Source organism: Mycobacterium sp. NGS33 (genome assembly GCF_059812885.1).
Map to the genome: position 1 here is coordinate 394,324 of NZ_JCALDN010000003.1, position 113,090 is coordinate 507,413.

A 113,090-nucleotide genomic window follows, 5' to 3' on the forward strand; every position below is an offset into this window, starting at 1 on the left:
GTGCGGCGATTTGTCCGGCCTCTACGCGGCGGTGCGGTCGGGGCTAGGGGTGGCGCTGCTGCCGATGATCGGCAAATTCCCCGACGGGCTCACCCCGGCCGAGGGACTGCCGTCCGCCAACAGCGCCTCGATCCTGGTGCGCGGCCGTGCCGGCATCGACCCCGACCTGCTGGGAACGGTCGACGCTGCGGTGCGCGACTTGCTCGCCGCCGCAACCTGATTCGGCGTGGCCGCTTGAGGCAGATGTTGTCGGTGTAATCGCAGCGCGAGGAACCCGTTAACCGGGGAGCAGCAGCCGCGTCAGCCGTCGCGATGGCGCAGCAGTTCGAACCAGTTGTGGGGAACCCGGCCGCGCGGCCCGGGAACCGACTGATCTTCGGGGCGGCACTCGGGCGGCGCGAGCTCGGGACCCTCGTAATAGTCGTTGGCCTCGTAGTTCCAGAACCAATCCTCACCCGGCTCGAACGACCGGATGATCGGATGACCTGTCTGCTGCCAGTGCTTGGTCGCATGGCGAGAGAAGGAGTCGTCGCAGCAACCGATGTGCCCGCAGGCCGCGCAACGCCGCAAGTGCACCCACCAACCACCGGTCTCGTCGCACTCGACGCAGCCCATACCGCTGGGCGGCACCGAAGGGTCGACAGGAGCAGTCATCGGCACGCCCTCCCTCGTGCATGGCAGCTGTTAGAGCATCTGTGCGGGGATGCTACTCGCCTGTCTCTGCGGCCGGCATCGCACAGCGCCGCGGTCAACTACTCGCGGGAGTTTGCTGCGATACTCTTCCCCGTGGGTTTAAACCAACTTGGTCGCCTCGTGATGCGCGCCGCGCCCGTTTTCAATGCGCCGATCGCGGCGCTGGCCGACTCCCGGCGCTTCGGCAGTCTGCTCAACCGCAACATCACCATGCTGACCTACACGGGTAGACGCTCCGGGCGCACCTTCAGCATCCCGGTGTCTTACCGACGTTCCGGAAACGACATCGTCATCGGCGTCGGCATGCCTGATGCGAAGACGTGGTGGCGCAACTTTCTGAACAGCGGCTGGCCCCTGACCTTGCGCCTCGACGGGGCCGATCGCGCTGGACATGCCGTCGCCCGACAGGACGAAAAAGGATGCGTAACCGTGACCGTGCGGCTCACCGGGGCGAATTCTTGATCTCCACCATGCTGACCGGGGCGAACCGCCGTCGCCGGCGCCGGGCGGAAGCCGCACCAACACAAGGCGTTTGAGTCCTCGGAGGTCGGAAACTGTTTTCCCGTTGGCGCCAGATGCCGATCACGCCATCCTGGTTCACCACAGCACTGGATCACCAGCCGGAGCACCTCGACGTCGACGTCGACGGTTGCCGCATACATTTGCGCGTCTGGGGTGATGCTGACCAACCTCCGGTGGTCCTCGTCCACGGTGGCGGAGCGCACTCGGGTTGGTGGGATCACATCGCGCCGTTCTTGGTCGGCACCCATCGGGTGATCGCACCGGATCTGTCCGGGCACGGTGACAGCGAGCCGCGTAGCAGCTACGACTTGCGTACGTGGGCAAGCGAAGTGATGGCGGCCGCGGCGGCCGCGGGTCCAGCCGGGCGACCGACCATCATCGGTCACAGCATGGGCGGTTGGGTCGTATCCACGGCGGCGATGCACCACAGCCCCCAGATCAACAGCATGCTGGTGATCGACTCTCCGCTGTGGGAGCGCGCCCCGGAGGAAGGCCGGCTGCGCAGGCACAAGCACACCCAGTACCGGACGAAAGATGAGATCCTGGCCCGCTTCACCGCGGTGCCCGCGCAGGATCTGCTCCTGCCCTACGTCCGACAGCACATAGCTTCCGAGTCGGTCCGCAAAACCGGTGATGGATGGATTTGGAAGTTCGATCCGGCGATCTACGGCGGTGAGTTCCTCGAACCGACACCGGCCGACGAGGAGTCGCTGGAGACCATGCTGGCCGCAATGCGTTGCCGGGTAGGCTATTTGCGGTGTGAGGCAGGGCTGGTGCCGCCCGCGATGGCCGAACGGATCCGTTCCCTGCTTCAGCTGCGTGGCCCATTCGTGGAGTTGGCCCTGGCCGGCCACCATCCGATGCTGGACCAGCCCCTCCCCCTCGTCGCGACCTTGCGGACCTTGCTCGAATTTTGGTCGATCACCTAGGGCGCGAACGTCTTACGCGGGCCGTCAGGCCCTGGCGCGCCGGGCCAGTTTCGCGGGTTGGTCGATGATGAGGGCCTTGCCCTGCTGCCGTATCCATCCGCGTTGGGTGAAGTCCGATAACGCTTTGTTGACGGTTTCGCGCGACGAGCCCACGAGTTGGGCGAGTTCCTTCTGCGTGAGGTGATGCTCGACGAGCACCGAGCCCCCGTTGCTGGTGCCGAAACGCATTGCCAGGTCGAGGATTTGCTTGGCTACCCGGGCGGGCACATCGGTAAAGATCAGGTCGCACAGCGTGTTATTGGTATGGCGGAGGCGGCGCGCCAGCACCCGCAGCAGCTGCTCGGCAATTTCGGGGCGCTCGCCGATCCATGTCCGCAGCGCGCGACGGTCCATCCTGACCGCTTCCACCTCGGTCAGGGTGATCACCGTGGAGGTCCGCGGGCCGGGATCGAAGAGCGCCAGCTCACCGAACACGTCCCCGGGACCCAGCACCGCGAAGACGGTTTCGCGACCGTCCGCGGTCTGATGGCGAATCTTCACCGCGCCCGACAAGATGACGTAAAGGTCGTCGCCCAGCTCGCCCTCGACGAAGACGGTGCGCCTGCGCGGGAACGACACGTGCTCCAGGTGGCGAGCTAACGCATCGACCGCGCCGGGGGCGATCCCCTGGAAGATCCCCGCTCGCGCCAATACTTCGTTCACGCCGCCCCTTTCAACGCGTTTCGCACGGCGTTGCGCGCGCTAGGCGCTGCTCCAGAGTGGGGGCGTCTTGGCTCGCTGCCCAGACTTTACACCAGGTCCCAGATTCGTAACGTGGCAGGTCAGGCCCCCGGGCCGGGGCGTGACACAACTCGCCGTTTCGGGAACCGAACGGGCCGCTTACGCCGCCGGCGTGGTGATGGTCGATGCGATGGTCACCTCGGAGTACAGGTTTCCGCACGCATCGCAACCTACCTGATACTCGAGCTTGTGGCCATCGCGTTCGAGGAACCGGTACTGCGCCCACGCCATACACCGCGGGCACCGTGCGCGACCGTGCTCGATTGCCATTCGCCAACCCCTTACTTGCCAAAGACACACTGGAAGTACCCCGTGCCAAGCCGGTCTAACCATTGAGTGTCAACTGGCCGCCGGACGCGTGGCGGGGTCGGCATTTGGGCGCTAGAAGTTCAGCCCCGAGAACATGACCCGGCCGGGATCGTATTTCTGCCGCACGGCGCTCAGTCGCGATAGGTTCGGGCCGAAATAGCGCGACGGCGACTGATTGGCCTCGATGTAGTTCACGTAGCCGCCGACCGAATACTGTTGCACGGCTTGATGTGCCGTGCTGAGCCAGTTGGTTGCGGCCGCCGGATCACCCGTTTCCACATACCACTGCACCAACGCCGACTGACGGCGCCACGGAAAGGCGGTGGCTCCGGGCGCCACCGTGGCGAGGGCACCGTCCAGCGCGTGCATGATGGCGAGCATGCGCCCGGCGCCGCGGGGAAAGGCATTGACTGCCGCGGCGATCCCCTGCGCCACGCCCGCGTTGACGGTGGCAAAGATATCGGATCCGCCGACATATCCGAGCGGTGACGGGTTGAGATTGCCGACGGCCAGATAATTCACCAGGTCCAGGTAGTTGAAGGTGTGGTTCTCGGTGCCCGACGGCTGCACCCCCACCGCCTGGGTGATCGCGGCCGCGGTGCTGTTGCCGGACCCGGCCGGGCAGGTCGCCAGGATGCGGCAGTGCACACCCATCGGGTCGACGGTGGCGTCCGCCAGCGCCCAACTGTTCTGGTCGGCGGTGCGCAGCCAGTTCTGCCAACCGACGAGGACCTGCGCGAACGACTGCGGCGGGAAGTTGAGGTTGACGACGTCGACGTCTTTGGTGGGGAACGTGGCGAAGGTCAGCGCGGTGGTGACGCCGAAGTTGCCGCCACCGCCGCCGCGCAGCGCCCAGAACAGGTCGGGGTTGCTGGCCGCGGACGCGGTGACCGCCTGGCCGTTGGGCAACACCACCGACGCCGACGTCAGCTGGTCGCAGAGCAGGCCGGCGTGCCGGGATTGGGCCCCCATGCCGCCGCCGAGTGCGTGCCCGGCGGCGCCGACCGACGGGCACGTACCGGTTGGGATGCCGCGGCCGGCCGCGGCCAGCGTCCGATGCATCGTGTACAGACTCGTGGCCGGCGTCACCGTGACCTGTCCCGTCGCGGCGTCGTAGTTGGCGTCCCCGGGCAGTTGACGCAGGTCGAGCACCATGGTTCCGTTCGCGGTCGAGGCGCCGATGTAGGAGTGTCCGCCGCTGCGCGGGGCGACCTTCAGGTTGTGGGCGGCAGCGAAGGCCATCGCCTTTTGCACGTCGGTCGCCGATGTCGGGGTGACGACCGCCGCCGGCGTCAACCCGTTGTAGTTTGTGTTGAAAACCTGTTTGGCTCCGGCGAATTGGGGGCTATCCGGGAGCACCACCTTGCCGCCGAGGGCCGTGGACAGTCCCTCCCAACCGGTGGGTCTCGGGTCGGCGGCCACCCGGGGTGCGCCGAGCACCGCACCGGCGGCCAACGCTCCGACGGTGCCCCGCAAAAACATCTGACGCGAGATTTCACGCGCCATCGTCGGGCTCCCGCGATTGCCTCATGCCCCGAATTGTCAACCACGAGAATCGCGGTGCCGCACGACGTGTCGGAGGTTGACCCAAACGTGCTCGAACCGTTACCCGGCGCCTTTGCCGTTGTCGACCCGATAGACCGCGCCGTGGATGGCGGCGGCGGCGTCGCTGGCGAGGAATGCGATGACGTTGGCGACGTCGAGGGGTTGCATCATGCCGCGCGGTGAGGTCGTGCGCATGATCAGGTCGTAGTTGGGATCGTCTGGCGCACTGAACTGTTCGATCTGCGGCGTGAGCATTCCGCCTGGACATACCGCGTTGACGCGCAAGCGATCCGCGGTGTATTCCACGGCCAACGCGCGGGTGAGGCCGATCAGGCCGTGCTTGGCGGCGCAGTAGCCGGCCGAGTAGGCCTGGCCCTCGACGCCGGCGATGGAGCTGACATTGACGATGTTTCCACCGCGCTCCAGCAACTGGGGCAGGGCGGCCCTGCACAGGTAGAACGGTCCGTTGAGGTTGACCGCGAGGTCCTGGTCCCAGTCGTCGTCGGTCATCGACTCCGTACGGCGCATCTGGTGTCGCCCGGCGACGTTGACGAGGACGTCGAGCCCACCGAAGTTACGCACGCACTGCTCGACGGCGTCCCGGCAGGCCTGCACCGATCCGATGTCCACCGACGCAAAGCCGCCGCGCTCGATATCGGCGAAGACGTCGGCTAAGCGTCCGGCATCGCGGCCGATGCCGAAAACCGTTGCGCCCTGGCGGGAGAACAACTTCGCGGTTTCTGCGCCCAGGCCCGACGACGCCCCGGTCACCAACGCGACTTTGTCTTGTAGTGCAGCCATGCCAGTTCCCGTCCATGTTGGTGACAGTCGATTCGGCACACTAGTTGGTGGGCTCTACCAGGAGCGCAACCGCACCACGGCACCGCGTCGAAGATGCGGGGGCGCAACTATTCTCATGCCATATCTGGCGGCGACGTCGGAGACGATCCGCTCGGCCCGCACGCGTCGCCGGATGCGGCGCACGGTGATCATCGCGAGCAGGTTGATGGCCTGCTTGCTCAGTGCGATCCGGCTCGTACGTTTCTTCCAGCTCGGCGGCGTTGAAGCCGCCCGCCGTCCGACCCAATAGCCGAGGCACGTTGCCACCGCCAGCGCGGCGATGACCGCGATTACCGTCACAAGTCGAGCGTCCTTTGTCGCCGTTGCGAGGAGGTCACGCGCAGGCCACACCTCGGCCACCAAGTGCGGGGTCGGTGCGCCGGTCAGCGCCGGAAGACGACCCACCTCATCGCGCTGTACATGTACACCGCCTCACAGCTGCCCGCCGCCAGGCGCGACAGCTGATAGTGAACTCCGGCGGCCGCGAGCGCCGTGGTCACCCCGAGGATGAACGCCAGATAGTTGACGACGACCACCACGGCGTAGGTCACGAGCTGCGGGCCGACCGGGGCGTGGGACCGAAAGTTGAAGATGCGATTGAGGATGTAGCTGAGCGTGAAGGCGCATCCATAGGCAATCGTCACGGCGAGGGGCACCGGAAGGGCAAGCCCGCTGCGCAAGGCCGTCAGGATCGCTAGATCGAGGCCGAAGGTGAAGCCGTTGATCACACAGAACCCGACGAACGTCGGCGCGACGACCACCCTCAGATTGCCCGGCAGCCGACCGACAACCGCCTCGCACCAGTTATGGAACCGGCCGGCCAGACGTGAGTGGTTGACCGAGGGTTCCGCTCGCACCCGAATACGGTGCCATGACCAGGTATCCACTAGATGATCAGTTGGCCAACTTCGGCCGACCGCGCATCGTTCCCGTCGGCTTGCGTCAAGCCCTACCATTCGGGTTGTGGACGAGATGCCCCACTACACGGGCCCGATAGATCCGGCGAACCGCAATGTCTTTGGGGCATGCCTGTCGCTGTTCGGTCTGGGCACCATGATGTTGGCGCTCCTGCTGCTGCTAACGGCCGAGAGCAATCGCGCTGTCGCGTTCAGATTGGAAGCCGGGTTCTTTCCACCGCTGTCCGAATCCGCGGTGCAGTCAGCGCGCACCGAGATCGTCATCGCGGCCGTGTTAGTCGTCCTGTCGACCGCTTCGGCGCTGACGGCGGTGATTTTTCGCTCGACCATCGCGTGGCGGCTCATCGGTGGCGTGACGCTGCTGGCGCTGATCCTCGTCGGCCCGTTACTTTGGGTCTGCTACGACATGGCGTTTTGAATCGGCCGTCCTGCCAACATGATTCGCATCCGATAGCCGATGGTGCGCTGAGCGCGGCGCGGCTACACACGTCATCACGGCGCTCCGAAGAGAGCGTGCCGGCCCGACGGGTTGGCTAATCGTTGCGGCGAGCGTTTCACCGCGTCAGCGGCCGCCGGTGACTAGCAGATGACGGCCGGGCCGCCGGTGAGCGGGCAGTAGGGAGGTACACAGCTCACCGACGTTGTTGAGACGGTGGCGGCGAGCAACAGCGTAAACAAGACTCTCGTAACCTTGTTCATAACCGGAAAGTCTACGTCCAGCGACGATCCCCGGGGCCACACCATAAACGATCCGTAAGTATCGGTCGCGCTTGTCACAATGACAGAGTGACGATGCTGCACGGAACGACGGCGACCGTCCTGACGGTCGCCGTCGTAGCATTTATTGCTGCCAGCCTGTTGCGGTCGCTTCACGGCGTGGTCCGGCACGAGCGTCTCCGCCAGGACTATCGCCGAACAGTTATGGCGATGCGCTGGTGGATGATTCCGGGGGCCATTGGCCAGCTCACCGTGGTGGTCGCTGTCTACGTCGCGCTCGTCAACGTTTTTCCGCTGCTCAGCTGGGGTTGGTGGCGGATGCTGGGCAATAGCGGCAACGTCACTCTCGCACAGACCGGACAGAGCGGTTTGATCTGGAAAGTCGTGGGGGTTGCGGTGCCAATCCTCGCGGCCGCTGTGGTTCCGTGGTTAGCCCATGCCGAAGAGCTGGCGTTTCGCGATAGGGCCGAACGGCAAGGTGTCCGCCGCAAAGTGACGAGGCAAGTCGCCTTCGGGCTGACCCACTTTTGGGCGGGAATTCCGATCGCGGCTTGCTTGGCGCTGACCATCAGCGGGCTGTATTTCCTAATGGTGTACTTGCGTGCCATTGCGGCACTCGGGCCGGAGCTGGCAGCGGCGCAAGAGATGCCCAAGTACGAACGTCTGCCCTACCCCGCGCCGCCCGCCAACCTCGGTCAGCACCCCGACGCCGCGGCGGAATTGCAGAGAGAACGTGAACGCGTGCGGATGGAAAATGAGCGACGACGCAACGAATGGGCCGACAACCTCGGGTATCAGATAACAGCCAGCCGGGACCGTGTTGATCAGGTGAGACGACGTGCGGTCGCCAAGTCCGCCGCCGCGCATGCGGTCAGCAATTGGGTGCTGATTGTTCTGCTCGTGTTGTTCCTCGCGCGGCGAGCGCTGGTGAGTTAGCGGGCGTCGCGGGCGTTGCGGCCTCCGGTGGCCTGGTGGCGCCGCGTTAGTGTGCGTAGGTCGGCTTCCGTGAACAGGCCGACAGAAAAGTTGGGCAATCCATGACAACAGCAGCAGAAGCGTCGGCACTCGAAGCGCGGGTCGGCCACTACTACCGGATCGACGACACTTACCAGGTCGGCCGCGAGAAGGTGCGCGAGTTCGCCCGTGCCGTGCAGGACTATCACCCTGCGCACTGGAAACTCGACGCCGCCGCTCAACTGGGATATTCGGACCTGGTGGCGCCGCTGACGTTCACGTCGGCCCCGGCCATGGCAGCCAATCGGCACCTGTTCGAGTCGGTGGTCATCGGTTACGAGATGTACCTTCAGACCGAAGAAGTCTTCGAGCAGCACCGGCCGATCGTGGCGGGCGACGAGCTGCACATTGACGTCGAACTGTCATCGGTGCGCAGGATCGCCGGCAGAGACCTGATCACCGTGACCAACACGTTCACCGACACCGCCGGCGAGCGGGTGCACACCCTGCACACCACCGTCGTGGGCGTCACCGCCGAGGATGTCGATCCGGCGATCAGAGGCGTCGCGGAGCAAGTGATGATGCACGACGTGAACCTCGCCGGAATCGACTACTCCGAAGCGGACTACCAAAAGACGGTGCGCCCGGCGGACGAGGTGCGGATCGCGCACGGCGGCTCGACCCGCACCCCGGGGACGCGATCCTTCGATGACGTCAAGGTCGGCGACGAATTACCGGTCCGCCACGCCCGACTGTCGCGTGGCGACCTGGTGAACTACTCCGGGGTGGCCTGCGACGCCAACCCGCTCCATTGGGACGAGAACCTCGCCAAATTGGCGGGCCAGCCCGACGTGATCGCCCACGGCATGCTCACCATGGCGTTGGGCGCCGGATTCGGCTCGGCATGGTCAGGCGATCCCGGTGCGGTTACCCGCTACGCGGTGCGGCTGTCCCAACCCGTGATCGTGTCGGCCACCGAGGGCGCCGATATCGAATACAGCGGCCGGATCAAGTCACTGGACCCCGAAACCCGCAGCGGAGTCGTGCTCGTCGGCGCAAAGTCGGCTGGCCGCAAGATATTTGGCCTGGCGACGTTGAACATCCGTTTCCGCTGACGTCTCTTTTGAGCAGCGGCCAGATCACCGGGCCATGTTGGTGAACCGCGACAAATGCAGCTGGTGCGCGACGGTGACCGTCTTGGTGGGGCCGTTGCGGTGCTTGGCGAGAATGAAATCCGCCTCTCCCCCGCGCGGGTCGTCGCGCTCGAACGCGTCGGGCCGGTTCAGCAGGATCACCATGTCCGCATCCTGCTCCAGCGATCCCGACTCACGAAGGTCCGACAACATCGGCTTCTTGTCGGTGCGCTGTTCGGGACCGCGGTTGAGCTGGCTGATCGCGACGACCGGCACCTCGAGCTCCTTGGCCAAAAGCTTGAGATGACGCGAGAATTCGGACACCTCGAGTTGCCGCGACTCGACCTTCTTGCCTGACGACATCAGCTGCAGATAATCGACCACGACCAGACGCAGGTCGGATTTCTGCCGTAGCCGGCGCGCCTTGGCCCGGATCTCCATCATGGTCAGGTTCGGCGAGTCGTCGATATACAGTGGCGCCTCGCTGATTTCGCTCATCCGCCGCGCCAGCCGCGTCCAGTCTTCGTCGCTCATGCGGCCCGACCGCATGTCGGCGAGCTTGATCTTCGCTTCCGCTGACAGCAGCCGCATGACGATCTCGGACTTGCTCATCTCCAGCGAGAAGATCACGCTGGCCATGCGGTGCTTGATCGAGCAAGACCGCAAAAAATCTAATCCGAGGGTGCTTTTGCCCACCCCAGGTCGAGCCGCGACGATGATCATCTGGCCGGCATGCAGGCCGTTGGTCACCTCGTCGAGTTCGGTGAAACCGGTCGGCACGCCGCGCGCGACGCCACCGTTGGAGGCGATGGCGTCGATCTCGTCCATCGTCGGCTGCAGCAGATCCTCGAGCGGAACGAAATCCTCCGACGTCCGGCGCTCGGCGACCTCGTAGATCTCCGCCTGCGCGCGGTCGACGATCTCGGCCACGTCGGCACCCTCGGCGCCGGCGTAGCCGTACTGCACCACCCGGGTGCCGGCCTCCACGAGACGCCTCAGGAGCGCCTTCTCGGCCACGATGGTCGCGTAGTAGCTCGCGTTGGCCGCCGTCGGCACCGTAGAGATCAGCGTGTGCAGATACGGCGCCCCGCCGATCCGGCGCAGCAAGTTGCGGCGGTCCAGTTCCGCGGCGACCGTCACCGCGTCGGCCGGCTCACCACGGCCGTAGAGGTCCAAGATCGCGTCGTACACGTTCTGATGGGCGGGGCGGTAAAAGTCGCCGGGCCGCAGCCGTTCGAGCACATCGGCGATGGCGTCCTTGCTCAGCAGCATGCCGCCCAGCACCGCCTGCTCGGCCGCCATATCCTGCGGGGGCTGCCGCCCGAAGTCCTCGCTAGGTGGCGAAGAATCCATGCCCGACGCCAAGTCATCGACGACCGCCACGGATTCCCTCCTCCCCTGATTCACGCATGCGAACATACATTCGATACTCGATATTGAGGGTAAGTCAAGACGCCGACAATCTGCGCCTCATGGCACCCGCACGCCCGGCGCCGGGACGACGTTAGGCGTTGCTGGCGAGTACGCAAAGGGGGTGCTGTTTATGAAGCTGTGCATCGTGTGTGCATATCCGTCGACACCTGTGTTGAGCGGGGTGTGGAGAACCTGTGGATTAATGCAAAGGGGTGGGACATCGGCGCAGTTACCGGCCATACAACGCCATCAAATTCGTGTGGACAAGAATCTCTACGGCGTGTCGTCGCAGGTTACTGCCCCGGGCGTGTTGGCTTTCCGCCATATTTTCCCCGCGTTACGGGACGGTAAAGCGCACTCCCCGAATGCACCCCAGAACTAGTTCGCCAGGGCGTACGTCCGCGACGCTTGGCAACCCTGGGCGGCGGAGTGCCCGCAGCACAACGAAGCCGGCGGTGGCCGATTATGGCCACCGCCGGGAACGAGCAAATGTCGGGTGCTTAGCTCTGCGCGACTACCTCGAGCGCGACTTCGACGTCGACCTCGGGGTGCAGGTGCACCGCCACCGGGTGTGTCCCGACGGCCTTGATGTGCGACTTGGGCAGCCGCACGATCCGCTTGTCCAGGTTGGGACCGCCGGCCTTCTTGATCGCCGCGACGACATCGCCGGCGGTCACCGAGCCGAACAGCTTGCCCGAATCGGCCGCGGTCTTCACCGGCAGCGAGACCGGGCCCAGCGCCTCGATCGCCGTCTTGAGTTCGTTGGCGTGCCCGAGGTCGCGCACCGCCTTGGTTTCGCGGGCCCGGCGGATATCGTCGGCCTGCTTCTGCGCGCCGCGGGAGGCCACGATCGCCAGGCCGCGCGGGAGCAGGAAGTTGCGGCCGTAACCGTCCTTGACCTCGACAGTGTCGCCGACGGCACCAAGATGGTCGACGTCAGCCGTCAGAATCAGCTTCATCGTTTCGTACTTTCGGTAGGCCCTCGGCGGTTATCGCGCCGAGGAGGTGAAGGGCAGCAGCGCCACTTCGCGGGCATTCTTCACCGCGATGGCGATGTCACGCTGGTGCTGCACACAGTTGCCGGTGACGCGACGCGCACGGATCTTGCCGCGCTCGCTGATGTAGGTACGCAGCAACGCGGTGTCCTTGTAATCGATCGCTTGATCCTTCTTGGCGCAGAAGACACATTTGCGTGCCTTGACCGGCTTTTCCGGAGCCGGCCGCCGCTTGTTGGACTTGGCCATGTCTGTTTTTCTTTCCGTTCTCTATTACTGAAGTTTTTGCAAATCAGAAGGGCGGTTCGTCGTCGCCGCCACCGAACGAGCCCGAGGCGGGCGCGCTGCCCCACGGGTCGTCAGCCGGTGCGCTGCTCGCCGGCGCCGACTGCTGGCGTGAGCCCCCGCCCCCGCCGCCGCCACCGAAGCCGCCGCCTCCGCCGCCACCGCCGCTGCGGCTGGCCTTGTTGACCTTGGCTGTGGCGTAACGCAGCGAGGGGCCGATCTCGTCGACCTCGACCTCGACGACGGTGCGCTTCTCGCCTTCACGAGTTTCGAACGAGCGCTGCTTGAGCCGGCCCGTGACAATCACCCGGGCACCGCGGGTCAGGCTTTCCGCCACGTTCTCGGCGGCTTCGCGCCAGATGTTGCACCGCAGGAACAGCGCCTCGCCGTCTTTCCATTCCCCGCTCTGGCGGTCATAGATCCGGGGGGTCGACGCCACGGTGAAGTTCGCGACGGCGGCACCCGACGGGGTGAACCGCAATTCGGGGTCGGCGGTCAGGTTTCCGACAACAGTGATAGTGGTGTCACCAGCCACAGTTTCCTCCTCGGTCCACGCTGTTCCTCGCCGCTCGGGTGGTGGGTGTCATGAGCGTACTTTCGCTGAGCTCTCCACAGCCTAAGCAGGTGCGCCGACCAGAAGCACGCGACGCAGCCAAGACTGTTAGTGCTTGTCGGTGCGCATCACCTTGGTGCGCAGTACCGACTCGTTGAGGCTCAGCTGACGGTCGAGCTCGGACACCGTCGCCGGCTCGGCCTTCAGGTCGACGACGACGTAGATGCCCTCGGCGTGCTTGGCGATCTCGTAGGCCAGGCGGCGCCGGCCCCAGATGTCCACCTTGTCGACGGATCCACCGTCCTTGCGGACGACGTTGAGGAACGTCTCCAAGGACGGGGCAACGGTGCGTTCGTCGAGCGTGGGGTCAAGAATGACCATGATTTCGTATGGACGCATGGAAACCTCACCACCTCCTCTGGTCTCAAGCGGCCACGGACGATCCGTGGCAGGAGGGTCGCCTGCGTCGGCAACCGCATCAGGCTACCGGATTACGGGCTGACCAGAAAAATCCGGGCGGTCGGGCAACCTCGCTATTGGCGGGCGGCCAGATATTCGTCGGCCCTGGCCACGGTCGCGGCGTCGGCCTTGGCGAGCGCGCCCGAATCGAACGGCGGCTGCGGGTCATATTCGATGAGCAGCTGAGCGGCCTGCGCGGCCTCGCGATCGACGAGCAGTTCCACCAGACGTAGCGCCATGTCGATGCCGCTGGACACACCCGCGGCGGTGATGATCCGCTGCGGCAGGTGCTCGATGACCCGGTGCGGCACGTACCGGGCGCCCAAACCGTTGAGGAGGTCGGCGGCCCGCCAGTGCGTGGTGGCCGTGAGCCCGTCGAGCAGTCCGGCCGCCGCCAGCAGCAGGGCCCCGGTGCACACCGAGGTGGTGAACCGGGTGTGGGGGTGTACCGCCTGCAGCCACGCCCGGATCGTCTCGTCGTGGATCAGCTGTCGGGTGCCGATGCCGCCGGGGAATACCACCACGTCGGGCGCGTCCACGTCGTCGAAGGTGGCGTCGCAGCTGACACCGAGCATCCCGTTCTCCGTGCGTACCTCACCGCGGTGGTGCCCGACGAACACGACGTCGATGGACGGGATGCGTTGCAGCACTTCGTATGGCCCCACCGCGTCGAGCGCGGTGAATCGCGGAAAGAGCGGGATGGCGACCTGGATCATGGCGCCATTCCTCCCATCCCGGCTACGCCGGGATCGTCGTCATCGGCGCGGATCATGGCGCGCCGCTTGTCACTGGGGCCTGCTCGTCAGCCCGCTCGGCCGGTGCGGCCGCGCGGCGCAACCCCGCGGGCCGCAGCCAGTCGGGCAACCAACCGGGCGGGGCGTCCGGTGCGCGGTCAAACGGTCCGCCCGCGGGATCGTCGACCCGTCCGCCCCAACGCACCAAGTCCTCACCGGGCCGGTAGATCTGACGAATCACCAAGGCGCACAACATGATCACCGCGATATCGCGTAGCAGCACGGTGGTGGTGAAGAACTGTTCGGGCAGGGAGCGGTTGGGGTTGCCGTACAGGTAATACATCCGCGGCACCCAGACCAGCGCATCGATGGTCATCCACGCCAGCAGCAGCCGGCGGTGGGGCAAGGCGAGCACCGCCAGCGGCACCAGCCACAGCGAGAACTGGGGGCTCCATACCTTGTTGGTCAGCAGGAACGCCGCGACCACCAAAAACACCAGCTGCGTCACCCGTGGCCGCTGCGGGGCGGTCAACGCGACGAAGGCAATTGCCACACAACACGCCAGGAACAGCGCGGCGACAACGGTGTTGAGCACCGTCGGCGGCTGCCAGAATCCGAGTTTGGGGTCGAAGCCCCGCCATCCGGTGAACGACTTGATGACGTTGTACAGCGAGTCCATGTCGTCGCCGCGCCGCGTGTTGAGCCGGAAGAACTCCGACCACCCGCGCGGAAAGAACACCAGCACCGGCAGGTTCACCACCAGCCAGGTCACTATGGTCGCCACGGCGGTGCGGACCCACGCGCGCAGCCGCCCGGTCCGGATTCCCAGCAGCAGCATCGGGCCCAGGAACAGCAACGGGTACAGCTTCGCCGCGGCACCTAGTCCGATCAGCACGCCCGCCAGCATCGGCTTTCGTCGCGCCCAGGCCAGCAGGCCGGCCATCGCGAATGCCGTTGCCAGCGCGTCGAAATTGGTGAAGATCTGAAAAATCAAAATGGGCGAACCCGCCACCAGTGCGGCATCCCAGATCCGTCGCCCCGCCAGGCCAGCGCTCGCCCAGACGGTGGCCAGCCAGGCCAGCGCCAGCCCGAAGGCGGCGACGTTGAAGAACATCACCACTTCGGCGACCACGGGCAGCGGCGCGAGCTTGCTCAGCGCGGTGTAGGTCTTGGCCAGCGCCATCGATACGTACTGATAGATCCCGGTCAGCACCGGATACTCCATGTAGCGCACCGCGGGCTGGCCGTCGTACCGGATCTGTTGGGCGCCAGTGGAATCGGTCTCGACCCAGCTCGACTTGTACGGAAACTTGCCCTGGCTCAACAACTCTGCACCGTACAGCGGCACGGTGTCGGAGTAACACAGCTCGTAGTAGGCGCGTTGGTTGTCCCAGTTGGCCACCCGCTGATCGGCGGTTCCGGTGCCGGTGCTTTGCAGGCACGCCGCCTTGGTCGACCACCCCAACGCCAGGAAGACCAGCGCGATCAGGAACATCACCCGCAGCGGGGTCATCAGCCGGGAGCGACCGATCAGCGCATGCCAGCCCACCGGGCCACCCACGACGTCGGCGAGTGCGGCGCCCAGGAAGTCGTTGCGGCTCGGGCAATCTCGGTTGTCGGCGCTCCGCAGATCCGCGGCCAGCCGCTGCGGTGAAGTGGTGGCGCCGTGCTCCCCGGCGTCGGTCACGGCGGCGGTGGCGGTGCTTGGGGTCCACCCGGCGGGACGCCACCACCCGGCGGGCCACCACCCGGCGGGCCACCAAACGGACCCCCCGCCGGACCGCCCGGCTCGGGACCACCCGGCGGGCCGCCGCCGGGTGCCGGTGGCGCCACCGTGATCGTGGTGGGCGGCCCGACGGGGATGGTGATGCCGGGCGCCACTTCGATGGTGGGCTGGATGACGGTCTCCGATGGCGGCGGGGGCGGGGGCGGCGCGACGGGCACACCCGCGTAACCGCCGATCTCGGTCGGCTTGGGGAAGGACTCGTTGGAGGTGCCCTGGAGGGCGCCGTCCATCGTCGCCTTCCAGATATCCGATGGCAGCCCCGATCCGTAAACCGGTGCGCCCGAGGCCGTTACCAGCGGGCTGTCGCCCTTGGCCGTGCCCACCCACACCGCGGTCGACAGCGACGGCGTGTAGCCGACCATCCAGGCGTCCTTGTTCGAGGTGGTGTCACCGAGCTGGGTGGTGCCGGTCTTGGCGGCCGACGGCCTGCCCCCGGCCAGGGCGTGGCCGCGGGAATAGGCGGCGATCGGCACCATGGCCGCGGTGACGTTGTCGGCGACGGCCTTGGGGATGCGCTGCTCGTTCTTGTCGTCTGAGTTGGCGGCGTCGAAGAGGACCTGGCCGTCGGAGTTGACGACCTTCTGCACGAAGTGCGGGCGGTGATAGACGCCGGAGGCCGCGAGCGTGGCGTAGGCAGAGGCCATGTCGAACACCCGGGTTTGATACTGGCCCAGCACGATTCCGTTGTTCGGTGGTCCGCCCTTGCCATCCTCGGAGAGGGTGTGGGCCACGCCGGGGAAGCTGGTCGCGACGCCGGCTTGGTGCGCGGCGTCGGCGACGGCCTGCGGTCCGCCTTTGAGCTTGAGCATCAACCGGTAGTAAGAGGTGTTCAGCGACATCTTGAGCGCCTGGGCGAGGTTGCAAGTGCCGCAGCTTTCACCCTCCACGTTGGTGATCTTGATGCCATCGACCGTCAATGGGGAGCTGTCGACCTGATAACCCAGCCCGATGCCCTGCTCGAGCGCGGCCACCAGCGCGAACACCTTGAACGACGACCCGGTCTGCAGCCCGGCCTGAGCGAAGTCGAACCCGTTGGCGTCGGTGCCGCCGAAGTAGGCGCGGATGGCGCCGTCGTGCGGGTCGACCGAGACCGCGGCCGAGCGCATATCGGGATCCTGGCCGTCGAGGTACTTCGACACCGCCTTCTCCGCGGCCTGCTGGGCCTTTGGATCGATGGTGGTGGTGACCTGCAGACCCTGGGTGTTCAGGGTCCGCTCGTCGATGTTGAACAGTTCCATGAGCTCTTTGGTCACCTGACGCTCGATCAGCCCGTTGGGCCCGGTCGTCTGGTTCTGCGCCCGCGCCTGATCCGGTGGCACGGTCGGTGGGAATACCTGCGCGGAACGGTCATTGGGCGACAGCGCCTTGGTCTCCACCATGCCGTCGAGCACCCACGCCCAACGGGCGCGGGCGCCCTGAGCATCGACCGCCGGGTCCAGCGTCGACGGCCGCCGGATGAGCGCCGCCAGCAGCGCGCCCTCGGAGACCGTCAACTGTTCGACGGGCTTGTTGAAGTAGGCCTTGGCGGCGGCCGAAATTCCGTACGCGCCCCGGCCGAAGTAGATGATGTTCAGATAGGCCTGCAGGACATCGTCTTTCGACCACTCCCCCGACATCTTGGTGGCGATGACCAATTCCTTGGCCTTGCGCATCAGGCCGCTGACGCCGTGCTGGGCCGAGCCCACCAGCGCGTTCTTCACGTACTGCTGGGTGATGGTCGACCCGCCCTGCAGGTCGCCGCTGCCGAAGAGGTTGTTGTTCACCGCGCGCACGAAACCGGCGAAATCGAAACCAGGATTCGAGTAGAAGTTGCGGTCCTCGGCGGCGATCACCGCCTGGCGCACATGCACCGGAACTTGGCTGATGTTGACGTCGACCCGATTGCCTTCGGGCGGAATGATTTTGGCGATCTCCGAGCCGTCGCTGGCCAGGATGGTCGACACCTGGTTGGTGCGAAGGTCACCCGGCTTGGGAATGTCGACGATGAAGTAAGCCATCGCGAACGTGACGATCGGCAAGAGCACCAGTACCGCCGCGCACAAATAGGCGGCGCGCCGCACCCACAGCCAGTTGATCTGGTCGGTCCAGGTCCAGTCTCGCCATGGCGGGAGGGGCCGGCCGCCGGGACCGCCGGGTCCACCCGGGCCGCCGGGACGGCGCGGCGGCGGGGGCGGTCCGGCGGGCGGACCACCGCCGAGGCTTGCCCGCTCTTGCCGGCCCGAGGTCGGCCCCCGGCTGTCCAGCGCGGCCTTCACCTCGTCGAGCGCGTCGCGCCGCAAGGGCGTGGAGGGCGGGCCTGCCAGCGCCGCCTTGACTTCTTCGATGGGATCGGAACGTCGAGGCGCCCGGTCGTCGTGCACGGCCGGCAGGATCGTGGTCAGTCGGTCGTCGGGCGGTGCCTGACGGCGACGGTTGGAGCCGGGCGGGGCGCTCGGGCGCGCAGGATCCGGCGGACCGGCGTCCGGACGGTTAGGGTCCGGACGCTCGTTGGGGCTCTGATTGCCTACATGCTCAGTCGCTGGCCCACGTTGGTCACCGGACGACTGGCTGTGGCGTCCTTCGTTATTCAATGGCCGTGCGGGCGTTGTTGCGCGCCGTCCGCGTGCGGCCGGTCCCCCTGGGCGGAGGTGCCGTGCGCGCCGCGCCGAGCACGTAGGACTTCACGAGATGATTCCAGCTGCAGGTCCGGCACACCTCCACCACGTGGACCGCGAACTCCTCGAACCGGGTTGCCAGCATCACCAATTCTTCGGCCGTGCGGGCCGAGCCCGACACCGCACCCAGGTGTTCGCCGAACACCCACGACACCAGTGTCAGCTGCTCCTTGCGGCAGATGGGGCACACGACCTGGCTCGGTTTCCCGTGAAACTTGGCGGCGCGCAGCAGATACGGGTTCGCGTCGCACACCTCGGACACACCGGTGCGGCCGGAGTACACCTCGGCCAGCAGTGAGCGCCGCCGAAGCGCGTAATCCACCACTTGTCGCTGCAGTCGCACGCCCACCAGAGTACGTCGCCATCCCGAGCGGTGATACGCAACCGAAACCGTGGCGGTCCGTGCCGGGCGATCGACGGTGATTTCTGCGCCAAACCGACACCGGACTTCTACGATCATCCCCGTGGCGAAATGGCTCGGGGCACCGCTGGCCGGCGGGGTGACCACGACTACCCGCGCCAAGGACACCGACCGCCAGGACACCTGCACGGTCCTCGACGCCGCCCTGGCCGACGGCGAGCTCTCCGCGGAGGAACACCGGGAGAGGATCAGCGCGGCCACCAAGGCGGTCACATTGGGCGACTTGCATGCCCTGGTGAACGACCTGCAAAGCAACTCGGGGCGGCAGCTGCCAGCCCTTGACTCACGGCCCAAGGTGCCGCGGGTAAGCGGGTGGGCAGGGCCGGCCGCCGCCTTCGTGGTGTCGGTACTACTCGGCGTGGGGATCGGGTGGGGCCTATACGGCAACACGCGCTCGCCGCTGGACTTCACGACCGACCCGGGAGCCAAACCCGACGGAGTCAGCGCCGTGGTGTTGACGCCGCCCACGCAGCTGCAGTCGGTTGGCGGACTGACCGGGCTGCTCGAGCAGATGCGCACACGATTCGGGGACACCATCGGCTACCGGTTGGTGATCTACCCGACCTACGCCGCGTTGGACCGGCCGGACCCCGCCGACGACCGCCGGGTGCTGGCCTACACCTACCGCGGCGGCTGGGGCGATCCGTCCAGCTCGGCCAGGAGCTCCTCGGACGGTCCCGCCCCGGTCGACCTGAGCAAATTCGACGTCACGAAGACGGTCGCCATCATGCGCGGCGCCCCGCAGACGCTGCGGATGAAGCCCTCCGACGTGAAAACCACGTACCTGATCGTCGAGCCGGCGACCGACCCGACCACACCGGGGGCCCTCTCCCTGTCGCTGTATGTCTCCAGCGATTACGGCGGCGGCTACATCTCGTTCACGGGTGACGGGACCGTCAAGCAGATGAGTCTGCCCACGTAAAGACGGGTCCCCCGGCGCATTTCATCACCCCTGCTTTGTGACGAACGACAAACCAACAGCCGGTGGTGTTGTGGCTAATATATCGAGACGATACGATTGCGCGAGGCGTCGAACCGTCGTAACCAGCCACGCAAAACTTTCAGGGAGGTGATTCGGTTGCTAGAGCTCGCCATCCTGGGTCTGCTGATCGAATCGCCGATGCACGGCTACGAGTTGCGCAAACGGCTGACCGGTTTACTCGGTGCGTTCCGGGCGTTTTCGTACGGTTCGCTCTACCCGGCCCTGCGTCGCATGCAGGCAGACGGGTTGATCGCCGAGGACGCAGCGCCGGCCGGGACGCCGGTCCGGCGGGCCCGGCGGGTCTACCAGCTGACCGACGAAGGCCGCCGGCGCTTCGGTGAGCTGGTGGCCGACACCGGTCCCCACAACTACACCGACGACGGCTTCGGGGTACACCTGGCCTTCTTCAACCGGACTCCGGCAGAGGCGCGCATGCGCATTCTGGAGGGCCGCCGCCGTCAGGTCGAGGAACGGCGGGAAGGTCTGCGTGAAGCCGTTGCGCGGGCCAGTAGCTCGTTCGACCGCTACACCCGTCAGCTTCATCAATTGGGGCTCGAGTCCAGTGAGCGCGAAGTCAAGTGGCTCAACGAGCTCATTGCTGCGGAGCGGGCTATGCCCGGCCTCTCCGAGCAAACGTAAACCCCTGCACGAACCCAGCATCCCAGTCAGAGGTTAGAGGTTAGGAGAACGCCCATATGAGTGAGAACCAACCGCCGAAGGCGGCAGAGGCGCAGTCGGAGGTACGAGTCGCCATTGTCGGCGTCGGTAACTGCGCGTCTTCGCTGGTTCAGGGCGTGCAGTACTACTACGACGCCGACGCGAACAGCACCGTGCCCGGCTTGATGCACGTGAAGTTCGGCCAGTACCACGTCCGCGACGTGAAGTTCGTCGCCGCGTTCGACGTGGACGCCAAGAAGGTCGGCTTCGACCTGTCCGAGGCGATCTTCGCGTCGGAGAACAACACCATCAAGATCGCCGACGTGCCGCCCACCAACGTGACGGTGCAGCGCGGTCCGACGCTCGACGGCATCGGCAAGTACTACGCCGACACCATCGAGGTGTCCGACGTCGAGCCCGTCGATGTGGTGCAGGCGCTGCGCGAGGCCAACGTGGACGTGTTGGTGTCCTACCTGCCGGTGGGCTCCGAAGAGGCCGACAAGTTCTACGCCCAGTGCGCCATCGACGCGGGCGTGGCTTTCGTCAACGCGCTGCCCGTGTTCATCGCCTCCGACCCGGTGTGGGCCAAGAAGTTCGCCGACGCCGGTGTCCCGATCGTCGGCGACGACATCAAGAGCCAGGTCGGCGCCACCATCACCCACCGCGTGATGGCCAAGCTGTTCGAGGACCGCGGCGTGCAGCTCGACCGCACCATGCAGCTCAACGTCGGCGGCAACATGGACTTCCTCAACATGCTCGAGCGTGAGCGGCTGGAGTCCAAGAAGATCTCCAAGACGCAGGCCGTGACCTCCAACCTGCAGCGCGAGTTCAAGACCAAAGACGTGCACATCGGCCCGTCCGATCACGTCGGCTGGCTCGACGACCGCAAGTGGGCCTACGTGCGGCTCGAGGGCCGCGCCTTCGGTGATGTGCCGCTGAACCTGGAGTACAAGCTCGAGGTCTGGGACTCGCCGAACTCCGCGGGCGTCATCATCGACGCGGTGCGCGCGGCCAAGATCGCCAAGGACCGCGGCATCGGCGGCCCGGTGATCCCGGCGTCGGCGTACCTGATGAAGAGCCCGCCCAAGCAGCTGCCCGACGACATCGCGCGCGCTCAGCTCGAAGAATTCATCATTTCGGGCTAAGGCCCTTCGGCGCACCACCCGTGTCGCGAGCGTAACGCCACGGCGATTTTCACCTCGAGAATCCGCCACCGCGTTACGCTCGCGGCCGTTAGGGGCCAAACCATCGACACGATGCTGTGCAGCTGCTTAGCATCATGTCTCGATGACCGTTCAACCCGCGGCGTTCCTCCGCACCACGCTTCCCCTCGAACTGTCCCGCCTCGCGGACCTCGACAGCGGCCGGTACCACTCGATCTGGCTGCCCGATCACATGGTCAGCTTCTGGCCCGACTCGATCTGGACGCCCGAGTTCACCGAACTGGCGACGGCTTCCCCCTCGCCGCACCGCCACCTCGACGGGCTCGCGGTGGCGGCCGCGGCCGCCGTGCTGACCGAACGGGTCCCGTTGGTCAGCGCCGTCGTCGACACGGTGCGCCGTCATCCCGCCATGCTCGCGCAGACGGCGCTGACCATCGATCACCTCGCCAAGGGCCGCTTCATCCTCGGACTGGGCAGCGGCGAGAGTGAGAACACGCTGCCCTACGGCTTCGACTTTTCGCGTTCGGTCAGCCGATTCGAGGAAGCGCTAGCGGTGATCCGGCTGCTGTGGAGCAGCGACGGCCCGGTCGACTTCGCGGGCCAGTTCTACACGCTGCACCATGCCCGATTGGACACCGAACCCTATGCGGGCCGCATACCTCCGATCTGGATCGGCGCCAGCGGCCCGCGGATGCTCGACATCGCGGGCCGGTATGCCGACGGGTGGTGGCCGGCGGGTGCGTGGACCCCCGAGCACTACGCCCAGATGCTGGCCGCGGTGCGAAAATCCGCCGAGCGCGCCGACCGCGATCCGCTGGCGATCACCCCCTGCTTCATCCAGGTTTGCCTGATCGGTGCGGACGACGACGCCCTCGCCGAGATCCTGCAGGCACCGCTCGTCAAGGCCTTTCTACTGCAGGTGTCCGCAAAAACGTTGCACGACTTCGGCTTTGAACACCCCATGGGCGACAGCTGGCGGGGATTCCAGGATATCGACCCCGCCGTACTGACCCGAGAGCGGATCGTGGAATTCCTGGACAACGTGCGGCCCGAGATGGTGCTGGCCGTCGTACCCCATGGCACACCCAAACAGGTCGCCAAGATCGTCAAGACCTATGTGGACGCCGGCCTGCGCGTACCGAAAATACTCGACTACGGCGCCATGGCCGGATTGAGATACGCGCAGGCTTCGACCGCGAACGTCCTGGCGGCCGAGGATGAACTGGTGCGGCTATGCGGAGGTCCGGCGTGACACCACGTTTGGACGCCGCGGAGATGCTCGCCGCCGCCGAGGCGGATACCGGGCTGCGCGACTACGGCGATCCCACCTTGCCGGAGCGTTTCGCCGTCGCCGTCGACCACCTGAACAGTCTCGGCTTGGACGCCGACGGACGTTTCGAAGCCGCGCAGGTGTGTCGCTGGCTGCTGACGTCACGGTTGGAACTGATCGAGGACCGCAACCGCTACCCGATCGGCGCCGAAGTGATCGAGTCGCCGATGTTCGTCATCGGCGAACCCCGTTCGGGGACAACGCTTATGCATGCCCTGATGTCGGTGGACCCGCACGCCCGGGCGCTGCGGTTCTGGGAGGTGATGTACCCGTCCCCGCCGCCGGGTCTAGCCGCGCCCGATGACGACCGCCGCGCGCGCGCCGACGCCGACTGGCGGGAGATCAACGCCAAGATGCCGAAATGGCTGCACAGCCACCCCTACAACGACATGCTGGGCGACGGCCTGCCCGAAGACGAACGCACCTGGGCGTTCGACTTTCGGGTGATGACCCCCACCGCCTGGTGGCGCGTGCCGATGCAGTCGCTGGTCGGCGGTCTGGCCACCGACCCGGCCGCACAATACCGATTACACAAGGCCATGCTGCAACAGATGCAATACGGCCGCCCACGAAAGTACTGGGTGCTCAAGGGTTTCCACGGATTCCGCCTCCAGGAGACGTTCGACACCTATCCCGACGCCACCCTCGTCTGGTTGCACCGCGACCCGGTTCAGGTCGCCGCGTCGCGCACCATGATGATGGCCGACATCGCCGAGGGCATGGTCGGTCCCGTCGACCTGCACGCCTTGGCGAAGATGCATCTGGAGCTCACCCGCGCCAGCGTCGCCAACACCATGCGCAACCCCCTGGTCGATGACCCACGCATTCTGCACGTCCGCTACACCGATTTCATCGCCGATCAGGTGGCGACGGTCCGGCGGTATTACGCCTTCGCCGGCCGCGAAGTCACGCCCGAAGCCGAATCCGCCATGCGCGACTACCTTGCCAACAACCGCGGCGACCGCTACGGCAAATTCCGCTACTCCACGCAGTTGCTGACCGACATCGGCGAAGACCTCGATGCGCTGCACGCCGAATTCCGGCCCTTCCGTGAGCGATTCGGCGTCGAGATCGAGAACCGAGGCTGACGTGGCGGCTGCGCACAAACGGCTGTCGGTGCACAACGTCACCTTCTACGGCGAGCCGCTGACCGCGCTCGAGAACCACTGGACGGCGCTGGGGGTCTCGCGACTGAGCATCCTAGACAGCCAGGTGCTCGATCCGGCCTTCCCAAAGCTCCTGCAGCGCAACGACTACACCGTCGAGGCCGTATGCCACACCTTCGGCGGCGGCCGGCTCGACGCCGACCCGCAGGCGGCGCGGGACGCGCTGCTGTCGGTCATCGACGCCGCGGCGACGGTGGGCGCGCGCGTGGTCTACCTGCTCACGGGCGGTCGGGGCGCGCTGACGTGGCCGCAGGCGGCCGATCGCTTCTGCGCCATGATCGCGCCCTGCGTGGAGCACGCGCAGCGGGCGGGTGTGGCGCTGGCGATCGAGAACGCGTCCAGCCTCTACGCCGACATCCATCTCGCCCACACCCTGCGCGATACCATCGCACTGGCCGAGATGAGCGGGCTCGGCGTCTGCATCGAGCTGTTCCACTGCTGGGCGGAGGGCGATTTCGAAGCGATGGTGCGGCGGGCATTGCCACGAACCGAGCTCATTCAGCTCAGCGACTATGTGCTGGGCGACCGCGCGCTCCCGGGTCGCGCGGTGCCCGGCGACGGCGCTATTCCGCTCGAAGCGTTCGTCGCCCAGGCGCTGGCCGGCGGCTACGCGCATGGATTCGACCTCGAACTGATTGGTCCCCGCATCGAAGCCGAGGGCCGCTTGCGCGCCGCGCGACGCGCGTGCGACGTCGTGGGCACGATGCTGCACAGATTGGGTGCCTGACAATGGGTTTCGGCGACGGATCCGACGACGCGGCGCTGCAATCGGCATGGACCGACTTCTGCGCCCGGCTGCAGCGCGCGGGTGAACGCGTCTTCAAAGACGCCAACCCCGCGGCCGCGCTGCAGCGCGTCGACGCCTACCGCTTCCTCACCCAGAACCTCGGCCAGGCCTTCGATCTGGCCCTCGAAACCCGCAACACCAGATACCCGGTGCTACACGCCTTTTGCGGTCCCACCCGCAAACTCGGCGGGGACTGCGCCGACTTCACCTATCAACAAGCCTGGATCGACGGGCACTCGACCTACCGGCTCACCGGCACCCGCGGCACCTCGCGCTTTTTCAACGTCACCGTCCAAGGCCGGCGCGCAGCCGGGCCGGGCGTGTTGCACGAACCGTTCGGCGACACCCCGCAGACCAATCTGCTCGGCCATCAGCTCGACATCGGCAACGACGGTCAATTCGAGCTCTACATCGGGGGCCCCCAGCGCGCGCCGAACTGGTTGCCCACCACGCTCGAGTCGCGAAAGCTGTTCATCCGGCAGGGTTTTGACCGCTGGGATGAATCTCCGGCGCAGCTGCGCATCGAACGCATCGACATGGACTCCCCCAAGCCCTTGCCCACCCCCGCCGACATGGTCGAGGCGATGGGCTGGGCCGGTGATTTCGTGACCGGCCTGATGTCCGACTGGCCCGAATACCCCTTCAACTACGGCGGCGTCGACGCCGAGCACCCGAACACGTTCCCGCGCGTCGGAGCGAGCGACGCCGACGGCAAGCGCGGGCGTGCCGCCGCCAACATGTATTGGGAGCTGGCGAGCGACGAGGCGCTGATCGTCGAATTCGACGCCCACGACGGGCTATGGATGTTCACCAACATGGGCGTCTTCTTCAACAGCATGGACTATCTGTACCGCCCGGTGAGCTACACGCCGAGCCGCACCACGGTCGACCGCGACGGCCGGATCCGTCTGGTCATGGCTCACCGTGATCCCGGCGTGCACAACTGGCTGGACACCCAGGGCTTCGAACGCGGCAACCTGACCTATCGCCACATGCTCGAGGGCGAACCCGCCGTGCTGGGCACCCGGGTGGTCGCGCACGACGACCTTCTCGACGCGCTGCCCGCAGACACCGCCATGGTGAGCGCGTCGGAGCGCGCCGCCGCGATGTGGGAACGCTTTCACGGCATTCGCCGCCGTCATGTCCTGTAGATGGTGGCGGGTCTAGGGTCAAAGATCGTGACCGAGATCTCCGAAGACGAACTGGCCGGGCTTTCCGAATTCGCGCTGCTGTCCGAAAATGCCGAGCAGGCCGGGGTCTCGGGCCCACTGCCCGACGGCGAGCGGGTCGAGTCCGGCACGGGCGAGGCCAAGATCAGCGCGCTGCGCTGGGGCAGCACCGCGCCGCGCATCGTGTTCCTGCACGGTGGCGGTCAGAACGCACACACGTGGGACACCATCGTCGTCGGCCTTGGCGAGCCCGCGCTGGCGGTCGACCTTCCCGGCCACGGCCATTCCGCCTGGCGCGAGGACGGTGACTATTCACCGCAGCGCAATGCCGACGCCCTGGTGCCGATCCTGCGCGAGCACGCCGCGTCCGCGGACCTGGTCGTCAGCATGTCGCTGGGCGGGTTGACCGCGATCCGGGTGGGCGCGGTGGCGCCCGAGCTGGTCGATGAGCTCGTGCTGATCGACGTCACGCCGTCGGCGCTGCAACGGCATTCCGAGATGACCAAGGAGCAGCAGGGCACCGTGGCGCTGATGCACGGGGAACGTGAGTTCCCCAGCTTTCAGGCCATGCTCGACCTCACGGTCGCCGCCGCGCCGCACCGCGAGGTGAAGGCCCTGCGCCGCGGGGTGTTCCACAACTCGCGCAAGCTGGAGAACGGCAACTGGACGTGGCGCTACGACGCCATCCGCACCTTCCCCGACTTCGCCGGCCTGTGGGACGACGTCGACGCCTTGGCCGCGCCCGTGACCCTGGTGCGCGGCGGCTCGTCGGGATTCGTCAACGACGAGGACGCGGCCGAGCTGGGCCGTCGCGCAAGGCATTTCCGGTCGGCGCACGTCGTACAGAATTCGGGACACTCCGTGCAAAGTGACCAGCCCCGCGCGCTGATCGACATCCTGCGCGGGGTGCTCGACGGGCGCTGAGCCTACGGTGGTGCCATGACCTCCGAGTTCCCGATCCGCATCGGTGTCCAGCTACAGCCGCAACACGCTCCGCAGTACGCCCAGATCCGCGACGCGGTGCGCCGCTGCGAGGACATCGGCGTCGACATCGCCTTCAACTGGGACCACTTCTTCCCGCTCTACGGCGACCCCGACGGCGCGCATTTCGAATGCTGGACGATGCTCGCCGCCTGGGCCGAGCAGACGTCGCACATTCAGGTCGGTGCGCTGGTGACCTGCAACTCCTATCGGAATCCGGAGTTGCTGGCCGATATGGCCCGCACCGTCGACCACATTTCCGACGGCCGCCTCATCCTCGGCATCGGATCGGGTTGGAAACAAAAGGACTACGACGAGTACGGCTACGAATTCGGCACCGCGGGCAGCCGCCTGGATGACCTGGCGACCGCATTGCCCCGGATCCAAAGTCGGCTGACCAAACTGAACCCCGCTCCCACCCGTCACATCCCGATCCTCATCGGGGGCAAGGGCCCGCGAAAGACCCTGCGGATGGTCGCCGAATACGGTGACATCTGGCACGGCTTCACCACCGTCGACACCTATCCGGCCGCCGCCGCCGTGCTGGAAGAACATTGCGCGGCCGTGGGGCGTGACCCGTCCACCATCGAGCGGTCGGCCGGTGTCGAGGACAACAGCGGTGTGCGCCGCGGCGAGGGCCTCGACGGCTTGCTCGCCAACGCCGAAGGCCTGGCCGCTCTGGGCGTCACGCTGCTGACCGTCGGCGTCAATGGTCCGGACTACGACCTGACCTCCGCCGAAGCACTGTGCAAGTGGCGCAATACCCGTTAAAACCGCGCGCGCCACATTCGACTCAGGTTCATCCGCCCAAACACCGAAACACGCGCGTCAATTCATGAGAAACTCTCACCGCTAGATGGCCGAACCCGGTGTGAAAGAGACTCAAACAAAAAGATGCCGAAGAAATACGGGGTCAAAGAAAAGGACCTGGTTGTTTCGCACATCCTCCACCTGTTGTTGACCGGAAAGCTGCGCAGTGGGGACCGCGTCGACCGCAACGAAATTGCGCTGGGTTTGGGAGTCAGCCGGGTGCCCATTCAAGAGGCGCTGGTCCAACTCGAACACGACGGCATCGTGTCGACCCGTTACCACCGGGGCGCCTTCGTCGAGCGGTTCGATGAAGCCACCGTCCTCGAGCATCATGAGCTCGACGGACTGCTCAATGGGATTGCCTCCGCTCGCGCGGCCACGAATCCGACGCCGCGGATCCTCGGACAGCTGGATTCGCTCCTGCGTTCGCTGCGCACCGCCAAGGATTCACGCGTCTTCACCGACCTCGCGGCCGAATATCGGCGCACCGTCAACGACGAGTACGCCGGACCGCGCCTGCACGCCACGATTCGCGCCTCGCAGAACCTCATCCCCCGGCTGTTCTGGACGACCTATCAGGGCGGCCGCGACGAGATGCTGCCGTTCTACGAGGACGAGACCGCGGCGATACACCGTCGCGACCCCGACGCCGCGCGGACGGCGTGCGTCGACCGCTCCTATCTGATGGCCCAGACCATGCTTGCCGAATTGTTCCGGCGGCGGGTCTTCACCCCGCCCGACGACGTCAGCCGGGTGGTTCCCGGCGCGCTGCAGGTCATCGCCGACGCCAGCACGATCTGCGGCGAACCATCGCTGGTGCTGTGAATCGACGCTGACCGGGCCGCGTCGCCGTTCAGTCGTTACGGTGACACTGATGAGTTTGCGCGTGGGCCGGCACACCAAGCGCCGCGGAAGGGCCTCCGCCCTGGCCGCGACAGTCCTCATGGTCTGCGGCCTCGCGCTGGGCGGGCCGATGGCGCCCGCGGCCGCGGACTGGAATCAATGCGCGCCGGCCGGGGTGGACAGCGCGCGGACCCTGCCCAAGGACGTGACGGACAACCCGACCACCGGTGAGGACGACCGCGACACGACGGCGTCGGTCGAGCCGCTCGGCGCGGTCGACCCCGGCGCCCTGGGCCTGGGGGTGCCCGGAGTGCTGACGGTCGGCACGCTGTCGGACGCCCCGCCCAACATCTGCATCAACCCCACCGGCGAATTCAGCGGCTTCGACAACCAATTGCTGCGCGCCATCGCCGACAAGCTGGGTCTGCAGGTCCGCTTCGTGAGCACCGACTTCTCCGCGCTGCTGGCCCAGGTGGCGTCGCGGCGCTTCGACGTCGGTTCGGCGGCGGTGAAAGCCACCGACGCCCGCCGGCGCACGGTGTCGTTCACCAACGGCTACGACTTCGGCTTCTATTCGCTGGTGGTACCGCCAGGTTCGGCCATCCACAAATTCAGCGACCTCGCGGCCGGCCAGCGCATCGGCGTCGTGCAAGGAACCGTCGAGGAGTCCTACGTCGTCGACGTCTTGCACCTGCAACCGGTGAAGTACCCGGGCTTCGCCACCCTGTACGCCAGCCTCAAGACCCGCCAGATCGATGCGTGGGTGGCGCCGGGCACCCTGGCGGCGACCGTCATTCGCCCCGGTGATCCGGCGGTGGTCGCCGCGAACACCTACAGCCCAGGCAATTTCGTGGCGTATGCGGTCGCGCAGGGCAACAAGCCGTTGATCGACGCACTCAATTCCGGGCTGGACGCCGTCATCGCCGACGGCACCTGGGCGCACCTGTACAGCCAGTGGGTGCCAAGGTCGCTGCCGCCCGGCTGGAAACCCGGTTCCAAAGCCGCGCCCATGCCCAGGTTGCCGGACTTCGCCGCGATCGCGAAACAGCACCGGTCACCGGCGGGGCCGCCCGCGCCGAAATCAGCATTGGCCCAGCTGAGTGATTCCTTCTTCGACTGGGACATGTACCGACAAGCCATCCCGATGTTGTTCGCCACCGGGTTGCCCAACACGCTGATCCTGACCAACAGCGCCCTCGTGATCGGCCTGGCGCTCGGCATGGTGCTGGCAATGGCCGGAATCTCGCACCGGCGCTGGCTGCGCTGGCCCGCTCGGGTGTACACCGACATCTTCCGAGGCCTGCCCGAGGTGGTGATCATCCTGCTCATCGGGATGGGGGTCGGCCCACTGGTGAGCGGCCTGACCAATAAGAACCCGTACCCGCTCGGCATCGCCGCACTCGGATTGATGGCCGCCGCCTACATCGGCGAGATCCTGCGCTCGGGAATTCAAAGCGTCGACCCCGGACAACTGGAAGCGTCCCGGGCACTGGGCTTCAGCTATGTCACCGCGATGCGGCTGGTGGTGGTGCCGCAGGGGATCCGACGCGTTTTGCCCGCCCTGGTCAATCAGGCCATCGGCCTGCTGAAGGCGTCCGCGCTGGTGTACTTCCTGGGCCTGATCGCCGACCAGCGAGAACTGTTCCAAGTGGGACGGGACCTCAACGCCCAAACCGGCAGCCTTTCGCCGTTGGTGGCAGCCGGCCTCTTTTACCTGCTATTGACCATTCCGCTCACGCATTTGGTCAATTACATCGACACCCGGCTCCGTCGCGGCCGGCGCGCCGCCGCGCCCGACGACGAGGCCGACATGCTCGCGACGACGTTCGGCCAGGAGATCACGTGACCTCCGCCATTCACCGGCGTGCGTCAGTCTCGCTGGCGGCCAAAGAGGTTCACCAAACTCTGGGCGGGAGCAAGGTGCTGCGCGGTGTCGACATCGAGGCACCCGCCGGCAGCACCGTGGCGATCATCGGGCCGTCCGGCTCGGGCAAGTCGACCCTGCTGCGCACGCTGAACCGCCTGTATGAGCCTGACAGCGGCGACATTCTGCTGGACGGCAGATCGGTGCTGCGCGACGATCCCAACGAGCTCCGCCAGCGGATCGGCATGGTGTTCCAGCATTTCAACCTGTTCCCGCACCGCAGCGTCCTGGACAACGTGGTGATGGCGCCGCGCAAGTTACGCCGGCTGCCCGCGGACGAGGCCCGCGACCTGGCGATGGCACAGCTGGACCGAGTTGGCCTGAAACACAAGGCCGCTGCCCGCCCCGGCATGCTGTCGGGTGGTCAACAACAGCGGGTCGCGATCGCGCGCGCGTTGGCGATGGCACCACAGGTGATGTTTTTCGACGAGGCAACCTCCGCGCTGGATCCCGAAATGGTCAAGGGAATACTGCAACTCATTGCCGATCTCGGCGCCGACGGCATGACAATGGTTGTGGTAACCCACGAAATGGGATTCGCACGGTCGGCGTCCGACGCCGTCGTGTTTATGGATCACGGCAAGGTTGTGGAATCGGGGCCTCCCGAGCAGATATTCGATGCGGCCGAGACCCAACGGCTGCAGCGGTTTTTGTCCCAAGTCCTTTGATCTGCAACAACTGGTGGGCAATAGCTCCCTTGTAAGCACCTCATATCGGGATAGACTCCCGATTTATGGCGGACAGCGAAACGAACCCGGCCGAGGTAGCCGAGCTCGCCGAGGGTTTGCACCGAGCGCTGTCCAAATTGTTTGCGATTCTGCGCCGGGGCGACCCCAGCGGTGCGGCGGCCGGGGAGCTGACCCTGGCGCAATTGTCGATCCTGGTCACCTTGCTCGACCAGGGCCCGATCCGGATGACCGATCTCGCCGCACACGAACGGGTGCGCACCCCCACCACGACCGTCGCGATCCGCCGTCTCGAAAAGATCGGACTGGTCAAGCGGTCCCGCGACCCGTCCGATCTTCGTGCGGTGCTCGTGGACATCACGCCGCGGGGGCGGGCCGTGCACGGTGAGTCGCTGGCCAATCGCCGCGCTTCCCTGGCCGCGATGCTGAGCCAGCTGCCGACGTCGGACCTCAACACCCTGATGCAGGCGCTGGCGCCCCTGGAACGGCTGGCCTCCGGTGATCCGACGTCCGGACCCGCGGGGGTGCCGCCCGCGCGGAAGGAAGCCTGAAAAGGCCGCTGCTGCAACAGCTTTAGCCCGCGCTCCACGCTGTGGGTAAACTGCCGGGCATGCCCAATGCACTCATCACCGGCGCCGGCGGCGGTATCGGTTCGGCCATCGCCGCGGCGCTGGCCCCCACCCACACCCTGCTACTGGCCGGCCGGCCATCCGATCGGCTCGACGCGGTCGCAGAGCGGCTCGGCGCCACCACATTTCCGCTGGACCTCACCGACTCCGGCGACATCGAGGCCGCCTGCGAAGTCGTGGACGAGCTCGACGTGCTGGTGCACAACGCGGGATTGGCCATACCCGGCAGCGTCGCCGACTCGGACATCGACGAGTGGCGGGCCACCTTCGCCGTGAACGTCTTTGGGCCGGTCGAACTTACGCTGGCGCTGCTGCCCGCGCTGCGCCGGGCCCGCGGCCAGGTGGTGTTCATCAACTCCGGCGCTGGGCGCAACGCGTCGCGGGGCATGGCTTCCTATTCGGCCAGCAAGTTCGCGCTGCGCGCCTTCGCGGACTCGCTACGCGGCGACGAACCGGAGCTGCGGGTGACGACGATCTATCCGGGTCGCACCGACAGCGACATGCAGCGCGAACTCGTCGAGTTCGAGGGCGGCACCTATGACCCCGCCAACTTCTTGAAGCCCGAAACCGTCGCGGCAGCGGTCGCCCATGCGGTGACCACCCCGCCCGATGGCCACGTCCACGAGCTGGTGCTGCGACCCACCGGGCGCTAGACGACCAGGTTGACCAGCCGGCCGGGGACCACGATCACCTTGCGCGGGTTGGCTCCCGCCAAGAACGCCTGAACTTTTTCATCGGCGAGGGCTGCAGCCTTCAGCGTGTCCTGATCGGCATCGGCGGCCACCACCACTCGTCCGCGGACCTTGCCGTTCACCTGCACCGGGTACTCCACCGTGTCCTCGACCAGGTAAGCGGGATCGGCAACCGGGAACGGACCGTGCGCCAGCGGGGTCTCGTGGCCTAGCCGCAGCCACAGCTCCTCGGCCATATGCGGGGCCAGCGGGGCCAGCATCAACACCAGCGGCTCGACCGCCGCGCGGGGCACCGCGTCGCGGTGCTCCTTGGTGAGGTGGTTGGTGTATTCGATCAGTTTGGCCGCAGCGGTGTTATTCCGCAGTGCCGCATAGTCTTCCGCGACCCCGGCGATGGTGCGATGCAGCGCTCGCAGCGTGCCGGCGGCCAGCTCCTGGGCGGGCCCGTCGACCACGCGGGTGTCACCGGTCTGCTCGTCGATGACCAACCGCCACACGCGCTGCAGGAAGCGGTGGGCTCCGACGACGTCCTTGGTGGCCCAGGGGCGGGAGGCCTCCAGCGGCCCCATCGACATCTCGTAGACCCGCAGGGTGTCGGCGCCGTAGTCGTCGCAGATCTCGTCGGGTGAGATCGAATTCTTCAGGCTCTTACCGATTTTGCCGAACTCCTGGAAGACTTCGACCTCTCCCCCGGGCCCCGGCCAGAAGAATCGGCCGTCCCGCTCGACCACTTCTTCGGCCGGCACGTACGACCCGCGCGCGTCGGTGTAGGCGAAGGCCTGGATGTAGCCCTGGTTGACCAGCCGGCGGTAGGGCTCCCGTGAGCTGACGTGGCCCAGGTCGTATAAGACCTTGTGCCAGAAGCGCGCATACAGCAGGTGCAGCACGGCATGTTCGGCGCCGCCGACGTACAGGTCCACCCCGCCCGGGTCCCGCGGCCCATGCTCAGCCGGGCGTGGACCCATCCAATAGGCCTCGTTTTCCAAGGCGGCGAACCGTTCCGAGTTGTGCGGATCGGTGTAGCGCAGTTCGTACCAGGAGCTGCCGGCCCACTGCGGCATCACGTTGGTGTCCCGGTGATAGGGCTTGAGGCCGTCACCCAGATCCAGTTCGACGTGCACCCAGTCGGTGGCCTTGGCCAGCGGCGGCGAGGGCTCGCTGTCGGCGTCATCGGGATCGAAGAGCACGGGCGAGTAATCCGGCACGTCGGGCAGCTCGACCGGCAGTGCCGCCTCGTCGAGTGCATGCGCACGCCCGTCGGTGTCGTAGACGATGGGGAACGGTTCACCCCAGTACCGCTGGCGCGCGAAAAGCCAGTCGCGCAACTTGAATTCGACGCGCGCCCGGCCGCGTCCCTCGGCTTCCAGGCGGGCGGTGATCTTCTCCTTGGCCGCGGCCACATCCAGCCCGTCGAGGTAGCCGGAGTTGACCAGCACCCCGTCGCCGGCATAGGCGGCCTCCGAAATATCGCCGCCGGCAATCACTTCCACGACCGGCAGGCCGAACTCGTGGGCGAAGTCCCAGTCACGCTGGTCGTGGCCGGGAACCGCCATGATGGCCCCGGTTCCGTACCCGGCCAACACGTAGTCGGCGATGAAGATCGGCACCGGTTTCCCGTTGGTGGGGTTGGCGGCGTAACTGCCCAAGAAGACGCCGGTCTTCGCCTTGCTCTCCTGGCGCTCGAGGTCGGACTTCGACGCGATCGCCTGCCGGTACGCGGCGACGGCAGCTGCGGGTGTCGCGGCCCCATACGTCCAGCGTGGGTCGGTGCCTTCCGGCCAGGAGGCGGCGACCAGCTCGTCGACCAGGTCGTGCTCCGGGGCCAGCACCAAATAGGTGGCGCCGAACAGCGTGTCGGGCCGGGTGGTGAACACCTCGATATCGACCGCCTCGCCATTGGACTTGGTCGCCGCGAACAGCGCTTTGGCCCCGGTGGACCGGCCGATCCAGTTGCGCTGCATGGTCTTGACCGGCTCCGGCCAATCCAGCACCTCGAGGTCGTCGAGCAGCCGATCGGAGTAGGCGGTGATTCGCATCATCCACTGCCGCAACCGTTTCCGGAACACCGGGAAGTTGCCGCGGTCGCTGCGGCCGTCGGCGGTGACCTCTTCGTTGGCCAGCACGGTGCCCAGACCGGGACACCAATTCACCATCGAGTCGGCCCGGTAGACCAGCCGGTGGCCGTCGATCACGTCGGCCCGCTCCCCCGCCGACAGCCCTGCCCAGTCCCGGCCGTCCTCGAGGCCGCGGACGCCGGAATCGAATTCGGCGATCAGCTCCGCGATGGGGCGGGCCTTGTTGGCGGCGGTGTCGAACCAGGCGTTGTAGATCTGCAGGAAGATCCACTGAGTCCACTTGTAGAACTCGACATCGGTGGTGGAGAAGCTGCGTCTGCTGTCGTGGCCGAGACCCAGGCGTCCCAGCTGGCGCCGGAAGTTCACCACGTTGGCCTCGGTCCGGGTGCGCGGGTGGGTCCCCGTCTGCACCGCGTACTGCTCGGCCGGCAGCCCGAAGGCGTCGAACCCCAACGCGTGCAACACGTTACGGCCGGTCATCCGGAAATAGCGGGCGTAGACATCCGTCGCGATGTAACCGAGCGGGTGGCCGACGTGCAGACCCTCCCCTGACGGGTAGGGGAACATGTCCTGTACGAACAACTTGTCGTCCGGAACCGGCGACCCGTCTTCCGGGGCCAGCGAACCGACCGGGTTGGGCACGTTGAAGGTGCCGAGCTTCGCCCAGTTCTCCTGCCACGCGCCCTCGATACGACCCGCCAGCGCCGCGGTGTAGCGATATGGCGGCGCGTCGGAGTCGGGCGTAGCGGCGCCGGGGCTGCTCGCCGGCGACGTGGTCGGGGAGTCGGTCACCTGAACAGGGTATAAGGGCCGACACGGCGAGTTCGCCGGCCACAGGTTGGTCTCGGTTCCGTTGCGCGGCGATCAGAGGTTCATCCCAGGTGTATTTCGAGCCTATTCACCGCCTTTGACCTCTAGTTACAGTCAGCCCCTATCGACGGCTTCTGGTACTGAGCCATTGGAAGGACCGACGCAGATGATTGAGATCGTCCCCGTCCACCGGGCACTCCTCGGCGGTATGGTCGCTGGCCTGATGGGCCTGTCGGTTGTTGCGGGCGGCACGGCATCGGCTGACCCGTTGCCTCCAGCACCGGCGCCCGTCCCCGCGGTTCCCGCGCCGGCACCGCAGAACCTTGGGCCCGAGCTGGTGCCGCCGAGCAGGTACCTCGCGGCCCCGCCGGCCGGCAACCAGATCACCCCGCCGGCCACCGCCGCGACGCCTGGGACGACGGTGCCCGCGGCGGTCACCCCGGCGGCGCCGGTTCCGGCTCCCGCGACGTCCGGAACGATCCGCGAATTCCTGCAGTCGAAGGGCGTGAAGTTCGAGCCGCAGAAGCCGCAGGGCTTCAAGGCGCTCGACATCACCTTGCCCGTGCCGGCGCGCTGGACGCAGGTGCCCGATCCCAACGTGCCGGACGCGTTCGCGGTGATCGCCGACCGGCAGGGCAGCAGTATCTATTCGTCAAACGCGCAGGTCGTGGTGTACAAGCTGGTCGGCGCCTTCGATCCGAAGGAGGCCATCACCCACGGTTACGTCGACAGCCAGAAGCTTCCGGCGTGGCAGCCCACCAACGCAGCGATGGCCGATTTCGGCGGCTTCCCGTCGTCGATCGTCGAGGGCACCTACCGCGACGGTGACTTGACGCTCAACACGTCGCGCCGCCACGTCATCGCGACGTCGGGACACGACAAGTACCTCGTGTCGCTGGCCGTGACCACGGATCGTGCGGTCAGCGTCGCCGACGCACCGGCCACCGACGCCATCATCAACGGCTTCCGGGTCAGCGCCCCGGGGGCGACCACGCCGGCTCCGGCCCAGGCGCCCGCCGCCTCGCCGGTGGGATTGCCGGCCCAGGCGCCCGTGGCCGCCCCGATCGCCCCGGCGCCGGTTGCTGCTCCGGTGGCACCGATCGCCCCGGCGCCGGTTGCTGCTCCCGTGGTTCCGGTTGCCCCGGCGCCGGTTGCCGCTCCCGTGGTTCCGGTTGCCCCGGCACCCGGCGCGACTCCGCTGGTACCGCTCGCCCAGACCGCGCCGGCGGCGCCGGTCGGGCTGCCCGCGCAGACCCAGCAGCACGCCCCCAGCCTGTTGGCCATGGTGCCGGGCCTGCCCCCGCTGCCGAACTTCTCGTTCCTGCAGCACTGACGACGGCCGGGTTCGCGGGCCGGTCACCCGGCTCGTATTGTGACCCCATGCTGATTGCGGGCGTGCTGTGCATGTGTGCGGCGGTGGCCTCGGCGGGGTTCGGCACCTGGTCGCTGGCGCACAATCACAATGTCGGTGCCACTGCGTTGGCGCTGCGCGCGATGGCGCCGACCCAGTTGGCGGCCGCGGTGATGTTGGCCGCCGGCGGCGCGGTCGCCATGGCCGCCGTCCCGGACACCGCGCTGGTGGTGCTCATCGTGTGTGTGATGGGCGCGCTGGGAACGCTGGCCGCGGGCTCCTGGCAGAGCGCACGCTTCGCGCTGCGTCAGGAAGCGGCGGCGCCCGCCTGTGCCGGCAGCTGCGCGGGCTGCACGCAATCGTGCCCCTGACCCGAAACCTGGGGGAGAGCCCCTAGTTGCGGCTGATGTCGATGGGGTGGGTGGCGAGCAGCGACAGCGGCAGCGGCTGGCGGCGCAGGACCTGGCCCCACAGGTCCGACCTCGGTCCGACCAGGACGTCGGATGGCAAGGCGGACAACACAATCCAGTCGTCGCGTTCGATTTCGCCTTCGAGCTGACCGATGGTCCAGCCCGAGTAGCCCGCGAAGATCCGCACCCCTTCGACCAACGGCGCGATCAGGTCGGGGTCGGCGTCCAAATCAACCATGACCACTCGGCCGTCCACGTGCCGCAAGCCCGGCACGTCGTGGGGATCGGCGCCGACGCGCAGCGTCGCCAGACACAGCGCGGCGTCACGCTTCACCGGTCCTCCGATGAACATCGTCTTCGGCTTGGCCGACAGCTTGGTCCACTGCGGCAACACGTTGTAGACCGCGGTTTCGCTGGAGCGGTTGAGCACGACACCGAGCGTGCCTCCGTCGTTGTGTTCGACGATGTAGATCACGCTGCGCCGAAACGTCGGTTCGAGAAGATCGGTGTTGGCGAGCAGCAAGGTGCCCGCGCGCACCCGTTGCGCGGCGGGTGCTACGTAGTCCTCTGGATCGTCCTGCGGGGGCACCACACCATCATCGCATCCGGTGCATCGTGGCCCAGGGCAATCGCGGGGCAAGGCCGCGGAGATTTGTACTGTTGTTGGGACCGCCCTTTCGCGCGCGAGCTTTTCCAACCCAACCCTGGAAGTCGGTTTCGGTGATCCCCACCCGGATGCAGTCCAGCGCACCCGTCGAGGTTTGGCGGTCGGTGCGCGGTTTGCCAGATTTCTGGCGGCTGCTTGAGGTGCGCGTGGCGAGCCAGTTCGGCGACGGCTTGTTTCAGGCGGCGCTGGCCGGGGCGCTGCTGTTCAACCCGGACCGGGCCGCGGATCCCTTGTCCATCGCGCGCGCCTTCGCGGTTCTGTTCCTGCCGTATTCGCTGTTGGGACCGTTCGCCGGCGCGCTGATGGATCGGTGGGATCGGCGGCTGGTGCTGGTCGGCGCCAACGTGGGCCGGCTGATCCTGATCGCGGCGATCGGCACCATCCTGGCGCTGCGCGCCGGTGACCTGCCGCTGTTGCTGGGTGCGCTGTTCGCCAACGGTTTGGCGCGGTTCGTCGGGTCGGGCCTGTCGGCGTCGCTGCCGCACGTGGTGCCGCGCGAGCAGGTGGTGACGATGAACTCGGTCGCCACCGCGTCCGGGGCCATCGCGGCCTTTTTCGGCGCAAACTTCATGCTGGTGCCCCGGTTCATCTTCGGCGCCAGCGACAAGGGTGCCTCCGCGATCGTGTTCATCACCGCGGTTCCCGTGTCGATCGCCTTGCTGTTGTCGTGGCGGTTCGGTGCCCGCGTCCTGGGCCCCGACGACACCTGGCGGGCGATCCACGGACCGGTCATCTACGCGGTGATCACCGGCTGGCTGCACGGTGTGCGCACGGTGGCGCAACGTCCCACGGTCGCCGCCACCCTGTCGGGCTTGGCCGCCCACCGGATGGTCGTCGGGATCAACTCGCTGCTGGTCTTGCTGCTGGTCCATCACATGCCCAACCTCAAGGGCGGGGGATTCGGCACAGCCTTGGTGTTCTTCGGCGCGGCGGGGCTGGGCGCCTTTGTAGCCAACGTCCTGACACCACCCGCCATCCGCCGGTGGGGGCGCTATGCGACTGCCAACGGCGCATTGGCGGCGTCGGCGATCATCGAGGTCGCCGGCGCCGAACTGCTGCTTCCGGTGATGGTCGCCTGCGGCTTTTTGCTCGGCATCAGCGGGCAGGTGGTCAAGCTTTGCGCCGACACCGCGATCCAGATGGACGTCGATGACGCCCTTCGCGGGCACGTGTTCGCCGTGCAGGACGCGCTGTTCTGGGTCGCGTTCATCGTTTCCATTACGGTGGCCGGCATCCTGATTCCCGATGATGGGCACGCGCCCGCGTTCGCGCTGTTCGGCTCGGTGCTCTACCTGGTCGGCCTGGCCGTGCACGGCGTCATCGGGCGCCGCGGCGAGCCGGCGAACGATCGCTAAAGTACAGACGTGCTTTGTCCGACGCCAGCACCCGAGAGTCGCGGGCTCCGATGACCGGTCCCGCACCCATGGTCGACGACCTGCGTGCCGAAAGCGACGCCCTCGACGAGTTGGTGGCGCCGTTGCCGCCCGAACGCTGGGCCGATCCGACCCCGGCGCCCGGCTGGACCATCGCTCATCAGATCGGCCACCTGCTGTGGACGGATCGGGTCGCCCTGATCGCGGTCACCGATGAGCTCGGATTCGCCGAGGTGTTGGCGGGCGCCGCCGCGGACCCGACGGGCTTCGTCGACAAAGGCGCCGAAGAGCTGGCGGCCCTGACGCCCGCCGAGCTGCTCGCCGACTGGCGGATCACCCGGAGACGGCTGCACGAGGAGCTGCTCGCGGTGCCGGCCGGCCGCAAACTTCCGTGGTTCGGCCCTCCGATGAGCGCCGCATCGATGGCCACCGCGCGGCTGATGGAGACCTGGGCGCACGGCCTCGACGTCGCCGATGCGCTGGGCGTGACGCGGCCCGCGACCGAACGCCTGCGCTCGATCGCTCACCTGGGGGTGCGCACCCGCGATTTCGCCTTTGCCGTCAACAATCTGGCGCCACCGGCCGAGCCGTTCCTGGTCGAGCTGCGCGGACCCGGCGGCGACACCTGGTCGTGGGGGCCGGCCGAGGCCGAGCAGCGGGTCAGTGGGTCCGCCGAGGATTTCTGCTACCTGGTCACCCAACGGCGGCCGCTGAGCGCGCTCGACCTCACCGCCCAGGGCGACGACGCCCGGCGCTGGTTGCAGATCGCTCAGGCCTTCGCGGGACCTCCCGGCGCGGGGCGATGAGCGCATAACGCGCGAAGAGAGCCGGCGTCCATCAGGCCGAGCGCCGGGCGATGAGCGCGTAACGCGCGAAGAGAGCCGGCGTCCATCAGGCCGAGCGCCGGGCGATGAGCGCGTAACGCGCGTCAGTGCAGGGGACCGCCGTAACTTGCCCGGTTCTCCGCCTCGGCCTCCTCGCGCAGTGCGGTGATCGCGAGGTTCAGCCTCTCGGCCAGCTCCCCGTGGCCGTACCCGGTCATCACCCCGGGATGCAAAGTCAGCTTGAGCAACCGGCCGTCGGAATTCGCGACCGCATAGACGTCACCCAGGTCGACGCTGTAGGTGACGGCTTCGGCCTGGGCCACAAGGGCTTCCCACTTGTCGGCCGCCTCGCTCAGTTCCCGAAGAACCGATTCGACGAGATCCTTATCGCTGAGATTCGCGCGACTGCCCGAACCGGCCACCATGACAGTATCGTCTAGCCCTCCTACCAGCGTCAATTCAGACGCGAACAGGTGTACGGGCAAACTGCCGGACGGTTACGCGACCAGCTTTTGGTACCAGGCGAGGTGGTAATTGGCGGACACCGAGTCGCCGCTGGCGATGCCCTCGGTGGCGGCCATCAGCAGGCACTTGAGCAGCAACGCCGGATTGACGTTCGGATACTGAACGAGCAGCTGGTAACGCGCGGTATCGAGATGGACCCGCAGCACGTCGACCTCCTGGTCGACGACGACGGTTCCCGCAGCGGCGGCTTGCGCCAAGCGCGGCACGATCTTGGGCAGGTCGTCACGGCCGCGGATGGCCGCACTCAGCACGTTCGCCAAGTCGTCGATGACGGGGAGCGCGCGCGGTTCCACCGACGATCGGGTGGCGGCGAAGTCGGCCGAGCGGCGCAGCGAATCACCGGGAGTGTAAGTGACGACGCGGGCGGTTTCGCCGATCAGTGCGGCGACCCTGCCGCTGCGGCGCTCGGGTTCCAGCAACCGAACGCCCGCGGGAAGGCTGATGCCCGACGGGATCCACCCGTGCGCGAGGTCGGTGACCAGTACCGTCGTGCCGTCGGCGCGATCTCCGATCGCCCAATTGAGGCGCGGCTCCTGGCGGACCACGAATTCGAGCAGCCGGTTCAGCCGCTGATCGTCGAATCTCTTTGGCGGCAAAGGTTTTTCGTCGGGCGGTCGGACGGCGGCGAAGACGGCCGTCTCGGGCTCGGCGGCCGCGGGCTCGGCAGCCGCGGGCTCGGCGGGCGCGGGGGTGTCAGTCGCGTCGGGGGTGACAGCGGCTGCGACCTCTTGCCGGGACACCTCGGGCTCCGCCCTGGCGGTGACCGGCTCGTCGACGATCGCGTGGTGGCGCCCGGAGTCGGCCTGGTCCGATGCCGGCTCGAGCGCACGCTGCACCGGCACCTCGGGCACCGGCTCGGGCTCGGGCTCCGGCTCCGGCTCGGGCTCGGGCTCGGGCTCCGTGATCACCGGAATGACCTGCGTCTCGTCAAGATGGGCTACGTCGGCGGCCGCGTCCGCGGGAGTGGCCGGCTCGCTGGGCGCCTCCGGTTCGTTCCTCTCGGTGGACGGTTCGACCACCGCGTGGTGTCGGCCGGAGTCGGCCTGGTCCGAGGCCGGCTCGGGCGCAGGCTCCGGCGGCGCCGGCAGAACCGGCTCGGCCCGGATCACCGGGATGACTTGTGTCTCGTCGAGGTGGGACACGTCGGCGGGTTCCCGCCCAGCCGTCGGCGACGAATCGCTTCCGGGATCGGGCTCGACCACGGACTCTCGACGACGCCACCTTCTTTCCGGCGGTGTCGGCTCTGGTCGGCCCGGCGCGGGCGCTTCGGGGGCGGCTTTGTCCTTGCGGACTGTCGGCAGCACCTGCGTCTTGTCCAGGTCCGGGTGGGACGCCTGAGGCCGCGGCGGGGGAGGAGCGGGGGATCGGGCCCCGGTCTGCACCGTATGCAGGTAGCGGATCGTCGATTCGACTCGGCGCACCGCGCGGGCACGGGCCTCTTCGATGACCCGTGCCTCCGCCGCCTGGCGCGACGGTTCGGCCATGCCGGCGCGCTTGAGCAGCTTCAGTTCGTCGTTGGCGGCGTGCGCAATTCGTTGCAGATCGGCCTTGAGATGTTCAGCGAGGGTTGCCGTTTCGGCCGTCACCGTCGACAATTCGGCAGGCCACAACCCGCCTGTCACCCACGGGGTGCAGTCGATAGGAGAGCTGAAAGCCGGCATCGCCAGGGATTCCCGGGTAGCTCTCCGGAGGCGCTGGCGCGCCGACATCCGACCGAAGACCGCCACCGGCTAAGCGTACCGGGACCCGGCCAACGACTTGTGCGGTCAGTGAATTGTGCGGCCACACGGCCCTGGGTAGCGTGAGGACATGGCTGATTCTGCACTGCAGCAGCAACTCGACGAGGTGCGCTCCTTGCTGGCTCGCGCACGAGAGTTGTTCGGCCCCAATCCAGTAGAGCCGCCCACCGGCATCGCGCCCGATCCGAGCGTCGCCAAGCCGTGGCTGCGCTAGGGCGGCAGCTCGGCTGAGGGTCGCTAAACCGCGCCGCTGCGGCGACGCAGTTTGTGCGCCAGCAACTTCTCGATGGCCGCATCGAGATCCCGGGGAGTCGGAACCTCCGCGGACGGCGTGTGCCCCGCGGCGACGATCTCGTCGCGAATTTCCAGCAACGCTTTGAGGCAAGAGACGTCGGCGGTCAGCAGAATGCCCTGCGCCAGCGTCTCGGCATCGGTTTCCATCGCCTCTTCGCTCAGCGCGACGCTGTGCATGTAGCCGCCGCGGCAGGAGCGGACGAGGATGTGTCCACTTGGGTGAACGGTGTCGAAAGCGGGATTAGCGTCGGTCATCGACCGCGGTCGACGATGTCACCGAACTTCCCTGCCGACTCCTGCTCGTGCTGTTCCCACATCGCCGCCGAATCGGTCAGTTTGTCGGCCAAATCGGCGTGGTCGGCGGCTTGCTGCTCATAACACTGGCGTCGCAGTTCGAGCAGCTCGCGACCCGCGTCCCGCAGTTCGCCGAAGATCGGCCCGAGTGAATCGAGGCTCTCTTGGATCGCGGCGTGCGACGACGGGACGGTACGCAAATACTCCGAGGTGTCCTGGTGGTGCGCGGCAGCCTGACGTAGGTGCGCAGGCACTACATGGATCGAATCTGCCATCCGCTGTCTCCTGTTGACGACCGCCGGCGCTGCCGGTGGGTTCATTGTTGTCAGGTGGTCGACGAGGTCGCCGGCCGGGTAGGTGTCGGTGGGTCAGGCTTGGCCGGCGTCGCTGGTGCCGCGGTCGCCGCCGGCGGATGCTCCCAGCCTAGGAAGCTCGGGCCGCTCACGGTGCCGATGTGTTGAATTTGGCCATCGAGGAGCGCCTTGCCAGGGCTGAGGGCCAACGCGTGACGATCGGTGAACATTCCGATGTCACCGGGGCTTACCTGCAGGGAATCGATGGGGTTGGAAACCGCGGTTCCCGGTGCGGGGATGGTCATTCCCTGCTGTTGGAAGGCGTCCGCTATCGGGGTGCCGTTGACGGCTGCCTCGATCACGGCGGCCAACCGCGGGCTGGCGGCGGTGATCGTCTCGCCGTCGGGCAGGGTCACCGGTGTGGGACCGGCCGCCGGCTCTTCCGGCGGCGAGTCCGGCCCGTCGTCGGTCCCGTCGCCGGCGTCGTTCGAGGCGTCCTGGGCGCTCGGATCCGGGTCTTGGGCGTCCGGCAGGTCGTCGTCGGCCAGTTCTTCCAGAGCCGGGTCGGCCCCGTCGGCGCCGCGCAATCCGGAGAGCGGAAGACCGCCGGGCCCTTCCCAACCGGCCATGGATGCGGGCACCGAACCCAGACCCGGCAGCGACCCGCCACCGAAGGTGGGCATGGCCGGTGCGCTCGGCTGCTGCGGGGCGGGGGGCATCGCGGCGCCGGCGGCAGGATCCGGTCCCGGGACATCGCCGGGTAGCAGTCCGTCGCCGCCGCCGAACAAGGAGTCCAGCAGCGGATCCCACTCGGCGTCGGGGTCCTCGGGCGCTCCGGCCACCGGTGCGTCGCCGACGCCCACCGCCGCGCCCGGTTGTTCGCCTGGCGACTTCGGGTCGCCTTTGGAGGCGTCATACAGCGATGTCCAGGCGGCCATCAGCGCTGACTTTGACGTGTCGTCCAGGCTGGCGTTGAGCACGACCTCGCGGATATCTCGGAGCTTGCCGATGAGGAACCGCTGAAAGTCGCGCGCTCCCGCCGGAGTGTCCAGGTCTGACCTGGTCTGTACCGCCGCTTCGGTCTCGCGTTGCAACCTGATGAGCGCGTCTCTGCCGTCGACCGCACGCAGGTGCGCGTTCAGGATGGCCGAGACCACCTGCATGTCCAGTTGTGAGCTGGCCGAGTTTTGTTGTGCGAGAGCGGCTTCGGCGTGCGCGATGGCGTCCGCGGCTTCGCCTGACTCGCGATCCGGCGGTAACGCGTTCTCGGCGGGCGGGTTGGTCGTTGTTGTGACGCCGAAGACGTCCGCGTGCTGTTGGCGGATCTTGCGCAAGATCGCCTCGAGTTGTTCGGGGCGGGTGGCCGGGGTGATTACGGCGGTCACTTCCTGCGGCGCCAATCCCGTCTGCCATGCGTTCGGATCACCGGTGCGGTCTCGCACATATTTGACCGCGGCGAGCAGGTCGTCATGCGCGGACATCAGTCCGGCTGGCGGCGGCGCAGTCTGCTCGAACGCTGCTGCGGGAAACGACGCGACCCCTCCATGTCGGGCGACGGTACTCAGGGCCATAGCTGGTGACAATTCAGTGTGCTGGACGGGTGTGGACTGGTTCCGGCTAGCCGCTTTCCGCGGTGTACTGGGCCCGAAGGCTCTGCAGTACAGCCTTTTTGGCCTGCCCGAATTCGCGCGCCTCGGCCACGACCGAGGCGATCTCACGTTGCTTGGCCATCAGGAACTTCTGAAACTCACGCGCCCCCATGGGTGTATCGAGGGCGAGGTCCGCCTGGTGCACGGTCGCGTGGTCGATCTGTTCGGCGATGGAGTCCAGTCGCCTGACGCTCTCGCGCGCCGCGTCGTGAGCGCTGGTCAGCACCTCGTTCAGCAAACGGTCGGCTTCGGATGCGGCGCCGTGCTGACTCGCCAGTGCCGAGCGCCGCGCCTCGACGGCCTCTAACGAAGGTCCGGGTTGTTCCGGCATCGGCTCACCCTTTTCGTCGTGCCCGCGGTGCCGGGCGGTCTTGGTTTGTCATATCGGCCTGCGGATCGCAACGTTGTTGCCCAGTCGGCTTATTCGCACCGAGGCCCCCGAGTAGGGCGCCTCCACGACGAGGTTGTTCCCGATGGCGAGCTGCACGTGCCCGGCGTGCGGAAACACCAGATCGCCGGGCCGCACCTGAGAGCGGGACACCGGGATCCCGTCGTTGATCTGCTGATAGGTGGTGCGATCCAGGTGGATACCGGCCTGCGCATAGCTCCACTGAACCAGGCCGGAACAGTCGAACTGGTCGGGTCCGGTCGCGCCCCAGACGTACGGTCGCCCCAACCGGGACAGTGCCGCCCGCACCGCCAACGCGGCGCGGTCGGCCTGCACGCCGCGCAGCCCCGAGATCCCGAGCCGCCGCAGCCGATAGCGCAAGGCCAGCAGTTCCGCGTGGCGCCGTCGCGCACGCACGCGGGCCGACAAGACATGGGCCCGCTGCGCTCGCAGCCGAGTTGCGCGGCGCCGCATCGCCTCTCGCTGGGCCAATGGCGTGGACGGCGTCGTGGCAGCGTCGGCGAGGGCCGCGTCCAGGACGGTCCGAGTCAGAGCGCCGGCCTGTGCTCGGTCACGCTGCGCGCCTGCGATGACGTCAGTGACCGCGGCGTCGGTGCCCGCTGCCTCCGCCAGGCGTTGCCGGCTGTGATCGACCGCGAGTTGGTAGCCGCCGTGCGCCATCGTGTTGCCCAGCCGGCCGGCTCGCAGCAACACGTTGCGGTAATGCCCGGCGGCGGTGTCCAGGGACGACGGCTGGGTGCGGCCGGCAAATAGTTGGTGGGCCCTGCTCAGCGCCTCGAGGTCGCTGTGACTCATGATGATCCCTCGTTGTCGTCCTGGCTTGCACCCTCGTGTCTCGACTCGACGGCATCGGTGAAGGCGCGTACGCGGGGGAGGGCGCCGGGCGAGATCACTCCCCGATTGCGGATGTCCCACATCTCGTCGACATCGACGCCGACGAGGGCGGCGATGACGGTTTCCGGCAGTGACGACTGTGCGCACGCCCGGTCGAAGCGGGCGCTCAGGCTGTTCGGCAACCGCCTCAACAGCGCCGCACGCGTGGCCTCCAAGGCTTGCAGATGCTCCATCAGCCGCCCGGTCGAGTCGGCGCCGGCGTTCACCGCCACCCGCCACGAGCTGGCGGCCAGCATCTCGGCCTTCACGCACTGCGCGATCACAGACAGAATATACGTCTCATATTCGTTTGATGTTGTCGCCGGCAGTCGATCGATGACGGATTTGAGGGCATCGAGCTGTGCCTCGGCGTAGCCTTCCAGCACTTCCGTGTCGCTGTGACGGTCGACCACCACCGGTCCGCTGCGCCGCGCGGGCATCGGGGCCGGCGGCTGGGCGGCCATCAACCGCGCCAGTTCGGCGTCCGGATCTGCGGCCACCAACAGCCGGGAGTAGGTGCCCGGCGGCAGACCGAGGCCATTTTCGATCTTCTGAACTGTGCTTTTGTGGGGCTTGCGGGCGCCACGCTCCAGAAAGCTCAGCCCCATGATGCTGACGCCGGTCGCGGCGGCGAGATCCGCTAGCGACCAATCGCGCGATTCACGCAGCGCGCGGATAGCCGCCCCGGCCGACTCACGGGTCACCGCACGCTCCCCGCCATGGGCCGGATATTACACAGCCGGGCTCCCGGTTATAGGTTTATACGTTTCTGTCACGTTTCTCTTGCGTTCTGCCCGCCGCTCTGTATACGCTTCTATCTACGTTTCACGCTCGACAAGGAGACCGACATGGGACACCCCTGCGCAGCCAACCCGGAACTGTGGTTCGGCTACCCCGACGACGACGGTGGTGACGGCGCCGCGAAGGCGCGCGCATACGAGCGGTCGGCCACCGAGGCGCGGATCCAATGCCTGCGCCGCTGCCCGCTGGCACAACAGCGCCGGTGCGCCGCGCATGCCATCGCGCACCGCGAGGAGTACGGCGTGTGGGCCGGCGTGAAGCTGCCGGGCGGCCAATACCGCAAGCGTGAACAGTTGGCCCAGGCGCACGAGGTCCTGCGACGCATCGCTTCCGGCGAGATCAATGCCCGGCAGCTGCCCGAGAACGCCGCGCTGCTGGCACGCCACGAACACGAGGCCGTCGCGGTGCCCGCGGTGGTGCTGCACCTGCCGCTGGCGCAAGTCAAACCTCGTTCGGCCGCCTGACATTTCGGCGGCACCCCGGCGCGCAGTTTGCTGAGCCGGTCAACGGGGTAGTCGGGGTCGGCAAGACCAGTCTGTCGACCCAGAGGCGCACCCATGACGTTCGACCTGACCCCGACGGCCGCACAACACGACCTTGCCAGGCGCACACATGAGTTCGCCGAAGAATGCATCCGCCCGGTAGCCCTCGAGTACGACCAGCGGCAGGAGTTCCCGTGGCCGGTGCTGGAGGAGGCGGCGCGGCGCGGCTTTTACAGCCCGCTGTTTTACCGCGATCTCATCGGTGATCCAACCGGCATCTCCCTACCGATGTTCATGGAGGAGCTGTTCTGGGGTTGCGCCGGGATCGGGCTGGCCATCGTCATGCCGGCGCTGGCACTGTCGGCGATCGGGCAGGCCGCGTCCCCCGAACAGATGCTGGAGTGGGCCCCTGAATGTTTCGGCACGCCAGGGGATCTCAAGCTCGCCGCGCTGGCCATCTCCGAGCCCGAGGGCGGCAGCGACGTGCGCAACCTGCGCACCCACGCGCGCCGCGACGGCGACGACTGGATCATCGACGGCCACAAGATGTGGATCGGCAATGGCGGCATCGCCAACGTGCACGTGGTCAACGCCGTGGTCGACGAGGAGCTCGGCCACCGGGGTCAGGCATTGTTCGTCGTGCCCGGCGGCACGCCCGGCCTGAAATTGGTGCGCAAGCTGGACAAGCTGGGTTGCCGAGCCTCCCATACCGCCGAATTGGCCTTCGAGGGGGTGCGCGTTCCGGGAGCCAATCTCCTTGGCGGACAAGAGAAGCTCGACCACAAGCTCGCCAAGGCCAGGGAAGTGGTGGCGGGCGGCAAGCGGTCCGGTTCAGCGACGTTGGGCACCTTCGAGCAGACGCGGCCCATGGTCGCCGCCCAGGCGATCGGCATCGCGCGCGCGGCACTCGAATACGCCACCGCGTATGCCACCGAGCGCGAGGCCTTCGGCGGCCCCATCATCGACAATCAGGGCATCTCCTTCCCGCTGGCGGAGCTGGCCACCCAGATCGACGCCGCCCGGTTACTCACCTGGCGCGCGTCGTGGATGGCGGCCAACAACGTTCCCTTCGAGCGGGGCGAGGGTTCGATGTCGAAGATGGCCGCCAGCGAAGTCGCGGTCAAGGCCACCGAACGCGCCATCCAGACCATGGGCGGCTGGGGTTACATCACCGACCATCCGGTCGAGAAATGGTATCGGGATGCCAAGCTGTACACCATCTTTGAGGGGACCAGCGAGATCCAGCGGATGGTCATCTCCAACGCGCTGGGTGCCGCCGTCGGGACCCCGCCGCTGCATGTGATGCTCGAGCCGTCCGGCGGACCGTTGAACCGGGTATTCGGGCGCGGCACGCCCTTGCGATCCCGGGCCGCCGATAGCGCGCTGTCGATGAAGGATCGGGTGCCCGAGCCGATCATGCGGTTGGCGATGAAGGTGCTGCGGCCCCCGCGCAAGTAGGGCGCCGGGTACGGTCGCGGATGACGGCGCTGCTTGCGGGCCCCGCGACGGAGGGTGGACGATGAGCAACCTAGAGGTCGCGCCGGCCGAACTCGCCTGCGCCGCCTCACCACAGCGTGACGCCCCGCCGCTGGTGCACGTGCTGCAGCCGCGCGAGGTGCCGTTGGGCGGCCCGAGGGCGATTCGGGTGCAACGCACGCTGCCGCAACGGCAGCGTTCACTCGTCGGCGCGTGGTGTTTCATCGACCACTACGGCCCGGCGGCCGCGCGGATGGATGTACCGCCGCACCCGCACACGGGACTACAGACCGTCAGCTGGTTGTTCAGTGGGGAAGTGGAGCACCGCGACAGCGCCGGCGTACACGCGCCGGTTCGGCCCGGCGAGTTGAATCTGATGACCGCCGGGGCTGGCATCTGCCATTCGGAGGTATCGGCGGAGTCCGGCGCCCCCTTGCACGGTGTCCAGCTCTGGGTCGCCCTACCCGCATCCGGCCGCGACGCCGGGCGGGATTTCACCCATTACGTGCCCACGCCAGTCGCGTTGCCCGGCGCGCAGGTTCGGGTCTTCCTCGGTGAGCTGACCGGAAGTCGTTCGCCGGTACCGACATTCACGCCATTACTAGGCGCCCAGATCGATCTCGACGCCGGGACTACGCTGGATATCGACGTTGACCCGACCTTCGAGCACGGGGTGCTGTGTGACTCCGGGGCTGTGCACGTGGACGGGACAGGCCTGACGATCGCCGAATTGGCGTATCGAAGCCCCGGGCCGGCGCAGCTGCAGGTGCGCAACGCGGGGGAGAGGCGGGCGCGGGTGCTGCTGCTCGGCGGCGCGCCATTTACCGAGGAGCTGGTGATGTGGTGGAACTTCGTCGGACGCAGCCACGAGGACATCGTCGGCTACCGACAACAGTGGGAGGACGCCGACGACCGATTCGGCGCCGTCCGGGGCTATCAGGGAGCGCTCGCCCGGCTGCCCGCCCCACCGCTGCCGACCGCACGGCTGCGGCCACGGCCAGTACCGCACAGAAAGGGAAGTACAGATGACAACCGATAAGACCGGCGCCGAAGCCACGGTTCGCCTCGAGGACGACAAGTACACGATCGCCGTCGAGGGTAAAACGGTGGGGCTGGCCGATTTTGCCGATCGCGGCGATCAGCGCGTCTTCTACCACACCGAAATCGATCCGGCGTATGGCGGGCGTGGGCTCGCGACGATCCTCGTCGAGCAGGCGCTCAACGAGGCGCGCGACGAGGGCAAGCGGATCGTTCCGGTGTGCTCGATGATCGGCACCGTGCTCAAGAAGCATCCCGAATTCGACGACATCACCGATCCGGTTACCCCGGAGATCTCGCGGTGGGTGCGCTCGTAGGGCGGTGGTGATCGTCGACGACGCCGGCCCTCACGGTGGGATCACCCCGATCTGGCAGCCACCATCTGTTCGATCTCATCCACGGATCTGTTCATAAGGTGGCTGAAAATCGTGGCGTTAACCATCGACAGAATCGCACACTCGTTGCCCAAACAAATTTTGTAGTTGGCATCTACTTCAGATACTTTCACATTCGCCGCAAACCCTTGTTGAGCGAGGTCGGCGCCTAATGGCCCGGATGCGAGGTCGGAGCGTACAGTTGTCGCCCAGTCCCAGATCAAGTATTTCTCTGCCAGGTCAAAGTTCGAAAGCTTGGCGTAACCATTATTTCGCTGACCGCGGTCGTTGACCGTATCGACGATCCACCAATTCTCGTCATGATGAAGGTGGACAGAGTAGTCATCTGTTCTGAAGCAAATTTGACAGTCTTCACAGTCGATCGTGGCATACGCGTTACCCCCGCCTAATCCGGGCGCCCAACGTTGCCAGTTAACCGACAAACGAGAGAAATCGACCATTACCTAATCCTCCTCAAGTATCCCCACCTGACCAGTTCTACGACGTCGCCCGTCTTTCCATGCTCGTTGATGATGCGGTACTGCTGGCCGCCTCCGGGTTGATGAAACCAGGGAGCCACTTCCGATTGCTCAATGTGCCAGCCCGGTGGAAGGCGAGACGGATCCTCCACAACGTATTCATAAAAGGGTTTGACCGCGCTATCTGGAGGGAGTGCCAGTTCGACAAACGGCGTTCCTTCGGGGGCTAAGTATCCGCCAGTGGGGTAGCCGAACCGGCCGATGACGGCCCCCTCCGGCAGGTGAGCGTCCGGCACAACGGTGCCCGGCACCGCATAGGGTTTGCTCGGAAGAGTGTCGTCGGGATATCGCAGGCTGCCGTCCGGGTGGGTGAACTCCGGGCCCGGTTCGACTGGGTGGTACCCGTCGAACAACGGATGGTCGGAAGGCAGGGGCGGAGGCGGCGGATGATCCGGCGGTAACGGCGGCGGAGCATCCAGCGCCGGTACATGGGGCCCCGCCGGCGCGTGCTCGCCGGGTACTTCGGCGGGCGGCGCGTGTTCGACGGGTGCGTCGGCGGCCGGCGGCGTGTGCTCGACCGGAGGCGGTTCAAGAGGATGCGTGCCGGGGACCGGTTCGCCTCCAATCCCAGGTGCACCGTGCGGGGGGAGATCCGCCTCGGCCAGGGGGGCACGCAACTCTGGCCCGCTCATGCCACTGGCCGTCAGACTTTCGGACGTCAGGCCCTCAAACGCTTCTCGACCGAATAGCGCCTTCGCGCCTTGTAAAAGCGCCTCCCCGCCCGCCTTCAGCCCCGGCCCGCCGACCGCCAGGGTGATAGCGGTCCATAGCGGTTCGGGGGTGGCTTGCACTTGTCCGGGATCCGGTGTGCGCATGCCGGTCAATTTGCCGCCGTTGAAGCTGTAGTAGGTGCCGGTGGCCTGGTCGAAGAACTCGCCCGTTCCGTTCTTGAGCTGGCCGATTACCTGTACGGGCTGTCCCTTGTCGTTGTAGGTGAACATGAAATGCCCGTCGGGGGTGATGCTCACCGACGCGGGATCGATGGCGGTGTAGTCGGGTATCTTGCGCAGGTCATCGAGAGCCTTCGCCAGATCGTCCTTGAGCTTGGGCAGCCCGGCATTGGCGGCCTCGGCTTCCGGCGACCCTGGGCCGTGCGTGTACGCGTCGGCCGCGGCCTTATTGAGAGCGTCCCGCGCAGCGCGTACCTTGGCCAGCTGGTCCGCCACCGCCTGTTTGGTGACTTGGCGGATCTCCGCCAGTGCGGCTTGTTGCGCTGGAGACGGCGGGGCGACACCGTCAGCGTCGGCGCCGTGGAGGGGCGCGCCGTCATACCCTTCGGCATGAAGGCTATCCAGCGACTTCTTAAGGCCGTCGGAGTAGCCGTTGCGAATTGACTGCAGTGCAGCTAGGGCCGCCTTGGTGTCCCGGAGTGCGTCGTCTTCACAAGTGTTGATGAACGCATGCACTGCATCCTTGTCCGCGGCGGTGAGGCTTTTGTCGTTGTTCAACAGGTTGACGGCCTGCGCGATTGAGTCCGAGATGCTCTTCAACTGCGCGTCCAGTGCAGCGATCCGCGCTGAGCCTGCCTTCTGGGCATCCGCCAACGCCGCGGCGATGTTCTCGAGGTTCGCAGCGATCTTGGGTAGCTGCAACGACTGCGCTCCAAGAGATTTCACCACCCGCTGGACTTCTTCGGAGTCGTTGATCGGATGATCACCATCCTGCTGATTCCAGGCGGCTTCGAAGCGGGTGCGGGCTTGCTGGAAGGCGTTGTCAGACTCCGCGGTGCATCGGCCGGCGCGATGGAAGGCACCGGCGAGATTCGAAATATGCAACGGGCTGCCAGCCTGCAGGCTCGCGTTAATCGCCCAGGGGTCGCCGCCGGCTTCGGCGACAAGCGCCTTTACATCTATATAGGGAAGTCCCATGACACCGTAGATGCCTAGCTAGGGTTTTGCGTCTCACCGCGGAACGGTCGGGCGTGCATTCGCGTCGGAGACGAGCATTCGACGTCAATACCCATTCCCAACCTCCTGAGCTGCCCGTAAGCGTACTGATCAAGGTGCCCTGGTCAATTCACCCGGCGTCGCGGGTCACGGAGCACGGGTTAGGCGCTGACCGCGAGCGGCGATGACAGTGCGGTCCGCTTAGGTCGCGCCGTGCAGTCCGAGATCGTATGGCTGGCTGTCGTAACACCGGGCGATGGAATCCTTCGCGGCCCCGGTAAATCTCCAAATACATCTGCTCCGTCGGGATCGGCGCCCGAATCTTGTTCGGCGACAGCAATTCCGGTAACGGCGGGGCTGGGGGTGTGGACGGCCTCGAAGATATCCGTCCGCTCACGGAGGTGCGGCTGCCGCCGCGACGCCGGTCGTCACGACGCCGCCTGCCTCAGGTGGCAAGCTGCCGGCCCACCTCAAGTCGCCTGAGCTTGCCCGAGGAGGTGCGGGGCAGCGATCCCGGCGGCATCAAGACGACGTCGGCCGGGGTCACGCCGCACACCGAGATGACCCGTTTGATGACCCCGCTTCGGGTCACATCGTGGTCCGAACCCAAAAATTCCGCAGCGATGAGCAATCGGGACTGGGCGGGCCCGGATTCGGACCCCACCGCAACCACCGCGCCTGGCCGTACACCGTCGACTTGGCCTGCTACCTGTTCGATTTCGGTGGGGAAGATGTTGCGGCCGGCGATGGTGATGACCTCCTTCGAGCGCCCACAGATCACCAGCTCGCCGTCGACCAAATAGCCGATATCGCCCGTGCGAAACCAGCCCTCATCGAGACCAGTGGGGGAGCTGGAATCGCCGAAATAGCCGGTCATCATGGAGGTTCCGCGGATCTCGACCTCCCCGATCCGATCCTCAGACGCGTTCTCGGCCGGGCTGATTCGTAGCTCCATGCCGGGAACCGGGCGGCCCAACAGGGCGTACGTTTGGCGCCGCCCGGATTCGGTGCGCTCGTCGACGCGCAATCCCGTTGCGGGTTCCGGCATCGTGATGGCGCACGTCGACTCGGCCATCCCGTAGGCGGGAGTCGACGCGGATGGCCGGAAACCGAACGGCGCCATCGCCGTCGCGAACTGCTCGAATCCCGCGCAGTCGACGGGTTCTCCGCCGTTGATTGCGATCCGAAGCGGTCCCAGGTCGACGTCCGACACCCGGCCCGAGAAGCGGCCGAGCGTGGCGTACCCGAAATTCGGTCCGGCGGTGAACGTCGCCGCGCTGGCCGACAGCCATTCCGCCCAGCGCAGCGGTGCGGCGGAGAACGCGCCCGTCGGCGCCTGCCACAACGGCATCCCGCTCAGAACGCAGCTGAGGACGAAGGCCAAGCCCATGTCGTGATAGATCGGCAGCCACGAACAGCCGCGGTCGTACGACCCGTCGAGCCGTAACCGGTCGGCGATGCCCCGCATGTTGTTCAACACGGCGGCGGGCGACAGGACGGCCGTGCGGGGATTGCCGGTCGAGCCGGCCGTCCCCTGAAGGATCGCGGACGCCGAATCGTGCTGTCCCTGAAGGGTGCTCGATGTCCGGGTGCGAGCGGCCTCGCCGAGGTCGCAGACGGTCAAGGCGGACTCGGCATCGGCGAGAATGCGCACGGTGGCCCCGTGGCTGAGGACGACGCTGACGCCGATTCCGCTGAACCGGCTCAACGTGCTGTGCGCCCACTCGGACGGGTCGGCGCCGCGCCGCGGGCGCGGGAGGATCGATACCGCCGCGCCCGCGAGCCACGCGCCCTGAATGGCGGCGACGAGCTCGATGGTCGGCTCGCCGACCAGCCCCACGGCGCCGACGTGATCCTGCTGCAGCAGACGTGTAGCGACGCTTTCGGCGATCCCATGGACTTCGGGCCACGGGCACGCCGACCATGCGTCCGTGTCTTTGTCCAACACCATCAAGTCATGCGGTGACCGGGTCATCGCCTCACGCATCGCGGCGGCAAGCACGTTCATGCGCTAACCTCAGCGTCCGTCAAATCGGCTGTCGCACTTGTGTATTGGTGCGTCGGGGCGCTGATCGACTGCTCGTCAACGGCGCGGGGCACAGGGGGATTGGCGAAAGTCATATGTCGGGACCATACCGCGCTGATTTAGGTAAGGCTACCCTAATTGCAAAGTTGGGTTGTCTCACCGTCGCGGCCGATGTGGCCCGGCGACCCGCGCGCAGTCGCCTAATGGGTAGCGCTGCAACACGTTTCGTGGTCCCTGCTCCGGCGCCGCCAGGACAAGTGTTCTGCGCAGATGCGCGGGCTGCAAGGATGATCAGGTGACAGACCCCTGCGCGAGCTGCGGATTCACCTATGACCTGCGGCGCGCCACAGCCGCTGCCGACGACATCCGCGCCCAGGCCGCCGAAGTTGTTGCGCTCCTGTGCAATAAAGGGGTCCACGTGCGGCGGCGTCCGCGTCCCGACGTCTGGTCCCCGCTGGAGTACGCGTGCCATCTGCGGGATGTGCTGCTGGTGCAGCGCGAACGAGTGCTCGCGGCCCGGCGGCACAACGGGGCCGACTGCGTGCCGATGGGCCGCGAAGAGCGTGCTGAACACGAGGGTTACAACGAACAGGACCCCGCCGCGGTCGCGCGCCAACTCACCGACGCCGCAGCACTATTCGGCAATGTGCTCCTTCGGCTCTCCGCCACGGACTGGGATCGCACGGTCGTCTATCACTATCCCAAGACCAGCGAGCGGTCGTTGCGCTGGGTCGCCGTCCACACCGCGCACGAACTGCAGCACCACCTTCTCGACATCCGCCATCAACTCTGAGCCGCGCCGGACCCCGCCGCTACGGTGCAGAGCATGAATGTCGATGCCGTCGAGTTCAGTGAACGATGGGTGCGCAATTGGAACGCCCATGACGTCGAAGCAGTACTCGCCGACTTCCATGACGACGTCGTGTTCACGTCACCGGTAGCCGCCGAGCTCCTCCCGGCGACGGGCGGCGTCGTTCGCGGTAAGGACGCCCTACGGCGGTACTGGACCGAGGCCGTCGCACGCATCCCCGGGCTCCGGTTCACCGTCGAAGGCGTCTACCAAGGCGTCGACACGATCGTCATCAATTACCGCAACCAGAGCGGGAACTTGGTCAACGAGATCCTGACCTTCGCCGGCGACGCGGTCATCGAGGGCCGCGGCACCTACCACGTCGTCGACCCATAGCAGGGCGAGAAGCCTTTCCCACAAACACGAAAGTCACGACCTCTTGCGAGGCCGTGACCTTTCGTCGAACCGCTCAGTGTGGGCGAAGGGGGACTTGAACCCCCACGTCCCGAAGGACACTGGCACCTGAAGCCAGCGCGTCTGCCATTCCGCCACTCGCCCGGAAAAACAACCGATGGACCATATCACTCTAATGGCCCGATCCCCGAACCGCCGCAGTGGGCCCGTACACCGTCGCGTGCTGCGACCGGTCCGCCCGCATCGCTCTGAACTGGGCCGATGCAGTTCTCACAATTTCGAAAGTGCCGCGGCGGCACGATGTCCCGATACCATGCGGGAGTGATCCAGCACCGGGCTGATTCGTTTGCCGTCCACCGGCAATACCTCATGGCAAGTGCACACGAACGGTAGGACATGGGTAGCCAACGGGGGCTGGTCGCGCGGATCGAGCGCAAGCTCGAGGCGACGGTAGACAATGCCTTCGCCCGGGTATTCGGTGGATCGGTCGTTCCCCAAGAGGTCGAAGCCCTGTTATGCCGCGAAGCGCGTGACGGCGTGCAGCAGCTTCACGGAAATCGCCTTTTGGCCCCCAACGAATACATCATTACCCTCGGTATGCACGACTTCGAGAAGGTGAGCGCCGATCCGGATCTCACGTCGAGCGCTTTCGCGAGGTACTTGGCTGACTACATCCACGAACAGGGGTGGCAAACGTATGGTGAGGTGGTCGTCCGGTTCGAGCAGTCGACGAACCTGCACACCGGCCAGTACCGCGCCCGCGGTGCTGTCAACCCTGATGTCCAGCCCCGCCCGACGGTCGACGATCCCGTCCGGCCACAATCAAATAATGCGTTCGGCGAAGAACGAGGAGTAGCAGCAATGACTGACAATTCTGGCTACCGCGGGGCTCAGGGGCCAGGGCGCCCCGGCGACGAGTACTACGACGACCGCTATGGGCGTCCCCAGGACGAGGCACGTGGTGGCCCGGACCAGCAGGGCGCACCCGACCAGCGGGGCGGATATCCGCCCGAGCAGGGGGGCTATCCGCCTCAGCAGGGCTACCCGCCGCCCCGACACCCCGACCAGGGCGCTTACCCGGAGCAGGGCGGCTACCCCGAGCAGGGGCACGGCGGCTACCCGCCGGCGCAGGGCTACCAAGAACAGCGCGGCTATCCCGACCAGCAAGGGCAGGGCGGCTATCCCCCTCAGCAGGGCTACCAAGATCAGCGCGGCTACCCCGAGCAGGGGCAGGGCGGTTACCCGCAGTCATACGAGCAGCGTCCGCCCGCCCCCGGCGGTTACGGCGGCCAGGGTTACGACCAGGGCTACCGCCAAGGCGGCGGCTTCGGGCCCCCCGGCGGTCAGCAGGGTGGCGGTCAGCAGGGCTACGGCGGATACGGCGATTACGGTCGTGGTCCGGCCCGCCAGGACGAGGGCGGTTACGCCCCGCCAGAACAACGACCCGCCTATCCCGAGCAGGGCGGTGGCTACGACCAGGGCTACCAGCAGGGCGGGGGATACGGCCGCCAGGACTACGGCTCCGGCGAGTACACCCAGTACTCCGAGCACGCGCAGGGCGGCACCTACGGCGGTCAGGCCGGCGGCTACCCCGAGGCGGCCAGCCCCGAGTACGAGTACGGCCAGCAGGCGGAGTACGGGCAGCCGGCGGACTACGGCCAGCAGGCCGACTACGGCCAGCCCGCCGACTACGGCCAGCAGGCGGGTGGTTACGGCGGCTACGGCCAAGGCGGTTATGGGGCCGGCGGGACCACGATCACTCTGCAGCTCGACGACGGCAGCGGTCGCACCTACCAGCTCCGCGAGGGCTCCAACATCGTGGGGCGAGGCCAGGACGCTCAGTTCCGGTTGCCCGACACCGGCGTGTCACGGCGTCACCTCGAGATCCGCTGGGACGGACAAGTCGCGCTGCTCTCGGATCTGAATTCGACCAATGGCACCACGGTGAACAACGCACCGATCCAGGAGTGGCAACTCGCCGACGGCGACGTGATCCGCTTGGGCCATTCGGAGATCATCGTCCGGATCCACTAAGCCACTGGGCTTACCGCTGCCGTGCTTCGCCCCGTGTCGACCGCCGTCCAAGTATCGTGACGTAGCCGATGTGCTCGGAGTCACGGGCGCCAGGGATGCGACGCTAGGACGGAAAGGACGCCAGATGCAGGGACTGGTACTGCAGCTGACGCGCGCCGGATTTTTAATGCTGCTGTGGGTATTCATCTGGTCCGTGCTGCGAATCCTTCGGACAGACATCTACGCGCCCACCGGTGCTGTCATGGTGCGACGGGGGTTGGCACTGCGCAGCACGCTGCTGCCTTCTCGTCAGCGCCGGCATGCGGCCCGTTATCTGGTGGTCACCGAAGGGGCGCTGGCGGGCGGACGCATCACCCTCAGTGGACAGCCGGTACTGATCGGACGGGCCGACGACTCCACGCTGGTGCTCACCGACGACTACGCCTCGACGCGGCACGCCCGGCTGTCTCAGCGCGGCTCGGAGTGGTACGTCGAGGATCTAGGATCGACCAACGGTACTTACCTTGACAGGGCGAAGGTGACGACTGCGGTACGAGTTCCAATCGGAACGCCGATTCGGATCGGCAAAACGGCGATCGAGTTGCGCCCGTGACGCTGGTCCTGCGGTATGCCGCGCGGAGCGATCGCGGCCTGGTACGCGCCAACAATGAAGACTCGGTCTATGCCGGCGCGCGACTGCTCGCGCTGGCCGACGGCATGGGCGGCCACGCCGCCGGTGAGGTGGCATCCCAGCTGGTGATCGCCGCGCTGGCCCACCTCGACGACGACGAGCCGGGCGGCGATCTGCTGGCCAAGCTCGACGACGCGGTCCGCTCCGGCAATGCGGCCATCGCCGCGCAGGTCGAAGCCGAACCCGAGCTGGAGGGGATGGGCACCACCCTCACCGCGATCCTGTTCGCCGGCGACCGCATCGGGATGGTGCACATCGGTGACTCGCGGGGCTATCTGCTGCGCGACGGCGAGCTCACTCAAATCACCAAGGACGACACGTTCGTCCAGACCTTGGTCGACGAAGGCCGGATCACTCGGGAAGAGGCCCACAGCCACCCGCAGCGGTCGCTGATCATGCGGGCGCTGACCGGTCACGAGGTGGAGCCGACGTTGACCATGCGCGAGGCGCGCGCGGGCGATCGCTATCTGCTGTGCTCCGATGGGTTGTCGGATCCGGTGAGCGACGAAACCATTCTCGAGGCGCTGCAGATCCCCGACGTGGCCGAGGCCGCCTACCGGCTCATCGAGTTGGCGCTGCGCGGCGGCGGCCCGGACAACGTGACCGTCGTGGTCGCCGACGTGGTCGACTACGACTACGGGCAGACCCAGCCGATCCTCGCCGGCGCGGTGTCCGGCGACGAGGATCAGATGACCCTGCCGAACACTTCCGCCGGACGCGCCTCTGCGATCCGGCCGCGCGATGAGTCCGCCAAACGCGTTGCGCCGCAACCGGAAACACCGAACCGGCCGCGCTGGTCGCGGCGGAAGATGTTCTTCGCGGTCGCGCTGGCGGTGCTAGTGGTATTCGCCGGCCTCACCGTCGGATGGTGGGTCATCCAACGCAACTACTACGTCGCGGAATACAGCGGCAAGATCTCCATCGTCCGTGGCATTCAGGGCACGCTGCTGGGTGTGCCGTTGCAGCAGCCCTACCTGGTGGGCTGCCTCAACACCCGCAACGAGCTGTCCCTGGTCAGCTACGGGCAGACCGGCGGCCATTCCAGTTGCCAGCTGATGACGCCGCAAGACCTGCGCCGCCCAGGACAGGTCCAGGTGCAAACCGGGCTGCCGGGCGGCAGCCTGGACCAGGCCGAATCGCAACTGCGGCAACTGCTGGCCGAGTATCTGCTGCCGATCTGTCCGCCCCCGCGCGCCACGTCGCCGCCCGCATCATCCACCCCCCGCAGCGGAACACCAGAATCCGGCACCACAGCAGCACCGGCACCACCGACGACCAGCTCTTCGAGCGCCATCCCCCCACCGAGCACGAGCGCCAACGGCCCCGCGAACTCTGCGCCGGCAGGTCCGACGACCACGTCGCAGACAGTCACCGCGCTTCCCGGGCCGCCACCACAACCGGGCATCGATTGCCGGACGGTGGCATGACCACACAACTCCAGCCGCCGGTCGCGGTCACCCCCCCGTTGCCCACCCGGCGCAATGCCGAGTTGTTGCTTCTGGGCTTCGCCTCACTGATCACCGTCGCCGCGCTGCTGATAGTCGAAGCCAACCAAGAGCGCAACCTGCACTGGACCGCCATCAGCTACGGGCTGGTGTTTCTCGTCGTCTTCGGCTCGGCACACATGGCCATCAGGCGCTTCGCGCCTTACACCGATCCGCTGCTGCTGCCAATTGTGGCGTTGCTCAACGGACTTGGCCTGGTGATGATTCACCGGCTCGATCTGGTCACCAATCAGCTCAGCGGCCGGCACCACCCCAGCGCGACCCAGCAGATGCTGTGGACCCTGATCGGCGTGGTGACGTTCTCTCTGGTGGTCACGTTCTTGAAAGACCATCGGCAGCTGGCGCGCTACGGCTACATCTGCGGACTGGTCGGTCTGATCTTGCTGGTGATCCCCGCCCTGCTGCCGGCATCGCTGTCCGAACAGAACGGCGCCAAGATCTGGATTCGCTTGCCCGGCTTCTCAATTCAGCCCGCCGAGTTCTCCAAGATTCTGCTGCTGATCTTTTTCTCCGCGGTGCTGATCGCCAAGCGGGGCCTGTTCACCAGCGTCGGTAAGCATTTCATGGGACTGACGCTGCCCCGTCCCCGCGACCTCGCGCCCCTGCTGGCGGCGTGGGTGATCTCCGTCGGCGTGATGGCCTTCGAAAAAGACCTCGGCACTTCGCTATTGCTCTACACGTCGTTTCTGGTGGTGGTCTACCTTGCCACCCAACGCTTTAGTTGGGTGGGCATCGGCCTGGTGCTGTTCGTCGCGGGAAGCGTTGTCGCGTATTACATTTTCGCCCACGTTCGGGTGCGGGTGCAGATGTGGTGGGACCCGTTCTCCGACCCCGACGGCAGCGGCTACCAAATCGTCCAGTCGCTCTTCAGCTTCGCCACCGGCGGCATCTTCGGCACCGGCCTCGGTAACGGTCAGCCGGACACCGTGCCCGCCGCCTCGACCGACTTCATCATCGCCGCGTTCGGCGAAGAGCTCGGGCTGGTGGGCCTGGCCAGCATTTTGATGCTCTACACCATCGTCATCGTGCGCGGCTTGCGCACGGCCATCGCCACCCGCGACAGCTTCGGCAAGCTGCTCGCCGCGGGGCTGGCGTCGACGCTGGCCCTTCAGCTGTTCATCGTCGTCGGCGGGGTAACCCAGCTCATTCCCCTCACCGGGTTGACCACCCCGTGGATGTCCTACGGCGGCTCGTCCCTACTGGCGAACTACGTGCTGCTGGCCATCCTGGCGCGCATCTCGCACAGCGCCCGTCGTCCCTTGCGCACCCGCGCACGCAACGAGCCGTCGATCGCGGCGGCCGGCACCGAGGTGATCGAGAAAGTATGAACGCCTCCCTGCGCCGGATCTCGGTGACCGTGATGGCGTTGATCGTGTTGCTGTTGATCAACGCCACGATGACGCAGGTCTTCGCCGCCGACTCGCTGCGTGCCGACCCCCGCAACCAGCGAGTCCTGCTCGACGAGTATTCGCGCCAGCGCGGCCAGATCGTGGCCGGCGGCCAGCTGTTGGCCTACTCGGCCGCCACCGACAACCGCTACCGTTTCCTGCGCGTCTACCCCAACCCCGCGGTGTACGCGCCGGTCACCGGGTTCTACTCGCTGCGCTATTCCAGTACCGGCCTGGAGCGTGCCGAGGATCCGCTCTTGAACGGCTCCGACGAGCGGTTGTTCGGGCGCAGGCTGGCCGACTTCTTCACCGGTCGCGATCCGCGCGGCGCGAACGTCGACACCACGATCAAGCCGCGGGTGCAGCAGGCCGCCTGGGACGCGATGCAGCAGGGCTGCGGCGGTCCGCCTTGCAAGGGCGCCGTCGTCGCCCTCGAGCCGTCGACCGGCCGGATCCTGGCGATGGTGTCGTCGCCGTCGTATGACCCCAACCTGCTGTCGTCGCACGACCCCGAGGTGCAAGCCCAGGCGTGGCAGAAGTTGCGGGATGACCCGAACAATCCGCTGACCAACCGCGCCATCTCGGAGACCTACCCGCCCGGATCCACCTTCAAGGTCATCACCACCGCGGCGGCGCTGCAGGCCGGTGCGTCCGACACCCAGCAGCTGACGGCCGCGCGCTCGATTCCGCTACCCAACAGCACCGCATCGTTGGAGAACTACGGTGGGGAACCGTGTGGAAGCGAGCCGACGGTGTCGCTGCAGCAGGCCTTCGCGCTGTCCTGCAACACCGCGTTTGTCCAGCTCGGAATGCTCACGGGATCCGACGCGCTGCGCAACATGGCGCACTCGTTCGGGCTGGACAGCACGCCCAGTGTCATCCCGCTGCAGGTCGCGGAATCGACCATCGGGATCATTCCGGACGCCGCGGCGCTGGGAATGACGAGCATCGGCCAGAAGGATGTCGCTATGACGCCCCTGCAGAACGCCGAGATCGCCGCGACCATCGCGAACGATGGGGTGACGATGCAGCCCTACCTGATCGACAGCCTCAAGGGGCCCGACCTGACCACCATCAGCACCACGGCCCCGTATGAGCAGCGGCGCGCCGTGTCGCCGCAGGTCGCCGCTAAGCTAACAGAGCTGATGGTCGGCGCCGAGAAGGTCGCACAGCAGAAAGGGGCCATTCCCGGCGTGCAGATCGCATCGAAGACTGGTACCGCAGAGCATGGCAGCGATCCGCGGCACACCCCGCCGCACGCGTGGTACATCGCGTTCGCGCCCGCACAGACCCCGAAGGTCGCGGTGGCGGTGTTGGTGGAGAATGGCGCCGACCGCCTGTCCGCGACGGGGGGTGCACTCGCCGCGCCGATCGGACGGGCTGTGATCCAGGCTGCGCTACAGGGAGGACCATGAGCCCGCGAGTTGGTGTGACGCTGTCAGGCAGATACCGCCTTCAGCGCCTGATCGCCACCGGCGGCATGGGTCAGGTGTGGGAGGCGGTGGATAGCCGGCTGGGCCGGCGCGTCGCGGTCAAGGTGCTCAAGCAGGAGTTCTCCCAGGACCCGGAGTTCATCGAACGGTTCCGCGCCGAGGCACGCACCACCGCGATGCTCAACCACCCCGGCATCGCCGCCGTCCATGACTACGGCGAAAGCCAGCTCGACGGGGAAGGCCGGACCGCGTACCTGGTGATGGAGCTGGTCAACGGCGAGCCGCTGAACTCGGTGCTCAAGCGCACCGGCCGGCTGTCGCTGCGGCACGCGCTGGACATGCTGGAACAGACCGGTCGCGCTCTGCAGGTGGCGCACGCCGCCGGCCTGGTGCACCGCGACGTCAAACCGGGAAACATCCTGATCACCCCGACCGGCCAGGTGAAGATCACCGACTTCGGTATCGCCAAGGCCGTCGATGCCGCACCGGTGACCCAGACGGGGATGGTGATGGGCACCGCCCAGTACATCGCGCCCGAACAGGCGCTGGGTCACGACGCCACCCCGTCCAGCGACGTGTACTCGCTGGGAGTCGTTGGCTACGAAGTTGTTTCGGGTAAGCGGCCGTTTACCGGTGACGGCGCGCTGACGGTGGCGATGAAGCACATCAAGGAACCGCCGCCGCCGCTGCCCGCGGAGCTGCCGCCCAACGTGCGCGAACTCATCGAGATCACGCTGGTGAAGAACCCCGCGATGCGGTATCGCAGCGGGGGACCGTTCGCCGACGCCGTGTCGGCGGTGCGCGCCGGTCGTCGTCCGCCGCGGCCCAGCGCGACACCGCCCGCCGGCCGGGCTTCGCCGGCGGCCATTCCGTCCAGCCCCACCACTCGTGCCGCCGCGGTGTCGCCGGGCCGCAGCGCCGCGCCGCGCCGGTCGCGGCCGACCACCGGCGGCCACCGCCCACCCCCGGCCCGGCGCACCTTCTCGTCGGGTCAGCGCGCGCTGCTGTGGGCGGCCGGGGTGCTCGGCGCGCTGGCGATCATCATCGCGGTGCTCATCGTCATCAATTCGCGGGCGGACCAGCAGCAACAGCCGCCGACCGTGACCGACACCGGGACCCCTCCCGCATCCGCGCCGGCGAGCAAGACACCGAGCGGCTCGGGTGCCCAACCGGGTATGCGGCTTAATTGGCCGGATGACGGGACAATAGGGGCTTCCGGCTTCACCAACGTGCCGGCCCGACACGGAACACCGCAATGACCACGCCGCAGCACCTGTCCGACCGCTATGAACTGGGCGAAATCCTCGGCTTCGGGGGTATGTCCGAGGTTCACCTGGCCCGCGATGTCCGCTTGCACCGCGATGTCGCGGTCAAGGTGCTGCGCGCCGATCTGGCCCGCGATCCCAGCTTCTACCTTCGCTTCCGGCGCGAGGCGCAAAACGCCGCCGCGTTGAATCACCCGTCCATCGTCGCCGTCTACGACACCGGCGAGGCCGAGACGCCGACCGGGCCGCTGCCCTACATCGTCATGGAGTACGTCGACGGCGTCACCCTGCGCGACATCGTGCACACCGATGGTCCGCTGCCGCCGCGCCGGGCCATCGAGATCATCGCCGACGCGTGCCAGGCGTTGAACTTCAGCCACCAGAACGGCATCATCCACCGCGACGTCAAGCCGGCCAACATCATGATCAGCACCACCAACGCGGTCAAGGTGATGGACTTCGGCATCGCCCGTGCGATCGCCGACAGCGGCAACAGCGTCACCCAGACCGCCGCGGTGATCGGAACCGCGCAGTACCTGTCCCCCGAACAGGCCCGCGGTGACACCGTCGACGCTCGTTCCGACGTGTACTCCCTGGGTTGCGTGCTCTACGAAATCCTCACGGGCGAGCCGCCTTTCACCGGGGATTCGCCGGTTGCCGTTGCCTATCAACATGTTCGGGAAGACCCGGTCCCGCCATCGCAGCGGCACGACGGCATCTCCGCCGATCTCGACGCCGTGGTGCTCAAGGCGCTGGCCAAAAATCCCGACAACCGCTATCAGACCGCGGCGGAGATGCGGGCCGATCTGATCCGGGTGCACAACGGCGAGAAGCCCGAGGCGCCCAAGGTGCTCACCGACGCCGACCGCAGCTCGCTGCTGTCGTCCGGGGCGGGCGGTGCCGGCCCGTCGCGCACCGACCCGCTGCCGCGTCAGGTTCTCGCCGACGCGGGTGAGGACCGCAGCGTCGGTTCGGTCGGCCGCTGGATCGTCGCGGTGGCCGCGCTGGCCGTCCTGACGATCGTTGTCGTCATTGCTTTCAACACCTTTGGCGGCGGCGCCCGTGACGTCCAGGTGCCCGATGTGCGCGGGCAGGTGTCCGCCGATGCCATCGCGGCCCTGCAGAACCGCGGCTTCAAGACCCGCACATTGCAGAAGCCGGATTCGGCGATCCCGCCCGATCACGTCATCGGTACCGACCCGGGTGCCAACGCGTCGGTCAATGCGGGCGACGAGATCACCATCAACGTTTCCACCGGCCCCGAACAGCGCGAGGTGCCGGACGTCTCCTCGCTGAGCTACGCCGATGCCGTCACCAAGCTCAAGGCCGCGGGCTTCAGCAAGTTCAAGCAGGCCAACTCGCCGTCGACCCCCGAACTGCTGGGCAAGGTGATCGGGACCAACCCGCCGGCCAACCAGACGTCGGCGATCACCAACGTCGTCACCCTCATCGTCGGCTCCGGACCCGAGACCAAGCAGGTCCCCGATATCGCCGGCCAGACCGTGGACATCGCGCAGAAGAACCTGACGGTCTACGGGTTCAGCAAGGTCACCCAGGTGCAGGTGGACAGCACCCGCCCGGCCGGCGAGGTGATCGGCACCAATCCGCCCAAGGGCCAGATGGTTCCGGTGGATTCGGTGATCGAGCTACAGGTGTCCAAGGGCAACCAGTTCGTCATGCCCGACCTGTCCGGCATGTTCTGGACCGACGCCGAGCCGCGGCTACGGGCGCTGGGCTGGACGGGCATCCTGGACAAGGGCGCCGACGTCGACGCCGGGGGCTCCCAGTCCCATCGGGTGGTGTATCAGAACCCGCCGGCGGGCGCCGGGGTCAACCGCGACGGCATCATCACGCTGAAGTTCGGTCAGTAGCCGTCGGATCGGCCGGGAAGTACGGCCGCACCGCGGCGTGCACGTCGTTCTCGAGCCTGCGCACCAACGTGTCGTCGCGCTCCCACCCGCAATCGGCGAGCCAGTTCGCCAGCATCCGGTGACCGCCTTCGGTCAGGATCGATTCCGGGTGGAACTGGACACCGTGGATCGGCAAGTCGGTGTGCCGCACCCCCATGATCACACCGCTCGTCGTGTGGGCCGTGACCTGCAGCACCGGCGGCAGCGACTCGGGCAGAATGGTCAGCGAGTGGTAGCGGGTGGCCGTGAACGGATCTGGAAGTCCTTGCAGCACACCAACGTTGGTGTGGTAGACGCTGCTGGTCTTGCCGTGCAGCAGTTCGGGGGCGCGGTCGACGGTGGCGCCGAATGCCACTCCGATGGCCTGGTGCCCCAGGCAGACCCCGAGCAGGGGGGTCCGCTCGGCGGCGCAGGCGCGCACCATCGGAATCGAGGCGCCCGCGCGGTCCGGGGTGCCCGGCCCCGGAGAAAGCAGCACCCCGGCGAATTGCCGGGCGACGGCGGCATGATCGGCCGAGGGGTCGGAGAGCCGGGTGTCGTCGTTGCGCCAGACTTCGGCGTCCACACCCAGCTGACCGAGGTACTGCACCAGGTTGAACACGAAGCTGTCGTAGTTGTCGACGACCAGGATCCGCATCGTGTCAGGCTACCGTCCGCCGGCGCCCGCGCAGCTGGTCAGTAGCCGACGGGGCCGTTGGGCTGCGCGAAATGCAACCGGTCGGGCTCGACATGACCGACGACCTGCACGTCGGGCTTCACCTCTTCGTCGTAGCCGAGGCCGAAGCGGACCGCGTACTGCTTGTACAGGATCACCAGCGGGGCGGCGGCGAGCGCGGCCTGCATGGCCGCCGCGTTGCCGATCGCGGTGATGGTGTACGGCGGGCTGTAGGTGCGCCCGTTGAGCAGCAGCGTGTTGCCGACGCAGCGCGGCACCGACGTGGCGATGATCCGCTGGTCTTGCATCTGGATCGCCTCCGCGCCGGCGCTCCACAGGGCGTTGAGCACGGCCTCGATGTCCTGTTGATGCACCACCAGGTCGTCGGGGGAGGCGTCGCGCGGGAAGCGGCCGTTGGCGTCGCGCTGGGCGTCGGCCAGCGTGACCACCAGCCCCGGGCCGTGCACCGGGCTCATTCCCGCGGCGTCGGCGAGCTGCGTGGAGCGGCGGCGCATGGCCGCCAGGGCGGCGTCGGAGGACCGGCCGTGGGCGGCGTCGATCTTGCCCGTCAGTTGCTCGCGTTGGGCGCTGAGGCGGTTCACCGATGACTGGGTCTCGCGGACCAGGTCCACCAGCCGCGGGGCGTCGCTGCGGCGGATTTCGGCGCCGCCGGAGACGCCGTGGGTGGCGGCGAGCAGCAGTCCGGCCAGCAGACACACCACCGGGACGCCAAAGCGCCATGGCGACCGGCGCGTCTGGATCATCGAGTCTCCATTTCCTGGTCACCGCCCCAGGTGAGTTAGTCTCGTAGCCAAGCTATGGGTGCGACTGCAGTGTTTATCGTTGCACCCCGTCCCGCTCACCGTGTCGTTGAGGTAATCCGCGAGGTAATCATGCCCAAGTCCAAGGTCCGCAAGAAGAACGACTTCACCGTCACTGCGGTCAGCCGCACCCCGGTGAAGGTCAAGGTCGGGCCGTCGAGCGTGTGGTTCGTCGCGTTGTTCATCGGTCTGATGCTGATCGGCCTCGTCTGGCTGATGGTGTTCCAGTTGGCCGCCGTCGGGAGCCAGGCGCCGGCGGCCCTCAATTGGATGGCGCAACTGGGCCCGTGGAACTACGCGATCGCGTTCGCTTTCATGATCACCGGGTTGTTGCTCACGATGCGCTGGCACTGAGCGGTACGGCCGGCGGAATGAATTCATTTTTGGGCTGATCTGGTACCTCGTCAGCAACTTTCCGACCACCCAATCACACGCGTGTGATTTATCCCCACTGTTGATAGCTGATGTGGATAACTGCATAGGCAGTGGTGGGAGGGGCTAAGGACGGCATGCAGCAAACACAATGGGAGCCGCACACAGCGGGAATCGCTGGTTGTGGAGCCGCGGGCGTTTTAATGGCTATCGCCGCTGTGACCTTGGTCACAGACCCGCCGGGGCGGATTCTGGCGGGCGTTGCCGCGGCGGGTCTGCTCTTGTTTGCCGGCGTGTCGTGGCGCGCGCGTCCCAAGCTGGCAATCACGCCCGACGGCCTCGTGCTGCGCGGCTGGATCCGAACGCAGGTATTGCAGCATCCGGACATCAAGATCATCCGCATCATCGAGTTCCGCCGCTACGGGCGCAGGGTGCGGTTACTCGAGGTCGAGACCGCCGACGGTGACCTGGTGCTGTTCTCCCGCTGGGACCTCGGGACGGACCCGGTCGAGGTCCTCGACGCGCTCACCGAAGCCGGCTACGCGGGCCCCCAGCAGCGCTGAACGGCCCGCGGCGTCGCTGCCGGGTTCAGGAGATGGTGATCGACTCGATGACGACCGGCTCGGTGGGCCGGTCGTTGCCGTCGGTGCTGGTCGTGGAGATGGCGTCGACGACCTTTTGCGACTCCGGATCGGTGACTTCGCCGAAGATCGTGTGGCGCCGGTTCAGGTGCGGGGTTTGGCCGACGGTGATGAAGAACTGCGAGCCGTTGGTGCCCGGGCCCGCGTTGGCCATCGCCAGCAGGTAGGGCTTGTCGAATTGCAGTTCGGGGTGGAACTCGTCGGCGAACTTGTAGCCCGGGCCGCCGCGACCGGTTCCGGTCGGGTCGCCACCCTGAATCATGAAGCCCCGGATCACCCGGTGGAAGACCGCGCCGTCGTAGAAGGGGCCGGAGGAGCCTCCCGATGCGTTCTGCGTCGAGTACTCCTTGGTGCCCTGCGCCAGGCCAACGAAGTTGGCGACGGTCTTGGGCGCGTGGTTCCCGAAGAGGGCGACCTTGATGTCGCCGCGGTTGGTGTGGAGCGTGGCGGTAGCAGTCTGAAAGGGGCTGTTGGTCACGGCATGAGAGTCTGCCACTACGGACGGGCGTTGCCGCACGCGGTGTCACCCAAGGCGAGGCCGACGCCCCTATGCTGGCAGTCTGTTCAGATACCCGGCCAGCGTCACGGCGGGCTCGTTCCACGGGACAGAAAGGCGGACAGATGAGCGCGAAGGCGGATTCCCGGCTGACCCCGCGGCAGCGATTGGCCCGCGGCCTGAGCTATTCGGCGCAGGGACCCGTGGACCTCACCCGGGGGGTGGTCGGCCTCAGTGTCCAGTCGGCGCAGTCGACCGCGGCGCAGCTGCGTCGCCGCTACCGCGAGGGGCGCCTGGCCCGAGAACTCGCCGCCGCCCAGGAAACGGTCGCCCAGGAGCTGGCCGCCGCACAGGAAGTGGTGACGAACCTGCCTCAGGCGTTGCAGGACGCCCGGCGCGCGCAGCGGCGCGGCAAGCGCCCGCTCGTTGTCGCGGGAGTCGCGGTCGCCGTCCTCGCCGGCGGCGCCGCCGCATTCAGCATCATCCGGCGTTCCGTGCGCGCGAAGCCCCAGGATCCCCAGTCGCGCCCGCCCAGCGTCGACGTGCAGCCGCGCCCGTAACCGCTCAGCGCGCGGCCAGCCGCAACCGTTCGCGGCGCCGCACCAGAATGCTCGGCAGCCATTCCCCGACGTCCGTCGCGTCGATCCATGCGGTGCGCTCGAGCAGCATGCTCAAGACGACTGTGGCTTCCAGCCGGGCCAGCGCGGCCCCCACGCAGAAATGCACGCCCTTGCCGAAGCTCAGGTGAGTCTTGCCGGCGGCGCGGTCGAGCCGAAATTCGCCGGGGGCGTCGAAGTGCGCCGGATCGCGGTTGGCGGCTCCCCACATCAGCAGCAGGTGTGCGTTGGCCGGTACGTCGACCCCGCCGAGCGTGGTGTCGCGCCAGACGTGGCGGTAATGACCGCGAAACGGGGACTCGAAGCGCAACACCTCTTCGATGAAAGCGCTTAGCAATTCCGGGTTTTCGCGCAGCTGAAGCTGGATCGCGGGGCGGTCCGTGAGGATCCACGCGGCGCTGCCCAGGAGCGACGCCGTCGATTCGCCGGCGGCGCTGAAGAGCGTGAGCATGATGCCCAGGGCCGGCACCTGCTCGAGTTCACCCGAGGCGTAACGTGCGGCCAGGTCGGCGATCAACGTGGCTTCGCCGCTGCCCCTTGCCTTTTCGAAATGCTCTAGGACGTAGCCCGACAGTTCCATTGCCGCCGTCCCGGCCTGCGTGAGTTGCGCGGCTGTGACGATCCCGTCGAGCAACGTGGTGGTGGCGTAGCCGAGCCGGATGAGTTTGTCGACGTCGTCGTCGGGCAGTCCCAACAACTTGCACACCACCATCATGGGCAGCCGGTTGGCGAGGGCGCTCATCCACTCGATGTGACCGTCTCGCAGGCTGTCGTCCCAGAGCCGGTGGGCGGTCGCGCGCGCGAATTCCTCGATGATCCGAATTCGCTTGGCCGACAAGTGCGGCAGCAGAATCTTGCGGTGTACGGCGTGCGCCGGGTCGTCGGCGGTGGCCAGGGTGTGGATCGGATCCCCGGGCGCGCCCATGCCGAGCGGGGTGATGGTGCCGTCGTCCCCGAAGACCATGGTCGCGGTAAGGTTCGACGAAAAATCCTCCACCCGGTCGACCGCCTCTTGCACTGCGTCCCAACCGCATACGGCGTAGAACACCGAATCGCCGATGCGGTGCACCGGCGCCTCGGCCCGCATGCGGTCGAACAGGGGATAGGGGTCCTGTATCGCGTCGCTGCCGAAGAACCGGATCGCGCTGTCCAAGACCGCCATGCGTTTCAGGCTCGATGCGCAACATCGGTAGGTCAATGGGGCGCGGAGAAGTTGAGGAACGTTCGCCGCGGCGGCCGGGGTCGGCGGACTGCCCCCCGGCCGTCGCCAGCAGCGCCTTCGGCTGAGAAATAACACGTGCGAATTCTCACGCCGCGAAAAGTATTTCTGAAGGCCGCAGACTGGTGGAGCATGGATGGATGCCTGGTGACGACTGGTTGGTCGGACGGGATCGGCGCGGCGAGGCCACCGAACGGATCTACACCGCGGCGGCCGACCTCATCGCGCGCCACGGATACGACGGCTTCACGATCGAGGCGTTGGCGGCGCGGGTGCACTGCTCGCCGGCCACGATCTACCGGCACGCCGGCGGCAAGGCGACGATCCGCGACGCCGTGATTCGTGTCCAGGCCGCGCGCATCGTCGATACGACCCGGGAAGCGATCAAGGACCTCACGGGCGCCGAGCGAGTCGTGACCGCGACGATCATGGCGTTGGAACGCCTGCGCTCCGACCCGCTGGCCCAGCTCATGCGCTCGATCCACGCCGCTCCGGTCAGCGATTGGGTCATCAGCTCACCGACCGTGACGGCCCTGGCCGCCGAGATGCTGGGGCCAGGCAACGATGATCCCCTGGCGGCGCAGTGGCTGATCCGCGTCTTCCTGGCGCTGTGGGGCTGGCCGCTCAAAGACGCCGCCGCGGAACGGGCCCTGGTGGAACGGTTTCTCGGCGCGTCCTATGGGGGAACAGGGGACGGCGCCGGTGCGTGAAGAACGGGATTGGCCTGTGGAGCCTAGGGGAATCGAACCCCTGACACCCGCCTTGCAAAGGCGGTGCTCTACCAACTGAGCTAAGGCCCCTCATCGTGACTGGGTGGTTGACCTTGGTCATCCACAGCCACGTGCCAGACCTCGACTCCACGTCGTGACCACGCCACCGCTGCCAATACGGCGATAAGTCCCAGCGGCAGTGCGAGTCTTACGCAACGTCTTGACGGGCACATGGTTGTGGGCCTAGGAGGACTCGAACCTCCGACCTCTTCGTTATCAGCGAAGCGCTCTAACCGCCTGAGCTATAGGCCCGTACTCGCGTACGGCCGAGCGACGAGATTACCGCAATCCGCGCCCGACTCCCAAAAGCGCAGCATCCACGCTAGTCGCGGTCCGCCAGCGTCACCTCGACACCGCCGATCAGATCGGTGGTCAGGTTGTAGACGAACGCGGCGATGGTGGCCATCGCGGTCAGCAGCACGATGTTGACCAGGCCGATCAGGACGGCGCCGCCGAAAATCGTGCCGCTGGATACCAGTTCGCCGCTGCTGCCGCTGGTGTTGTTGAGCAAATCACCGACGTTGCTGTTCAACTTCGACCACACGCCCATTCCGCCGAGCACCAGGTAGAGGAACGCGACGGCAATCATCCAGACGAAGAACAGGGCCACCGAGAGCAGCAGCGAGACCTTCAACGTGCTCCACGGATCGATGCGGCGGATCTGCATGCTGGCCCGCACCGGGCCCCGCGTGCGCCGCGACACCTGCACCCGGCCGTCGCGGTTGTCCCGGCTCTCCCGGTTTTCGGCCGTGGCCGAGCGTCCGGCCCCCGACGAGCTCGCCGTCTCCGCGGGCCGCTCGGGGGCGGGTTTGCGGTGCGGGCCGCGCGGCACCGGGCCGGACAGATCCGGCAGCTCGCTCGCGTAGGCCTCCGTCGCCGACGTCTCAGGACGGGCGGGCTCGGGATCTTTGGCGTGCGAGGGAGCGCCCGCCCCGGGCGCCGCGGTGCCGGAGATGAAGCGGTTCAACCTGGCCTCGACGCCCCCGGCCTGGCCCGAGGGCCGCTTCTCGGTGGGCGGTTCGTTCTGTCGAGGCCCCGGCTGCTGGGGCCGGCCGCCACCGCGCTGCCACGGTGGTCCGTCCCCGCCCTCCTGGGCGCCTTGGGCGCGGCCCCCCTGCGCCGGCGGCGCCGCGCGGCGCACACCGGCACGCTCGACCGAACCATCCCCGTTGGGGCCGTCCCCCTTGTTGGGGGCGCCCGGCTCGTTCGGTGAGGTCACCCCGACTCCTTAGGTCTCCTACTCGGGCCGCCGCGCGGCCCGACCGTCATCGGGCTGAGTCTAGTGGCTCGGCGCCGACTAGCTCTCCGACTCCGTGGCACCGTCGCTTTCCTCGACGACCTCGTCCGCGTTTGCCTCGGCGTTGCGGGCGATGGCCAACAGCGTGTTCTCTTCACCCAGGTTCATCAGGCGCACGCCCTTGGTCTGCCGTCCCGCCTTGCGGACCTGGCCCGCCGCGGTGCGGATGACGCCGCCTCCCGAGGTGATCGCGTACAGCTCGCTGTCCTCATCGACAATCAACGCACCGACCAGCCTGCCACGGCGGCGGTCGTACATCACCGTTAGGACGCCCTTGCCGCCGCGGCCCTGCACCGGATACTCCTCGATCGCGGTGCGCTTGGCGTACCCGCCCGACGTGGCCACCAGCAGATAGGTGCCCTCGCGGACGACGTTGAGCGACAACAGATAGTCGTCGGCGTTGAACCGCATGCCCTGCACACCGGAGGTGGCGCGGCCCATCGGGCGCAGCGCTTCGTCGGTCGCCGAGAACCGGATGGACTGGCCGTTGGCCGAGACCAGCAGCAGGTCCTCGTCGGCGGAGCAGAGGACCGCACCGACCAGCTCGTCGTTGTCGCGCAGGTTGATCGCCACGATTCCGCCCGAGCGGTTGGAGTCGAAGTCGGTCAGCTTCGTCTTCTTCACCAGGCCGTTGCGGGTGGCCAGCACCAGGTACGGGGCATCCTCGTAACTGCGGATCTGGATGACCTGGGCGATGCGCTCCTCGGGTTGGAACGCCAGCAGGTTGGCAACGTGCTGACCGCGCGCCGTTCGCGACGCCTCCGGCAGTTCGTACGCCTTGGCCCGGTAGACCCGGCCCTGCGTGGTGAAGAACAGGATCCAGTCGTGCGTGGAGCACACGAAGAAGTGCCGCACGATGTCGTCCTGTTTCAGCCCGGCGCCCTGCACCCCCTTGCCGCCGCGTTTCTGGCTGCGGTACAGGTCGGTCTTGGTGCGTTTGGCGTAGCCGGTTTCGGTGATGGTGACGACGACGTCCTCGCGGGCGATCAGGTCCTCGTCGTTGACGTCCCCGTCGGCGGCGATGATCCGGGTGCGGCGCTCATCGCCGTGCTTGTCGACGATCTCGGAGAGCTCGTCGTGCACGATGCGGCGTTGCCGCTCGGGCTTGGCCAGGATGTCTTCCAGGTCCGCGATCTCGGCTTCGATCTTGGCCAGGTCGTCGATGATGCGCTGGCGCTCCAGGGCGGCCAACCGGCGCAGCTGCATGTCCAGGATCGCCTGGGCCTGGATTTCGTCGATGTCGAGCAGGTCGATCAGGCCGGCGCGGGCGATCTCCACGGTCTCCGACGCGCGGATCAAGGCGATCACCTCGTCGAGCGCGTCGAGCGCCTTGACCAGACCGCGCAAGATGTGCGCACGTTCGTTGGCCTTGCGCAACCGGTAGGTAGTGCGCCGCACGATGACGTCGAGTTGATGCGCCACGTAGTGACGGATCATCTGGTCGAGGCGCAGCGTGCGCGGCACCCCGTCGACGATCGACAGCATGTTCGCGCCGAAGCTGGTCTGCAGCTGGGTGTGCTTGTAAAGGTTGTTCAGCACCACCTTGGCCACGGCGTCGCGCTTGATCTCCACCACGATGCGCAGGCCGACGCGGTCGCTGGACTGGTCCTCGATATTGGAGATGCCCGCCAGCTTGCCGTCGCGCACCTGCTCGGCGATCGAGGTGATGAAGTTGTCGTGGTTCACCTGGTAGGGCAGCTCGGTGATCACCAGCGAGGTGCGGCCGCGTGAATCCTCTTCCACCTCAACGACTCCGCGCATCCGGATCGACCCGCGGCCGGTGGTGTACGCGTCATGAATGCCCTGCGATCCGACAATCAGACCGTGGGTGGGGAAGTCCGGGCCCTTGACCCGCTCGCAGACCGCGGCCAGCGTGGCCTCTTCGTCGGCTTCGTGATTGTCCAGGCACCAGTAGACGGCTTCGGCCAGCTCGCGCAGGTTGTGCGGCGGGATGTTGGTCGCCATGCCCACGGCGATACCGCCGGAGCCGTTGGCCAGCAGGTTGGGGAACCGGCTGGGCAGCACGGTCGGCTCTTGCACCCGACCGTCGTAGTTCGGGATGAAATCGACTGTCTCTTCGTCGATTTCGCGCAACATCTCCATCGCCAGCGGAGTCAGGCGCGCCTCGGTGTACCGCATGGCGGCCGGCGGATCGTTGCCGGGCGAACCGAAGTTGCCCTGCCCGTCGACCAACGGGTAGCGCAGCGACCACGGCTGGGCCATCCGCACCAGGGTGTCGTAGATCGACGCGTCGCCGTGCGGGTGGTAGTTGCCCATCGTCTCGGCCACTGACCGCGCCGACTTGGCGTGGCTGCGGTCCGGGCGGAACCCGGAATCATACATCGCGTAGAGCACCCGGCGGTGCACCGGCTTGAGGCCGTCGCGCACCTCGGGCAGCGCCCGCCCCACGATGACGCTCATCGCGTAATCGATGTAGCTGCGCTGCATCTCCTGCTGAATGTCGACCGGTTGGATCCGGTCGACGGAGTCGTCACCTGGCGGCAGCGTGGTGTCAGTCATGTATTCCTCGTTGGTCGGTCAACGGTGGACGGTCTGGTGGGTCAGACGTCCAGGAAGCGAACGTCCTTGGCATTACGGGTGATAAAGCTGCGCCGCGCGTCGACGTCCTCGCCCATCAGGATGGAGAACAGTTCGTCGGCGGCCGCGGCGTCGTCGAGCGTGACTTGGCGCAGCACCCGGACCGTGGGATCCATTGTCGTTTCCCACAATTCCTTGGCGTCCATTTCGCCGAGACCCTTGTAGCGTTGGATACCGTCGTCCTTGTTGATCTTCTTGCCCGCCTTCTGCCCGGCCTCGAGCAAGCCGTCGCGCTCGCGGTCGGAGTAGGCGAATTCGGGTTCGCTGCGCTGCCACTTCAGCTTGTACAGCGGCGGCTGCGCCAAGAAGACGTGTCCGTGTTCGATCAGCGGTCGCATGAACCGGAACAGCAGCGTCAGCAACAACGTCGAGATGTGCTGACCGTCGACATCCGCGTCGGCCATCAGCACGATCTTGTGGTAGCGCAGCTTGGCGATGTCGAACTCGTCGTGAATGCCGGTGCCCAACGCGGTGATGATGGCCTGGACCTCGGTGTTCTTCAAAACCCGGTCGATGCGGGCCTTTTCGACGTTGATGATCTTGCCGCGCAGCGGAAGGATGGCCTGGAACATCGAGTCGCGGCCGCTCTTTGCCGAGCCGCCCGCCGAGTCGCCCTCCACCACATACAGTTCCGACTTGCGCGGATCGGTGGAGCGGCAGTCGGCCAGCTTGCCGGGCAGCCCGCCGAGGTCGGTTGCGCTCTTGCGGCGCACCAACTCTCGCGCTTTGCGGGCGGCGATGCGGGCCTGCGCCGACGACACCGCCTTGTTCACCACGACTTTGGCATCCGCGGGGTTGGCTTCGAACCAGTGCGTGAGTTGTTCGTTGCAGACCTTCTGCACAAACGACTTGACCTCGGTGTTGCCCAGCTTGGTCTTGGTCTGACCCTCAAACTGCGGCTCGCTGACCTTGACCGAGATCACGGCCGCCAGGCCCTCTCGGATGTCGTCGCCGGTGAGGTTCGGGTCCTTGTCTTTGAGTAGCTTCTTGTCCTTGGCGTACTTGTTGACCACCGTCGTCAACGCGCTGCGGAAGCCCTCTTCGTGCGTGCCGCCCTCGTGGGTGTTGATCGTATTGGCGAAGGTGTGCACCGACTCGGAGTAGCCACCGTTCCACTGCATCGCGATTTCGACCTCGTGACCGGGACCCTTGCCGTCGAAGTCGATGATGCTCTGCTGGATCGGGCTCTTAGTGCGGTTGATGTGTTTGACGAAGTCGACCAGGCCGCCGGGGTAGTGGAAGGTGCGGTGCTTAACCTTGTGCGGCGCAGTCGATTCCGCGGCCTTCTCCTCGGCCGACTTGGGAGCTTCGGCGGTGTCGCTGACGACCTCGTCGACCACCTCCTCCTTGGTCACCCGTTCGTCGGTGAGGTTGATGGTCAAACCCTTGTTGAGGAAGGCCATTTCCTGCAACCGGCGCGCCACCGTTTCGAAGTCGTAGTCGGTGGTCTCAAAGATTTCGGGATCGGCCCAGAACCGGATCGTAGTGCCGGTTCGCTTGGTGGCCTCACCCTGTTTGAGGGTGCCGGGGACGGCGCGGTCGTAATACTGCGACCACTCGTGGCCGTCGCGGGCGATGTCCACCTCGAGCCGGGTCGAGAGCGCGTTGACCACCGACACGCCGACGCCGTGCAGACCACCACTGACGTTGTAGCCACTGTTCTCGCCGCCGAACTTGCCGCCCGCGTGCAGCTGCGTCATCACGACGTCGACGGTGGGGGCGCCGGTGGCGTGCATCGCCACCGGGATACCGCGCCCGTTGTCGGAGACCTCGACGCTGCCGTCGTCGAGAATGCGGACGTCGACCTTGTCGGCGTAGCCGGCCATCGCCTCGTCGACCGAGTTGTCCACCACCTCCCAGATGAGGTGGTGCAGACCACGCTCACCCGTGGACCCGATGTACATGCCGGGGCGTTTGCGGACGGCCTCGAGGCCTTCAAGCACGGTGATCGCTGAAGCGCCGTAATCGTCTTGCGCCTTCTTCTTCTGGGCAGCCACGGTCGGAATGCTCTCCTTGGGGTTTCATGCGGGCGGTTCCAGTCACCGCAACAGTCGCATCCTGCCAGTCTAGCGTGAACGGGCATCCGCACCGATTTTCTGGCCGCGTTTCTACCCAGCTAACCGCGCCGTGCGCACGATTTCTTTATTCTGGCCGCGTCCCGACGTGCGTCGAGGGGGTACGCACCGTCCTGGCGGATTTCAGGGGCCTGTGGACGAACCGCGATCTGGGGATCCTCGGCGGTCATCAAACTCCCTAGCCGTAGGTGTCGCGCGGCCCTCTTCCAGCGATATGGCGCGGCCCCTTGCGCCAGGAGGGCGCGGCCGGGCCGGTGATTCTCAACGACGTCACCACGCCGTTGCCGACGGCGGCGGCGATCTTGGCGAGTAACTGCGACTGGATCATCCGCAACTGGGTGGCCCACGCCGTCGATTCGGCGGCCACGCTCAGCACGCCCTCGTTCAGGGCGGTCGGCACCGCGTGGTCGGCGATCTGGTGGCCGACGACCGTAGCCCAGTTACCCAGCACGGTGCCCTCGGCGACCTGCGCGGTCCAGCCTCGCTTTTTGGCCAGATCGCGGGCCAGGCTGCCCAGCGGTTGCGGATCTCGCCCGTCCGGTCCCGGCCCCGACCAACTGCGCCGCTGCCCGGCTACGCGGCGCGGGGCGGGGGCCGCCCGGCCGCGGCCGGCGTCTTTGCCCTGCGCCCGCGCGGCGGCCCGGGCCTCCTCGAGCGTGCGGCGAACCAGGTCGATGCCACTGAGGGCATTCGGCGGCGTGACGGGACGCGCGCCCTCATCCGTGCCGGTCATGAGCGCATCTCCGAGACCCGGCCCGAGTCACTGTCGCGCAAGTCGACGTGCACCTGGCGGGCGTCCCAGCCCGCCGGAATGTCTTCGAGCACCGCCGCGGTGACCAGCACCTGTTCGGCTGATTCGGCGACGGTGGCCAGCGCGCGGCGCCGCGCGGCGTCGAGTTCGGCGAAGACGTCATCGAGCAACAACACGGGTTCGCTTTCTTCCGCGCGGAGTAATTCGTACGCCGCCAACCGCAGCGATAACGCGAAGGACCACGACTCGCCATGGCTGGCAAAGCCTTTCGCGGGCTGATCCCCGAGCCACAACTCCAGATCGTCGCGATGCGGACCGACCAGACACATGCCCCGTTCGAGCTCGGCGTCGCGGCGCGCCGACAGCGCCGCCAGCAAGGCGGCTTCCAGGAACTCCCGGTCGGCGCCCGCAATCTCGGCCGCGGCCTCGGCGCCCAGGCTGGAGCGATAGCCGATGGATGCGGCCCGCGAGCCCGGTGCCAGCAGCTGGTAGGCCTTTTCCACCTCCGGCGTCAACTGGTTCACCAAATCGATACGGGCGCCCATCAATTGGGCACCGTATTCGGCCAGCCTGCTGTCCCACACGTCGAGCGTGTCCAGTGCGCTCTGGTCGCCGCGATAGCGGGCACCGGACAAAGATTTCAACAGCGCGGTGCGCTGGCGCAGGACCTTTTCGTAGTCGGCGCGGACCGCGGCCACCGCGGGTCGGCGCACCGTCGCGAGATCGTCGAGGTAGCGGCGCCGGTCGGACGGGTCGCCCCGCACCAGCGACAGGTCTTCGGGAGCGAACAGCACCGCACGCAGCACGCCGATCACCTCGCGCGTGCTGCGCACCGGGGAGCGATTCAGCCGGGCCTTGTTCGCCCGGCCCGCCGCGATCTCCACGTCGACCGCGCACTCCCTGCCTTCGTTGACCACGATCGTGGACACCACCGCGCGGTCGGCGCCGGCGCGGATCAGCGGCGCATCCGTGCCCACCCGATGTGAGCCCATCGTGCTCGAATACCACAGCGCCTCAAGCAGATTCGTCTTCCCGAACCCGTTGGATCCAATGAAGACCGTCCGACCAGGCTGCAATTCGAGGTCGGCGTGTGCCCAGGACCGGAAATCGCGCAGTCCCAAATGCCGGACGTACACCTAGCCAGGCAACCGGACAGGCATCAACAGGTAGACGTAATCGGTCGGCAGGGCGCTGTAGGGTCCCGCGCCGGTCGGGTGGCTGTCGTCGTTCAATGCCGGTCGCAACAGCGCCGGCTTCCCCGGCGTCGTGAAACCGAAGGACACCCGCTCGGAATGGACCGAGCCCAACCCGTCGGTCAGATACGTCGGGTTGAACGCGATGGTCAACGGCTCGCCGACGAAATCCACGGCCAGGTCCTCTTCGGCCCGGCCGACATCGTCGGCGCCGGCGGACAACCGTAGCGATCCTTCGCTGAATTCCATCCGCACCTGAGCACCCCGGTCGGCCACCAACGCCACCAGCTTGATGGCTTCGGTCAACTCCGCGACGTTGATGGTGGCGACAGCCGTGTGCTCGGCCGGCAGCAGCTGGCGAAACTTCGGGAACTCCGCATCCAGCAGCCGGGTGGTGGAGCGCTTGCCGTTACCGCTGATGCCGAGCAATCCGTCTTTTCCGACACCGGAGCCCGCACCCAATGCCAACCGGACCTCGGAGCCGTCGGCGCCGGTCCGGGCGGCTTCGGCCAGGGTCTTGGCCGGCACCAGGACCGCGGCCTCGATGTCAGGCGAGGCCGCCGACCAGGTCAGCTCGCGAACCGCCAGGCGGAAGCGGTCGGTGGCCGCCAAAACGACCGTGTCACCCGAAATCTCAACCCGGATGCCCGTCAACATCGGCAACGTGTCGTCGCGGCCGGCCGCGATGGCGACCTGGCTGATCGCCTCGGCGAACAGGTCCGCGGGCAGCGTCCCGGTCTCTTCGGGCAGCGCCGGCAGTGTCGGGTAATCCTCGACCGCCATCGTCGGCAGCGAGAACCTGGCGTTTCCGCAGTGCAGTGCCACCCGATTACCGTCGACGTAGAAGTCGATGGGCTTGTTGGGCAGCGCCCGCACAATGTCGGACAACAACCGGCCGGATACCAAAACGCTTCCCGGAGAAGCTATTTCGGCGGCGACCTGCGCCTCGGCGGAAACCTCGTAATCGAATCCGGAGATCGTCAGGCCCTCATCGGTCCCGGAGAGCAGCACGCCGGACAGCACCGGCACCGCGGGTCTGGACGGCAGGTTCTTCGCCACCCACGACACCGCGTCGGCGAAAGACTCCCGCACCAAACGAAATTTCAAGTCGCTGAGGCCAGCCGTTGTCGTCGCCGCGTCCATAGCGTCCCTTCACCTACTCAGCGTTTCGAATCCATTGGCTAGCCTCCCCCCGCTAGCACGGGGCTCCGCCACGAACGCCGATGACATGTGATGCCAACGACGACCGCAACGGCAGTCGAAGAACAACCGTAGATCGTTCGACGCCATCTTGAAAGCTAATCGCAAACCCCGACAACCCGAGCTGACCAAGCTTCAGACGACGAGTGTGCACCGGGCGTCCCCAAGCCTGTATTTCAAAGAAGAACCGATGAAGAGATCTCAGTACCAGTATTAAGGCCTGTGCAATCTGGGGACAGCGCCGTCTCGGCCCAGCTAGCGCGGCGATCCGGTTGTGCATCGCCGCGTGAACACCTGTGGGCGACGTGTTGGGCGGGTGGGGACGAACGACGGCTGTGCACCCCGGCGGTGTTACTACACCGGCGTTTAATTGCGTTGTGCACAGCGCTACCCACATACCCGCGCTGTGGCGGATGTGACAGGCGGGTGTGAAGTTTCCCGAAAAAAATTTCAGGCAGGAGCGGCGAAAGCCCGGAACCGGGGCCGGGAGCGCAGGGAGAGAAGAGATTTCAGCGCTTGGAGCGCTGGCGGATGCGAGTGGTGAGCTCCTTGACGTGATCAAAAACTTCACGCCGCTCGGCCATCTCGGACAAGATCTTGCGCTGCGCGTACATGACCGTGGTGTGGTCGCGGCCGAACGCCTGTCCGATCTTGGGCAATGACAGATCAGTGAGCTCGCGGCACAGATACATGGCGATCTGGCGCGATTGGGCCAGGGCCCGAGTCTTGCCGGGGCCGCGGAGCTCCTCGACGGTGGTGTCGAAGTATTCGGCGGTCGCCGCCATGATGGTGGCCGCGCTGATCTGCATGGTGCTGGCGTCGGCGATCAAATCGCGAAGCACGATCTCGGCCAGCGCCTTGTCGATCGGCGTTTTGTTCAGCGATGCGAATGCCGTGACCCGGATCAGGGCGCCCTCGAGCTCGCGGATGTTGCGTTCGATGCTGCTGGCGATCAGCTCGAGGACGTCGTCGGGCACCGCGAGGCGCTCCATCTGCGCTTTCTTGCGCAGGATGGCGATGCGGGTTTCCAGCTCGGGGGGCTGGACGTCGGTGATCAGCCCCCACTCGAATCGGGTGCGCAGCCGATCTTCCAGGGTGGCCAGCTGTTTGGGCGGGCGGTCCGAGGAGATGACGATCTGTTTGTTGGCGTTGTGCAGCGTGTTGAAGGTGTGGAAGAACTCTTCCTGGATACCTTCCTTGCCCTCGATGAACTGAATGTCATCGACCAGCAGCACGTCGACGTCGCGATAGCTGCGCTTGAACGCGACCTTGCGGTCGTCGCGCAGCGAGTTGATGAAGTCGTTGGTGAATTCCTCGGTGGACACGTACTTGACCCGCATCCCCGGGAACAGTCGCTGCGCGTAGTTGCCGGCGGCGTGCAACAAATGGGTCTTGCCGAGGCCGGACTCGCCCCAGATGAACAACGGGTTGTAGGCCCGGGCGGGCGCCTCGGCGATCGCCAGGGCGGCGGCGTGCGCGAACCGGTTCGAGGCGCCGATGACGAACGTGTCGAAGGTGTAGCGACGGTTGAGGCTCGTTCCGGCGGCGACGGCCGGATCGATCGCGTGTGGCCGCTCGGTGAAGTAGTTCGGCCAGCCCGCCTGGTTGTCGGTGACGGTCTCGCTGTTCTCGAAAGCTTCTTCGGTGTCGACGGCCGCGTCGCCGGCGGGGAAGCCAGGATCGCCTCCCGGGAACGGCTCGGCCGGGGGGATGAGCGCGTCCTCGACGTCGTCGGGCGGGGGAGCGATGCGCACGCCCAGTTGAATCTGCTGCCCGAGCCGGCGGCTGAGCGCATCGGTGATCGGTGCCCGCAGGTGTCGTTCGATCTCGTTCTGCACGAAGCTGCTCGGCACCGACAGCAGAGCAAATCCCTCGACGATGGTCAGCGGCCGGACGAGGTTCAGCCACGCCCGCTGTTGAGGAGTGAGGGGAGTGACCAAAGTCGTGCGGTTGGCCGTCATGCCGTCCGCGGGGGGCTCACCGTTGAGCTCGGAAACGACCGCATTCCACACTGTCGTGAAACTGGAACCGGGGTCATCGGTCAACGACGCATCTCCCTGGTTCTCGAACGTCCCGACCCGAGTCACACACGCTTGGCGACAAAACAACTGTCCACATAGTTATACACAGGTGTGGACAGGATGATCGTAGGCGAGCCACAACCTACCGGCGACGGCTCGCGATCTCCCCGCTGGAAGAGAACCCCGGAAGGTTGTCTAGGCAGCTAGTCGATCCACCATCCTCGCTTCATTGTCGAGCGCTGCTTGTAAGTCTAAGTCGACTTCGCAGAAGCTAACAGTTTTCCGTTCGGCTGCCAACCGTTCTGCTGCATTCCAATCGGGTCATTTAGGGTACGTGGGGCTTGCTTCGGCTCGTTATGGTAGCCACGTCCGCAACGAGTGTGACCGAAACGGAAAATCTTTCCGGCACGCCACCGCGGCTTCGTTGCGGCAAGCCAGGTTTGACCAGGCGAAGCCTCGTCAGTACCCTCAAACAGTCGCCCGAAAGTCGGCGATACGGCTGCGACCCGAACCACTCGGGGACCGCGCCGGCCAGCAGCACCAAGACCACCTCCGGTCGAACGGCAGACGAGCCCGATGCGAAACGTCTGAGCGGCCGGATGGCAACACAACGAGGAGAACGTCGTGGCCAAGGGCAAGCGGACCTTCCAGCCGAATAACCGGCGCCGAGCCCGCGTGCACGGCTTCCGTCTGCGGATGCGCACTCGTGCCGGACGCGCGATCGTGTCCGGTCGGCGCCGCAAGGGCCGCCGCGCGCTCTCTGCCTGATCGCAACGGCAGGTCTTTCGGCGGTGCTTCCCGCACGCAACCGCATGACGCGGTCAATTGACTTTGACGCGACGGTGAAGCACGGGATCCGGATGGCACAGCCCGATCTCGTCGTGCACTTTCACCGCGGCGAAGACGGCGACGAAACCCGCGCCCCGCGCGTCGGATTGGTGGTCGGCAAGCCCGTCGGGTCCGCCGTCGAACGCCACCGAGTCGCTCGCCGGCTGCGGCACGTCGCCCGAACGCTGTTGGGCGAACTCGGGCAATCCGATCAGCTGGTGATCCGCGCGCTGCCCAGCAGCCGCACCGCCTCCTCGGCCCGACTCGAACAGGAACTGCGCCGCTGCTTGCGCCGCGTGCCGACGGCGGGACGCAAACCGTGACGACCTGGATGCGGATGCGCGCACCGCTGCAAAGCGCCGGAAGAGCGACCGCCCGCGGCGTGATTTTCCTAATTCAGCTGTACCGGCACATGGTGTCGCCGCTACGTCCAGCGACGTGTCGCTTCGTCCCGACCTGCAGCCAGTACGCAGTCGATGCGCTCAACGAGTACGGCCTGATTCGGGGGAGCTGGTTGGCTGCGGCCAGACTCGCTAAATGCGGTCCATGGCATGAAGGCGGCTGGGACCCGATCCCGGACCGCCCCGGATGCCACGTGAATTGCCAAGATGCCAGCGCCGCCCGGGCCGTCCGCGCGGCGCGAGGGGAGAGTGAATCTTTTGTTTGATTTCTTCAGTCTCGACTTCGTCTACTACCCGGTGTCGTGGATCATGTGGGTCTGGTACAAGCTGTTCGCCGCCATGCTGGGGCCGTCGAACTTCTTCGCCTGGGCGCTGTCGGTGATGTTCTTGGTCTTCAGCCTGCGGGCGTTGCTCTACAAGCCCTTCGTCCGGCAGATCCGCACCACTCGCCAGATGCAGGAACTGCAGCCCCAGATCAAGGCGCTGCAGAAGAAGTACGGCAAGGACCGCCAGCGCATGGCGCTTGAGATGCAGAAGCTGCAGCGCGAGCACGGGTTCAACCCCATCCTGGGCTGCCTGCCGATGTTGGCGCAGATCCCGGTGTTCATCGGTCTGTATCACGTGTTGCGCTCGTTCAACCGGACCACCGGCGGGTTCGGCCAGCCCCACCTGTCGGTGGCGCAGAACCGGCTGACGGGAAACTACGTCTTCACCCCGACCGACGTCGGACACTTCCTGGATGCGAACTTGTTCGGCGCCCCGATCGGCGCCTTCATGACGCAGCGCACCGGGTTGGACGCGTTCACCTTCTTCAGCCGTCCGGCCGTGGTGGCGGTGGGCCTGCCGGTGATGATCCTGGCCGGGGTCGCGACGTACTTCAACAGCCGGGCGTCGGTGGCACGGCAGAGCCCGGAAGCGGCGGCCAACCCGCAGACCGCGATGATGAACAAACTCGCGCTCTACGTGTTCCCGCTCGGCGTCGTCGTCGGTGGTCCGTTCCTGCCGCTCGCCATCATCCTGTACTGGTTCGCCAACAACATCTGGACCTTCGGCCAGCAGCACTACGTCTTCGGGATGATCGAGAAAGAGGACGAAGCCAAGAAGCAGGAAGCCATCCAGCGCCGGGCCGCCAACGCGCCGGCGCCGGGGGCCAAGCCGAAGCGGAATCCCAAGGCGGCATCGCCGGGTGGCAACGGAGCGTCGACGGCCGATGACGAGGCCCCCGCGGCCGGCTCGGCGAATGCGGATTCCGACGCGGCAGATCCTGCAGCGGCCGAGGCGAGCGACGGGCCGCTCAACCGCACGCCGCGGCCCGGGGCGCGACCGAAAAAACGCAAACGCTGATTCGGGCGGAATGACTTGCGGGGCCGCCGGGAGAGGGCGACCCGAATTGGGCTGGGGCCCATTGAATGAGGGAGAGAAGACATGACAGACGCCGAGACCACCGAGCGTGACGTCGATACGGAACTCGACACGCAATCGGCCGCCGAGGATGCCATCGAGTCCGGCCCCGAGGACATCGATGATCTGGAGGAGCGCTTGGTCGCCGAGGGCGAGATAGCCGGCGACTACCTCGAAGAGTTGTTGGACCTGTTGGACTTCGACGGCGACATCGACTTGGACGTCGAGGGCAGCCGCGCCGTCGTCAGCATCGACGGCAGTGACGACCTGAACAAGTTGGTGGGTCGCGGCGGCGAAGTGCTCGACGCCCTACAGGAACTCACCCGGCTTGCGGTGCACCAGAAGACGGGCGTGCGAAGCCGGCTGATGCTCGACATCGCGAGCTGGCGTCGGCGGCGTCGGGAAGAGCTCGCCGCGCTGGGGGACAAGGTCGCGCGCCGGGTCCTCGAATCGGGCGAACGTGAAGAGCTTTCGCCGATGACGCCGTTCGAACGCAAGATCGTGCACGACGCCGTCGCGGCCGTCGACGGGGTGCACAGCGAGAGCGAGGGCGTCGAGCCTGCGCGTCGCGTGGTTGTCCTGCACGACTGAGCGCACCGAGTTACAGCCGTGTAGTTCCCGCCCGCCGCGCGTCCGAGGTTGACGGTGCGCGTTCCAACTAGAGGATGTTTCACGTGAAACATGTCGGTTCCCCGGACGCGGCGGGCGCGGCTGGGGAGGGCGCCGACAGCGGCCAGGTGCCGGACGCGGCGAGCGCGGTCTTCGGCGAGCGGCTCGACATCGCCGGACGGTATGCGGAGGCGTTGGCCACCGCAGGTGTCGAGCGCGGGCTGCTGGGGCCACGCGAGGTGGACCGGATCTGGGACCGCCACATACTCAATAGCGCGGTACTGGAGGAGCTCCTCGAACCCGGCGAACGCATCATCGACATCGGCAGCGGCGCGGGCCTACCCGGAATCCCGCTGGCGATCGCGCGGGCCGATCTTCACGTCGTGCTGCTCGAGCCACTGTTGCGCCGCAGCGAATTTCTCACCGAGGTCGTCGACGAACTAGGGTTGGCCGTCGAGGTGGTCCGTGGCCGTGCGGAGGAGCCTGGAGTGCGCAACCGGTTCGGGGAGAGGGATGCTGCGGTGTCGCGAGCGGTTGCATCGTTGGACAAGCTGACGAAGTGGAGCCTGCCCCTGCTCCGGCATGGCGGGCGAATGCTTGCCATCAAGGGGGAGCGAGCCGCCGACGAAGTTGAACAGTACCGGCGTGTGATGGCAGCATCGGGCGCCGCTGATGTCAGGGTGGTGACATGTGGCGCGAACTATTTGCGTCCCCCCGCAACCGTAGTTTCAGCGCGCCGCGGAAAGCCGCCGCACCACAAGCCGGCACGGACCGGGAAGGCCGGAACCCGATGACTTCTCCAGGAGATTGGCCGGTGGCTCAGGCGCCGGAAGACGTTCGCGAGGCGGCCCCGCCGGCAGCCAATGTTTCACGTGAAACAGCCGAGGAATTCGACACTCCCATCGGGGCGGCCGCCGAGCGCGCGATGCGGGTGCTGCACACGACGTACCCGCCGCTGCGCCGGCCGTCGCGCCGGCGCGTCTTCACCGTCGCCAACCAAAAGGGCGGGGTCGGTAAGACCACCACCGCGGTCAACCTGGCGGCGGCGCTTGCGCTGCAAGGCCTCAAGACCCTCGTCATCGACCTGGACCCCCAGGGCAACGCGAGCACGGCCCTCGGCATCACCGACCGGCAGTCGGGGACGCCCTCGTCCTATGAGGTCTTGCTCGGCGAGGTCTCGGTGCATGATGCGCTGCGGCAGAGCCCGCACAACGAGCGCCTGTTCTGCATCCCGGCCACGATCGATCTGGCCGGCGCCGAGATCGAATTGGTGAGCATGGTGGCGCGCGAGAACCGGTTGCGCACCGCACTGGCCGATCTCGACAACCTCGACTTCGACTGCGTCTTCATCGACTGCCCGCCGTCGCTCGGGCTGCTGACGATCAACGCGCTCGTCGCCGCGCCCGAAGTCATGATCCCGATCCAATGCGAGTACTACGCGCTCGAGGGTGTGTCGCAGCTGATGCGCAACATCGAGATGGTGAAGGCCCACCTCAATCCCAAGCTCGAGGTGACCACCGTGGTGCTGACGATGTACGACGGACGTACCAAACTCGCGGACCAGGTCGCGGAAGAGGTGCGCCGCTACTTCGGCAGCAAGGTGCTGCGCACGGTGATTCCGCGCAGCGTCAAGGTGTCCGAGGCGCCGGGCTACAGCATGACCATCATCGATTACGACCCCGGTTCCCGCGGGGCGATGAGCTATCTCGATGCGAGCCGCGAACTCGCCGAGCGCGATTGACCACCATCCGCGAAGGGACGACCATGACGCAGCCGTTACGCAAGAAGGGTGGCCTCGGCCGGGGCCTGGCTTCGCTTATTCCGACCGGCCCCGCGGAGGGTGACTCGGGACCGGCGACGCTCGGCCCGCGGATGGGCGACGCCGCCGCCGACGTCCTGATCGGGGGACCGCCGCCGCAGGACGCGTCTCCGATGGGCGCCGTCTATCGCGAGATCGCGCCGGCCGACATCGAGCGCAACCCGCGCCAGCCCCGGCAGGTCTTCGACGAGGAAGCGCTGTCGGAACTGGTGCACTCCATCCGCGAGTTCGGTCTCTTGCAGCCGATCGTGGTGCGGGCGGTCAAGGGTTCGGACAGCGGCGCGCGTTATCAGATCGTGATGGGGGAGCGGCGCTGGCGCGCGGCTCAAGAGGCTGGTCTGGCGACCATCCCGGCGATCGTGCGCGAGACCGGCGATGACGATCTGCTGCGCGACGCCCTGTTGGAAAACATCCATCGGGTGCAGCTGAACCCCTTGGAAGAGGCGGCCGCCTACCAACAACTGCTCGACGAATTCGGCGTCACCCACGATGAACTCGCAGCGCGGATCGGCCGGTCGCGGCCGCTGATCACCAACATGATCCGGTTGCTCAAGCTGCCGATCGCGGTGCAGCGGCGGGTCGCCGCCGGAGTGCTGTCCGCCGGGCACGCGCGTGCGCTGTTGTCGCTCGAGGCGGGGCCGGAGGCACAGGAGGAGCTCGCCACGCGGATCGTCGCCGAGGGGCTGTCGGTGCGGGCCACCGAGGAGGCGGTCACGTTGGCTAACCGGAACGGTCCGGCGACGCCGACGGCGCCCCGTCGCAAGCCGATCCAGATGCCGGGCCTGCAGGACGTCGCGGATCGGCTCTCGACCGCCTTCGATACCCGGGTGACGGTCAGCTTGGGCAAACGCAAGGGCAAGATCGTCGTCGAGTTCGGCTCGGTGGACGATCTGCAGCGGATTATCGACGTCATGTCCCCGCCCAAGTCATGAACCAGGACACCGTGTAATTACGTCACTGTGACACTGGGGCCGTAGTGCGGGACGTTTGCGTCCCCTCGGCGCCACCCGTCCGACGAAACAGCATGCGCATCAACAACTTTCGATAATCGACGCGTCACGGCCGCACGAGGCCGGCCTCTGGGCGCGCCAACCCCGATGGCCAGGCCAAAGCTGGCCCGATCACGACCCCCTCTCCTATCCTGGAGGGGTTGCCGGTGCAGATGGCTGCAGTACCGCACAGGAGCCAGGAGGCTAGTGTCCGCTCGAATCACGCCGCTACGGCTCGAGGCATTCGAGCAGCTTCCCAAGCACGCACGCCGGTGCGTCTTCTGGGAGGTCGATCCGGCGACCCTCGGGAATCAGGACCACCTGGCCGACCCCGAGTTCGAAAAAGAAGCATGGCTGTCGATGGTGATGCTGGAGTGGGGCTCGTGCGGGCAGGTTGCGACCGCGATCCCGGACGAGCGGAGCCAGTCCGAGCCGCCGTGCCTGGGGTACGTGTTCTACGCCCCGCCGCGGGCGGTGCCGCGGGCGCAGCGCTTCCCGACCGGTCCGGTGTCCGCCGACGCGGTGCTGTTGACGTCGATGGGCATCGAACCAGGACCCGCGGCCGACGATCTACCGAATGCCTTGATCGCGCGGGTGATTGACGAGCTGGTGCGCCGCGGCGTGCGAGCGCTCGAGGCGTTCGGCCGCACCCCGGCGGCTTCGGAACTGCAGGATCCGCGGTTGGTCGGTCCCGACGTGCGGCCGGTGCTGGAAGCCGTCGGCGACTGTTCGGTGGACCACTGCGTCATGGATGCGGAGTTCTTGAAAGACGCGGGTTTCGTTGTGGTCGCGCCACATACGTACTTTCCCCGACTGCGGCTCGAACTCGACAAGGGTCTGGGCTGGAAGGCCGAAGTCGAGGCGGCCCTGGAACGCCTGCTGGAGAGCGCACACCTCGAGCAGCCGGTCGGCGCCGGGTCTACGGCGGGAAATACGTTGAAAACGCTGAAAACCACCGAGGGCGGTTAGGGCGAACGGTTAAGACCCGCCCAGCTGGCTGGTGCGTTCCACCGACAATTCGTGGGCCAGCAACTCGGCGAAAGTGAAAGTGCCAGTGGGCCGGTCGTTCTTGCCCAACAAATACAGTCGCTTGACCGCGGCCAGGATTCCTTCGGCGATGGCATCACGGGTCTGCGTTGAGACCAGCATCGAGCGATCACGCGGGTTGGTGATGTAGCCGACGTCGACCTGCACCGTCGGCATCCGGGTCAGGCGCAGCAGATCCCACGTCCGGCCGTGCGTGCGGCAGTCTCGTAAACCGGTGCGGGCCACCACTTCCCGCTGGATGAAGTCGGCCAGATTACGCCCGATGGTGGACACCGAGCCGTGCGAGTTTCCGAAGTGAAACGACGCCACCCCGTTGGCGGCGGGGCTGATCTGACTCTCGCAGCGCAGGCTGATCATCAGATCGGCGCCGACATTGTTGGCGGTGGCGGCGCGTTCGGCATCCAGCGGACTGCGATTGACCGGTCGCGACAGGAAGGTCTCCATGCCGATCGCGGCCATCCGTCCCTCGAGCCGGCTGGCCAAGTCCCACAACACATCTGCTTCGCTGACCGGTCCGGACGGGCCCTGCATGATGGCGCCGTGGTCCGCTCCGCCGCGGCCCGGATCGATGATGATCCGCTTGCCCGACAGCTTGGGACCCGAGGAGCGAACGAGCTCCTCTTCGCGGAGCGCGTGCGGCGATCCGCCGCTGACCCGTGAACTCAGGAAGTGAAAGGAGCGCAACGTTTCCGGGCCGCAGATCCCGTCGGCGGAAAGCCCGTATTCGCGCTGATACGACATCAACGCGTTGTGGGTCTGCAGCCCGAAGTATCCGTCGACCAGGCCGGTGTAGAAACCCAGATCCTGTAGGCGGGCCTGCAGGGTGGCCACGTCGTCACCGAACAGTGGGGCACCGAACTGGTGGTAGAGCGTGCGGGCGCCCAGCCGGTACGACGCCTCCTTGAGTGCCCGGTAGGTCGCCTCGCCGACGATGCCGTCCACCAGCAGGCCGCGGTGTTGCTGGAAAGCGCGCACCGCCTGGTCGAGTTCGGCGTCGAAGACTTCGAGGGCCACCTGCCGGCCGGTGTTGAGATCGTCCTCGGAGCTATCGAGCAGGCCCAGGGAGGCCAGTGTCGCCCGGATCTCGGTCACAGCGGCGCCGTGGTCGCCACAGCGCAGCGCGTCGCCGTATTCGCGGCGCGGACTCGACATACAGGGGGCCCTCCGGGACTAACTGACGAGCTCAAAAATGGGCAACAGCTAACCGTATTGTCGCAGACGCTTCGTCAATTCGGGAAAACCCCAGGCCATGCGCGGGGCGTGGTGCGACGAATCAAATGAAGATCAGCCGAGGTTGGGAACCGCGTCCGAGAGCTCGCGCAGCAATGCCGCCTTGCCCTTGGCGCCGACGATCCGCTTCACCGGCTGCCCGTCTTTGAACAGGATCAGGGTGGGGATGGAGACGACCTGAAAGTTCTGCGCGGTTTCGGGGTTGGCGTCCACGTCGAGCTTGGCGACGGTGAGCTGTTCACCCCGCTCGCTGGCGATCTCTTCGAGGACCGGCGCCACCATCTTGCAGGGGCCGCACCACGTTGCCCAAAAGTCAACCAGCACAGGCTTATTGCTGGATAAGACGTCGGTGGAAAAAGACGCGTCAGAGACTTCTATTGTGGCCCCGGCTTTTTCGGCGTCGGTCATCGCGGTGCTCCAATCAATGTGTCGGTACTGCCAGGAAATTCGGTGGCGTCGCCTTGGGCGGCGGCGCTGTTTTCTTCGTGGTCGGCGAGCCAGCGTTCGGCGTCGATGGCCGCCGAGCAGCCGCTGCCCGCGGCGGTGATGGCTTGCCGGTAGGTGCGATCCACCAGGTCCCCGGCGGCGAACACCCCCTCAATCGAGGTACTCGTGGTCCGACCCTGCACCAGCACATACCCGTCGGGATCGGTCTGCACAACATCGCGCACCAACTCCGAACGCGGATCATGCCCGATGGCCACGAACACCCCGCTCACCGGCAACGTCGACACCACACCGCTGCGCGTGTCACGCACCCGCAAACCCGTCACCGTGGACTCACCCTCGACTGCCTCGACCGCCGCATTGGTCACGAAGGCGATCTTGTCGTTGGCCCTGGCCCGCTCCAGCATGATCCGCGACGCGCGAAACTCCTGGCGCCGATGCACCAACGTCACACTGCGGGCAAACCGGGTCAAAAACGTCGCCTCCTCCATCGCCGAATCCCCACCCCCGATCACCGCAATGTCTTGATCCTTGAAAAAGAACCCATCACACGTCGCACACGACGACACACCCCGACCCAACAACTCCTGCTCCCCAGGCACCCCCAAATACCGGGCCGCAGCACCCATGGCCAAAATCACCGCCCGCGCCCGCACCGTCTCACCCTCAGCCGTGGTCACCGACTTCACCGGCCCCGCCAACGACACCGACTCGACGTCTTCCATCCGCAGATCCGCCCCAAAACGCAACGCCTGCTCACGCATCTGATCCATCAACTCCGGACCCGTGATCCCGTCACGAAACCCCGGGAAATTCTCCACCTCAGTCGTCGTCATCAACGCCCCACCAAACGACGTCCCCTCAAACACCACCGGCGCCAACTGCGCCCGCGCCGCATACAACGCCGCGGTATACCCAGCAGGACCCGAACCAATAACGACCACGTCATGCACAGTGTCGGCGGTCATGAAAACCTTTCACGCGATGATCTCTGGATCTGAGTAAACGCCAGCGTAGGCACGGCTGTTCCCGGGAGTGTCGCCCCGCCCATGGCACCACACTAGGGGCGGGGGACCTGGGTGTTGGCCAGTAGCCCGGTATCGGCCGCGCTGCAGTTCGGGGAGACCGCGAACACCGCCAGAAGGTGGGGGCTGTCGCCCGGGATCACCAGCACGATGCCGGGGCGCGCGTTGATCTCGACCGGTCGCGCACCCAGGATCTGCGTGGACGCCGGATAGCCGAGGCCGGTGAGGCAAGAGGCGCGCCGCGGCGGATCGCCAAGGGCGCCGTAATCCGGGCTGCGGTCGAGCAGGCCGAGGATCTCGTTCTGTGACAGCGGGATCTGCATCGGCGGCGTCGACAGCGTGATGTGCTGGATGTCGCCGGGGGTGTCCGGGGCGGGTTCGGGTGCGTGGAGGAGCGCGACGGTGCCGAAGCCGATCGCGGCGAGCGCCGCGCACAGGCCGGCGGCCGCGGCGATGGTGCGGGCCGGGCGGGTGTGTGGGCGGGCGGTGTGAGTGGCCGGTCCGGCGGGTCCGGGACCCGCCGAGCGCAGCGCCGCGGAAATCCGGCCGACCACCTCGGGGGGCGGGACGGGTGCCGAGCCGGGGTCGGCGCCGGCGGCGGCGACGTCGCGCCGGACCTGGTTCAGGGCGTCCAGCACGCCGGCGGCGCGGGGATCGGCGCGGATTTGCCTGCGGACGCGGGCCGCGTCCGCGTCATCGAGGATTCCGGCTTGCAGGTCGGCGAGCAGCTCGACGGTCAGCGGTGGGTCTGATCCCGCACTGCGGTGATCCGCCGCGTCGTTGTCCGCCACATCCATCGGACCCAGTGTCCGTCATGCACGCGCCGATGGCCACGCGTGGCCCGGCGGGGCGGCCGTCGACCGGGGTGGTCAGCCCTGGCCGGCCGCGGTGTCGGGCAGGGCGTGCGCGCCGGCGTTGAGGTAGCCCAGCAGTTCGGCGAGCCGGACCCGTCCGCGCGCGCAGCGGCTCTTGACCGTGCCTTCGGCGACGCCGAGCAGCCGGGCGGTGTCGGCCACCGAGTAGCCCTGCATGTCGACGGCCACCACCGCTGCCCGCTGCTCGACGGGAAGCCGCATTAACGCGCGCTGCACGGCCATGGTGGTCTCGACCTGGGCCGTGCGATCGGCCACCGGATAGATGTCTTCCAGCGGGACGGTCGGGTGCGCTTTGGTGCGGCGCAGCCGGTCCAGACACGCGTTGACGACGATGCGGTGCAGCCAGCTGCCGACGGCGGCGTCGTGCCGGAACGCGCCCGCGCCGCGGTGCGCCGAGAGCATGGCGTCTTGCAGCGCGTCCTCCGCGTCCTCCGGGGTGCGCGTGGTCAGCCGGGCGAGCCGGTGCAGGTGTCGCTGATGACGTCCGAACAGCTCGCCGAAGGCGTAACGGTCGCCGGCCACATGGGCTGCCAGCAGCTCGGCGTCGCTGCGCTCACGCCTGGCGTTTCTCCCGAAGCCCACGGCCGGACAGTAACCAATTGCGTATGGCGCGGCACTTCACTCGCAAGCCCCGATGTGAGTCGCCGAAGCTCGGGGACTAGGACGCGGCCTGGACCGTGATCTCCGAAAAGCCGGCCTGGCTCTTGCCGTTGGTGGATCCGAGCGTCGAGATCCAGACCAGCAGATTCGACGTCGGTGATCCGGCCCGGACCGGGATCACGTTGTGGCCCGGCTTGAGCGTGAAGGCCGGGGCCAACACGGTCGTGTCGTTGAGGCTGGACGGCGACGACGAGGACGCCGCGCGTATCTCCACCTTGGTTCCGCTGCTGGGAGTATCGATGCTCACCTGGCCGACCACGGTGGGGCTGGGCAGCTGCAGGATCAGCCCTTCGCCCTGCTTGAAGCTGGGGAACGGGACGGCGTCGGTATAGACCTCGGTTGCCCACCCCGTCGAGGGATCGCCGTCGATGGCCTGCCCGGCCGTGCCGGCGTTGTCGGCGTCGCCGTCGGGGGAGAAGACGGTCGCCTTAGTCGGTTTGACGACGCTGCCCGCGGCGGCGGGCGGGGCGCTCGAGGACGCCGACGCCGACGACGACGAGGGGCCGTTCAGGCCGAGCTCGTCCTTGTTGAGGCCGCCACCGACATTGCCGAAGATCTTGCTCACGATCGACGCCAACACGAGCAGGGCCACCACGATGACGGCGAGGCCGGCCCCGACTCCGATGAGCACGTTGCGCCGGCGGCGCGCGAACGCCGCCTGCTCCTGACCGGGGGAGATTAGAGCCGCCGACGGTGAGGGCGAATCGTCGATCGGGCCGAGCACTTCGGTGCGGTCGGCCACCGCGGTGGCCTGCTGCAGGAGGTTCAAAAGCGTTGAGGCGCTGCGTATTCCGCCGTCCTCCTGGACCGCTCGGACGGCGACGGCGGAGATCTGGAAGGGGATGTCGCGGTCCAGGGACATGGGTTCGACGGGGTTGCCGGCCGAGTCGCGTTCGGCCGCCGCGAGTCCGCTGCGCACGCCGCTCTCCAGCAGCGGCCACCGATTGACCAGCAGCGCATAGAGCGCCGCGCCGATGCCGCGGATGTCGTCTTGCGGGTTGGCGTCGGGCATGGTCGCCGGGTACGCCAGCACCACGTCGCCTTCGATGCTGACCCGCACCCGGCTGGGGTGGTCGATCGACAGCGCAACGCCTGCGCGGTGGGCGGCGTCGGCGGCGGCGGCCAGCGACTGCATGGCCCGCACGGCGCCCACCGGCGAGGGTGCGGTGTCGGCCACCTCCTGCAACGAACCGCCCCGAATCCACTCGGAGACCACCAGGCCGCCCGCGCCGGTGTGCACCACGTCGAGCACGCGGGCGATGCCGGGTTTGTCGATGCGGCTGAGCCGCAGCGTGCGCGACAAGATCTCCTGGAGGACCTCGTCGGGCAGCGCGCCGTCCGGGTCGACGAACGTCAGCGCCACCTGCCGATCCAGGGCGGTGTCCAGCGCCTGCCAGAACTGCAGCGGCGGGGCGCCGCCGTGGAATACCAGCAGCCGATACCGCCCACCGGCGATCCGGGCGCCGGGGACCAGGTGCACGTCGTCTCCCGCCGGGTCCGCCGAACGGTCGCGCGGCGGTTCGAAAGGGGTGGGCGCGCGTCGGACGTCGCCGCGGATGTTGCCGTTGGCCTGTTCGGACGGGCGCGCGGTGGACCGCGACGGCTCCTCGGCGGGGATGTCCGGCTGGAAGTCGTCGGCGAGCGGCCGCGGCGTGCCTGAACCCGCGCCGGATCCAGCGCTGGGGGCTGCGCTTTCCATCGGGCGGTCGGTCACCTCCGGTCCTTTCGCTTGCCGGGCTCGGTTTGCCCGCTCCGGAGGCCTGCGCCGGATCGGCTCCTGGACCGCATTTACCCCAGGCGGGGACGAATTCCTCTGCTCAGGGTACGTGACCGGGCGCCGGTGAGACGATCGATCCTTCGCACTCGGATTGCGCGGGCGTGGTCCGCGGCCCGTGATGCGGTACCGCAGGGCGTCCAGCGCCGCCCGCGCCTCGGGCACCTGCGCGCGCAGCATGACCGCGGCGGTGATCGGCAGCATGATGAGGCCCAGTAGAAACAGGCGGAGCAGGGAACCGGCGCCGCCGCCGCGGGCGGTGAGCTGATCCAGCCCGAGCAGCCGGTCGACCACGTGGGCGATCAGCCCGGCGAGCATGGAGGCGGTGAGCGTCACCAGGATGGTCCGCAATTCGGCGACGCCGATCAGGTGGCCGCCGGGGGGCAGCAGGGCGCGGCGCAGCAACACGTAGCCGATGATCGCGCCGGCCAGAAAGCCGACGCCGTTCGCCAATCCCAGAAAGCCGGCCACCAGCTTGGGGTCGTCGGTGAGGTGGGGCGCCAGCATCGAGCCCAGGATCTTGACGGCCGTGATGACGAGGATGATGACGATCGGCGTCCACGGCTGTTCGCGCGCGTAGAACACCCGCAGCTGCAGGAGCACCAGGCCGTAGGGGAGCAGGGTGAAGGCCGACAGGGTGATCGCGGCACCCAGGTACCCGGCATCGACGCCGCCGAAGTGACCGTAGGCGAACAGAGCGCTGCCCATCGCCGGACCGCCGACGGTCATGAACGCCACGATCGGGATCAGCGTGATCAGCGTCAGCCGGGTGGCCAGCGACAGGTCGCCGAGCACGGCCTTGGTGTCGTCGGCGGCGGCGTTGCGGCTCAGCCGCGGCATCACCACGGTCAGCACCGTCACGCCGATCATGCCGAACGGCAGCATCAACACCAGCCAGGTGTAGTTGTAGATCGCCGGGCCCGACGCCGCCGCGGTGCTGGCGATCTGGTTGCCGACGACCAGGCCGAGCTGGCTGATCAGCACGTAGAGCACCATCGCGGCGGCCATGGTGCCGAAACGCTTGAGGCGCTGGTCGATTCCCCACAACGGGCGCAGGTCGACGCGCTGGCGGCGCAGCGCCACCAGCAGCAGCCCAGTTTGGGCGAACACACCCAGCGTGGTGCCCACGGCCAGCACCAGCAGCTTGGCGTTGCCCATGCGGACGGGATCGACCGACAGCTCCCCGGGAACCAGCACGTAGATCGCCAGGGTGATCAGGGCGACGACGTTGTTGACGACCGGCGCCCACGCCGTGGGCCCGAACACGTTGCGGGTGTTCAGGATCGCCATGAATACCGAGGTCAGGCCGTAGGCGAGGACCTGGGGCAGCAGCAGGTAGGCGAACGCGATGGTCAGCGGCTCGTTGACCTGCGGCGCACGGCCGAGCATCAGCCGCACCAACAGCGGGGCGGCCGCCACGGAGAGTGCGGTGGCCACGATCAGCAACGCCGTCGTCAGCGTGACCAGGCGCCGCACGAAGGCCGCGCCGCCGTCGGGGTCGCTCTGCTCGGCGCGCGCCAGCACCGGCACGAAGATCGCGGTGAAGGTCGCCTCCAGCACGAGGGCGGCCACCAGGTTGGGCAGCTGATTGGCCACCGAGAACGCGCTGGACAACGCGGCGCCCAGGATCGCGGCCAGCAGCACCACGCGGGCGAAGCCGGTGAGCCGGCTGATCAGCGTGGCGAACGCCATCGCCCACGACCGCGAGACCAGCGCGGAATCCGACAGCTCGGGGCGGCGCCGGTCGATCTCGGCGGCGACGGGTGGCAGCGGGCCGGTGGGAGGTGAGCCCGGCCGGGAATCCCGGGCTGGCTCGGGCAGGCGATGGTGGGGATGGGCCTGCCGGTAGGCGGGGCTCATACTCGGTGCTCTTCTTCGACCGGGGCTTGATCCACGCCTTCGTCCGGGTCGTCGCGGGCCTCGCCGGCTTCGGCGGTGTGCCGTGCGTCGGGCGGGTCGGGGCGGTCCAGGTCGGCGGGGTCGGGCTGGCCACGGAAGCGGTGCCACAGCCGTCGGCCGGCCAGCAGAACGAGCACCGCGGCCGCGGACAGCGTGATGGCGAACAGGACCTTGCCGTAGGCGTTGGAGTGGACCGATAGCCGTACCGGCTCGCCCAGCCGCAGGCCGTCGGGGGTGCGCAGCGTCGCGTCGACGGCGACGCGCTGGGTGAAGTTCACTTCGACGGGAATGCGCAGCGGCAGGTATCCCGGCGGCAGTTCGATCTGACCGATGTCGGTGACGTTCATGCCCGGCGGCGCGTCGACGTGCAGGCGCACCCGGATCGGAACGGCCAGGCCGTTGTGCAGCGCCAGCGGCAGCGGGCTGTGCTCGGTGGCCAGGGTGTAGGAGCCGCCCGGGTTGACAATCGTCACCGCCCCAAACAGGTCGTTGATCGTTTTGCTGACCACCGCCAGGCGTTGCTGAGCCAGGCCGTTGCGGGTGTCGGGCGGTTCGGACTGGCTCAGCGCGCGCAGCATGTCCTCGCGCAGCGGCGCGGTGTACTGGACGCCGGTCAGCCCGGTGCGCTCATCGGTCATCAACGACGACGTCAGCCCCCACAGCCGGCCGACCTGGCTGGCGATCCCTGCGGTGAGGTCGTCGCTGAACTGGCCGCGCGGGGAGCCGCCGCCGACCTGACCCGGCGATCCGTTGCGGCCCTGGACGGCCGGGTTCGCCTCGGCGATCACCGTCGGCAGCGGGCGCGGCACCGCCAGGCCGGACCGGATGGTGGTGGTCAGGGCGGTCAAGATGACCTGGGCGTCATCGGCCTGCAGATTCCACGTGGTCGGCGGCACCAGGATCTGCGTGCGCGGCTCGTCCCGCCCGAGCGCGTGCCAGAAGATCGACCCCAAAGCGTCCTGGCGGCGCGCGGTCACCGAATCGTGGCCCAGCCGGACGGTCAGTGACGAGTCCAGATACGTCGGCGCCTCGGGGGCGATGCCCGCGCCGGCGAGGGCGGCGCCGACGGCGGGGTCGAACGGTGCCAGTGCGACTTGCGGGGACAACCGCCGGGGAGCGGTGTCGACGCCTGTGGTGGAGCCCTCTGCGTCGGTGGCCGATAAGTCGGCGGCGGCGATCGCGACGGTGTTGTCGTTGGCGCCGAGCAGCTTCACCGCGCGGTCGGTCAGGGGGCCGTCGGGCACCAGCGTGGCGCCGCGGGCGGAGGAGACGTCCAGGATTTTGTCGATGATGCCGTTGGCGCTGGTGGTGGCGATGGCGCTGAGGCCGGGATCGTTGACGCGCTGCACGGCATCCAGATCGGCCTGCGCGTAGGGGAGCGGAGCCACGCAGGTCCGGTGCGCCAGCGCGCGCAAGCGGTTCAGCCATTCGGTCGCGGTCGCCTGCCCCGCGCCGGGGTGGGTGGGGCTGCCCGGGAGCTGACCGGGGCCGTCGGGGGAGTTGGATACGACGTAGCCGGCGGTCATCGCGTTGACGGTGACCAGCAGATCCGGGTCGATCGCCAAACACAGCGCGCGGCCGACCGCGCCGTCGGGGTCGACGTCGTGGCTGGTGGCGACTTCGGCCGAGGCCAGCAGGATGTCCAGCCGGCCGCCGCTGGCCAACGAGGTGGCCAGGTCGTCGTCGACCAACCGCACCGGGATGGTTCCGCCCGGCACCCCGGGGGCCAGCCGCGGCCGGTCGGCCAGCGGCCACAGCATGGTCATCGAGACTGGCTTGGAGGTGTCGGGCGCGACGGCGGAACTGATGTCGTCGGCGCGATCGGGCGGTACCCCCACCACGGGAAGCAGGAAGCGCGCGTTGTCCAACCGCGCGGGGGCGCCGTAGTCCGGCGTGCCGTTGACGTTGACCAGGACCGGGTAGATGCCGGGCTTTTCCACCCCGAGCGACGGCTTGGCCAGTGCCCGCAGCGGGGCCGACAGGGTGAACCCGACCTCTTGCCCCCGTTGCAGTTCGGGCGCCACGGTGAGGAAATCGGCGGCGGCCTGGTAGCCGTCGGTGTCGCCGTCCAGGGTGGTGCGCAGGCCCGCGGAGGCGGTGACGGCGCCCGCGTGCTCGAGCCGGACCATGACGTCGCGGACCGGGCGGTCGCCGATGTTGGTCACCATGCCGCTGACGGTCACGACGGGCGGACTGGTCGTGGTGACCACGTCCGGGGTGACTTGATCGATGCGGACGCGGACAAACGGCGTCACCCCGGGCTCGCCGGCGGCCGCGCGCGGAATCACCGGGCCGGTGAGTGCCGCGAGTCCGGCCATGATGGCGAGCACGGCGGCGACGCGCGCCAGGCCGGCCCAACGCAGACGCGGAGCTGTCACGGCCCCGGTCCGTGGCCGTTCTTGCGGCCCGCGGCCGGGTGGTCTGCGTGCCGGGTCCGAGAATGCGTTTGCGGGCGGCGCCGCGGCGAGCTGGGCGGTAGCGGCGGAAGCGCAGCCGGACCGTCGCTTTGCAGCTTGTCGATCAGCTCGTCGGCCACTCGGGCCAGGCGGCGTTCGTCGGCGTAGGCCAGCCGCGACGGCAGTTCGCGGATGGGCACCCACGCGACCTCGGCGACTTCGAGATCATCGTCGGACAGCTCGCCGCCGGAGAACCGCATTAAGTAGTGGTGCACGGTCTTGTGCACGCGTCGGCCGTCGGTGACGAACCAGTAGTCGATGCGGCCCAGGGCGGCCAGCACGCTGCCCCGGATTCCGGTCTCTTCGGCGACCTCTCTGATCGCGGTCTGCTCGGCGGTCTCACCGAGTTCGATGTGTCCTTTGGGCAGCGACCAGAGCATCCGTCCGCGCCGGTCGATGCGCCCGATGAGGGCGGCGACCTGTGACTCTCGCGGGCCGTCGAGACCGTCGATCACCAGCCCCCCGGCGGAGGTTTCGTGGACGGTGCGCAGCTGATCTGGTCCGCGGCGAGACGAGCGGGATCGGCGCGACTTGGTGGCCGTCGTGTCGCCGGGCGGTTGACTGTTGGTTTGGTTCTCGGACGAACGCGTGGCACCACGGCCACGGCGCCGCCCCCGGCGCCGACGAGGTTTGCCTTGTTCGCCGTCCGACACCCAAGCGATAGTAGCTGGCACGGCATATTCTCCCGGAGATACTCGCCGCGGGGTGAGTGGGCGATGGCGCAGCGCGTGCGTCTAGTCAGATGGGGCCGATCGCGTGGGCAATTGCCCAGACCGCGCCGAAGATAAGCAGTGACAGCGGTCCGGACAGACTGCCGATGAGCATTCCGCGCCCGATCTGGCCCAGAGTTCCAGAAGCTCGCAGAACAAACGCCGCGACCGCCATGTAGATGAGGACTACCGGAAGCACGAACACGATCGAGTACGGCATGAGGAGCCATGTGGCGACCTCAACGATGAGTAGATGCATTACGGCGACTAGAAAAGTGACTGGACCGTAGAGAGATTTGGATGCGTTGACCGTTGGTTCGCCAGTCATGACAAGACCTTTCAGCGCAGAATCAGATAGGCGTAGACGGTCCCACCGACTAGGACGACAACGGACGATGCCGCAACGCTCAGGCCCAGACCGCGATTGCGCGGCGACGACGATCGCACGAATGCAGCGCCGAGCGCAAGAGACACCAGCGTGGTGATCGCGGTGGCGGTGAGCATCCAGGTGCGTTCGGAGTGTCCGCCTTCGGTCGTGAAGGGCGCCTTGCCCAGCACCCACATTGTGGTGAGCAGCAACCCAAGAACAATCTGCACGACGAACGGCGCGGACAGCGTGGCCGTGCGCCACGCGCGTTCGTCGAAGTCGCGAACCCGAAGAAATGCCGGCATCTGTCGCTGCTTTCGATAGTTCGTCGTCATGCTGGAACTGCAGTGCCTTTGGGCAAGGGGGGCACCGAAGGTATATCGGTAACAGGGCCAAAGTCGGTGGCAGGCAGAGGAACCGGTACGTCGTACTTAGGATTCCACCCGCCCGTGTCAAATGGTGCGAACGCTTTGCCGCCCAGCGGACCTACATCGTGGTGGCCGGGCAAGTTGAAAGCCGGCCCCCAAGACCGGCCCGACTTGGCGGGGTCGATCAGTACTGTGCGAGTGCCGCCGTTCGGCAAATCCTGATATATCTCCAAGGACGGGTAATCAGTGCGCGTTCCGTTAACCTGCACACCTCCTTGCCCCGGCGTGAAAACAAGGTCGCCATTGACCGTCACTGTATGGCCTGAAAACGGGCCATGGGGATCCCCGGTAATGACTGGGGCGAAAGGATTACCCGCGTCGTATCTGATCCGGACCGATCCGTCTGGAAGTTGAGTCACGCTGCCTTTGGGAATCCCAACCTTCACCTGGCCTGGGCCGCCGGTCGAGTTTTCCTCGACAGAAGGATTCTGCCTCAAGACGACGAGCCCATTTTCGTAGTCGATGTACGTGGTGACCTTGGTGTCTTCCGGATCGAAATTGGGATTGGCGCCGCGGTTGTTCCCGAGATCGCGCTTCCAAGGCGGAAAGCTTGTCACGTCGCGCTGCTCGATCCACTGCGAGACGCGCACCACCCCCTGACCGGGCACGGGTCGAATCTTTACAACTCGGATCTCCGATTTGGTGCCGTTGAATTTGGGGTCGTAGGTGTTCGGGTCCAAAGCGGCCGCGGTCTCCCAATCAGCTGCCGACGTCGGTTCTCGGCCGAAGGCCTGTTTGAATGCCTCGATCTGGTTATGACGCCGTTCCTCATCACTGACGGTCTGCGAGGGCGATTCCGGAATGTCGCCGTCTAAAGCCTGGATCGGCGGGTCGTATCCGTCCTGCTTTCGGAGGTTGGCCATCGAAGCTTGCAGCTGCCGAGCGTACTGATCACGGACTCGGTTCAGTGTATTGACCGACGCCTTCGTGTCATCGATCGCAAGCTTCTCGAGTGCGTCGATGTAGTGATCGAGCAGCTGCCTTTCCGTCGCCGTGAGCTGAGGGTCTTTTTCCAGCTCGACGGCCTCACCGATTTGATCGTCGAGACCTTGAAGCGCGCCTTCGAGCGCCGAAATCTCGCCCTTTCCGGTGCGCTGCGCCTCGGCCAGTGCGGCCGCGATGTTCTCAAGATCAGCTCCGATTTTCGGCAACTGCGCTGCCTGCACACCGAGCGACTTAGTGGCCCGCTGCAACTCGGCCGAGTCGTTGATCGGGTTCTCGCCGTTCTCGTGCGTCCACGCCGCGTCGAAGCGGTTTCGAGCCTGCTGGAATGCGGCTTCTGCTTCTCCGGTGGATCGCCCTGCGTCATGGAACGCCGCCGCAAGGTTCGAGATCTGAGCTGGCCGGCCGCTCTGCAAGGTGTCGTTGATCTTCCACGGGTCCCCGCCCGCGAACATGATCAGTGCGCCTTTGCTTATGTATCGGAGATGCACCGCACCGTCCCGCCGTTCACCCTTCTCGTCGCACGTAACGCTACTGACGCTTCGGGTCGGGTCAATTCACGTCGATGCCGTGCGAGCCTCCTCACACGGGCTTTTCGTCTGCACCCGACTAGGCTGATCGAACGTGCCTGACGCCGCCCAGGATGCCGACCTGCTGACCGCCGCCGCGGTCGCCCTCAATCGGCATGCGCCCATGCTGGCCGAACTCGGCACCGCCTTCGACGCCGCCGGCCACGAGCTCTACCTCGTCGGCGGTTCGGTGCGCGATGCCCTGTTGGGCAGGCTGAGCCCTGACCTGGATTTCACCACCGACGCCCGCCCCGAGCAGGTGCAACACATCCTGCGGCGGTGGGCCGACAACCTGTGGGACACCGGGATCGACTTCGGCACCGTCGGCGTCGGCAAGGGCGACCACCGGCTGGAGATCACCACGTTCCGCGCCGACACCTATGACCAGGTGTCCCGGAACCCCGAAGTGCGTTTCGGCGACCGCCTCGAGGACGACCTGGTGCGCCGCGACTTCACGGCCAACGCGATGGCCGTGCGCATCACGCCGGACGGACCGGGCGAATTCCTCGACCCGCTGGGCGGTTTGGCGGCGCTGCGCGATCGGATCCTGGACACCCCCGCCGCGCCGGAAGTGTCCTTCGGCGACGACCCGTTGCGAATGCTGCGCGCCGCGCGATTCGTCTCGCAGCTCGGCTTCGGGGTCGCGCCGCGGGTCCGCGAGGCGATCGAACGTATGGCCCCGCAGCTGTCGCGGATCAGCGCCGAACGGGTGGCCGCCGAGCTGGACAAGCTGGTGCTTGGCGACGACCCGACGGCCGGCGTCGACCTGTTGGTGCAAACCGGCATGGGTGAGGTGGTGCTGCCCGAGGTCGGCGGCATGCAGATGGCCATCGACGAACACCACCAGCACAAGGACGTCTACCAACACTCGCTGACCGTGCTGCGCCAGGCGATCGCCCTGGAAGACGAGGGCCCGGATCTGGTGCTGCGCTGGGCCGCGTTGCTGCACGACATCGGCAAGCCCGCCACGCGGCGCCACGAACCCAATGGCGGCGTGAGCTTTCACCACCACGAGGTCGTCGGCGCCAAGATGGTCCGAAAACGGTTGCGGGCGTTGAAGTATTCCAAGCAGATGGTCGAGGACATCTCGCAGCTGGTGTATCTGCATCTACGGTTCCACGGGTACGGCGACGGCAAGTGGACCGATTCCGCGGTGCGTCGCTACGTGACCGATGCGGGCCCGCTGCTGCCGCGGTTGCACAAGCTCGTGCGAGCCGATTGCACGACCCGCAACAAGCGCCGGGCCGCGCGGTTGCAGGCCAGCTATGACCGGCTCGAGGCGCGGATCGCCGAGCTGGCCGCCCAGGAGGATTTGGCGCGGGTGCGTCCCGATCTGGACGGCAACCAGATCATGGAGCTGCTCGGCATCCCGGCCGGTCCCCAAGTCGGTGAGGCCTGGCGGTTCTTGAAGGAGCTCCGGCTCGAGCGCGGACCGTTGGACAACGACGAGGCGACCGCAGAGTTGTTGGCGTGGTGGAAGTCTCGGGGGAACGAGTAGCGGCAGCCACGCGTCCGAATACGCATGGATTATTGTCTCGCTGGCGATGACGGCGCCGCCTTCTGGCACGGGCAACCCGACCTCGACCTGGACCACGACGGCCGGTTCGAATCGATCGGACTGGATTTCGACCACGACGGATTGCGCGATGACGCCCTCGCCGATCTCGACGGCGACGGAATCGTTGATCACGCGATGTTGGATCTCGACAACGACGGCACCCCCGAGGCCTACTTCACCGACGACGGATCCGGGACGTGGGCGGTGGCGATGGACCGCGGTGGACAGCTGCGTTGGTTCGGCCTCGACGGCGTCGAGCACACCGGCGGCCCGCTGGTCGATTTCGACGGGCATGGCCGCACCGATGCCCGCCTCATCGATACCGACGGCGACGGGCTGGCCGACCGCGTGCTGCGCACCGATGACGGCGGCGTGACCGGTTACGTCGACACCGACGGCGACGGCAAATGGAATGTGCGGCTGACCGATTCGGACGGCGATGGCCTGGCCGACGGCGCGAGTTCGCTCTGAGGGTGGTGCCGACCTAGCGACGGCGCGATGCTACTGCGCCATTTGAGCGTTGCCTTCCTCGTCGCCGAAGCTGGCGGCGATCCGTGGTCGACCAACGCCAGCCTGCAAGCCGGTCGCCCCGCGCAGATCGCGTCGCTGGCGCAGGCGTTCCGGGCCGCCGCAGCGAGCACGGCCGAGGCCGCCGCCGCCTTCGAGACCGCCCGCCGCCGGTTCGAGGCGGCGTGGGATCACCGGAACGCGGAGCATTCGCTCAACGATGCCGCCGAGGTGCGGCGGGTGACCCGGTCGCTAGGCCTGCAGGCCGACCAATTACCGCGCATCGCAGGCGATTTGGAGGCCATCGCCGCCGCGCTGGCCGAAGCCCAGCGAGCCTCCACGCGGTACCTGGGCGCGCTGGAGTACGACCTCGAGGACATCGACGACGAGATGTGTGATGCCTTGGCTGACGGTGATGCTTGCGGAGCCGACACTCTGCGCACGGACGCCGTCACGGAGGTTGCGGCAATCGTGGTGCAGCTGCGCCAGATCCGCGACGCGTATTCGAGCATGCTGGCGGCCGGCCTGGCGGCGCTACGAACGGAGGGGGCCGAGCCGGCGGAAATCCAGGGTGCCGACGAGCTAGCGATTCCGCCGCCGGACGCCAGCCCAGACGGCGTCAAGCGCTGGTGGGATTCGCTGAGCGCGAATCAGCAGCGGCGGCTGATCGATGAACACCCGCAGCAGTTGGGCAACCTCAACGGGATCCCGGGCGAGGCGCGTGATGCGGTGAACCAGGCTGCGATGAACGACGATCTGCGCCGGGTCGAAGACGTCGCCCGTCAGCGCGGGCTCGATCCGCAGGCGCTCCGAGACAGTGCGCTGCACAACCGGGACGCCCATGTGTTCACCCACCCCGGCGCCTATGGGCTGTGCGCCACCGACATCACCCGATACCAGAACGCGGTCAAGACCAATGAATTCCTCGAGCGCGACGAAAGATCCGACGCGCCACGCGGGCTCCCGGTCATGCTGTGGGCCTATGACCCGCTCGCGTTCAGCGGGAAGGGCAGGGCGGCGATCGCGATCGGCAACCCGGACAAGTCCCGCAACACGGCCGTCATAGTCCCGGGGACCAACAGCAGTGTGCGGGGAGGATGGATGTCCGACGGGACCGACGACGCCATCAACCTCTACGAACAGTCGTCGAAAGCCGACCCCCAGCACCCCACCGCGGTGTTGGCCTGGATGGGTTATGACGCACCCGAATTCGGCCAGCCGCATTGGCAACAGGCCATCACCGATCCCGCTGAGTTGGAACAGGTCGGCACCCCGTGGCGGGCGAGGCAAGCGGGTGCGCTGCTGGCCGCCGATGTCAACGGTCTCGCGGCGACGCATGACGGGCCGACCCGAGCGCATGTCACCGTCCTCGGACATTCCTACGGCTCGACGACCGTGGCCGACGCTTTCGCCCACAGCGGCATGCGCGCCAACGACGCCGTGCTAACGGGTTGCCCCGGAACAGATTTGGCGCACGGCGCGGCGGACTTTCATCTCGTCGGCGGCCGGTTGTATGTCGGGGCCGCGTCGACCGATGCGGTCAGCTGGATCGGTGAGACGGGCAGCGGCCTCCCGAACGGACTGAACGAGACGCTCGGCGGACCGGTGGGACCGGTGGCCGGGCTGGGCAGCGATCCGGCGCATGCGGGTTTCGGGGCGGTGCGGTTTCGTGCCGAGGTTGCCGGCTCACACAGCGTCATGCCGTGGTTCACCGATCACTCGCACTACTACGACGTGGGCAGCGAAGCGCTGCACAACATGACCGCGATCGTCACCGGGCACGGCGATCGCCTGGCAGGGGAAGGCATGCTCGCGCCCGAGCGTGTTCAGGCGCGGATAGCTCTTCCGCTTCAGGTGCACACCCCGTTGGGGACGGTGTCGTTGCCGCATATTGGCATGCAGCTGCCGGTCACTGTCGACCCGGAATGGGATCGGCCGGCGCGCTCGGTCACCAACGGGCATGGCTTTTAGGCCGGGTCAACCGCGGTGAATTGACCACTCGCGGATCGGCATTTAGCCTGGTCACAGGTGTTATGTCCCGGAAGGAGTGCCGATGTTCGTCGATACGGATCTGTTGCACTCGGGAGGCAATCAGTCACACCGCGCCGGTGGGCACGCTCAAGACGGGGCGGATCAGTTGGCCGGCGGAACCGTCGAATCGGGAATGTTCGGTGATTTCGCCGCGGCCGACGCGTTTCACAGTGCGGTCGCCGCCGCACACGGCCAGCACGTGAAAACGTTGCAGGGCCACAGCGCGACGCTCACGGGTGTCGGCACGAAGGCGCACCACGCGGCCAACGGGTTCACCAACATGGACAAGGCCAACGCCGCCGATATGAAGGCTCTCCGGCCGAGTGCCGGTCCCTCGACGTTGAACGTCTGAGACACACCCGTGACGGAGGAACCGCCCCCGCATCCGGGTGTAGCGCCGCATGTGAGTCCGCCAGGGCAGTGGGCGCCGGTGTATCCCGCGCCGCAGGCGCCGCGCTCGCGTCTGTGGCCGGCGATCGCGTTGGGCGCGATTGTTTTGGCGTTGGTCTCGACGGTGGTGGCCGTCGTTGCGCTGGTGGTAGCTACTACGCTGTCGTCGAGTTCGAGTTCGGCCCTTACTACAGCGGCGCCTACCTATAGCGCGGCTGATGTCACGGCGGCCCACCAGAAGCTGTGTGACGCATACAAGCTCGCCGCGCGCTCGGTCGACATCGACACCAACACTGACAACCGAGCATTGGCGGGCGCCGTCAGTGTTAATGCGGCAGTACTGCTGGAGCAGGCGGTAAACGCCGCTCCCGCGCTGGCTCCCGGCGACCGGGCCGCCGCACTTACCTTGGCGGCGGCATACACGAAGGCCACGGCTATGGGAAGTGCACTGCAGCGGGACGACCCCGCCTTCAGCGCAGAGGTCGACGACGTCAATGCCAAGGATTCTGTAATGAAGAGGGTATGCGGCGTGGGCTGAGTTCCACGCGCAGAGCGGCGGTGATTGATCACTGCTTGCGTAGCTGTTCCACTATGAAGCGCGCGGCGCAAGAATCTTCGGGTATCCACATCGAAAGCCGGTACCGGATTTAGGAGGACTAATGGCGAGGGATTTGCCTCCAGCTCCTGGCGAGGGACCGGGCATCAGTCCGGCCGACCCAAGGCAGTGGGTCCCTGGATTTCCGACGCAGCCACAACCTCGTGCGCGGACCTGGCCGGCAGTGGTCTTGGCCGGAGCGGCCATGGTCGTGGCGAGCGCTGCACTGATTGTGGCGCTGACACGACCGACAGCTATCAAGCCAGCAACGACGAGCACTCCGCCGACGTACAGTGCTGCCGAGGTGTCTACAGCTCAACGGCAATTGTGCGATACGTACAAACTAGTTGCACGAGCTGTGCAAGTTGATACCAACGGCCACGATGTGGCGTTGGGCCGCATCGCGCTGACCAACGCTGCGGCCATGCTCGATAACGCGGCCGCCAACCCAGCCCTGAGCCCAACTTTTCGGGACCCCGCACACGCTTTAGCAGCGTCATACCGCCAGGGAACGGCAATGGGAAATAGGGACGTCGCGACCGACGCACAGTTTCAAGCTGCGCTTGACGACATCAACGCGAAGGATGCATCGATGAAGAAGGTGTGTGGTTCGTAGGGCGCCCAAGCGGCTCGGTGAACGGAGCAGGTGCGCGGCTTGATCGCAGGCCGTGGGCAGGAGCTTGAGGCGAGGGCTTCGGGACGTTCGCCGCGCGGTTCGCATTCATGGAAAGGTGCCACAGGTTGCGTCGGAACTCGCGCTCGGCGTAGGTAAAGAGTCGCGGTGAATTGCTGGCGTGCCATTGCCTGGCGCACCATTGGGATTGAGGGTCAGTGGGCCACCGGGAAGGGCCGGTGCTCGTTACGAGTAGGGAGTGGGCGTGGCGGGGGAGGTGCATTCCGGGCTTGCGGAGGAGCCCGCTGCGGACCCGCACATGGGAAATTCGACGTCAGCCCGTGCAAGGCGGCTCGCACCTCGTCCAAGCAGATGGCAGGCGATCGCGATCAGCGTGATTGCGGCCGTGGCTGTCGGCGCGCTGATTATTGCGTTGACACGCTCGACGTCGTCGCAACACCCGGCGAACTCTGCGACGGCAACGCACACCACCGCGGAGTCGTTAGCGGCCCAACAGCGGCTGTGCGAGACCTATAACGTGGCTGCGCGGTCTGTACAAGTTGATACAAATGGCAGTGACAAAGCGTTCGCACGGATCGCGCTTACGAATTCCGCCGTCTTGCTTTTCACCGCATCCAACGACCCTGCTCTCGACGAGCAGCACCGCAACGCGGCTCAGGCTCTAGCGACCGCCTACCTGATGGATACGGCGAAAAGCAGCGAAGGCGCCGCTACCGAGGCCGAATTTCAAGTGGCGGTGGCCGAGGTGAACACCAAGGATGCTGCAATGAAAAGGGCATGCGGTGGCAGTTGATCTCCCACCAGGTGCCTGGACAGCCGCTCTAATCGGGCCGTGGTGGCCGGAGCCGTCGACGGGTTTGCGGGCCGGCGCCCAACACTGGAGCCAAGAGTGTGGCGAGCAACAGCTATATGCGCAGAACCTGCGCACTCAGTGGACAGCTTTTGCCGCAAACAATACGGGGCACACGGCCGACGACCTCATAACCAGGTTTCAGCAAGGGGAAAAGCTGCACCTGGATCTTGCCGAGAAGTACCAGACAAAAGCATCGGCGTTTAATTCCGGTGCCGATGCCATCGATTATCTGCGAAGTCGCCTGTCGGACATAGCTAACACAGGCAACAAAGAGATAAATGACATCCTCGCATCAAAGAAGCCGCCGCCGGAAAAGTTAGCGGAAGTGCAGGCTGTCCAGGCGCGCTGCAACGCCGATGCCGCAAATGCCAGCCGCGACGCCCTCGACAAAATGATGGCGGCCACGCAGAAGATCCTCGATGCTGAAGGAATTGGTGGTAACGCTCGGAGTTGGGCGCAATCAAACGGCTTCGATGTTGGAGATGCCAAGCCGCCGAACCCGATCAGTTCGGAGGACCTTAATTCGACAGGCGGCGTGGGCGGTACTGGAGTGCGCGGCGATGGAGGAACGCCGCCGCCTGCTGCTCCGCCGGGGCCGGCTTCGCCGTCAGCGGCAGGTGGGGGCGGCATACGTAATGGCGGGGGTATTCCCCCCGGCGGGCCGTCGGGGGGGTCCGTGCCGACCCCAGTCAGCGGGGATGGCGTGAGAGGCAGCGTCCCAGCCGCCAGTGCTCCGCTATCGCCCGCTGGTATACAAATGCCTACCGGCGGCGGAACAGTATCGCCCGGCATGCCGGGCGTACACGGCGGCGGAGCGCCAGTGTCTCCGGTCGGTCTAGGCCAAGGCGGCCAACCCGGACTGGCTCAGGCCTTTACGTCCGGCTTGGCGACCGGTCAAGCGACGGGCCCTGGCGGGCAAGCGTTTACGGCAGGCCCGTTACAAGCGATGGATGCGGGTGGGCCTCAAACCCCTCAGGCAACACCGGCAGTGACGCCGACCGTACCGAGCGCGGGAGCATTCATACCTACAGGCACTCCGGTCGACGCACCCCCAGCGGCATCCCCCGCGCCGGTGGCCACCGGGGGAGGCGGTTCAGTTACGCCTGTGATGACCGGCGCATCGTGGTCGTCGCCCGCACCGACCCTCGGTGGCGGATCTTCTATCCCGTCGGGATCGCTGCCCGCCTACGGCTCCGACCTGCGTCCGCCGGTTGTGGCGCCCCCATCCGTACCTTCTACCCCGGCGGGCCCCGTGTCGGGCGCAGCGGTAGCTTCTTCGCCCGCATCGTCTCCGTCCGCCGGCGGGCCGCTGGTCTCCCCGGTGGAGCGAACGGCGTCCGGGGCGGCCGCGGGCCAGGCGGGTGCGGGTTCATCCACCATGGCTGGCGCGACGGCCGCCTCTGCGGCTACGGGCGCTACCGCCGGCGCCGTGTCTGCCAGGACGGCGGAACAACAGCGGCTACAGCGGCTGGTCGATGCGGTGGCCCGCCAGGAGCCGCGGCTGTCGTGGGCTGCGGGGCTCCGCGATGACGGCGCCACGACGCTTCTGGTCACCGATCTCGCCGCCGGATGGATCCCGCCGCACGTCCGGTTGCCCGCCCACGTCACCCTGCTTGAGCCGTCGGCGCGACGGCATGACGCCAATGTGGTGGATCTACTGGGCGCTATCACGGTGGCGGCCGCCCATCACGCCAACACCTATGTCGCCGAACCAGGCCCCGACGAGCCTGCGCTCAGCGGTGATCGGCCCGCCCGTTCGGCCGCACCCGAAGTCGAGGAGCTCGGGCCCACCCTGGTCGATGCGGTGCGACGCCGGGACGGGCTGCCGCGTATCGCTCAGGCTGTCGCGGCACCTGCCGTGCGAAAGACCGGCGTCTTGGAAAGCGAAACCGAGATGTTGCGCGAATGCACCGCTGAAATTCAGCACACGGTACTCAACGCCTATCCAAATCACGACCGAGCGGCAGTCGGGGATTGGATGCTTCTAGCGGCTGTCGAGGCGCTGATCGACGGGCATGGTTACCTCGCGAATTATCATCTGGCCTGGTTTGACGCGATCAGTCACCGGAGCGGTTCGTAGCAGCCCCCCATTGTCGGGTGAATAGCGTTGCCGGCGTTTTGTGCCAAAATTGTCGTACTAGCGCTAGCCCGCGCCGAACGATGCGTATCAAGCGCTCAGGTTTTGCTACTGGGATGGAGGTGACCTCGTGGGACGCGATGGAAACCCAGTCAGCAGCGATCTGCCGACTACAACGATCTTGATCAACGGCGTGCCGGTGCAGGTCCCAATCCCAGGCCCAGGCCACCCACCCGATCAGTCGCCCGGCGGCGGCCTCGGCGGCGGTGCTCTGACCGGCGCAGGCAACGCGAACGTCCCCAAAGACGCAGCAGACGTCGAGGCAGCCGATGCCGACCGCCGCGCCCACGCCGCCGATGCCGCGGCCAAATTCCCCGCCAACGAGGCCAACAGCCAGCAGGACATGCAGATGATCCAGCAGATGCTGCAGAGCGTCACGGGCGCGGTCGGCGGCGCGATCGGCGGTGTCATGGGGCCGCTGACTCAGCTACCGCAGCAGGCGATGCAGGCCGGCCAGAGCGCCCTGCAGCCGCTGATGAGCGCAGTGCAGGGCGCCCACGGCGCCGGGCTGGCCAACGACGCGCACCTGGTCGACAGCGTCGGCAGCGGTGGTGGCGGCGCCGGGCTGGGTGGCGGTTCCGGTGGCGGTGGTGCCGGCCTCGGCGGTGGGGGAACCACCCCGGCCAGCTCGCTGGGCCCGCCGCCGGTGCCGACGTCGTCCCCGCCCACCACGCCCGCGGGCGCCAAAGCGCCGATGATGCCGCCAACCGGTGGCATGCCCGCCATGCCCGGCCAGTCCGGCATGACCGGTATGCCGATGATGCCGCCGGGCGCGATGGGCGCCGGCGGTGAAGGCGGCAAGAAAGACAATCCGGTCGAAAAGCGGATCACGGCCCCGGGTGTGCCCAATGGCCAGCCGATCAAGGGCCGCTTGACGGTGCCGCCGAGCGCGCCTGGCAGCAAGTCCGGTGAGGCCAAGCCGACCGTCGTCACCAATAGGCCCAATCGCCGGATCGTCATCATGCCGTCCGACGACGAGCCCAAGGAATAGCCGACCAATCCACCCAGCCCTCCGAAAGGGTGAGTGGCCGGGTAGTTCACGCGGCAGTAGGGTCCCTTCGTAATCGCGGCCGGCCGAGCCCAATGCGCGGGTGATCTTTCCCGTTAT

Annotated in this window: 110 protein-coding genes, 3 tRNA genes and 1 pseudogene (1 of these 114 running past the window's edge); 60 read left to right on the forward strand and 54 right to left on the reverse strand. The window is 67.1% G+C overall.

Annotated features, from left to right (window positions below):
* Nucleotides 1-220, forward strand: partial view of a LysR family transcriptional regulator gene (locus tag AC5Y5B_RS09380; RefSeq protein ID WP_500005217.1) — the 3' portion only. It extends 632 nt beyond the left edge of the window; the window shows 220 of its 852 coding nt (coding positions 633-852); its start codon lies beyond the left edge, outside the window; its stop codon occupies nt 218-220.
* A gap of 80 nt (nt 221-300) precedes the next feature.
* Here AC5Y5B_RS09380 and AC5Y5B_RS09385 read toward each other — a convergent pair whose 3' ends face one another.
* Nucleotides 301-654: a UBP-type zinc finger domain-containing protein gene (locus AC5Y5B_RS09385; protein WP_500005218.1), complete on the reverse strand. Its 354-nt coding sequence runs from the start codon at nt 652-654 to the stop codon at nt 301-303.
* Nucleotides 655-816: 162 nt separating this feature from the next.
* On the opposite strand from AC5Y5B_RS09385, the gene AC5Y5B_RS09390 reads away from it, so the two are divergent.
* Nucleotides 817-1,155 (forward strand): nitroreductase/quinone reductase family protein, encoded by a 339-nt coding sequence (locus AC5Y5B_RS09390; protein ID WP_112632475.1) that lies wholly within the window; start codon nt 817-819, stop codon nt 1,153-1,155.
* Between the two features lie 113 nt (nt 1,156-1,268).
* Nucleotides 1,269-2,144, forward strand: a complete 876-nt coding sequence (locus AC5Y5B_RS09395; protein ID WP_500005219.1) for an alpha/beta fold hydrolase — start codon at nt 1,269-1,271, stop codon at nt 2,142-2,144.
* Nucleotides 2,145-2,168: 24 nt separating this feature from the next.
* Here the strand turns inward: AC5Y5B_RS09395 and AC5Y5B_RS09400 are convergent, their stop codons facing one another.
* The 6 genes from AC5Y5B_RS09400 to AC5Y5B_RS09425 form a co-directional block, all read right to left on the reverse strand.
* Nucleotides 2,169-2,846 (reverse strand): Crp/Fnr family transcriptional regulator, encoded by a 678-nt coding sequence (locus AC5Y5B_RS09400; RefSeq protein WP_112632474.1) that lies wholly within the window; start codon nt 2,844-2,846, stop codon nt 2,169-2,171.
* Nucleotides 2,847-3,023: 177 nt separating this feature from the next.
* The gene (locus AC5Y5B_RS09405) at nt 3,024-3,194 is read right to left on the reverse strand and encodes a hypothetical protein (RefSeq protein WP_165821771.1); all 171 of its coding nucleotides are present in this window, start codon (nt 3,192-3,194) and stop codon (nt 3,024-3,026) included.
* Between the two features lie 111 nt (nt 3,195-3,305).
* Complete coding sequence (locus AC5Y5B_RS09410) at nt 3,306-4,739, reverse strand: FAD-binding oxidoreductase (protein ID WP_112632473.1); 1,434 nt, start codon at nt 4,737-4,739, stop codon at nt 3,306-3,308.
* A gap of 99 nt (nt 4,740-4,838) precedes the next feature.
* Nucleotides 4,839-5,579, reverse strand: a complete 741-nt coding sequence (locus AC5Y5B_RS09415; RefSeq protein WP_112632472.1) for an SDR family NAD(P)-dependent oxidoreductase — start codon at nt 5,577-5,579, stop codon at nt 4,839-4,841.
* Nucleotides 5,580-5,633: 54 nt separating this feature from the next.
* Nucleotides 5,634-5,918 carry a hypothetical protein gene (locus AC5Y5B_RS09420; RefSeq protein ID WP_112632471.1) on the reverse strand — a complete coding sequence of 95 codons (285 nt, stop codon included), beginning with the start codon at nt 5,916-5,918 and terminating at the stop codon, nt 5,634-5,636.
* A gap of 83 nt (nt 5,919-6,001) precedes the next feature.
* Nucleotides 6,002-6,475 carry a GtrA family protein gene (locus tag AC5Y5B_RS09425; protein ID WP_240631705.1) on the reverse strand — a complete coding sequence of 158 codons (474 nt, stop codon included), beginning with the start codon at nt 6,473-6,475 and terminating at the stop codon, nt 6,002-6,004.
* A 106-nt stretch (nt 6,476-6,581) separates the two neighbouring features.
* Between AC5Y5B_RS09425 and AC5Y5B_RS09430 the strand changes: the two genes are divergently transcribed.
* The 3 genes from AC5Y5B_RS09430 (at nt 6,582) to AC5Y5B_RS09440 (ending at nt 9,321) form a co-directional block, all read left to right on the forward strand.
* Complete coding sequence (locus AC5Y5B_RS09430) at nt 6,582-6,953, forward strand: hypothetical protein (protein WP_112632469.1); 372 nt, start codon at nt 6,582-6,584, stop codon at nt 6,951-6,953.
* A 368-nt stretch (nt 6,954-7,321) separates the two neighbouring features.
* Nucleotides 7,322-8,188 carry a hypothetical protein gene (locus tag AC5Y5B_RS09435; RefSeq protein ID WP_112632468.1) on the forward strand — a complete coding sequence of 289 codons (867 nt, stop codon included), beginning with the start codon at nt 7,322-7,324 and terminating at the stop codon, nt 8,186-8,188.
* 101 nt (nt 8,189-8,289) lie between these two features.
* Nucleotides 8,290-9,321 (forward strand): fused (3R)-hydroxyacyl-ACP dehydratase subunits HadA/HadB, encoded by a 1,032-nt coding sequence (locus AC5Y5B_RS09440; protein ID WP_112632467.1) that lies wholly within the window; start codon nt 8,290-8,292, stop codon nt 9,319-9,321.
* Nucleotides 9,322-9,345: 24 nt separating this feature from the next.
* Here the strand turns inward: AC5Y5B_RS09440 and dnaB are convergent, their stop codons facing one another.
* From dnaB to AC5Y5B_RS09485, 9 genes are all read right to left on the reverse strand, one after another.
* The gene (gene dnaB, locus AC5Y5B_RS09445; RefSeq protein ID WP_112632466.1) at nt 9,346-10,722 is read right to left on the reverse strand and encodes a replicative DNA helicase; all 1,377 of its coding nucleotides are present in this window, start codon (nt 10,720-10,722) and stop codon (nt 9,346-9,348) included.
* Nucleotides 10,723-11,252: 530 nt separating this feature from the next.
* Nucleotides 11,253-11,711 carry a 50S ribosomal protein L9 gene (gene rplI, locus AC5Y5B_RS09450; protein WP_112632465.1) on the reverse strand — a complete coding sequence of 153 codons (459 nt, stop codon included), beginning with the start codon at nt 11,709-11,711 and terminating at the stop codon, nt 11,253-11,255.
* Between the two features lie 30 nt (nt 11,712-11,741).
* A complete protein-coding gene (gene rpsR, locus AC5Y5B_RS09455) occupies nt 11,742-11,996 on the reverse strand; it encodes a 30S ribosomal protein S18 (protein ID WP_003874730.1) in 255 nt (84 codons plus the stop codon).
* A 43-nt stretch (nt 11,997-12,039) separates the two neighbouring features.
* Nucleotides 12,040-12,567 (reverse strand): single-stranded DNA-binding protein, encoded by a 528-nt coding sequence (locus AC5Y5B_RS09460; protein ID WP_112632464.1) that lies wholly within the window; start codon nt 12,565-12,567, stop codon nt 12,040-12,042.
* Between the two features lie 126 nt (nt 12,568-12,693).
* The gene (gene rpsF / locus AC5Y5B_RS09465; RefSeq protein WP_007771721.1) at nt 12,694-12,984 is read right to left on the reverse strand and encodes a 30S ribosomal protein S6; all 291 of its coding nucleotides are present in this window, start codon (nt 12,982-12,984) and stop codon (nt 12,694-12,696) included.
* A 134-nt stretch (nt 12,985-13,118) separates the two neighbouring features.
* The gene (locus AC5Y5B_RS09470; protein WP_112632463.1) at nt 13,119-13,760 is read right to left on the reverse strand and encodes a DJ-1/PfpI family protein; all 642 of its coding nucleotides are present in this window, start codon (nt 13,758-13,760) and stop codon (nt 13,119-13,121) included.
* Between the two features lie 52 nt (nt 13,761-13,812).
* Nucleotides 13,813-15,465, reverse strand: a complete 1,653-nt coding sequence (locus AC5Y5B_RS09475) for a glycosyltransferase family 87 protein (RefSeq protein ID WP_112632462.1) — start codon at nt 15,463-15,465, stop codon at nt 13,813-13,815.
* On the reverse strand, nt 15,462-18,134 hold the full coding sequence (locus AC5Y5B_RS09480; protein WP_500005220.1) for a transglycosylase domain-containing protein: 2,673 nt from the start codon (nt 18,132-18,134) through the stop codon (nt 15,462-15,464). The genes AC5Y5B_RS09475 and AC5Y5B_RS09480 overlap by 4 nt, the downstream gene beginning before the upstream one ends.
* Entirely contained in the window at nt 18,127-18,561 is a 435-nt protein-coding gene (locus AC5Y5B_RS09485) for a DUF5318 family protein (RefSeq protein ID WP_165821773.1), read from the reverse strand. The genes AC5Y5B_RS09480 and AC5Y5B_RS09485 overlap by 8 nt, the downstream gene beginning before the upstream one ends.
* Nucleotides 18,562-18,682: 121 nt before the next feature.
* On the opposite strand from AC5Y5B_RS09485, the gene AC5Y5B_RS09490 reads away from it, so the two are divergent.
* The 14 genes from AC5Y5B_RS09490 (at nt 18,683) to AC5Y5B_RS09555 (ending at nt 32,419) form a co-directional block, all read left to right on the forward strand.
* The gene (locus AC5Y5B_RS09490) at nt 18,683-19,561 is read left to right on the forward strand and encodes a DUF1707 SHOCT-like domain-containing protein (protein WP_500005221.1); all 879 of its coding nucleotides are present in this window, start codon (nt 18,683-18,685) and stop codon (nt 19,559-19,561) included.
* A gap of 156 nt (nt 19,562-19,717) precedes the next feature.
* Nucleotides 19,718-20,260 carry a PadR family transcriptional regulator gene (locus tag AC5Y5B_RS09495; protein ID WP_066861963.1) on the forward strand — a complete coding sequence of 181 codons (543 nt, stop codon included), beginning with the start codon at nt 19,718-19,720 and terminating at the stop codon, nt 20,258-20,260.
* Nucleotides 20,261-20,316: 56 nt separating this feature from the next.
* Nucleotides 20,317-21,423, forward strand: a complete 1,107-nt coding sequence (locus AC5Y5B_RS09500; protein ID WP_112632460.1) for an inositol-3-phosphate synthase — start codon at nt 20,317-20,319, stop codon at nt 21,421-21,423.
* A gap of 142 nt (nt 21,424-21,565) precedes the next feature.
* Entirely contained in the window at nt 21,566-22,693 is a 1,128-nt protein-coding gene (locus AC5Y5B_RS09505) for an LLM class flavin-dependent oxidoreductase (RefSeq protein ID WP_112632459.1), read from the forward strand.
* Nucleotides 22,690-23,859 carry a sulfotransferase family protein gene (locus AC5Y5B_RS09510; protein WP_500005222.1) on the forward strand — a complete coding sequence of 390 codons (1,170 nt, stop codon included), beginning with the start codon at nt 22,690-22,692 and terminating at the stop codon, nt 23,857-23,859. The genes AC5Y5B_RS09505 and AC5Y5B_RS09510 overlap by 4 nt, the downstream gene beginning before the upstream one ends.
* Before the next feature lies 1 nt (nt 23,860).
* Nucleotides 23,861-24,664 (forward strand): sugar phosphate isomerase/epimerase family protein, encoded by an 804-nt coding sequence (locus AC5Y5B_RS09515; RefSeq protein ID WP_112632457.1) that lies wholly within the window; start codon nt 23,861-23,863, stop codon nt 24,662-24,664.
* 2 nt (nt 24,665-24,666) lie between these two features.
* Nucleotides 24,667-25,875 carry a DUF1214 domain-containing protein gene (locus AC5Y5B_RS09520; RefSeq protein ID WP_500005223.1) on the forward strand — a complete coding sequence of 403 codons (1,209 nt, stop codon included), beginning with the start codon at nt 24,667-24,669 and terminating at the stop codon, nt 25,873-25,875.
* The gene (locus AC5Y5B_RS09525) at nt 25,876-26,817 is read left to right on the forward strand and encodes an Rv0045c family esterase (protein ID WP_112632455.1); all 942 of its coding nucleotides are present in this window, start codon (nt 25,876-25,878) and stop codon (nt 26,815-26,817) included.
* A 15-nt stretch (nt 26,818-26,832) separates the two neighbouring features.
* Nucleotides 26,833-27,645, forward strand: coding sequence for an LLM class F420-dependent oxidoreductase (locus AC5Y5B_RS09530; RefSeq protein WP_112632454.1), 813 nt, complete (start codon nt 26,833-26,835; stop codon nt 27,643-27,645).
* Between the two features lie 123 nt (nt 27,646-27,768).
* The gene (locus tag AC5Y5B_RS09535) at nt 27,769-28,509 is read left to right on the forward strand and encodes a GntR family transcriptional regulator (protein WP_500005224.1); all 741 of its coding nucleotides are present in this window, start codon (nt 27,769-27,771) and stop codon (nt 28,507-28,509) included.
* Between the two features lie 49 nt (nt 28,510-28,558).
* Nucleotides 28,559-30,373 carry an ABC transporter substrate-binding protein/permease gene (locus AC5Y5B_RS09540; protein WP_112632528.1) on the forward strand — a complete coding sequence of 605 codons (1,815 nt, stop codon included), beginning with the start codon at nt 28,559-28,561 and terminating at the stop codon, nt 30,371-30,373.
* A complete protein-coding gene (locus tag AC5Y5B_RS09545) occupies nt 30,370-31,119 on the forward strand; it encodes an amino acid ABC transporter ATP-binding protein (protein WP_112632452.1) in 750 nt (249 codons plus the stop codon). Before AC5Y5B_RS09540 ends, AC5Y5B_RS09545 begins: the two co-directional genes overlap by 4 nt.
* 65 nt (nt 31,120-31,184) lie before the next feature.
* Nucleotides 31,185-31,688, forward strand: a complete 504-nt coding sequence (locus tag AC5Y5B_RS09550; RefSeq protein WP_066861711.1) for a MarR family winged helix-turn-helix transcriptional regulator — start codon at nt 31,185-31,187, stop codon at nt 31,686-31,688.
* Nucleotides 31,689-31,747: 59 nt separating this feature from the next.
* A complete protein-coding gene (locus AC5Y5B_RS09555; RefSeq protein WP_112632451.1) occupies nt 31,748-32,419 on the forward strand; it encodes an SDR family oxidoreductase in 672 nt (223 codons plus the stop codon).
* On the opposite strand, the gene leuS is transcribed toward AC5Y5B_RS09555, so the two are convergent.
* Nucleotides 32,416-35,325 carry a leucine--tRNA ligase gene (gene leuS, locus AC5Y5B_RS09560; protein WP_112632450.1) on the reverse strand — a complete coding sequence of 970 codons (2,910 nt, stop codon included), beginning with the start codon at nt 35,323-35,325 and terminating at the stop codon, nt 32,416-32,418. The genes AC5Y5B_RS09555 and leuS overlap by 4 nt on opposite strands.
* A gap of 184 nt (nt 35,326-35,509) precedes the next feature.
* Between leuS and AC5Y5B_RS09565 the strand changes: the two genes are divergently transcribed.
* Nucleotides 35,510-36,676: an LpqN/LpqT family lipoprotein gene (locus AC5Y5B_RS09565; protein WP_500005225.1), complete on the forward strand. Its 1,167-nt coding sequence runs from the start codon at nt 35,510-35,512 to the stop codon at nt 36,674-36,676.
* A gap of 47 nt (nt 36,677-36,723) precedes the next feature.
* A complete protein-coding gene (locus AC5Y5B_RS09570) occupies nt 36,724-37,065 on the forward strand; it encodes a hypothetical protein (protein WP_112632449.1) in 342 nt (113 codons plus the stop codon).
* A gap of 22 nt (nt 37,066-37,087) precedes the next feature.
* On the opposite strand, the gene AC5Y5B_RS09575 is transcribed toward AC5Y5B_RS09570, so the two are convergent.
* The gene (locus tag AC5Y5B_RS09575) at nt 37,088-37,696 is read right to left on the reverse strand and encodes a YqgE/AlgH family protein (RefSeq protein ID WP_112632448.1); all 609 of its coding nucleotides are present in this window, start codon (nt 37,694-37,696) and stop codon (nt 37,088-37,090) included.
* Between the two features lie 58 nt (nt 37,697-37,754).
* Between AC5Y5B_RS09575 and AC5Y5B_RS09580 the strand changes: the two are divergent.
* Together AC5Y5B_RS09580 and AC5Y5B_RS09585 are read left to right on the forward strand one after the other, a co-directional pair.
* Nucleotides 37,755-39,126, forward strand: a pseudogene (locus tag AC5Y5B_RS09580) (MFS transporter).
* Nucleotides 39,127-39,176: 50 nt separating this feature from the next.
* On the forward strand, nt 39,177-39,950 hold the full coding sequence (locus tag AC5Y5B_RS09585; RefSeq protein ID WP_112632446.1) for a TIGR03084 family metal-binding protein: 774 nt from the start codon (nt 39,177-39,179) through the stop codon (nt 39,948-39,950).
* Nucleotides 39,951-40,072: 122 nt separating this feature from the next.
* Here AC5Y5B_RS09585 and AC5Y5B_RS09590 read toward each other — a convergent pair whose 3' ends face one another.
* Nucleotides 40,073-40,393, reverse strand: coding sequence for a DUF2710 family protein (locus AC5Y5B_RS09590; RefSeq protein WP_112632445.1), 321 nt, complete (start codon nt 40,391-40,393; stop codon nt 40,073-40,075).
* A 72-nt stretch (nt 40,394-40,465) separates the two neighbouring features.
* Nucleotides 40,466-42,220, reverse strand: a complete 1,755-nt coding sequence (locus tag AC5Y5B_RS09595) for a DUF5632 domain-containing protein (protein ID WP_500005226.1) — start codon at nt 42,218-42,220, stop codon at nt 40,466-40,468.
* 82 nt (nt 42,221-42,302) lie between these two features.
* On the opposite strand from AC5Y5B_RS09595, the gene AC5Y5B_RS09600 reads away from it, so the two are divergent.
* Nucleotides 42,303-42,446, forward strand: a complete 144-nt coding sequence (locus tag AC5Y5B_RS09600; RefSeq protein ID WP_165821772.1) for a hypothetical protein — start codon at nt 42,303-42,305, stop codon at nt 42,444-42,446.
* 23 nt (nt 42,447-42,469) lie between these two features.
* Here AC5Y5B_RS09600 and AC5Y5B_RS09605 read toward each other — a convergent pair whose 3' ends face one another.
* The 6 genes from AC5Y5B_RS09605 to AC5Y5B_RS09630 form a co-directional block, all read right to left on the reverse strand.
* Nucleotides 42,470-42,781, reverse strand: a complete 312-nt coding sequence (locus AC5Y5B_RS09605; RefSeq protein WP_112632443.1) for a DUF2694 family protein — start codon at nt 42,779-42,781, stop codon at nt 42,470-42,472.
* Complete coding sequence (locus AC5Y5B_RS09610; RefSeq protein WP_112632442.1) at nt 42,778-43,095, reverse strand: ESX-1 secretion-associated protein; 318 nt, start codon at nt 43,093-43,095, stop codon at nt 42,778-42,780. Before AC5Y5B_RS09610 ends, AC5Y5B_RS09605 begins: the two co-directional genes overlap by 4 nt.
* A 50-nt stretch (nt 43,096-43,145) precedes the next feature.
* On the reverse strand, nt 43,146-44,594 hold the full coding sequence (locus AC5Y5B_RS09615) for a DUF4226 domain-containing protein (protein ID WP_500005227.1): 1,449 nt from the start codon (nt 44,592-44,594) through the stop codon (nt 43,146-43,148).
* Between the two features lie 136 nt (nt 44,595-44,730).
* A complete protein-coding gene (locus AC5Y5B_RS09620) occupies nt 44,731-45,093 on the reverse strand; it encodes a DUF4226 domain-containing protein (RefSeq protein WP_500005228.1) in 363 nt (120 codons plus the stop codon).
* Between the two features lie 48 nt (nt 45,094-45,141).
* Nucleotides 45,142-45,966, reverse strand: coding sequence for a C40 family peptidase (locus AC5Y5B_RS09625; protein ID WP_500005229.1), 825 nt, complete (start codon nt 45,964-45,966; stop codon nt 45,142-45,144).
* Nucleotides 45,963-46,748, reverse strand: a complete 786-nt coding sequence (locus AC5Y5B_RS09630; RefSeq protein WP_500005230.1) for a helix-turn-helix domain-containing protein — start codon at nt 46,746-46,748, stop codon at nt 45,963-45,965. Before AC5Y5B_RS09630 ends, AC5Y5B_RS09625 begins: the two co-directional genes overlap by 4 nt.
* A 144-nt stretch (nt 46,749-46,892) precedes the next feature.
* Between AC5Y5B_RS09630 and AC5Y5B_RS09635 the strand changes: the two genes are divergently transcribed.
* The 4 genes from AC5Y5B_RS09635 (at nt 46,893) to AC5Y5B_RS09650 (ending at nt 50,158) form a co-directional block, all read left to right on the forward strand.
* On the forward strand, nt 46,893-47,309 hold the full coding sequence (locus AC5Y5B_RS09635; protein ID WP_112632437.1) for a WhiB family transcriptional regulator: 417 nt from the start codon (nt 46,893-46,895) through the stop codon (nt 47,307-47,309).
* A 93-nt stretch (nt 47,310-47,402) separates the two neighbouring features.
* Nucleotides 47,403-48,785, forward strand: coding sequence for an acyl-CoA dehydrogenase family protein (locus AC5Y5B_RS09640; RefSeq protein WP_500005231.1), 1,383 nt, complete (start codon nt 47,403-47,405; stop codon nt 48,783-48,785).
* Nucleotides 48,786-48,846: 61 nt separating this feature from the next.
* Nucleotides 48,847-49,842, forward strand: coding sequence for a pirin family protein (locus AC5Y5B_RS09645; RefSeq protein WP_500005232.1), 996 nt, complete (start codon nt 48,847-48,849; stop codon nt 49,840-49,842).
* Entirely contained in the window at nt 49,829-50,158 is a 330-nt protein-coding gene (locus AC5Y5B_RS09650) for a GNAT family N-acetyltransferase (RefSeq protein ID WP_500005233.1), read from the forward strand. Before AC5Y5B_RS09645 ends, AC5Y5B_RS09650 begins: the two co-directional genes overlap by 14 nt.
* Nucleotides 50,159-50,199: 41 nt before the next feature.
* Here AC5Y5B_RS09650 and AC5Y5B_RS09655 read toward each other — a convergent pair whose 3' ends face one another.
* The 3 genes from AC5Y5B_RS09655 to mbtM all read right to left on the reverse strand — a co-directional run bounded on the left by AC5Y5B_RS09655 (nt 50,200) and on the right by mbtM (nt 54,648).
* On the reverse strand, nt 50,200-50,676 hold the full coding sequence (locus AC5Y5B_RS09655; RefSeq protein ID WP_500005234.1) for an Imm61 family immunity protein: 477 nt from the start codon (nt 50,674-50,676) through the stop codon (nt 50,200-50,202).
* On the reverse strand, nt 50,676-52,622 hold the full coding sequence (locus tag AC5Y5B_RS09660; RefSeq protein WP_500005235.1) for a putative alpha/beta hydrolase: 1,947 nt from the start codon (nt 52,620-52,622) through the stop codon (nt 50,676-50,678). The genes AC5Y5B_RS09655 and AC5Y5B_RS09660 overlap by 1 nt, the downstream gene beginning before the upstream one ends.
* 463 nt (nt 52,623-53,085) lie before the next feature.
* Nucleotides 53,086-54,648, reverse strand: coding sequence for a long-chain-fatty acid--ACP ligase MbtM (gene mbtM / locus AC5Y5B_RS09665; protein WP_500005236.1), 1,563 nt, complete (start codon nt 54,646-54,648; stop codon nt 53,086-53,088).
* A 313-nt stretch (nt 54,649-54,961) separates the two neighbouring features.
* Here mbtM and AC5Y5B_RS09670 point away from each other — a divergent pair, with 313 nt between their 5' ends.
* Both AC5Y5B_RS09670 and AC5Y5B_RS09675 read left to right on the forward strand, forming a co-directional pair.
* On the forward strand, nt 54,962-55,459 hold the full coding sequence (locus AC5Y5B_RS09670) for a DinB family protein (RefSeq protein WP_112632429.1): 498 nt from the start codon (nt 54,962-54,964) through the stop codon (nt 55,457-55,459).
* A 33-nt stretch (nt 55,460-55,492) separates the two neighbouring features.
* Nucleotides 55,493-55,852, forward strand: coding sequence for a nuclear transport factor 2 family protein (locus AC5Y5B_RS09675; protein ID WP_112632526.1), 360 nt, complete (start codon nt 55,493-55,495; stop codon nt 55,850-55,852).
* A 79-nt stretch (nt 55,853-55,931) separates the two neighbouring features.
* On the opposite strand, the gene AC5Y5B_RS09680 is transcribed toward AC5Y5B_RS09675, so the two are convergent.
* A tRNA-Leu gene (locus AC5Y5B_RS09680) sits at nt 55,932-56,014 on the reverse strand.
* Nucleotides 56,015-56,266: 252 nt separating this feature from the next.
* Here AC5Y5B_RS09680 and AC5Y5B_RS09685 point away from each other — a divergent pair.
* The 7 genes from AC5Y5B_RS09685 to pknB all read left to right on the forward strand — a co-directional run bounded on the left by AC5Y5B_RS09685 (nt 56,267) and on the right by pknB (nt 66,036).
* The gene (locus AC5Y5B_RS09685; RefSeq protein ID WP_500005237.1) at nt 56,267-57,904 is read left to right on the forward strand and encodes an FHA domain-containing protein; all 1,638 of its coding nucleotides are present in this window, start codon (nt 56,267-56,269) and stop codon (nt 57,902-57,904) included.
* A gap of 124 nt (nt 57,905-58,028) precedes the next feature.
* Complete coding sequence (locus tag AC5Y5B_RS09690) at nt 58,029-58,496, forward strand: FHA domain-containing protein FhaB/FipA (protein WP_007771646.1); 468 nt, start codon at nt 58,029-58,031, stop codon at nt 58,494-58,496.
* Complete coding sequence (locus AC5Y5B_RS09695) at nt 58,493-60,001, forward strand: PP2C family protein-serine/threonine phosphatase (RefSeq protein ID WP_500005238.1); 1,509 nt, start codon at nt 58,493-58,495, stop codon at nt 59,999-60,001. The genes AC5Y5B_RS09690 and AC5Y5B_RS09695 overlap by 4 nt, the downstream gene beginning before the upstream one ends.
* Complete coding sequence (locus AC5Y5B_RS09700) at nt 59,998-61,407, forward strand: FtsW/RodA/SpoVE family cell cycle protein (RefSeq protein WP_500005239.1); 1,410 nt, start codon at nt 59,998-60,000, stop codon at nt 61,405-61,407. Before AC5Y5B_RS09695 ends, AC5Y5B_RS09700 begins: the two co-directional genes overlap by 4 nt.
* A complete protein-coding gene (gene pbpA, locus AC5Y5B_RS09705; protein WP_112632425.1) occupies nt 61,404-62,882 on the forward strand; it encodes a D,D-transpeptidase PbpA in 1,479 nt (492 codons plus the stop codon). The genes AC5Y5B_RS09700 and pbpA overlap by 4 nt, the downstream gene beginning before the upstream one ends.
* On the forward strand, nt 62,879-64,159 hold the full coding sequence (locus tag AC5Y5B_RS09710; protein ID WP_500005240.1) for a serine/threonine-protein kinase: 1,281 nt from the start codon (nt 62,879-62,881) through the stop codon (nt 64,157-64,159). Before pbpA ends, AC5Y5B_RS09710 begins: the two co-directional genes overlap by 4 nt.
* Nucleotides 64,156-66,036: a Stk1 family PASTA domain-containing Ser/Thr kinase gene (pknB, locus tag AC5Y5B_RS09715; protein WP_500005241.1), complete on the forward strand. Its 1,881-nt coding sequence runs from the start codon at nt 64,156-64,158 to the stop codon at nt 66,034-66,036. The genes AC5Y5B_RS09710 and pknB overlap by 4 nt, the downstream gene beginning before the upstream one ends.
* On the opposite strand, the gene AC5Y5B_RS09720 is transcribed toward pknB, so the two are convergent.
* Nucleotides 66,014-66,712, reverse strand: a complete 699-nt coding sequence (locus AC5Y5B_RS09720; protein ID WP_500005242.1) for an aminodeoxychorismate/anthranilate synthase component II — start codon at nt 66,710-66,712, stop codon at nt 66,014-66,016. The genes pknB and AC5Y5B_RS09720 overlap by 23 nt on opposite strands.
* A 38-nt stretch (nt 66,713-66,750) precedes the next feature.
* Entirely contained in the window at nt 66,751-67,494 is a 744-nt protein-coding gene (locus tag AC5Y5B_RS09725) for a DUF881 domain-containing protein (protein ID WP_500005243.1), read from the reverse strand.
* A 129-nt stretch (nt 67,495-67,623) separates the two neighbouring features.
* Here AC5Y5B_RS09725 and crgA point away from each other — a divergent pair, with 129 nt between their 5' ends.
* Together crgA and AC5Y5B_RS09735 are read left to right on the forward strand one after the other, a co-directional pair.
* Nucleotides 67,624-67,905, forward strand: a complete 282-nt coding sequence (gene crgA, locus AC5Y5B_RS09730) for a cell division protein CrgA (protein ID WP_112635166.1) — start codon at nt 67,624-67,626, stop codon at nt 67,903-67,905.
* Between the two features lie 155 nt (nt 67,906-68,060).
* On the forward strand, nt 68,061-68,486 hold the full coding sequence (locus AC5Y5B_RS09735; protein WP_500005244.1) for a PH domain-containing protein: 426 nt from the start codon (nt 68,061-68,063) through the stop codon (nt 68,484-68,486).
* 25 nt (nt 68,487-68,511) lie between these two features.
* Here the strand turns inward: AC5Y5B_RS09735 and AC5Y5B_RS09740 are convergent, their stop codons facing one another.
* Nucleotides 68,512-69,060 (reverse strand): peptidylprolyl isomerase, encoded by a 549-nt coding sequence (locus AC5Y5B_RS09740; protein ID WP_066861810.1) that lies wholly within the window; start codon nt 69,058-69,060, stop codon nt 68,512-68,514.
* Nucleotides 69,061-69,185: 125 nt separating this feature from the next.
* On the opposite strand from AC5Y5B_RS09740, the gene cwsA reads away from it, so the two are divergent.
* Entirely contained in the window at nt 69,186-69,620 is a 435-nt protein-coding gene (gene cwsA, locus AC5Y5B_RS09745; RefSeq protein WP_500005245.1) for a cell wall synthesis protein CwsA, read from the forward strand.
* A gap of 4 nt (nt 69,621-69,624) precedes the next feature.
* On the opposite strand, the gene AC5Y5B_RS09750 is transcribed toward cwsA, so the two are convergent.
* Nucleotides 69,625-70,839, reverse strand: a complete 1,215-nt coding sequence (locus AC5Y5B_RS09750; protein ID WP_112635170.1) for a cytochrome P450 — start codon at nt 70,837-70,839, stop codon at nt 69,625-69,627.
* Nucleotides 70,840-71,036: 197 nt separating this feature from the next.
* Here AC5Y5B_RS09750 and AC5Y5B_RS09755 point away from each other — a divergent pair, with 197 nt between their 5' ends.
* The gene (locus AC5Y5B_RS09755; protein WP_500005246.1) at nt 71,037-71,606 is read left to right on the forward strand and encodes a TetR/AcrR family transcriptional regulator; all 570 of its coding nucleotides are present in this window, start codon (nt 71,037-71,039) and stop codon (nt 71,604-71,606) included.
* Between the two features lie 17 nt (nt 71,607-71,623).
* On the opposite strand, the gene AC5Y5B_RS09760 is transcribed toward AC5Y5B_RS09755, so the two are convergent.
* The 9 genes from AC5Y5B_RS09760 to dnaA form a co-directional block, all read right to left on the reverse strand.
* Nucleotides 71,624-71,696, reverse strand: a tRNA-Ala gene (locus tag AC5Y5B_RS09760).
* A gap of 148 nt (nt 71,697-71,844) precedes the next feature.
* Nucleotides 71,845-71,918 (reverse strand) — tRNA-Ile (locus AC5Y5B_RS09765).
* A 70-nt stretch (nt 71,919-71,988) separates the two neighbouring features.
* Complete coding sequence (locus tag AC5Y5B_RS09770; RefSeq protein WP_500005247.1) at nt 71,989-72,885, reverse strand: DUF3566 domain-containing protein; 897 nt, start codon at nt 72,883-72,885, stop codon at nt 71,989-71,991.
* Between the two features lie 78 nt (nt 72,886-72,963).
* Nucleotides 72,964-75,483: a DNA gyrase subunit A gene (gene gyrA / locus AC5Y5B_RS09775; protein WP_500005248.1), complete on the reverse strand. Its 2,520-nt coding sequence runs from the start codon at nt 75,481-75,483 to the stop codon at nt 72,964-72,966.
* A gap of 41 nt (nt 75,484-75,524) precedes the next feature.
* Nucleotides 75,525-77,558, reverse strand: coding sequence for a DNA topoisomerase (ATP-hydrolyzing) subunit B (gyrB, locus tag AC5Y5B_RS09780; protein ID WP_500005249.1), 2,034 nt, complete (start codon nt 77,556-77,558; stop codon nt 75,525-75,527).
* Nucleotides 77,559-77,814: 256 nt separating this feature from the next.
* Nucleotides 77,815-78,369, reverse strand: a complete 555-nt coding sequence (locus AC5Y5B_RS09785) for a DUF721 family protein (protein WP_289176305.1) — start codon at nt 78,367-78,369, stop codon at nt 77,815-77,817.
* Nucleotides 78,366-79,523: a DNA replication/repair protein RecF gene (gene recF, locus AC5Y5B_RS09790; RefSeq protein ID WP_112632863.1), complete on the reverse strand. Its 1,158-nt coding sequence runs from the start codon at nt 79,521-79,523 to the stop codon at nt 78,366-78,368. Before recF ends, AC5Y5B_RS09785 begins: the two co-directional genes overlap by 4 nt.
* Nucleotides 79,524-80,723: a DNA polymerase III subunit beta gene (dnaN, locus tag AC5Y5B_RS09795; protein WP_112632864.1), complete on the reverse strand. Its 1,200-nt coding sequence runs from the start codon at nt 80,721-80,723 to the stop codon at nt 79,524-79,526.
* A 566-nt stretch (nt 80,724-81,289) separates the two neighbouring features.
* Complete coding sequence (gene dnaA, locus AC5Y5B_RS09800; RefSeq protein WP_112632926.1) at nt 81,290-82,825, reverse strand: chromosomal replication initiator protein DnaA; 1,536 nt, start codon at nt 82,823-82,825, stop codon at nt 81,290-81,292.
* Between the two features lie 600 nt (nt 82,826-83,425).
* On the opposite strand from dnaA, the gene rpmH reads away from it, so the two are divergent.
* From rpmH to AC5Y5B_RS09845, 9 genes are all read left to right on the forward strand, one after another.
* Nucleotides 83,426-83,569 carry a 50S ribosomal protein L34 gene (gene rpmH, locus AC5Y5B_RS09805; RefSeq protein WP_003874369.1) on the forward strand — a complete coding sequence of 48 codons (144 nt, stop codon included), beginning with the start codon at nt 83,426-83,428 and terminating at the stop codon, nt 83,567-83,569.
* A 23-nt stretch (nt 83,570-83,592) separates the two neighbouring features.
* Nucleotides 83,593-83,952, forward strand: a complete 360-nt coding sequence (gene rnpA / locus AC5Y5B_RS09810) for a ribonuclease P protein component (RefSeq protein ID WP_112632865.1) — start codon at nt 83,593-83,595, stop codon at nt 83,950-83,952.
* 8 nt (nt 83,953-83,960) lie between these two features.
* Nucleotides 83,961-84,296 carry a membrane protein insertion efficiency factor YidD gene (yidD, locus tag AC5Y5B_RS09815; RefSeq protein ID WP_500005282.1) on the forward strand — a complete coding sequence of 112 codons (336 nt, stop codon included), beginning with the start codon at nt 83,961-83,963 and terminating at the stop codon, nt 84,294-84,296.
* Entirely contained in the window at nt 84,280-85,374 is a 1,095-nt protein-coding gene (gene yidC, locus AC5Y5B_RS09820) for a membrane protein insertase YidC (protein WP_500005250.1), read from the forward strand. Before yidD ends, yidC begins: the two co-directional genes overlap by 17 nt.
* Before the next feature lie 81 nt (nt 85,375-85,455).
* Nucleotides 85,456-86,022 carry a Jag family protein gene (locus AC5Y5B_RS09825; protein WP_500005251.1) on the forward strand — a complete coding sequence of 189 codons (567 nt, stop codon included), beginning with the start codon at nt 85,456-85,458 and terminating at the stop codon, nt 86,020-86,022.
* Nucleotides 86,023-86,096: 74 nt separating this feature from the next.
* Nucleotides 86,097-86,834: a 16S rRNA (guanine(527)-N(7))-methyltransferase RsmG gene (gene rsmG, locus AC5Y5B_RS09830; RefSeq protein WP_500005252.1), complete on the forward strand. Its 738-nt coding sequence runs from the start codon at nt 86,097-86,099 to the stop codon at nt 86,832-86,834.
* Nucleotides 86,831-87,781 carry a ParA family protein gene (locus AC5Y5B_RS09835; RefSeq protein WP_500005253.1) on the forward strand — a complete coding sequence of 317 codons (951 nt, stop codon included), beginning with the start codon at nt 86,831-86,833 and terminating at the stop codon, nt 87,779-87,781. Before rsmG ends, AC5Y5B_RS09835 begins: the two co-directional genes overlap by 4 nt.
* Nucleotides 87,782-87,804: 23 nt before the next feature.
* The gene (locus AC5Y5B_RS09840) at nt 87,805-88,791 is read left to right on the forward strand and encodes a ParB/RepB/Spo0J family partition protein (RefSeq protein ID WP_500005254.1); all 987 of its coding nucleotides are present in this window, start codon (nt 87,805-87,807) and stop codon (nt 88,789-88,791) included.
* 264 nt (nt 88,792-89,055) lie between these two features.
* On the forward strand, nt 89,056-89,817 hold the full coding sequence (locus tag AC5Y5B_RS09845) for an acetyltransferase (RefSeq protein ID WP_500005255.1): 762 nt from the start codon (nt 89,056-89,058) through the stop codon (nt 89,815-89,817).
* Nucleotides 89,818-89,826: 9 nt separating this feature from the next.
* On the opposite strand, the gene AC5Y5B_RS09850 is transcribed toward AC5Y5B_RS09845, so the two are convergent.
* From AC5Y5B_RS09850 to AC5Y5B_RS09900, 11 genes are all read right to left on the reverse strand, one after another.
* Nucleotides 89,827-91,047: an N-acetylmuramoyl-L-alanine amidase gene (locus tag AC5Y5B_RS09850; RefSeq protein WP_112632872.1), complete on the reverse strand. Its 1,221-nt coding sequence runs from the start codon at nt 91,045-91,047 to the stop codon at nt 89,827-89,829.
* 132 nt (nt 91,048-91,179) lie between these two features.
* Complete coding sequence (gene trxA / locus AC5Y5B_RS09855; protein ID WP_067098986.1) at nt 91,180-91,533, reverse strand: thioredoxin; 354 nt, start codon at nt 91,531-91,533, stop codon at nt 91,180-91,182.
* Nucleotides 91,530-92,540, reverse strand: coding sequence for a thioredoxin-disulfide reductase (trxB, locus tag AC5Y5B_RS09860; protein WP_500005256.1), 1,011 nt, complete (start codon nt 92,538-92,540; stop codon nt 91,530-91,532). Before trxB ends, trxA begins: the two co-directional genes overlap by 4 nt.
* A gap of 92 nt (nt 92,541-92,632) precedes the next feature.
* Nucleotides 92,633-93,394: an RsmA family anti-sigma factor gene (locus AC5Y5B_RS09865; protein ID WP_500005257.1), complete on the reverse strand. Its 762-nt coding sequence runs from the start codon at nt 93,392-93,394 to the stop codon at nt 92,633-92,635.
* 72 nt (nt 93,395-93,466) lie between these two features.
* On the reverse strand, nt 93,467-94,054 hold the full coding sequence (gene sigM / locus AC5Y5B_RS09870) for an RNA polymerase sigma factor SigM (protein ID WP_500005258.1): 588 nt from the start codon (nt 94,052-94,054) through the stop codon (nt 93,467-93,469).
* Nucleotides 94,055-94,130: 76 nt separating this feature from the next.
* Nucleotides 94,131-97,766 (reverse strand): lipid II flippase MurJ, encoded by a 3,636-nt coding sequence (locus tag AC5Y5B_RS09875; protein ID WP_500005259.1) that lies wholly within the window; start codon nt 97,764-97,766, stop codon nt 94,131-94,133.
* Nucleotides 97,763-100,183, reverse strand: a complete 2,421-nt coding sequence (locus tag AC5Y5B_RS09880) for a hypothetical protein (RefSeq protein ID WP_500005260.1) — start codon at nt 100,181-100,183, stop codon at nt 97,763-97,765. The genes AC5Y5B_RS09875 and AC5Y5B_RS09880 overlap by 4 nt, the downstream gene beginning before the upstream one ends.
* Nucleotides 100,180-100,914 (reverse strand): NUDIX hydrolase, encoded by a 735-nt coding sequence (locus AC5Y5B_RS09885; protein WP_500005261.1) that lies wholly within the window; start codon nt 100,912-100,914, stop codon nt 100,180-100,182. Before AC5Y5B_RS09885 ends, AC5Y5B_RS09880 begins: the two co-directional genes overlap by 4 nt.
* A gap of 85 nt (nt 100,915-100,999) precedes the next feature.
* Entirely contained in the window at nt 101,000-101,230 is a 231-nt protein-coding gene (locus AC5Y5B_RS09890) for a hypothetical protein (RefSeq protein ID WP_500005262.1), read from the reverse strand.
* A gap of 80 nt (nt 101,231-101,310) precedes the next feature.
* Nucleotides 101,311-101,673 (reverse strand): hypothetical protein, encoded by a 363-nt coding sequence (locus AC5Y5B_RS09895; RefSeq protein WP_240631730.1) that lies wholly within the window; start codon nt 101,671-101,673, stop codon nt 101,311-101,313.
* The gene (locus tag AC5Y5B_RS09900; protein WP_205869093.1) at nt 101,670-103,163 is read right to left on the reverse strand and encodes a putative alpha/beta hydrolase; all 1,494 of its coding nucleotides are present in this window, start codon (nt 103,161-103,163) and stop codon (nt 101,670-101,672) included. Before AC5Y5B_RS09900 ends, AC5Y5B_RS09895 begins: the two co-directional genes overlap by 4 nt.
* A gap of 169 nt (nt 103,164-103,332) precedes the next feature.
* Between AC5Y5B_RS09900 and AC5Y5B_RS09905 the strand changes: the two genes are divergently transcribed.
* The 9 genes from AC5Y5B_RS09905 (at nt 103,333) to AC5Y5B_RS09945 (ending at nt 112,973) form a co-directional block, all read left to right on the forward strand.
* Entirely contained in the window at nt 103,333-104,775 is a 1,443-nt protein-coding gene (locus AC5Y5B_RS09905; RefSeq protein ID WP_500005263.1) for a CCA tRNA nucleotidyltransferase, read from the forward strand.
* Nucleotides 104,776-104,799: 24 nt separating this feature from the next.
* On the forward strand, nt 104,800-105,306 hold the full coding sequence (locus AC5Y5B_RS09910) for a pullulanase (protein ID WP_112632880.1): 507 nt from the start codon (nt 104,800-104,802) through the stop codon (nt 105,304-105,306).
* A 27-nt stretch (nt 105,307-105,333) separates the two neighbouring features.
* Entirely contained in the window at nt 105,334-107,313 is a 1,980-nt protein-coding gene (locus AC5Y5B_RS09915; RefSeq protein ID WP_112632881.1) for a putative alpha/beta hydrolase, read from the forward strand.
* Nucleotides 107,314-107,395: 82 nt separating this feature from the next.
* Nucleotides 107,396-107,725 (forward strand): DUF2563 family protein, encoded by a 330-nt coding sequence (locus AC5Y5B_RS09920; protein WP_112632882.1) that lies wholly within the window; start codon nt 107,396-107,398, stop codon nt 107,723-107,725.
* A gap of 78 nt (nt 107,726-107,803) precedes the next feature.
* On the forward strand, nt 107,804-108,301 hold the full coding sequence (locus AC5Y5B_RS09925) for a hypothetical protein (protein WP_240631731.1): 498 nt from the start codon (nt 107,804-107,806) through the stop codon (nt 108,299-108,301).
* Nucleotides 108,302-108,422: 121 nt separating this feature from the next.
* Entirely contained in the window at nt 108,423-108,974 is a 552-nt protein-coding gene (locus AC5Y5B_RS09930; protein ID WP_112632884.1) for a hypothetical protein, read from the forward strand.
* 262 nt (nt 108,975-109,236) lie between these two features.
* Complete coding sequence (locus tag AC5Y5B_RS09935; protein WP_240631732.1) at nt 109,237-109,785, forward strand: hypothetical protein; 549 nt, start codon at nt 109,237-109,239, stop codon at nt 109,783-109,785.
* A 1,489-nt stretch (nt 109,786-111,274) separates the two neighbouring features.
* Nucleotides 111,275-111,925: a DUF5631 domain-containing protein gene (locus tag AC5Y5B_RS09940; RefSeq protein ID WP_500005264.1), complete on the forward strand. Its 651-nt coding sequence runs from the start codon at nt 111,275-111,277 to the stop codon at nt 111,923-111,925.
* A 208-nt stretch (nt 111,926-112,133) separates the two neighbouring features.
* Nucleotides 112,134-112,973, forward strand: coding sequence for a hypothetical protein (locus AC5Y5B_RS09945; RefSeq protein WP_430918778.1), 840 nt, complete (start codon nt 112,134-112,136; stop codon nt 112,971-112,973).
* Nucleotides 112,974-113,090: the final 117 nt, after the last annotated feature.

What these genes read in the sequence shown, in the direction of transcription:
- AC5Y5B_RS09385 (WP_500005218.1), bottom strand. Translation starts at nt 654, where the DNA reads ATGACTGCTCCTGTCGACCCTTCGGTGCCGCCCAGCGGTATGGGCTGC.
- AC5Y5B_RS09390 (WP_112632475.1), top strand. Translation starts at nt 817, where the DNA reads ATGCGCGCCGCGCCCGTTTTCAATGCGCCGATCGCGGCGCTGGCCGAC.
- AC5Y5B_RS09395 (WP_500005219.1), top strand. Translation starts at nt 1,269, where the DNA reads ATGCCGATCACGCCATCCTGGTTCACCACAGCACTGGATCACCAGCCG.
- AC5Y5B_RS09405 (WP_165821771.1), bottom strand. Translation starts at nt 3,194, where the DNA reads ATGGCAATCGAGCACGGTCGCGCACGGTGCCCGCGGTGTATGGCGTGG.
- AC5Y5B_RS09410 (WP_112632473.1), bottom strand. Translation starts at nt 4,739, where the DNA reads ATGGCGCGTGAAATCTCGCGTCAGATGTTTTTGCGGGGCACCGTCGGA.
- AC5Y5B_RS09415 (WP_112632472.1), bottom strand. Translation starts at nt 5,579, where the DNA reads ATGGCTGCACTACAAGACAAAGTCGCGTTGGTGACCGGGGCGTCGTCG.
- AC5Y5B_RS09440 (WP_112632467.1), top strand. Translation starts at nt 8,290, where the DNA reads ATGACAACAGCAGCAGAAGCGTCGGCACTCGAAGCGCGGGTCGGCCAC.
- rplI (WP_112632465.1), bottom strand. Translation starts at nt 11,711, where the DNA reads ATGAAGCTGATTCTGACGGCTGACGTCGACCATCTTGGTGCCGTCGGC.
- rpsR (WP_003874730.1), bottom strand. Translation starts at nt 11,996, where the DNA reads ATGGCCAAGTCCAACAAGCGGCGGCCGGCTCCGGAAAAGCCGGTCAAG.
- rpsF (WP_007771721.1), bottom strand. Translation starts at nt 12,984, where the DNA reads ATGCGTCCATACGAAATCATGGTCATTCTTGACCCCACGCTCGACGAA.
- AC5Y5B_RS09470 (WP_112632463.1), bottom strand. Translation starts at nt 13,760, where the DNA reads ATGATCCAGGTCGCCATCCCGCTCTTTCCGCGATTCACCGCGCTCGAC.
- AC5Y5B_RS09500 (WP_112632460.1), top strand. Translation starts at nt 20,317, where the DNA reads ATGAGTGAGAACCAACCGCCGAAGGCGGCAGAGGCGCAGTCGGAGGTA.
- AC5Y5B_RS09505 (WP_112632459.1), top strand. Translation starts at nt 21,566, where the DNA reads ATGACCGTTCAACCCGCGGCGTTCCTCCGCACCACGCTTCCCCTCGAA.
- AC5Y5B_RS09520 (WP_500005223.1), top strand. Translation starts at nt 24,667, where the DNA reads ATGGGTTTCGGCGACGGATCCGACGACGCGGCGCTGCAATCGGCATGG.
- AC5Y5B_RS09525 (WP_112632455.1), top strand. Translation starts at nt 25,876, where the DNA reads ATGGTGGCGGGTCTAGGGTCAAAGATCGTGACCGAGATCTCCGAAGAC.
- AC5Y5B_RS09530 (WP_112632454.1), top strand. Translation starts at nt 26,833, where the DNA reads ATGACCTCCGAGTTCCCGATCCGCATCGGTGTCCAGCTACAGCCGCAA.
- AC5Y5B_RS09535 (WP_500005224.1), top strand. Translation starts at nt 27,769, where the DNA reads ATGCCGAAGAAATACGGGGTCAAAGAAAAGGACCTGGTTGTTTCGCAC.
- AC5Y5B_RS09540 (WP_112632528.1), top strand. Translation starts at nt 28,559, where the DNA reads ATGAGTTTGCGCGTGGGCCGGCACACCAAGCGCCGCGGAAGGGCCTCC.
- AC5Y5B_RS09550 (WP_066861711.1), top strand. Translation starts at nt 31,185, where the DNA reads ATGGCGGACAGCGAAACGAACCCGGCCGAGGTAGCCGAGCTCGCCGAG.
- AC5Y5B_RS09555 (WP_112632451.1), top strand. Translation starts at nt 31,748, where the DNA reads ATGCCCAATGCACTCATCACCGGCGCCGGCGGCGGTATCGGTTCGGCC.
- AC5Y5B_RS09565 (WP_500005225.1), top strand. Translation starts at nt 35,510, where the DNA reads ATGATTGAGATCGTCCCCGTCCACCGGGCACTCCTCGGCGGTATGGTC.
- AC5Y5B_RS09570 (WP_112632449.1), top strand. Translation starts at nt 36,724, where the DNA reads ATGCTGATTGCGGGCGTGCTGTGCATGTGTGCGGCGGTGGCCTCGGCG.
- AC5Y5B_RS09585 (WP_112632446.1), top strand. Translation starts at nt 39,177, where the DNA reads ATGACCGGTCCCGCACCCATGGTCGACGACCTGCGTGCCGAAAGCGAC.
- AC5Y5B_RS09590 (WP_112632445.1), bottom strand. Translation starts at nt 40,393, where the DNA reads ATGGTGGCCGGTTCGGGCAGTCGCGCGAATCTCAGCGATAAGGATCTC.
- AC5Y5B_RS09600 (WP_165821772.1), top strand. Translation starts at nt 42,303, where the DNA reads ATGGCTGATTCTGCACTGCAGCAGCAACTCGACGAGGTGCGCTCCTTG.
- AC5Y5B_RS09605 (WP_112632443.1), bottom strand. Translation starts at nt 42,781, where the DNA reads ATGACCGACGCTAATCCCGCTTTCGACACCGTTCACCCAAGTGGACAC.
- AC5Y5B_RS09610 (WP_112632442.1), bottom strand. Translation starts at nt 43,095, where the DNA reads ATGGCAGATTCGATCCATGTAGTGCCTGCGCACCTACGTCAGGCTGCC.
- AC5Y5B_RS09615 (WP_500005227.1), bottom strand. Translation starts at nt 44,594, where the DNA reads ATGTCCGCGCATGACGACCTGCTCGCCGCGGTCAAATATGTGCGAGAC.
- AC5Y5B_RS09620 (WP_500005228.1), bottom strand. Translation starts at nt 45,093, where the DNA reads ATGCCGGAACAACCCGGACCTTCGTTAGAGGCCGTCGAGGCGCGGCGC.
- AC5Y5B_RS09625 (WP_500005229.1), bottom strand. Translation starts at nt 45,966, where the DNA reads ATGAGTCACAGCGACCTCGAGGCGCTGAGCAGGGCCCACCAACTATTT.
- AC5Y5B_RS09635 (WP_112632437.1), top strand. Translation starts at nt 46,893, where the DNA reads ATGGGACACCCCTGCGCAGCCAACCCGGAACTGTGGTTCGGCTACCCC.
- AC5Y5B_RS09640 (WP_500005231.1), top strand. Translation starts at nt 47,403, where the DNA reads ATGACGTTCGACCTGACCCCGACGGCCGCACAACACGACCTTGCCAGG.
- AC5Y5B_RS09645 (WP_500005232.1), top strand. Translation starts at nt 48,847, where the DNA reads ATGAGCAACCTAGAGGTCGCGCCGGCCGAACTCGCCTGCGCCGCCTCA.
- AC5Y5B_RS09650 (WP_500005233.1), top strand. Translation starts at nt 49,829, where the DNA reads ATGACAACCGATAAGACCGGCGCCGAAGCCACGGTTCGCCTCGAGGAC.
- AC5Y5B_RS09655 (WP_500005234.1), bottom strand. Translation starts at nt 50,676, where the DNA reads ATGGTCGATTTCTCTCGTTTGTCGGTTAACTGGCAACGTTGGGCGCCC.
- AC5Y5B_RS09660 (WP_500005235.1), bottom strand. Translation starts at nt 52,622, where the DNA reads ATGGGACTTCCCTATATAGATGTAAAGGCGCTTGTCGCCGAAGCCGGC.
- mbtM (WP_500005236.1), bottom strand. Translation starts at nt 54,648, where the DNA reads ATGAACGTGCTTGCCGCCGCGATGCGTGAGGCGATGACCCGGTCACCG.
- AC5Y5B_RS09675 (WP_112632526.1), top strand. Translation starts at nt 55,493, where the DNA reads ATGAATGTCGATGCCGTCGAGTTCAGTGAACGATGGGTGCGCAATTGG.
- AC5Y5B_RS09685 (WP_500005237.1), top strand. Translation starts at nt 56,267, where the DNA reads ATGGGTAGCCAACGGGGGCTGGTCGCGCGGATCGAGCGCAAGCTCGAG.
- AC5Y5B_RS09690 (WP_007771646.1), top strand. Translation starts at nt 58,029, where the DNA reads ATGCAGGGACTGGTACTGCAGCTGACGCGCGCCGGATTTTTAATGCTG.
- AC5Y5B_RS09700 (WP_500005239.1), top strand. Translation starts at nt 59,998, where the DNA reads ATGACCACACAACTCCAGCCGCCGGTCGCGGTCACCCCCCCGTTGCCC.
- pbpA (WP_112632425.1), top strand. Translation starts at nt 61,404, where the DNA reads ATGAACGCCTCCCTGCGCCGGATCTCGGTGACCGTGATGGCGTTGATC.
- AC5Y5B_RS09710 (WP_500005240.1), top strand. Translation starts at nt 62,879, where the DNA reads ATGAGCCCGCGAGTTGGTGTGACGCTGTCAGGCAGATACCGCCTTCAG.
- pknB (WP_500005241.1), top strand. Translation starts at nt 64,156, where the DNA reads ATGACCACGCCGCAGCACCTGTCCGACCGCTATGAACTGGGCGAAATC.
- AC5Y5B_RS09720 (WP_500005242.1), bottom strand. Translation starts at nt 66,712, where the DNA reads ATGCGGATCCTGGTCGTCGACAACTACGACAGCTTCGTGTTCAACCTG.
- AC5Y5B_RS09725 (WP_500005243.1), bottom strand. Translation starts at nt 67,494, where the DNA reads ATGATCCAGACGCGCCGGTCGCCATGGCGCTTTGGCGTCCCGGTGGTG.
- crgA (WP_112635166.1), top strand. Translation starts at nt 67,624, where the DNA reads ATGCCCAAGTCCAAGGTCCGCAAGAAGAACGACTTCACCGTCACTGCG.
- AC5Y5B_RS09735 (WP_500005244.1), top strand. Translation starts at nt 68,061, where the DNA reads ATGCAGCAAACACAATGGGAGCCGCACACAGCGGGAATCGCTGGTTGT.
- cwsA (WP_500005245.1), top strand. Translation starts at nt 69,186, where the DNA reads ATGAGCGCGAAGGCGGATTCCCGGCTGACCCCGCGGCAGCGATTGGCC.
- AC5Y5B_RS09750 (WP_112635170.1), bottom strand. Translation starts at nt 70,839, where the DNA reads ATGGCGGTCTTGGACAGCGCGATCCGGTTCTTCGGCAGCGACGCGATA.
- AC5Y5B_RS09755 (WP_500005246.1), top strand. Translation starts at nt 71,037, where the DNA reads ATGCCTGGTGACGACTGGTTGGTCGGACGGGATCGGCGCGGCGAGGCC.
- gyrA (WP_500005248.1), bottom strand. Translation starts at nt 75,483, where the DNA reads ATGACTGACACCACGCTGCCGCCAGGTGACGACTCCGTCGACCGGATC.
- AC5Y5B_RS09785 (WP_289176305.1), bottom strand. Translation starts at nt 78,369, where the DNA reads ATGACCGGCACGGATGAGGGCGCGCGTCCCGTCACGCCGCCGAATGCC.
- dnaN (WP_112632864.1), bottom strand. Translation starts at nt 80,723, where the DNA reads ATGGACGCGGCGACGACAACGGCTGGCCTCAGCGACTTGAAATTTCGT.
- yidD (WP_500005282.1), top strand. Translation starts at nt 83,961, where the DNA reads ATGCGGATGCGCGCACCGCTGCAAAGCGCCGGAAGAGCGACCGCCCGC.
- AC5Y5B_RS09825 (WP_500005251.1), top strand. Translation starts at nt 85,456, where the DNA reads ATGACAGACGCCGAGACCACCGAGCGTGACGTCGATACGGAACTCGAC.
- rsmG (WP_500005252.1), top strand. Translation starts at nt 86,097, where the DNA reads ATGTTTCACGTGAAACATGTCGGTTCCCCGGACGCGGCGGGCGCGGCT.
- AC5Y5B_RS09835 (WP_500005253.1), top strand. Translation starts at nt 86,831, where the DNA reads ATGACTTCTCCAGGAGATTGGCCGGTGGCTCAGGCGCCGGAAGACGTT.
- AC5Y5B_RS09840 (WP_500005254.1), top strand. Translation starts at nt 87,805, where the DNA reads ATGACGCAGCCGTTACGCAAGAAGGGTGGCCTCGGCCGGGGCCTGGCT.
- AC5Y5B_RS09850 (WP_112632872.1), bottom strand. Translation starts at nt 91,047, where the DNA reads ATGTCGAGTCCGCGCCGCGAATACGGCGACGCGCTGCGCTGTGGCGAC.
- trxA (WP_067098986.1), bottom strand. Translation starts at nt 91,533, where the DNA reads ATGACCGACGCCGAAAAAGCCGGGGCCACAATAGAAGTCTCTGACGCG.
- trxB (WP_500005256.1), bottom strand. Translation starts at nt 92,540, where the DNA reads ATGACCGCCGACACTGTGCATGACGTGGTCGTTATTGGTTCGGGTCCT.
- AC5Y5B_RS09865 (WP_500005257.1), bottom strand. Translation starts at nt 93,394, where the DNA reads ATGGATGTGGCGGACAACGACGCGGCGGATCACCGCAGTGCGGGATCA.
- AC5Y5B_RS09875 (WP_500005259.1), bottom strand. Translation starts at nt 97,766, where the DNA reads ATGAGCCCCGCCTACCGGCAGGCCCATCCCCACCATCGCCTGCCCGAG.
- AC5Y5B_RS09890 (WP_500005262.1), bottom strand. Translation starts at nt 101,230, where the DNA reads ATGCATCTACTCATCGTTGAGGTCGCCACATGGCTCCTCATGCCGTAC.
- AC5Y5B_RS09895 (WP_240631730.1), bottom strand. Translation starts at nt 101,673, where the DNA reads ATGACGACGAACTATCGAAAGCAGCGACAGATGCCGGCATTTCTTCGG.
- AC5Y5B_RS09900 (WP_205869093.1), bottom strand. Translation starts at nt 103,163, where the DNA reads ATGTTCGCGGGCGGGGACCCGTGGAAGATCAACGACACCTTGCAGAGC.
- AC5Y5B_RS09910 (WP_112632880.1), top strand. Translation starts at nt 104,800, where the DNA reads ATGGATTATTGTCTCGCTGGCGATGACGGCGCCGCCTTCTGGCACGGG.
- AC5Y5B_RS09915 (WP_112632881.1), top strand. Translation starts at nt 105,334, where the DNA reads ATGCTACTGCGCCATTTGAGCGTTGCCTTCCTCGTCGCCGAAGCTGGC.
- AC5Y5B_RS09920 (WP_112632882.1), top strand. Translation starts at nt 107,396, where the DNA reads ATGTTCGTCGATACGGATCTGTTGCACTCGGGAGGCAATCAGTCACAC.
- AC5Y5B_RS09930 (WP_112632884.1), top strand. Translation starts at nt 108,423, where the DNA reads ATGGCGAGGGATTTGCCTCCAGCTCCTGGCGAGGGACCGGGCATCAGT.